Raw genomic sequence first — 115,343 nt, 5'->3', positions numbered from 1 at the left:
ATAGTTTTTGTTTAGAAAATGTGGAAATCTCTAGATTTTTGTGCGGAAAAATTTTAGAAATAAGGCTTGCAAATAGGGGATTTGTGAATTGTTAAATACTTTTCATTTTTATTTAACCTTTTATTTACACGTTTTCCACATTTTTCGTTAATTTGAATCGTCACTTTTGGGGATAGTTTGTGAATTTTAATTTATATGGCAGATAGAAAGGTAGATTTTTTGGTCATTGGATCAGGTATTGCTGGATTAAGCTTTGCTTTAAAAGCATCGAAATTCGGTAAAGTATTGATAGTCACTAAGTCCAATGAGGATGAGTCTAATACAAAATATGCGCAAGGGGGAGTGGCTGCCGTTGTGGATAAGTCAGATAGCTTTGAGAAGCATATCATTGATACTCAGATTGCTGGGGATGGTTTATGCGATGTTGAAATTGTGGAAAACGTAGTGAGAGAAGCACCGGAACGGATTGCAGAACTTATTTCATACGGAACATCATTTGACAAGGAGGAATCGGGGTTATATGATCTGGCAAAAGAGGGGGGACATTCCGCTCATCGTATTTTACATTATAAAGATATAACTGGCTATGAAATTGAGCGTGCATTATTGGCGCAAGCACATAGTGATCCCAACATTGAAATCGTAACGCATTACTTTGCCATTGATTTGATTACACAGCATCATTTGGGGGAATACGTGGATAAGAACAGGGAAGACATTACCTGTTATGGAATTTATGCTTTTAATACCTCATCACATTTAGTAGATAAGATTTTGAGTAAGGTTACTGTGATGGCTTCTGGAGGAGCAGGGCATGTTTATTCAAGTACAACAAATCCAACTATTGCGACTGGAGATGGTATTGCTATGGTGTATCGGGCAAAAGGTAAGGTACGTAATATGGAGTTTATGCAATTTCACCCTACTTCTTTATACAATCCAAAGGACTCTCCTGCATTTTTGGTATCTGAAGCCGTACGTGGATTTGGGGGTATTTTAAGAAGGATCAATGGTGAATCTTTCATGGAGGAGTACGATGAACGTGCTTCTTTGGCACCAAGAGACATCGTTGCTAGAGCTATTGATGCCGAGATGAAGAAATCTGGTATAGATTATGTGTACCTTGATATCACGCATCGGAATAAGGAAGATATTATCAAGCATTTTCCAAATATTTATGAAAAGTGTCTTTCGATCGGACTGGATATGGCGAAGGATTTTATACCAGTTACACCGGCTGCGCATTACCTCTGTGGAGGCATTTATGTAGATGATTTTGGACGCAGTAGCCTCGTTAACTTATATGCTTGCGGAGAGTGTTCTTCTACTGGCCTGCATGGGGCAAACCGATTAGCTTCTAATTCACTTCTTGAAGCACTTGTTTATGCACATCGTATTTTCCTGGACGCCACAAAGTCGATAGGATTGATTAACCATATTGTTGATGTCCCCGAATGGGATGACTCTAAAACCTCTCTTTCAAATGAGGATATTTTAGTAAGTCATAATTTACGCGAGTGCCAAAAGATTATGAGTGACTATGTTGGCATTGTCCGTTCCGATTTTAGGCTTGAAAGAGCTCTTAAACGGCTACATCTCTTGTATGAGGAGACCGAAGAATTTTATCGAAATACAAGGCTTTCTGTTAAACTGTGTGAATTACGTAATGTTATTCAAGTAGCTTATATCGTGACAAAATCAGCTATGTTACGGAAAGAAAGTAGGGGATTGCATTATACAACGGACTATCCGAAACATTCGGAAGTATTACAGGATACAATTTTTTAAGGAATATGGCACTTATTTTATCTGTTTTGGATAAATCTCCGGTGATAGCCGAAGAATGCTTCTTAGCACCCAATTCAACGATTGTAGGCGATGTGGAGATTGGACATCACTGTTCGGTATGGTTTAATGCTGTCATACGCGGAGATGTCAATTATATTCGTATCGGTAATTATACTAATATTCAAGATGGAGCGGTTATACATTGTACCTATAAGAAATGCGGTACTACGATCGGAAATTATGTAAGTATAGGGCATCAGGCTATGGTACATGGATGTATTTTGGAAGATCATGTACTCATTGGTATGGGAGCTATCGTTATGGATAATGCGATTGTTGAATCGAATGTTATTGTAGCAGCTGGTGCAGTAGTTTTGGAAAATACTCGTTGTGAATCGGGATTTCTATATGCTGGAGTACCTGCCAAAAAGATAAAAGCACTTACTGAAGAGCAGAAAGATCTATTGCAGAAGCTACCACATAATTATGTTCTGTACAGTTCCTGGTTTTAGCTTAATCGAATTAGCAATATTAAATAAGTTATTTTAGAATGGCCTCAATTAATTTTTTTTGAGGCCACTCAATGAAAAACTATCTTTCTGTTCCCAATTAGCACGTATCGTAAATACTTTATTCAGATATACAACAGGTTCAGGAAAAGTTTTCTTTTCGACATCTCCAGTGTCCCAGATTCCATTATCATTGTCGTCGCGTATCACACGTATACTATACTTTCCTCCAGGATACTGTTTGTATACAACAGCCGGATTGTTCATGTTTATTTTGTCGACGCGATAGACCTTATCTTTTTTCTCATTGATTAACTCAACCAAATAGGTTGTATTGCTATCTAGATCTGTAAAATCAAATGTCAGATCCCCATAGTTTTCACTATCGTCATAGGTCAAATCGAGCTTTTTCTCTTTGTTTTGTTCGCCAAAATAGCCTGTTATAGCGCCTTCTGTAAACTCAATTTGGTACTTTTTCTCTTTTCTCCAATTATAGCGAATATGGTAGATATTGGTATTTGCTGTATCTACAGCTAGTTGGTAATTGGTCCGGACCAATGAGTCTTCTTTGAATTTTAACTTGGTTTTATCGATATTTTTGATCGGTGTGAAAGCAGATACCTGAAGGTGTGTAATTCGATCGACCCGTCCATTATTTGGCGTAAAAATAGGCTCAATTGTCTGCTCTATTTTTACATTCCCTTTTCTAATGAGAATGGTATCCAATGGTCTTTCATTTTCTGTCAGAACAAGCTTTAGGGAGTCTATTTTTAAATTTGGAATAAACAAAGTAGCCGAGTCTGATGTCTTTGAAAAACGTACTTTTTTATCCTTGTTGTTTACTTCGTCATTAAGGATATCAAGTTTGGGCTTGTCGACTCTTCTATTAAAAACAAGAAGTATACTTCCATTTTTTTCAAATTTCTTCTCTTGGGTTCTAAACTTTTTTGGGATTCCTTTGAAGATCTCCAAGTTGATATTGCTTAAGTCTCGCTCTAGCACGATAGAGTCTTTTAGGAAACCTATTTCTTCATCAGCACCATTATAGATTCTATCGTTATTTTTTTCTTGAAGTGCGTAAATGCGATAAGTTCCTTCTCTTAGATTGTTTAGTTTATAGTTACCTGCAGTATCCGTTGTCGTGAATATATTCGCCTTCTTTTTACCAAAAATCGAGTCTTGGCTAATGGGGATCAACAAGACTTTAACATCCTTTTGGACCTCTTTCGTTATAGCACTTTTTACATTACCGGATATACTGAGTGAATCTATTTTATCTCCTGTCGCGAATACGTAAGCATAATTGACCAATGCATTTCCAGCGTTATAATCAACTAGTCCTTTACCGAAGTATATGCTGTAGGTTGTATTCTTTTCTAGGGAATCAGGTAAGGTAATTTCTAGATTTTTTTTCTTCACCTTGAATTCTGGATTGCTTCCCATGTCTGGCGTAATACTGAATTCCTTTTGTTGATTTGCCAGCTTGATATACTCGTCAAACGTGATCACTATTTTTTTAGCTGTAAAATTCTTCGAAAAATTCGTAGGGCTTTCCAATAGTATCTTCGGAGGAATAGAATCTTTTGGCCCCCCCGTGGGCTGTTGTATGCTCGCACATTGTATGGACAAGCCAATAAGCATAATAAACATGCTTAAAATAAGTAATCTTGTTTTTAAGCTACTTTTTAGCCTTTCTGAACCACTTTTATTTTCTCTTAAAGAAGTTTTCATAAAAAATAGAATATTGTCTTAAATCGCTTATTTTAAGCTTTGTGATGTTTAGTGTATAAGTATTTGACTTTCAGTTGTTTAACTCATATGGACCATCAATACCGTGATATCAGAGGGCGAAACGCCTGAGATTCTTGAAGCTTGCCCCAGTGTACGTGGTTTAACTTTAGATAACTTTTGTCTTGCCTCAATTGATAGCGATGTTAATAGGCTGTAGTCAAAATCAGGATTAATTTCTCTATCTTCCATCTTCTTCATGCGATTGACAATTTCCATCTCTTTATCGAAATAGCTTTCATATTTGAGATTGATCTCTGCTTGTTCAATGGTATCATTATCGAATTGGGATACATAGTGTGCAAAGCCTTCGTCTCCTTTCAGAATATCTTGGATACCAACTTGTGGTCTTGCAAGAACATTACTCAACCTTGTTTTTTGTGGAAGTGCGCTTGAGCCAACTTCGGCTAATATGGTATTCATCTTTTCGACATTGGTCGAATTTTGTTTGAGATACTCGATTATTTTATTGGAGTTATCAATTTTGTTTTGCACTTTTTTGAGTCTTTCTTCTCCTACCAATCCCAATTTGTAAGCTAATGGGGTTAGGCGAATATCAGCATTGTCCTGGCGTAGAAGTAGACGATGTTCTGCTCTTGATGTAAACATGCGGTACGGCTCTTCAGTTCCTTTTGTTACGAGGTCGTCGACCAATACACCTATATAGGATTCGGATCGTTTAAGAATAAGTTCCTTATCATCATTGATGCGTTGATGCGCATTTATCCCGGCTAGGAAACCTTGAGCAGCGGCTTCTTCATAGCCAGTTGTCCCATTGATCTGTCCTGCGAAAAATAGATGTTTCACCAATTGGGTTTCCAAGGTTAGATCCAATTGCATTGGTGGAAAGTAGTCGTATTCTATGGCATAACCTGGGCGGTACATTTTCGCATTTTCAAAGCCTGGGATCAATTGCAAAGCTTTCAATTGTACGTCTTCTGGCAATGAGGTGGAGAATCCGTTGACATAAATTTCTACTGTTTTGAAGCCTTCGGGCTCCACGAATATCTGATGTCTTTCACGCTCGGCAAAACGATTTATTTTATCTTCTATTGAAGGGCAATAGCGTGGTCCCAATCCTTTGATACGTCCCGTAAACATGGGTGATTTTTCAAACCCAGTGCGTAGCATTTCGTGGACCTTATCGTTTGTATAGGTAATCCAACAACAGCGTTGTTCAGTTGGTATTTCTACATCTGTATAGGAGAACCGCCCTCTTTTTTCATCGCCCCACTGTTCTTCCATTAATGCATAGTTGAGGCTTCTTCCATCTATACGTGGTGGCGTTCCTGTCTTCATTCTCCCGGATTCGAAACCAAGGGAAACAAGTTGCTCGGTTAAACCTGTGGCAGCCTTCTCTCCTGTTCTACCGCCTCCAAATTTCTTGTCCCCAATGTGAATTACACCATTTAGAAAAGTTCCATTGGTCAGTACCACGGCGTCCGATTCTATTTCTATGCCCATCGAAGTGATGACACCGCAAGCTTTTCCGTTTTTTACGATAACTTCTTTTACGGTATCTTGCCACATATCTAAATTAGGAAGAGACTCGAGTTGTAATCTCCATTCTTCTGCAAACTGCATTCGGTCATTTTGGGTCCGCGGACTCCACATGGCAGGACCTTTCGAAAGATTTAACATTCGGAATTGAATGGTTGATTTATCTGCTATGATACCAGTATATCCGCCCATAGCATCAATTTCTCTTACTATCTGTCCTTTGGCTACTCCACCGATAGCGGGGTTACAACTCATTTGCGCTATTACTCCCATATTCATTGTGATGAGTAAAGTGGACGAACCTAAGTTAGCTGCTGCCGCCGCTGCCTCACATCCGGCATGCCCCGCACCAACGACAATTACATTATATTTTTTAAACATTTTTCTATTCTTGTTCCACGTGAAACGTGGTGTTTTTATTTCTTTGTAAATTTACGTTTTCTTTGTGTTCCACGTGAAACCTGTGGTGAAATTTTACATAAAATCAGCAAGATATAACCATCTTTCGGATTTATCGTCTATCTGTTTTTGGATAGATTGAATTTCTTCCGCTAAGGAAGAAAGTTTTAGATGATCTGTTACCTGGTTTAGTTCCTCCGTTTTTAACGCTACTTGTGTTTCCAGTTTTTCGATTTCTTCTTCTAGTTTGTTATATTCCAATTGTTCCTTGTACGAGAGTTTTTTCTTTTCCTCTTTTACAATTGGCTTTACCTGTTCTTGGGTTATCCTTTTTTGTTTTTCCTTTTCTAATTTTTGGATTTCTTCCTGTTCAAGTTTAAAGTCGGCATAATTTCCGTTGTATATCTGCACGATCCCCTTTCCTTCAAAAATGAAAAGTTGATCCGTCAATTTATCTAATAGATACCTGTCGTGTGATACTAATATGAGTACTCCTTTGTAGTTGTCAAGAAAATCTTCCAGCACGTTTAATGTATCAATGTCCAAATCATTGGATGGTTCATCCAGAATTAAAAAATTTGGATTCTTCATTAAAACACGCATTAATTGAAGTCTTTTTTTCTCCCCCCCACTTAATTTATTAACGAAACCAAATTGTTTTTCAGGAGGAAATAAAAAGTGGGTTAGCAGCTGTGAAGCCGTGATTACTTCCCCATTTGCCATTTCAATATAGTCTGCTATATTTTTTACAACATCTAATACTCGATCGTTTTCATTTACTTCCAATCCGCCCTGTTTATAGTAGCCATATACTGTGGTTTCCCCTACCGCTATAGACCCTGTATCAGGTTTTTCTTCTCCCGTGATTAAATTAAGAAAGGTTGATTTTCCAGTACCATTTTTTCCCGCTAGACCAATACGATCACCTTTTTTAAAGGTGTATGAAAAATCATGTATGATTTCTTTTGCTCCATAACGTTTTGGCAACATGTTCTAGTTCGAGTATTTTTGAGCCCTGCCTGCTTACTTTCACACTGAGTTGTACCGAGTCGTTTCCTTTAATTGCTTTAGATTTTTCTTCCAAGTCATAGTATGCTTCAATACGTGATTTGGATTTGGTACCACGTGCCTGTGGTTGACGACGCATCCACTCCAATTCACGGCGAAGTAGGTTTCTGCTTTTCTCAACCATAACCGCATCAATAGTTTCACGTTCGGACTTCTTTTCTAGAAAATAAGAATAGTTGCCTTTATAGGTAAAGAGATTGCCCCTATCCAGCTCTCGAATCTCCGTACAGATATTATCCAGAAGTAGCGATCGTGCGTTACTAAAAGAACGGTTTTGCTACCTGTTGTTAGTAGTTTTTCAAGCCATTCAATAGTCTCTATATCCAAATGGTTGGTGGGTTCATCTAATATATAAATATCCGGCTCGTCTATCAAAAGCTTGGCTAGCGCAAGGCGTTTTCGTTGGCCCCCTGATAAACTTTTGATATCTTGATGGAAATCCATAATGTTTAAACGATTAAGAATCGTCTTAATATTATGCTCATACTCCCAGGCATTCAATGAACTTATTTTTTCTGTAAGATCTTCTAATTTTTTTCTGATCGATATCAGTTTCCAATAACAGCTCCTCGTACTTACGGATAAGACGTTGTTGATCGTTGTCTGTACTATAAATAAAATCGTTGATTGATTTTAATCCTGTGAAATCAGGATCCTGTTCTAAGAAACCAATTTTTATACCTTTTTCTTTTACAACTTTTCCTGAGGTTGGTAAGATTCGCTCTGCTAAAATGGCGAGTAAGGTTGATTTACCTGTGCCATTGATTCCGACCAAGGCCACACGTTCTCCCTTTTGGAGACCGAAATGTAAATCTTTAAAAAGCCATCGATCATGGAAGGAATGGCTTACTTGTTCTGTAGCTAAAATACTCACGTTATATCACCCTAAATTATATTCAGTCAATTTACACGCCAAAACACTACCAGTAGGTTTCTTCTCTTGGTAGTTTATATCGTGTTGATAATCAATATTTTAGTTATATTTCTATTGATTGTCAGTTATTTATATATTGAATCAATAATCGTTTTGATTGCTGACTAATGTAATCTATTGGGTGGCATACGATCAAATGTTAGCCTTTGCTATTGGGTAAAATGATAATTCGAAGTCCCAAAGGTTCGCTTGTTCATTTGGAATGCTCGCAAAAATAAAGAAATAGTTTCTTATTCGATGCGAAAAAAGCTTCGTTATTTGATTAATTGGCAATAATGATACTGCCCTGATAAAATTAATTCAATGCGTAATCCGCTATCAGATTGAAACGTGGTATTTCAACTTGAAAGCTGCCGTTGTCCAGTGTTCGGATCATATTATAATATCCTTCCATGAATCCGAATTCGCTATTGAGATTGCAACCTGAGGTGTATTGATGAGTCTGACCAGGTTCTATAATAGGTTGTTCGCCTACTACTCCTTCTCCAGATACCTCCCTATAGTCTCCTTTTGCATCAAAAATTTTCCAATAGCGACTTATCAATTGAACCGTGTAATCGCTGAGATTTTCTATGCTGATATGATAAGCAAACATAAAATGTTCACGGTCCGGATTCGAATACTCCGATTGATAGATGGTTTCAACCGAGATTTTTTACGCCTTCTGTAATTTGTGTGATCATTTGAATGATGTTTATTGTTGCAATGAATGTTTACGCTAAAATACTAATAATGAGTTTAAAAATCTAAATTATAATCATTTTAAAAGGTTAAATAATGCTAAGTTTAAAATTAGTATAACCAAATGGACCTTAATTAGTAGGTTTGTATTATGGCAAATGGTATCTTATATTTAATTCCTGTTCCATTGAGTGATGACGCAGCTTTCCAGTCATTTACTCCGTATTTAGTGGAAACAATCAATTCATTGGACGAGTATATTGTAGAGAACGAAAAAACGGCGCGCAAGTTTTTAAAACTTGCAGGTTTAAAGATTCCGCAGAGCGAATTAACGATCCATGATTATGGAAAACATGTGCGGGACAAGGGAAATATAAATGATTTTTTTGAAGGCTTGAAACAAGGCAAAAGTGTTGGATTAATGTCTGAGGCGGGATGTCCTGGTGTTGCTGATCCTGGTGCTTCTATTGTAGCGCGGGCACATCAATTGGGTATTAAGGTAGTTCCTCTTGTTGGACCAAGCTCTATTCTACTGGCACTTATGGCTTCCGGATTTAGCGGTCAGAAATTTGCCTTTCATGGTTATTTGCCTATCGATAAAATTGATCGAGCTAAGGAGATTAAAAATCTCGAACAGCAATCAGCACGTGAAAAGCAGACGCAAATTTTTATTGAAACTCCATTTAGAAATAATCAGCTTTTAGCCGATCTACTAAAAATATGTAAACCTTCCACCTTACTCTGTGTTGCGTCAAATGTAACAGCTGCCGACGAAAATATACAAAGTTTGACAGTTGGTGAGTGGCGAAAACGATCGTATGATTATCATAAAAAGCCGACTATTTTTTTACTTTATGCATGATGCTTTTAGAGCTCCCCCCTACCCTATTTTCATTGATGAAGTTTAATAATGAAATTAAAAGCTCTTTTTACATGAGTGAAGTATGTTTTAATAAAGTAAATGAGTGCTTACATTTTGTTTTTTTAATAAATATGTAAACCAGGGTATCAGAATAAATGCTGAATAGAGTTTGTTAACCGTCTAGAATGATTTAATATATAACAAGATGAATTACTGTAGATTATTGTCTATTATGTTTTTGTTTTCATTAGTTGGATTCAGTAAAGATCTTGCTGCACAGTCTTCTACATATGTTATTGTCCATGGAGCTTGGGGTGGTGCTTGGCAGTTTAAAAATACGGCGGTTGAGTTAGCTAAAAAGGGAAATGAGGTGTACCGACCCACACTAACAGGCCTGGGTGAGCGTTATCATTTAGCAGATACTTCTATCCGATTACAAACGCATGTCGATGATGTTGTGAATACGATCCTGTTTGAGGATCTCCATGATATTATATTGGTCGGACATAGTTATGGTGGGATGATTATCACGGCTGTGGCAGATAGTCTTCCGGATAGAATCCGTAAATTGGTTTACTTGGATGCTATACTACCGGAGGATCAACAATCTGTAATGAACTTAATGGGTAAATCCAGTGCAGCAAATGGACTGTTAAAATTAGAAAAGGATGGTTATATTTTTCCTTTCTGGGTGAAGGACATTAAGAAGCTTCCTAGGGATGTCCCCCACCCGTTAAGAACAATGACAGACAAGATCAGTTTAAAAAATCCGAAACGACTTAAAATTCCAAGTACTTACATTTTGACTTATGAGGATGGCAAAACAATTGAGGATGATGATTTTTACCCGTTTTATAGGAAGGCAAAAAATATAGGTTTTAAAACAGTCGAATTTGTTGGAGATCATAATCCACAAATAAAAAAGTTGAAAGAATTAGTAGATTTGTTGGAACAGGAATAATAAATAAGCAATAAATAGTTCAATGACGCAAGAGGAATTAATAAGAGAGTTAAGTAAGCCTGAAGTAATTTATACCGCTATGGGTATTGTTGTCATACGTATTATCGTATGGCTTCTATTTGCAAATACAATTCGAAAGACATTAAAATTGGTCGCCAAAGAAAATAGATTAATGAAGCCCAACCAATCGTGGTTAGCTGCAATTCCGCTGGTTAATATTTATTGGAATTTTCAGGTTGCTTCGCGTCTAAGGGATTCTTTGATCAATGAATTTTATGATCGAAAAATAGCTGTGGAGGAAAACCCTACGTTTAGGAAAGGATCGCTATATGCATGGATTTACCTGGCGACAAATATTCCGCTCCCACTTTCTATTTCCGGTGTACTGATCATTATGCATTTTGTGACATTGGCTAATTACTGGTTTGAAATTAACGCGAATAGAAGAATTTTAGAGGAACATAATAAATTTAGAGAAAAAGAGGTAATTGTAAACCATGAAAATTAAAGAAGTCATTGACTATTTGGAGCAATTGGCTCCTTTAGATTTGCAAGAGTCTTATGATAATGCTGGCCTTATTGTGGGCGACGCCAATAGAGAGATTACAAAGGTGCTCATTTCGTTAGACTGCACAGAAGATGTTGTAAAAGAAGCCATTGATAAAGGGTGTAATTTAATTATTTCGCACCATCCCATTGTATTTAGGGGGCTAAAAAAATTTAATGGGAAAAATTATGTGGAGCGTACGGTTATTAAAGCAATTGAACATAAAGTTGCATTATATGCCATTCATACGAATCTAGATAATGTTACCGGTGGAGTGAATACGAAAATTGCCGATAAATTGGGATTAGAAAATCAGGCTATACTGGAATCTAAAACAAATGTATTGCGAAAAATGGTCGTTTTTGTACCTAGGAGTCATGTTGAAGATGTCCGACAGGCATTGTTTGATGCGGGCGCAGGTAAAATCGGAAAACACTATGATCAATGTAGTTTTAATGCGGCGGGTTATGGTAGTTTTAGACCTTTAGAAGGGGCCGATCCTACCCTTGGGGAGATTGGTGTTCAAGAGCGTGTTGAGGAAACACGAATTGAGGTTATCTACCTGAAATCTATTGAAAGAAAGTTACTTTTGGCACTCTATGAAGCTCATCCTTATGAGGAAGTAGCTTATGATTTGTTTGATATTCAAAATACGGCTGCTGAAATCGGTGCAGGAATGATTGGAAATTTGGCTGAACCAATGGCTGAATTGGAATTTTTAGCTTATCTTAAGGACAAACTGAGGTTGAATGTCATTCGTCATACAGCCTTATTAGATAAAAAAGTTAGTCGTGTAGCGGTCTGTGGTGGCTCGGGGGGATTTTTACTCGGTGCAGCCAAACGTTCTGGTGCTGATTTTTTTGTTACAGCAGACTATAAATATCATGAATTTTTTGATGCTGAAGGTGAAATCGTGATTGCAGATACGGGACATTTTGAGAGCGAACAATTTACGCAAGAATTATTGTACGACATTATTACGAAAAAATTTCCTAACTTTGCAACCTTAACAACAGAAATAGATACAAATCCTATAAAATACTACAGTTGATGGAACAAACCGTAGAACAAAAATTGAAAGCATTATGGCTGTTACAAGCCGTACATACTAAAATAGACAAAATTCGCCAAGTTCGTGGTGAATTGCCTATGGAAGTTGCAGATCTTGAAGATGAGATTGCGGGCTTAGAGACTCGTATTGAGAAGATCAGAATAGACTTAGACGATTTAGAAGATTCGATCGTTAAGCGTAAAAACATGATTAAGGATGCCCAAGCTGCTATCAAAAAATATGAGTCGCAGCTGAATGAGGTAAAGAATAATCGTGAGTACGACGCTATTTCGAAAGAAATAGAAATCCAAGGTCTTGAGATTCAGGTTTGCGAGAAACGAATCAAAGAAGCAGAATTTGAGATTCGTAACAAAACAGAAAACTACGATACTACTGTAGGAAATCTTGAGTATAGCAAAAGCGAACTTGAGGGAAAAAAGAAAGAATTGGAAACAATTACTTCTGAAACTCAAAAAGAAGAAGATGCATTGTTAGCAAAAGCTGCTGAGGCTGAAGCGAATATCGAAGAACGTTTGGTAAAGGTATACTACCGTTTGCGTAACTCGTTTAAAAACGGACTTGCTGTTGTTTCGATCGATCGTGATAGCTGTTCAGGATGTCATAATAAGATTCCTGCTCAAATGCAATCAGAAATACGTCAACGTAAGAAAATCATCATTTGTGAACACTGTGGTCGCGTTTTGGTTGATGAAGGAATTGTGTTAGAAATCGAACAAGAGTACGGTTTCTAATCCTCAATAAATAAAGGAAGGTCCTGCTGTAAAGCAGGACTTTTTTTTTGTCATATTTTTTATGCAACTTTGTTGATATACTAACTAGGTCCGCTTACAAAAGTGTAGTTTTGTGTGTGGTAAATTTAACCTTTAAACGTTTATGAATAAAACTCATTTCAAGTTATTTGCTGCCTTTTTGCTCGGTACATCCTTTCTGCAAACAAAAGCGCAAGAAACACTATTGCTTCGAAATCCAAGTATTAGCGCCAACAATATTGCTTTTGTCTATGGTGGAGATATTTGGATTGCCGAAAAAAACGGAGCTAATCCGAGACGCCTTACAACAAATCCTGGAGTGGAACAGAATCCAATGTTTTCTCCAGATGGCAAGAAAGTTGCATTCACAGGAAATTATGACGGAAATACAGACGTATATGTAATCCCTGTAACGGGTGGTGAGCCCAAACGGATCACTTATCACCCTTCTTCGGATGTATTGCGGGGATGGCTCAATAATGATGAAGTATATTATACGACATCTCGTGATTTCACCTATGCTTTAAGTCCACGATTATACAGTTCCAATATTCAAATGTCAGGAATGGACAAGGCGCTTATTATGCCTGAAGCGACTCAGGGAAGCCCTTCTGCTGATGGTCGTTACTGGGCTTATATCAAAAACACTGACCCTACTGAAAGAGATCGAGTTGCCTTTAAACGCTACCGGGGTGGTGGTATGCCGACAATTTGGATCTTCGATACGAAAACCAAACAAATAGAAGCTATTCCGCAGGTTAAAAGTAATGATGTTAAACCATTATGGTTGGGAAATAAGATCTACTTCCTTTCCGATCGTGATAAAATTGTTAACATCTATAGTTATGATACCAAATCCAAAAAGGTAGAAAAGCTAACGGATTTTAAAGATTACGATGTGCGTTCGCTGAATGGAAATGGGACTGAGTTGATCTTTGAATATGCTGGCGTATTAAATACGCTAAATCTGAGCGATAATAAAGTCATTCCTTTGCATATTACGGTGAATACAGATGTAATGTACAAAAGACCGTATTATAAAGACATTAAGGACGATATACGTTATGCTACCCTATCGCCAACAGGCCAACGGGCATTATTAGAGGCGCGGGGAGAGATATTTACGGTACCTAAGGAGAAAGGTGAAGCCCGAAATTTATCTAATTCTCCGGGTTCTCATGAGCGTTTTCCGGATTGGTCTCCAAATGGAAAATGGATTTCTTATATTTCAGACAAAAATGGATCTTATCAATTGGTGCTGATGGATCAATTTGGAAAAGATAAACCTCTGTACTTTAACTTAGGAGAAACGAACTTCTATTTCGAGCCAACATGGTCACCGGATTCCAAGAAGTTGTTTTACAATGATGCACATCTTAATCTGTTCTATATTGATATCGCTTCAAAGGCCATTGTTAAAGTTGCAGACGATAAATTGAGCGGTCAAACTGGCCGTGTATCCAATCATTTCCAACCAAGCTGGTCTCCTGATTCAAAATGGATATCCTTTATACGTACATTGGAAAATGGGGTACCCGCTGTGTTTATGTATAACTTGGATACAAAGAAAACTCAGCAAATTACGGATGGTATGAGCTCTGCACGTAGTACAGCTTTTTCTCAGGATGGTAAATATCTATTTTTTACAGCGAGTACAAATACAGGGTTGACAAATTCTGGCTTACATATGTCCGCGGTGCAGCGTAATGTTGATTATGCCGTATATGGCTTTATTTTATCCAGCAAAACGCCATCATTCTTTAAGAATGATAGTGATGAGGAACAAATCCGTGAGGATAAGGTGGATAAAAAAGAAGAAGGAGATGGTGATAAAAAAGATCGTGTAAAAGAAAACGATAAAAAATCACCTAAAAAGGATAAAAAGGAAGAGGCAGTGACAAGTAAGCCCATTGATAAATCTATTCAAGTTGACTTCGATCGTATAGAAAACAGAATAGTTGCCCTCCCTTTACCTGCTGGACCTTATTGGAATTTGAATGGTTTAGTGCCAAATCAATTGACTTACCAACGCGGGGGAACAATCGGAGCATATGATTTTAAGGATCTCGAAAACAAAACCTTAGTGGAAAATGCCCGTAGTTTTGTTATTAGCGCCGATGGTAAGAAGATGTTATATCAAACGGGAAATGGATTCAATATTGTAACAGCTGGGCAAAAAGTAGCCTCTCCTACTGCTGGCGAAGTTAAGCTAGGCGGAATTCAGCAATTGGTGGATCCCGCTGCCGAATGGAAACAGGTATTCAATGAAGTTTGGTCAATGCAAAAAGACTATTTTTATGTTGAAAACATGCATGGTGCTGACTGGAAAGCGATGAAAACCAAATATGAAAAATTCCTGCCTTTTGTAAACCATCGTTCTGATCTTGGTTATTTATTGAATGAAATGATGGGAGAAATGGTCGTGGGACACAATTATATCTATCCCGGAGATCAACCTTCCACGCCGTCGGTTTCAGTTGGTGTGTTGGGAGCAGATTATACGTTAAAGAATGGTTACTATCAGATTGCTAAATTGTTTACGCGTCTTGAATGGAATCCATCGTTCAAAGCCCCATTGGCTGAACCGGGATTAAACATCAAAGAAGGAGACTATATTGTTGCTGTTAATGGTGCTGAATTGACTGAAGATAAGGATATCTATAGTTTATTTGACAATACTGTTGGTAAACAAGTTACGTTGAAGGTCAATTCAAAACCTTCATTGGTCGGCGCTCGTGAAGTAATCGTTAAACCGATCTCGTTTAGCGACGAGATGAATTTGCGGAGCATGGAATGGGTTGAAAGGAACCGTAAGAAAGTAAATGAATTGAGTAATGGGCAAATAGCTTATGTTTACATGCCAAATACCGGTGCTGAAGGTTATACCTATTTCAATCGTTATTATTTCGCTCAGATGGATAAAAAGGCTCTTCTGATGGATGAAAGAAACAATGGTGGTGGCTGGGTGGCCGATTATGTCATTGATCTTTTGTCCCGTGAACTGATTGCTGGTTGGGGAATTCGTGATGGAAAAGGATTTACTACACCAGGAAATGGTATTTATGGACCTAAAGCCATGATCATTAATGAAAATGCAGGTTCAGGTGGCGATATGATGCCTTATATGTTCCGTTTTAAAGGGCTAGGTAAATTGGTTGGTCGTACGACAATGGGGATTTTGGTTGGCATAAGTGGCTATCCTCCTTTATTGGATGGCGGCCGTATTACTTCGCCAAACTTCGGTGTATATGACCTCAAAGGAAATTGGATTATTGAAAATGAAGGTGTGGCTCCTGATGTATTTATCGAACAATTGCCTAAAGATCTTTTGGAGGGTCGTGATCCTCAACTTGAAAGAACGGTGAAAAATATTATTGGAAGAAATGAAAACATATCCGTATAAAAATCTGCAGAAACCTGCTGATCCAATTCGAGTGAATTAAATAATATAAATATAAGGAGGCTGTCTCAAAAAGGCAGTCTCTTTTTTTGCATTATCTAAGGTTTATTATTTGTTTTAACGGTTTGATTTTCATATATTTATAGTGTAAACAAAAAGGATATATGCCATCTCAAAGAGCTACTTTTAAGCCTTACTATCAGGACCAGATCATGGCCATTCCTCCAACTTTGGACGAACTGGTGTCCAAAGGTCATCCGGTACGTATCGTTAACGATGTAATCAACCGGATCAACATCCAGTCCCTATTGGACGCTTATAAGATAAAAGGCTGCTCCAGTTATCATCCGCAGATGTTGTTGAAAGTTTTGGTGTTTGGCTACGTAAGCAATGTCTACAGCAGTCGCAAATTGGAAACGGCGTGCCGGGAGAACATCAATTTCATGTGGCTGAGCGGCATGAGCTATCCCGACCACAATACCATCAACAGATTTCGAGGCGTTCGTTTGAAAGAAGCACTTCGTAGTGTATTTGAAGAAGTTGTCAAACTCCTGTCCGAAGAAGGTCTGCTGAGTATAGAAGATGTTTACACCGATGGCACCAAGATTGAAGCCAATGCTAACAAATACACCTTTGTCTGGAAAAAAGCTATCCAGACCAATAAGGAGAAGATGAAAGCTGCCTTAAAAGATATTTGGGAATACGCCCAAAGTATCGCCAAAGCAGAGGACAACCTTCCGGAACCTCCCGATCTGACAACAATTGACCGCGAAAAAGTTCAGGCTACGGTCGATAACCTGAACCGGGTCTTGTCCGATAAACCTTCGGTAAGCAAGAAGATGAGGGCAAAGTTGCGCTATGCGACTAAAAACTACCCGGCCAAGATTGTTCAATATGAAGAGCAGGAAGTAACGCTTGGAGATAGAAATAGTTATAGCAAGACAGATCCCGATGCTACTTTTATGCGCATGAAAGAGGATCATATGAAAAATGGCCAGCTCAAACCAGGTTATAACATTCAGATATCTACTTCCAATCAATACATCGTCAATTACACCATACATCCCACCCCCACAGATACCACAACGCTACCCGTCATCTGGCACAACATGAGGCGAGCTTTGGGGAAATACTGAAAACCATTACCGCAGATGCTGGCTATGGCAGCCAGGAGAACTATGCGTTACTAGAAGGGAAAAACATTGGGGCCTATGTGAAATATGGTATGTTTGACAAGGAGCAGAAAAAGAGTTATTCGGGCAAGAAGCCATTCTCCGTTGATAAACTACATTATAACCCTGCAAAAGATTGCTATATCTGTCCAATGGGACAGGAAATGAACTGCATAGGTCTATTTACACAAAAGACCTCCACAGGTTTCGAGCAAAAAATAAAAAGATATCAGGCAAAAAACTGCACAAACTGCCCATTGAACGGTGCTTGCCACAAATCACAGGGCAATAGAATCATCCAGATAAATGAACAGCTTGAGGCTTATAAAGATAGAGCATACGGATTGCTTAACAGCGATGTCGGTATAGCCAAAAGAAAACAGCGATGTCACGATGTCGAACCAGTCTTTGGAAACATAAAACAGAACCACGGGTTCCGAAGATTTATGCTCCGCGGTAAGGAAAAAGTGTCCATAGAATGGGGTTTATTGGCTATAGCGCAAAATCTAAGGAAAAAAGCAGCTTAAAAAGCTACTTTTTGTTCTTTTTCTTCCCAAATGAACAGTTCTGTGAAATAATCAACAAACAACTCACAAATCTATCGCATAGCCATATTTAATAAAAAAGCTGCCTCAATAAATTTGAGACAGCTTCTTTTTTTGATTCTATATTCTGTGTTAAGGAAACCATATGTGGGATGATCTAATACCTCCGGTCGAGTTTTTACTTTACTTGTATTGTAGGGCTCTTTACTATTCGGCTCGTACAAACGATACGGCAGAATTTGATTGAATGCGACAATTTTAATTAATCAAGACCGTTGCAAAAGTGTTTGGTTTTTATTTTATTGATATTCAGGTTTTTAATTTGTTTCTTGTTGATTTTCGTTATATTTAAGGTATGGAAAAGACAGAAAAAGTTAGCTTTGTTGATTACATGGTTCAAAGACGGAAAATCAAGCAGGAATTCTTCGATCAGATCAATACATTGGTAAATTGGCGTCCGATTTCAAATATTATCAACAAGCATTACCACAAAGGGGAAAGCAAAATGGGACGCCCTAGTTATTCTGGTCTTGTCCTCTTCAAAATGACACTTCTACAGACCTGGTATGGTCTGAGTGACTACGAAGTAGAAGACCGTATAAACGACAGTATCTCCTTTAGTCGCTTTGTTGGCATCAGTTTGGACGATTCGGTTCCCGATCACAGTGTTATTAGCCGTTTTCGCAGCTCGCTGACAGAAAAGGGTGTTTATGAGAATCTATTCAAGGAGCTGAACAAGCAGTTGAATAAACATAAAATATTGGTAAAACGTGGAGCTATCGTTGATGCCAGTATTGTTGATTCTCCGCTAAAACCAAAAGGCAAAGTTATTTACGAGATCGAAAGTGACCGTAGTGAACATCCTCGCGAAGATTCTGAGCTGGATAAAGAGAATAGTGAACAGTTATTGATCCAACAAGAGAGCCCGGGTGTTGACCATGAAGCTCGTTGGATAAAGAAGGCTGGGAAAACACGTTATGGCTATAAAAAGCATTATGTCACCGATACAGAAGGCCTGGTTCTGGGCGTGGTAACCACTCCAGCAAATGTAAATGAAATTGCCAATCTTCAACAGGTAATATCTTCGGCTGACCTTCCAAAGGGCATCCATATCTATGCTGACAAGGGATATCGTTCCTCTAAAAATGAGGAATTGATCAAATCAGGAAAGCTAAAAAGCAGGATCTTGCATAAGGCAAAGAAAGGAACAGCGTTAACCGAAAGAGAGAAGTTAAGAAACAAACTGATCGGCAAGATCAGGTTCAAAGTTGAACGGACCTTCGGGAGTATCCGGCGATGGTTCAACTCAAGCTGTGCAAGGTATAAGGGGATCGCCAAAATGCATACACAAAATCTAATGGAAGCCATGGCGTACAATCTTTACAGATCACCTGGGATACTTGTATCCAATGCAATAAAAAACACAAATTAAGCAGTTGAAAAGGCCTCAAAAAGAGGATTTTTCAAGAAAACGCAACTAGATTTCCGAATCCAAATCGGAAAAAACTGCAAAAAAAAGCAAAAATAACCGATCAGAAAATATCAACATTATTTTGCAACGGTCTTTAATCTTGCTTTTATTGCTATCTTTAACTGATATTTAATAGCTATGTTTCCTGAACAAACACCCCATCCGTTTCAATCTTTGTTACGATTAATCTTAATGGTTATCGGTTTTGGCATTCTTTCGCAGATTATTGCTATTCTGATTATTGCAAGTTATTATACATACACAAGGCAGGTATTCTCGTTGGAGTCCTTAATGAATGGATCGGCCAATGAGATGCGCTTTATGTTGTTAATGAGTAGTTTGGGATCTTTTGTTGTGCCATCTTATCTGATGAATACACGCGAAGGATATGGCATTACGTATTTTAAACTGAAGAAATGGCCTAGTGGAATGCAATTTGGCTATATATTTTTGGCAATGCTTTCGTTTATGCCTTTGATGAGTCTGATCGGTCACTGGAATGAATCCTTGCAATTACCCGACAATATGCAATCGTTGCAGCGTTGGATGGAGCGTAGCGAAAAGGAATCGGGTGATTTAATCAAGGGTATCATTATGGACTCGAGTATATCCGGCTTTTTGTATAATATTGTTGTACTGGCCTTAATTCCGGCCATAGGTGAAGAATTGTTGTTTCGTGGTATTTTGCAAAAAATAATAGGAAGATGGTTGAGCAATCAGCATGTGGTTATATGGCTCGTTGCTATTATTTTCAGTGCGATACATCTGCAATTTTTTGGTTTTGTTCCCCGCATGTTATTGGGCGCTTTTTTTGGCTATCTTTATGTATGGAGCAAGAACATCATATTGTCCATCTTTGGGCACTTTGTCAATAATGCCGGAGCCACAATTGGAGCATTTTACTACATGAGACAGGGAAAGAGTTATGATGAACTCAATGCATTTGAGTTACAATCTTGGTGGATATATCTTGTGGCCTTCATTTTTACTCTTATTTTTGTATTCTTATTTTATCGATCAACGCAAAAAGAAAACAATGGAGAACGATTGGAAAAAAATTAAAACATATACAAATGCTATTCAAGCCGAGATAGTCAAACAAATGTTGGAAGAGAATGGTATTCCGGCTGTCGCGTTGAATAAACAAGATTCTTCTTATCTGTTTGGAAAAATTGAACTTTATGTCAGCGAAGGATCTATCGAAGCAGCCGAAAGGTTAATTGAGGAATCGGAGGGGGATTTTAGTTTATGAAAACAAGAGCAATAACCGGAGTAATCTTTGTGGCTGTTATGATAGTGGCTACTCTTTTGGGAGCTTATGTTTATTCCATCTTTTTTACCTTGCTAAGTACATGGTGTCTTTATGAATTCTATGGAATCGTTTCATCCGAAGAACGCGCCCCAAATAAGTGGATAGGCATAACAATGGCCTTACTCCTATTTGTTTTGGGCTCATTAGTTTCGATGGATCTGCTTGCGGTAAAATTTTTAGCACTGATTATTCCGTTTATAAGTGCGACTTATATTATTTCACTTTTTCAGAAGAGAACTTTTCCTTTCAATGATATTGCCTATACTTTTTTGGGTATTGCTTATGTTACATTGCCTTTCTTCCTATTTTCCAAATTAGGGTTTCTGCAAGGTACTTTTAACTATGTACTGCCCTTAGGTTTTTTGATCTTATTGTGGACAAACGATACCGGGGCATATCTCGCTGGACGAAGCTTTGGAAAACGTAAATTATTCGAACGGATCTCACCAAAGAAAACATGGGAAGGTTTCTTTGGGGGCTTAATTTTGGCTATTGTTGCTGCTGTAAATCTGGAAAAATATTTTGGTTATCTTCCACTTTGGCAATGGGTAAGTATTGCGGCAATTATCAGTATCGTTGGAACATTGGGGGATTTGGTGGAGTCGATGTTAAAGCGTAGTTTGCACGTGAAAGATTCCGGAAATATATTGCCCGGACATGGTGGTTTTTTAGATAGATTTGACGGATTGTTACTAGCGGCACCTATGGTCTATGTTTTCTTAATTTTAATCAATTGATTGTATTATGAGTCACATTCAAAAATCTACATTTGATTTTTTAACGGAATTGAAAGCCAATAATTCTCGGGAATGGTTTGCCGATAACAGAGCTAAATACGAAGCGGCATTGGCCGATGTGAAAAGTTTTTTGACAGATTTAATTGCCGCTTTAAGCGAGTTTGACCCTAAAATCAATACCTCCATACAGGCAAGTAAATGTTTGTTTCGTATTTACCGTGATACACGCTTTTCAAATGATAAAACACCTTATAAAAGTTGGTTTGGGGCAGGAATTTCAGTTGATGGAAGAAAGCTGCAGGGACCGGAGTACTATATTCATATTGGAGCAGAAAATTCATTTATTGCCTGTGGATATTGGCGACCAGAAAAGCAACATTTAGAGGCGATAAGACAAGAAATTGATTACAGTGGTAATAAATTGGATGAAATTTTAAACACTGTATTGACAGGCGGTAATATTGCACTTTTCAAAGAAGATTTGCTGAAGCGTGCGCCTGCTGGCTATAGTGAGGACAATCCTTTTATTGACTTTATCAAATTGAAAAGTTTTGTGTTGGATAGATCTTTAACGATAAAGGAGTTATCTGCAAAAAATGCATTAGATAATATCGTGGCTTCTTATAAAAGTATGCTTCCTTTTAAAGAGTTTTTACAAGAAGCCATCGATACGGACTAATTATTCCGGTAAGCTGATTTTGCCCATACAGATAGCGGGCGAATCTTTAATTTGCGCTACATTGGATTTGTTGCCTGCCAAGGTCTCATTTGCTAACAAAGCAAAGAGGACGGCCTCTTTTGCATCTGGATTGATACCTAATGTTGCAAAGCTTTCAACCTTACAGGTAGGTAAACTCCTTTTGATGTGATCAAACAGCAATGGATTGTGCAGTCCACCTCCACTTATGTATACTGCCACATCAGATAGTCCTTCTGACTGCTTTCGAATGCCATTGACCATTGCAAGAGCCGCAAAGCGGTTGAGGGTTGCCATGACGTTTTCATGTGGAATATGAGTTATTTTCGAACGATCTTGTGCCTTTTCGAGATAAGCGAGATTAAATAGTTCTGGCCCGGTGGTTTTTGGAAAGGGTAGTGTTAGAAATTCCTCCGTTAATAGTTGATTCAAAAGAACATCATTTACTTGTCCCTTTTTAGCCATATAGGCGTCTCTATCCATCTCCTGATCAAAATTAGCCTTCATGTATTGGTTCATCATTGTATTGCCTGGACCGAGATCTGTCGCATAGGCTTTTAATTTTGTCTGATGGCTTGGGATAAATGTGAAATTAGAAATACCGCCAATATTCAATAAGAATCGATTTTCTGTTGCATGCGAGAAAAGAAGGTAGTCGCCATAGGCTGCCAAAGGTGCCCCTTCTCCTCCTGCAGCAATATGTTTTTGCCTAAAGTCAGATAGGGTTATGATACCTGTATCTACCGCGATATGATCTCCATCTCCAATCTGTAAAGTGCTGTTGGGCCAGTTGCGGTCTTTGGTCAACGATTGAGGAGCATGGTATACGGTTTGCCCATGGCTGGCTATACAATCAATCTCACTGCTTGATAGATTCCATTGTTGTAATGCTGTATTGATTAATTTGGCATGCGTGATACCAATATAAGCATTAAGCCCCGAAAATAATTGTTGGTCGATATTTCGTTTTGCAAAGACTTCACGGACTCGTGCTCTAAAATCATCCTCATAATCCATTGTAGTAAAATGCTCTAGCTGTATTTTTGTTGTTTTACCTGCATTTTCTATGCGGCATACTGCGATATCAAGTCCATCCAGGGACGTTCCAGACATCAGGCCAATAATACGACGATCTTTCTTTTGTGAAATTTGGTAAAGTCTTTCGATTTGAGGATTCATAGCTTAAAAATAAACACAAAAATGTTATGATGAATATCATTTTTGACAATTAAAGATATTTTGTAACTTCACGGCATTAAGAATCAAAAAATTAAATACAATGAATTTTCCAGCAGAATTGAAATACACCAAAGATCACGAATGGATTCGTGTTGAAGGTGATGAAGCAGTTGTAGGGATTACCGATTTCGCTCAACGTGAATTGGGTGACATCGTTTTTGTTGACATAAACACTGTAGGTGAGGAAGTTGCCGCTAATGAAGTTTTCGGTACAATTGAAGCTGTAAAAACAGTTTCTGATTTGTTTTTACCTGTAGCAGCTACGATTTTATCGGTGAATGAAGCTATTGATGCATCTCCTGAATTGGTCAATTCTGATCCTTATGGTGAAGGTTGGATTGTTCGTGTTAAATTGAACAATGTTGCTGATGTAGATGCTTTGTTATCTGCTGATCAATACAAAGAAGAGATCTACGCATAAATTTGATATATAACAAAAAAAATAGGGGCCTTTTGGCCCCTATTTTTTTTATAGTCGTTTATTGACTTTTTAAGGTGGTCTTTATTTTTGCTTCAGGCATATCCACGGCACTTGTCATTTCTGTTATCTTGGTAAGGCAGGTTTTTTTATCCAAGACATAGAAACCCTGTACGTTGCCTACCTGATTTGCATCCGGTCCGAACATTTTACCTTCAACATTTACTTTGTAGCCTAGTTCATTTGCTTCTATTAAAGTCATTGTGGTCTCCACCGAAATGCCTGAATCATCAGATTCCGTTTTGGAAGTCCACGAGTCACCGATTTTAACAGGCTGTTCAGGTAATACGGTACTTATATTTTCAAACATACTTTTATCAAACGGCATGTTAATGCCCTCAGGTAACTTGATATCAGAAGATTTGCCAAGTTGATCAACATTAAAGCTAATGCTATTTTCTAGCAATTTGCCTAAGGTAGCATGCATCTGTTTGGAAAACTCATTGGCTTCGGGGTTTTTCGAGTCGTAGGACATGTCCATTCCCGCCATATTCATTTTCATGTTGATTCCGGTATATTTAAGGTCGAACGCGAAGATATTGTCTTTTTTCGTTGTATTGGTGATATCAAAACCCATATTAAGGTCTGTAACCATTTTTTGGCCAGCAGCATCAATATCCATTGTCATCACAAGGTTTTGCGTTATTTTTTTCCCTGAATCGGGATTTACACGTAGTGTGTATTTCTTTTGTGCGGAAGCAGATATCACTAAAAATGCAAATACCGCCATCAGAGAGGCAATTCTTAATTTTTTCATATATGGAATTTTAATTTTTTTAATAAGCAACAATCGGCCAGTTTAAATATAAAAAAAAATCCCTTTTACAGGGTAAAAGGGATTTTAATTTTTTAAGAATGTAATTCGTATTACTTCTTGATATAAGATACTTCTTTCACAGCTTTCACAACTTTCTCAACGCTAGGTAAAGCAGCTTCGATCAATGTTGGAGCATAAGGAAGAGGTACATCTGCACAATTTACGCGGATAACAGGGGCATCTAAATAATCAAATGCGTTCCGTTGTACGTTGAATGCTAAATCCGTAGAAATAGATGCCAATGGCCATGCTTCTTCCACGATTACCAAACGGTTTGTTTTCTTCACAGACGCAATGATTGTAGGATAATCGATAGGACGTACCGAGCGCAAATCGATTAATTCAACGCTGATACCTTCTTTTTTCAATTCTTCAACTGCAGGGATGACAACGCGAGGAAGCATTTTACCGAAAGATACAATAGTTACATCTGTACCTTCTTGGATAATATTAGCTTTTCCGATTTCCAAGTAATATTCTTCTTCAGGAACTTGTCCTTTATCGCCATACATGACCTCAGATTCCATGAAGATAACAGGATCTGGATCGATAATAGCTGATTTCAATAAACCTTTAGCTTCATACGGATTAGAAGGAACCACAACTTTTAAACCTGGTGTATTTGCAAACCAGTTTTCAAAGTTTTGAGAGTGTTGTGCTGCAAGCTGACCCGCATTTCCTGTAGGGCCACGGAAGACCATCGGAATAGAGAACTGTCCACCACTCATCGAGTGAATTTTAGCAGCCGCATTGATTACTTGGTCAATTGCAACAAGTGAGAAGTTGAATGTCATGAATTCAACAATTGGCTTCAAACCATTCATTGCCGCACCAACAGCAATACCAGCAAAACCAAGTTCAGCAATAGGTGTATCAATGATACGCTTTGCACCGAATTCATCAAGCATACCCTGACTTACTTTGTAAGCTCCGTTATACTCAGCAACTTCTTCTCCTAATAAAAATATTTTGTCGTCTTTACGCATTTCTTCGTTCATTGCTTCACGAAGTGCTTCTCTGAATTGTATTTCTCTCATCAGTTGTAAAATAGTGTCAATTTTTAGATTACAAATCTACTATTTAAAATTGATATTTTGAAGATTTGAACCTGCTAATTCTATAGTTTTATGTCATTTTTTAATAAGTAAATGACTTTTGTATTAAATTTTTGAATAGAAGTTGTTCAGATAGTCCAATGTCTTTATAAGTGCCTTATTACTATTCATTATCGCCAATGGAATGTTCCACGTGGCACGGTTCCTTTTCTCCACGTAATTCGAAATTCCACGAATCTCGATTACGGGAACAGTCATTTTGTCGGCAGCATAGAAAACAGCGGCTCCCTCCATACTTTCAATAAGGCTATCAGGATGCAGTTTTTGAACTTTTTCAATACTTTCTGTACTACCATGGACTTTGTTTACAGTAATTCCTTCCCCCTGTTGTAGAAAAGGAAGCCTAAGTTCCTTGTCATTCAGGAAACACGAAGTAAATTTAGACTTTCCATAGCCCAATTGATCTATTGGAATAAAATTATGACCGTCTTCCGCGCCCAGTTCAACAAATGATTCCGAAACGACTTGAACAACTGAGCCTATTTTAATATGTCGGTCCAAACATCCCCCTATCCCTATATTAATGAGGAGATCATATTTTTTTTCATGCAGCACTCTTCCTAGCTCAAAGGCTGTGGCCACCATGCCCACACCAGTGATTAGGGTATCGCATTGACTGTAATTTGGCACCACTTCCAGAAAAGGCTGCAATTCAAATGAAGTAGCCGCAATCACTAATATTTGCATGATAAATTCGTTTTTGATGGAAAATTACAAATTATATTGCAGGCATACCTTTTTTAGCATAAAAATAGCGAGCTAGGAATTCGTCCTGCTTACAAATTTGAGCTTGATTATAATAATAAGGTTAACTGATTAGTTGCTACGAAATCATTTTTGATCATCGAGTCCGAACGGTGCCATTTTTAGCCTATTGAAATCAGAAACAGCTATGACCTCCTTATATATTAGTTTAGCTTTTATATACCTTTAGTTTAGAATTTAGTTAGGTTTAATTTAGGTCAAACCTATACTAAACCTAAACAAAACCTAACTAAAACCTAAGTAAAACCTAATTTAAACACAAAGAATATCATGCTAAAGTATCCGCATTATCCGGCAACACTTTTGTCAACAGGGTGCATACAAAAACTCACTGCGAAGTCTTAGCAAATTAATTCCCGAAATCATGTTACAGCTAAGAATAAGGAGCTTTTTATCCCTGTGTGATGACAAAAGGCGGAAGGCACTCCATTATATTACTATATTCTGACTTCATTCCTTAAATTGAGATGTTTTAATTGCTCTTAATGCCTTATCTTTGTATCATTATGGTATTTATAACTCGTCGCGAACGTTTCTGTGCTGCGCACAAGCTCTATCGTGAAGACTGGAGTAAAGAGCAGAATGAACAGGTATTTGGTCTTTGCTCCAATCCAAATTGGCATGGACATAATTATGATCTTTATGTAACAGTTAAAGGAAAAGTCAATCCGGAGACTGGTTTTTTGATCGATTTAAAGATCATGAAAGAAATAATCAATCGTAGTATCATTGACAAAGTCGATCACCGTAATTTCAATTTAGATGTTGATTTTATGAAGGGAGTCATGGCTTCTACGGAGAATATCGCAATCGAAATATTTAAGATCTTAAAACCGCTGTTTGATGAACAGGGTGTGATCTTGCATAGTGTCCGTTTGCATGAAACAGAAAATAATTACGTCGAATATTTTGGCGATTAATCTTTAATACATTTAAATAGTAGAAACTATGAGTCAACACTCATTTGACAACGAAGAGTTGGATGGATATATTAAGATCGACAAATACAATACTGAAAAGGTAGATCGCATCGCTGCTCATTATACAGATATATTGGAATGTCTGGGGGAAGATCCAAAACGTGAAGGTTTGGTGAAAACACCAGAACGTGTCGCAAAGGCATTCCAATTTTTGACACATGGCTATGATATCGATGCTGCGGAAGTGTTACGGGGAGCAATGTTTGAGGAGGACTACAGTCAAATGGTCGTCGTCAAGGATATTGAAGTATATTCTCTTTGCGAGCATCATATGTTGCCTTTCTTTGGTAAAGCGCATATCGCATATATTCCCAATGGTCATATTGTAGGTTTAAGTAAAATACCACGTGTCGTTGATATTTTTGCGCGTCGTCTGCAGGTTCAGGAACGTCTTACCAATGAGATCAGAGATTGTATTCAAGAAACTTTGGGCGCTCGTGGCGTAGCTGTGGTCATGGAATGTAAGCACATGTGTATGGCCATGCGTGGTGTTCAGAAACAGAATTCTGTAACCACCACCTCTGCATTTACTGGAGCATTTCAAAATGATGTCACAAGATCCGAATTTTTACGCTTGATCACTGCTGATCTTGCTTAATATATTTGTTGTTTAATAATAAAAAATAGCCCGCTAAAATATCACCTTTTAGTGGGTTATTTTTTTGATGAAATTTGGAAACAAAATAGAAAATCAAAAAATGGCAATATGGCTTTTTTACGCATCTGACGCGATTTCCGAAAAATGCTCTTTACAAAAGGATAATTGTATTTAATTGATATTCAGTTTTTTGTAAAAAAAAGTTTTTATCATAAAAATGTTTTTTGGTACCTTTGTGGTTATGGAAATTGTTGCCGACGATTTAGAGTCCTATTTGGAACATACTACAGACGAGGAAAATTCGTTACTGAAAAGGGTAAATCGGGAGACATATTTGAAGGAAACAATGCCCCATATGTTATCTGGACACTACCAGGGAAGAGTTCTTTCTTTATTGAGTAAAGTGGTTGCTCCGAAACGTATTTTGGAAATAGGAACGTTTACGGGATACGCAACGTTGTGTCTCGCAGAAGGGCTGCAGGAAGATGGGATATTGCATACTATCGATATCAATGCAGAGCAACAAGAACGCGTCCAAGGTTATTTTGATGAATCGGCATTTGCTGATAAAATCAACTATCATATTGGAGATGCAGCGGTAATACTACCTACATTAGATGAAACATTTGATCTGGTATTTATCGACGCGGACAAAAAGAGAAATTTATATTATTTCGAAACGATAATAAATCAAGTTCCGTCTGGGGGACTTATTTTGATTGACAATGTCTTATGGAAAGGTAAGGTGTTAGATTCAAAACCAGACAACCAAACAAAGCAGATCATTGATTTGAATGCACGTTTAGCTCAGGACAAGCGCGTAGAAAAGGTAATATTACCGATTCGAGACGGACTTTTTGCCTTGCGCAAGAAGTAATTTGTGAACTAAAACATTCTTCATGAATTTAAAACAATTAAAAAGCTTTGTACTGTTACTAGCTTTGGGAACTTTTGGATTAACAAAAGTTTCAGCTCAAAGTAATGCGGCATATGTCGATAAGTACAGTCCAATAGCAAAAGAAATGATGGAGGAACATGGTGTTCCAGCATCGGTTATCTTAGCCATCGCTATGCATGAAAGCGGAAATGGTGGTAGCAGGGTAGCAAAAAATTTGAATAACCATTTTGGTGTCAAAGGAAAAAACAACAGTACCGTTATTCGGTCAGCTTACAAAGGTTATCGGTCTGTAATGGACTCGTATGATGATTTTGTAGGAATAGTAAAAAGAAAAAAGACTACTCAGAGTCTTTTTGAAAAACATCCCGGTGAAAAATACGAAGCTTGGGTAAAAGCGATTGCTCGTTCGGGCTACTCTACGAGTAAAGGTTGGACAGCAAAAGTACTCGCTACTATTAGACAATATCATTTGGATATGTTTGATAATGATGCTAAGCAAAATAGATTCTCGTCAACAAAAAAATAAGCGCGATAGTATTGCATGAAGAAGTTTTTTTATGGCATGTTTGTATTCATGATGTTGATTACATCATGTTCAAGCCGGAGAGGCACAATTTCCTCCTCTAAATCTGGCTCCAATTCAAAAACTTCTTCATCCTCTTCTGTGGGGCGACCTACCATGGCTGGCAACGACTATATTGCTCATTACAAAGATGTGGCCGTTGCAGAAATGAATAAATATGGTATTCCTGCGAGCATTAAACTTGCTCAGGCTTTACTGGAATCCGGTAATGGTAACAGTTATCTTGCGCGTGAGGCTAATAATCATTTCGGTATTAAATGTGGCGGAGTTTGGAAAGGAAAATCCGTGACTCGTCCCGATGATAATATCAATGACTGTTTTCGGGTTTATGAAAATCCCGAACAATCTTTTCGGGATCACTCAGAGTTTCTGTTACGACCGCGATATGCGGCACTCTTTAAGTTGGATAAGAACGACTATAAAGGCTGGGCCAAAGGCTTGAAAGCGGCTGGATACGCCACCAATCCGCGTTATCCTGAATTGCTGATCGAAATGATCGAAAGATATCATCTTGATCAATACGATCGCGGTGAATCGCCACGTGAAAAGGTTGTACGTGAAGAGACTGTTCAGGTCGAGATCGTACAGAATGTACAAGAAACCCCTCCTACCGTCGTAAAGACAGAAGAAATCAAGAGCCCGGTAGCTATGCGTATTCATGAGGTTAAAGCGCAGGATACGTTATATTCGCTCAGTAAGCTGTACAATGTATCCGTTGATCAGATCAAATCCCTAAACGGTCTTACCGATGATGCCCTATCTTTAGGTCAGCTATTGGTTATATCTAAATAGTTACGCTTTAAAAGATGTTAAATATTTCGCTTTTGTACAGCGATATAGTAGTTTTACGAAAGTGATACTACAGCGATATATTTTTCTACTTATTGCCCTTGTTGGCTTTACTTCTTCACTTTTTTGCCAAGATAAAAAAGTCGAGGGTATTGTTTTTGATAAAAATACCAAACAACGTATTGGAAATGTGAAGCTGGCGAACTTGCGTACCGGGGAGGTCAATTATAATACTATTAAAGGAGAATTTGTCTTTAATGCACAGCTAGGAGATCATATTGTTGCGCTATGTAAAGGCTATTTTTCAGATACTCTTCAGGTGGATAAGCGTGGATTGTTGCTATTTCATTTGGTACGTGAATCGTTTTATATTGATGAAGTTCAGGTTTTTGCACGCAAGACGCCAGAAGAAATTCTGAAAAAAGCAAAGGAGGATTACGAGAAAGCGTATCGTCTTGCGGGTTATGGTGACGTATTTTCTGTTGGTCAAAATGGTGCTGGATTAAGCATCAATTCAATCTATAGTTTATTTAGCAAGGAGGCCAAAAGAGCACGTCGACTAACTAAAACCATTGAAAATGACTATAAGGAAAATGTGATCGATTATAAATTTTCGAAAGAGCTTATCAGCAAGATTACTGGACTAAATAGCGATGAAGCAGAACGATTTAGAAGGATATTTAGACCCTCCTATTTCTTTGTTCTCTCAGCGAGTGATTATGAACTGGCGAATTATATCAAGGATTGTTATTCACAGTATCAATTGAACCCTTCGCAATATTTTATTGAGCCTTTTCCAACAATTAATTATAAATTAGTACCGTAAACAAAAAATAGACGTTTTCAGAATGAAGTTATTCAATTTTGTCGGCATGGCTCTGCTTTGCCTTTCTATTACCAGCTTAAAAGCACAGGATCTGAAAGATCTTCGCGCTAAGCCAGATACCGTAATTTCTGTACAGAAAGAGCAACCATTAAATATTAAAACGATTCGTCCTATAGTTCCAAAACTAAACTTAGAGGTAGACTATTGGAAACATTGGACAAAATTTGGGATCAATTTAAATCAGGCGTCATTTAATGATAATTGGAAAGGTGGCGGTGTTGGTTCTATTGCTGTAGGATTGAATGCGAATCATAAATCGGATTATACGAAGGACAATTTCAATTTTGTGACCGAAGTTGATTTACGTTATGGAAAGATAAAGAATACCAATAATATTGCGAAGAAGAATAATGACCGTATATTTTGGGATAATAAGCTTTCTTATAAATTGTCTGCCAATTGGGCATTGTTTACGTCGGTGACATTTGAGTCGCAATTTGATGCGGGTTATAAGTATAAAACGGTTAACGGCAGAGATACAATAGACTATATTGAGAATGCGTTTATGGCACCAGCTTATCTGACAGAATCTTTCGGTCTTGAGTATAAGCCTAGTAACGAATTTTCCCTACGTTTCGGTACAGGTACTGCACGCCAGACTTTTATCTTGGATGAGCGTGTTAAGCCTCGTTCTGGAGAAGGTTTCTTTGAGAAATATGGCTATTATAGAGATCCTAACAATCCAAGTGCGGGTACTGGTGAACGATTTGGTGTAAAGGAAGACCGCACTTTTGCCAATGCACTGGCATTCCAGCTAACGGGTAACCTAGACAAAAACTTCACAGATAAACTGAATGTAAAGGCTCGTTATAACCTTTTTGCTGATTACGAGAAACTTTCCAATCCTACACACCGTCTGGATGTAACTGTAACGGCAAAAGTCACGAGAGTCATCAATGTGAACTTAAATGGTATTATGATCTATGATCCAGATGTTATTTCAAGAGTACAGTTGAGCCAGTCGCTGGCAATGGGTATAGTCTATAGTTTACCAAAATAATGTTTAGGTCTGTGTCAATAGGGATATTGCTTTGTTCATTGCTGTCTTTGGCAAGCTGCAAGTCGAAGATACAGCCGGTGGTTGCAAAACCGCTAGTTGCGTCATTTGCTTCTGCATTGGTTGTGGAAGAGAAAGTCGAAGCTAAGCCAGATACCAATTTATTGACACCTGAGGAAAGAAAGGTTGTTTTTTTACAGAAATCTGGAAACCATCCTTATTGGCGCCAAGAGGAAGCCATACATTATGATGTTCGTAAACCTAACTATGTCATTATTCATCATACAGCACAAGATAGTATTGGGCAGACGATCAAAACCTTTCAGATTCCAAGAACTAAAGTGAGTTCACATTATGTCATTGGCCGGAATGGGGAGATTATACAAATGTTGAACGATTATGTTCGGTCTTGGCATGCGGGGGTGGCAAAATGGGGTTCTATTGTCGACATGAACTCCTGTTCTATAGGTATAGAATTGGATAATAATGGTAGGGAGCCTTTTCCTGAGGCACAAATTAATTCATTGATGACTGTGCTTGATACCTTGAAATCGCGTTATTTAATTCCAGCAAATAATTTTATTGGCCATGCTGATATCGCTCCATCACGCAAGAATGATCCAAGCGTTTTTTTCCCGTGGAAAAAGCTTGCAGAACGGGGTTTTGGAATATGGTATGATGAAGGACAGCTTGTGGCCCCTCCTGATAGCTTTAATGCGATAGATGCGCTTAAAATTATTGGTTATGATACATCCAATCTAAAAGCCGCTATCGTTGCCTTTAAACGAAAGTTTGTCGTTCGAGATACAACCCCCGAATTGACCATATACGATAAGAGTGTATTGTACAATATCTATAAAAAATACTGAGCCTGAGCAATCAGGCTTTTTTATTTTTTCTGAAAGTATGATCTTATTGGCCAAAAAGAACCTTCAGCTCGCTTTCATTGCTGTTGGTGTCTGTGAAGTCATGAAGGTTTTATTTAAGATCACTATTGTCCTCCATGGGACGAGGTACTTTCGTCCCCAGTTGTACGATATAGGCGATTAACATGACAGCTAGGCAGCCAATAAGATTTAGCCAGAGAAAAGGAATTTTATTTATCGTCCATACCGCTATCACGATAATTTCGGAAAGAATGGCTGCAAGAAAAACAGCTTTGCCTTGAATTTTCTTCATGTAGAAGGCGACGATAAAGATCCCTAGGATAGTACCATAGAATAGTGAGCCCAGGATATTGACCGCTTCGAGGAGATTACCCAATCTGTTCGCATACAAAGCAACAATAACAGTAAATGTACCCCAGATCAACGTAAATAAACGCGACCACAAAAGTTCTTGTTTTTCAGATGAGGTAGGATTAATAAATCTTTTGTAGATATCAATGGTCGTTGTTGAAGCCAATGAGTTGATAGCACTTGCTGTAGACCCCATGGATGCGAGAAAAATGACCGCTATGAGTAGCCCAATTAGGCCCTTTGGGAAGACGCTCGTCACAAAAGAAAGAAAGACATAATTATTGTCATTCGTTTCCGCTGTTGGGTTGTTTTTTTTGATTAAGTCCAAAGTCCCTTCTTTTACCGCTTGCATTTTTGCATTAAGTTGACCGAGTGAGGATCGATGATCAGCAATTCTTTTTTCATCGTCGTGATCCAATGCTGTATTAAGCTGCTGAACAACAGATTCACGTGTTTTAAACAGCTCGCTATGCTTTTGTTCGAGAATCTGGTAATCAGGAGCATATTTGCTTTCTTTAAGCTTCTTGATCTCGACTTGATTGAAAAAAATGGGTGGCTGATGGAATTGATAATAGGTAAATACCAGAACTCCAATCAACAGGATCGCAAATTGCATGGGGATTTTCAGTAGACCATTCATAATCAACCCTATGCGACTTTCCTTGATCGAAGCCCCTGTCAAATAACGGCCTACTTGACTTTGGTCGGTCCCGAAGTAGGAAAGCTGTAGGAAAAAACCTCCGATTAGTCCTGTCCAAAGCGTATAGTTATTATTGAGGTCAAAAGTAAAATCCAACGCGTTGGTTTTTCCTGATTTTCCTGCAATATGAAGTGCTTTTGATAATCCAATTGACTCTGGCAGGAGATGGATAACTAATATGCCTGCTACGAGTAATGATCCAAAGATAATGCTCATTTGAAGCAACTGCGTATGAGATACGGCTTTGGTTCCTCCATAGGTCGTATAGATAACAACAAAAATCCCTATGGCCAATGTGGTCCAGGTAAGATCAATATGAAGAATGGTCGATATAATTAAAGCGGGTGCAAAGATGGTAATACCTGTTGATATCCCCCGCTGTATCAAAAAAAGAATAGCAGTGAGTCCTCTGGTTTTGACGTCAAAACGTTTTTCTAGAAATTCGTAGGCTGTAAATACTTTTAGCTTATGAAAAATAGGGACAAATGTAATGCAGAGCACAATCATGGCCAACGGAAGACCAAAGTAGAATTGGACAAAACTCATTCCAGAAGAATAGGCTAGTCCGGGGGCAGATAAGAAAGTAATGGCGCTCGCTTGCGTCGCCATTACTGATAATCCGACATGATACCAGGGTAAAGAACGATTACCTAGAAGATATCCATCAATATTTTTTATACCCCTACTCTTATAAATGCCATATATGACAATAAATAAGAGTGTCAGAAATAAAACAATCCAATCTGCTGTACTCATGAATAGTGGTTCGTGAAAATGTACAGAAAAAGGATGAATAAAAATAGCCAGATAACGACTAACCAGTAGAAACGCTTCCAGCTATTCATATTTTTTATCTATCTGAAGGCTTCTGTGGATAGATAACACTATTAAAAATAGCAGCGATAATCAATCCGACAATAGCACCACCGAAGATGCTTAGAAATGTCTCGTTTGCAGTGAATCCAATTAATGCACCAAATACTACAGCAACTAAAAGAATGATTCCTTTTGCTTTGCCAGCATCAATTGTTGTGCAGCTGTTGTCAATCTGATTTTCCATTATTATATTATTTTGATTTTGATAACAAATTTACGAATAATCTATAAGCTCCGGGAATTCCTGCAGGCAATTGTCTGAAAAAAGATAAAGATGTATAAACAAATTTACCTTTTCCATATTGAGCAATGAGTAGTGAGCCGTTGTGCAAGGGTTCACCGGGATCTTGCATGCTGATCGGAGTGCGGTACTTTTTATCAATATCTTCTGCAAAATATAACCCCCGCTCCTGTACCCAGTGTTCGAAGTCAGCTTCGCTGATCTTGTTCGGGTAATTGAAAATCGGATCATTTTTATCGAAGTGTACTGTCGCAAGTTCATCTGTTACCCGGCTTCTTCCGACGCTAAAAGGAAAAGGACCAAAGTTTTTTGAGATCAGTCCATTGTTTACATTGTATTGCGCTAAAACTGTTCCGCCCATGTTGACATACGCGAGTAGTTTGTTTTGGAGCGGAACAATTTGTTTGTTAACGTTGAATATTCGGACACCAAGAATTACCGCGTCATAGCTAGAAAGATCTGTTTTTAAAGCTTGTTCGTTACTTAACACATCGACTTTTATACCAATGGCCGTCAATGATTCAGGAATTAGATCCCCTGCCCCATGGATGTATGCCACGCTCTTTACGTCGTTGACCAGGTTGATATTGCTCATTTTTATAGCGACATCTGGAAAATAAACAATATTAGGTATATGATTGTAGTCGATGGATTTTATCTCCTTTAAACGTTCTTTGTCTGCCAAGAGGAACCCAAGGGTATCAATGGAAGATTTAGAAGCATCTGATGGTTTTATGCTGATCTCTCTGGAAATTGTACGCTCGCCTTTGTCAAAAGATAGGTCAAAAGATGCCGGTGAAACTTCCCAGCCTTTAGGTACATGCGGTCTGACGTTAAATGTGGTTGTGTTTGCTTGTCCGTTTTTCTGAAAAGTCAGATTCACTTTGACAGTGTGGGCATTTTGTGTAAGTGCCAAAGGGCTGGAACTTTTTGCCGTCAACTGTGGGACGATCACAATGGGGTCATAGATTTCGCCACGAACAGGATCGGTATATTTATATTTTATGGGTTGATTGAGTGTGATATTTTCACCATTGATCCGGAGTTGAAATGATCCCTCTGGAGCATAGGGGTTTTCTGGATAGCCTGTCAGGTTAAAATCACTGACATTAAATTTGCCTTTTCCATGTGGATCAATCAACCAGTATGGTTGTGTCGTCCTGTCGGCATGTATAAGAACCGAGTCTCTTTGTAGCTTGTTTATTTTTAGTGTTTCATGAATGCTATTTCCATTTATTTGGGTCAGCTCAACGGTTACATTTGGACGCCGAACAATAATGGAATGTTCTACTTTGATCTGATCTTCCAAGGCATAGGATGGATTTTTAGCGATACTTTCGAACCAAATTCCACCACAGGCAAGAATTAGTTTTTCAACCTCTTTTTTCTTTTCAGTTTTCCAGTATTCATCATCAATTTGATCCAGTGCTTTGTACAGTTGGATCAATTCAGCAATGATCAATTCGGGTTTATCAATTTGATATGTTTGATTGATGTGGTCAATTAAGGACTCAACTTTACTGCCGTTTTGAATTCTTTTCCATGAGGTGTCAACTCCATCCAAGAGTGTATTTTTTGCAGGTGCACCGTCTACATACTCAAAGTATTCGATTGAAGAGCCACGTTGGCTTGCCGAACCAAAGCCTTGGCTTTTGTGTGATGAACGGCTGTGTGCGGCAATTTCTCCATAAGAGGCTCCTAGAAGAGAATTGTAATCCCCGATATCTATTTTTAACTGATCTTCACGTGTATTGTTTTGACCTCCGAAGTTAGCTGTATTCCAAAGCAAGCGTTTAGCTTTCCAGGGGCGTACAAATTGAAGTTGCTCTGGGAATATATTCGGATCAGCAGCAGCTTTAAAGGCTTCATGTGCTAGAATGGCCGAGGCTTGATGATGACCATGGCCACCCCTTGAATCGGGAGGAAAACGCGTGATGATGACATCGGGCCTAAATTTGCGGATAATCCATACGGCTTCGCGGAGAACACGCTGTTTATCCCAGAATTCGAAAGTTTCCTCTGGAGTCTTCGAGAATCCAAAATCGTATGCTGATGAAAAAAATTGCTCACCTTTATCGATTTTTCGAGCTGCCAGTAATTCCTGCGTTCGAATCAATCCAAGTTCAATACCTTGTTCTGTTCCGATAAGGTTTTGTCCCCCATCACCTCGAGTTAGGGATAAATAGCCTGTTTTATATTTTTTTTCCTGCGCTAGCCAAGCTATTAGCCGGGTATTTTCATCATCGGGATGTGCTGCAAAATAGAGTACCGACCCCAGCACGTTCAGTTTTTCTAGATGAAGTTTAATTTCAGCAGCGTTCCACTGTGGATTCTGTGCTTTAACGATTGAAGTTGACAAGATGCCAGCCAAAATAATGATAACAGAGAGAAAAGGTCTTCGCATGTTTAAAGATAAAAATTTTGATGAACAACGGATTGTTGGAGATTGTAATTTTATTGCGTGTCTTTTTAATTGACAGTCTTTAATTAGCCCACTTGTGACGTTGGTATATTGCTTTGACTTATGGATATTAGGCGAATTAAACTTAGGGCCATAAAAGGAAGCTAGTTTGAGTGACGAGGTAGAGGGATAGATCACTAAATGGTAAAATATAGGCATAAATAAAAAACGGAAATCCCAATCAAGCTGGAATTTCCGTTTAACAATTAAAATATTTTTTCCTGAAACGAATTTTTAGAGAATAGTTATTTTGTCGCTTCGCTCCAAGTGGCAACCTTTAACATAAGTAAATATATGTAGAAAATATTTAGTTCTGTCAGATTACCTTAATTAGTTTTCCACATTGCTAAATTTTGTCAACATTTTAGCTTTTGGAAAACATATAATATAGCGGCGTCATGCGTTTAAGATGCTGCAATACAGCGATATTTAAGGTAAGATAGGTTTTCCGCTACCTTCAAAAAAATCTGTATTGGTCTAAAGCCAATTGTATATTTGTTTGACAAATTTCAATCGATTTTAGTCTCTATGTTTCAAATGCTCAAAAACGACAGGAGCAACCTTTAAAGAAAGTTTCACGCGAATGTTTTTGGGACCAAACACTATTTATCAATGGCACCTAGAACACGCTTCATAAACATATTTAACGCGTCTTTTTTGGAGTTACCTTCTTTAATTAATTTATCTACCTCTACAGCTCCGTATAGGTTTGAAATCAATTCACCAAGAACGTCAAGTTCTTCATCTTTCAAAGGAGCTTCGGTTAAAGCTTCCAGTGTCTCGATTGTTTCCAAGACATAATCTACATCATTCTGCTCGATGAACTCTGTCAAATGCTTAATTACTGGTAGTTTCATTGAATAATTCTACTAATGCGTCTAACTTATTTGTTTGTACCTGATTGACTAATTTACCGTTTTTAAAAGCAGCGAAAGTGGGTAGGTTATTGACATTTGCTAGTTTGCGGGATTCAGGGAATTTTTCTGCATCAGCAATAACAAAAGGTACGCTATCATTTTCGCCAGCCAATTTTTTGAATTTCGGTTTCATGATTTTACAGTTACCACACCAAGTTGCGGAGTACTGAACCATTACAATATCGTTATTGTTTACAATTTCTTGTAAATTATCGTTTTCTAATTCTTGTAACATGATTTTATTTTTAAGGTGATTGTTGGAGAAATCAACAGGAGCCGGGAAAAGCTCCTGTCGAAAAGACACTGTGGTCTTGTATTGTTAGTGTTTAGCTAAATAATCAGCTACACCTTTTCTATCTGCGTTCATTGCATCTTTACCTTCTTCCCAGTTTGCAGGACACACTTCGCCAAATTTCTGTACGTGAGCGTAAGCATCGATCAAACGTAAGTATTCTTTAACGTTACGACCCAAAGGCATGTCGTTTACTGATTCATGGAATACACGGCCAGTTTCGTCGATCAAATATGTTGCTCTATAAGTAACCGCAGAACCTTGTGCCAATGTTCCGTATTCAGGGTGTTCAACTTCTTGAACATCTAAGATTCCTAATATACTTGATAAGTTGCGGTTGGTGTCTGCCAATAGAGGATATTCAACACCTTCAATTCCACCGTTATCTTTTGCTGTGTTTAACCAAGCAAAGTGTACTTCATTTGTATCGCAAGAAGCGCCGATTAAGACTGTATTGCGTTTTTCAAACTCAGCAGCTGCTTCTTGAAAAGCGTGTAATTCAGTAGGACATACGAAAGTGAAATCTTTTGGATACCAAAATAAAAGCACTTTTTTACCTTCTTTAACTGCTTTTTCAAAAATGTTGATCTGTAAATTGTCGCCTAAATAATCAATTGCATCTACTGTAATGCTTGGAAAACTTTTACCTGTGAAACTCATAATATATCTTTCTTTTTTTTGTTGACACAAAGATACAGCAACTCGATCCAAAAAGCGAATTGATTTTACCAATACACTATCGTCAAAATCTATTATGACTAGATTATAACAATAAGTTTTTATTATAATAATGATAGGTTGATCTGATGATTAACAGACCATTTATATGTTGCATGAAAATAAATGAATTCATACTGCGCTAGTTACAGATTTATACCCAAAAATTATTGCAGTTTTGCAAATCAAAAGCTACTTTTGCGACGTTCAATTCTAGAACAGCACAATGCTGGAGGGGTTCCAGAGCGGTCAAATGGGACGGACTGTAAATCCGTTGCTTCGGCTTCGAAGGTTCGAATCCTTCTCCCTCCACCATTTTTTCTTTTCTAAATCCAGTCTATTTTACAGGTTCTAAATTTGCGGTTGATCGTGACTATTCCATCGTACGTGAAACGATTTTGATATATATTTTGGCTATGGTCAATGTTAATCGCTTTGGTATAATGAGTCTATATAGTGGCTACCTCTCTTTTTTAAAAAAATATAACAGGATTTTAGACTAGCTATTGACTTATATATAAAATAAGCCTAAGTTTGGCTTCTGAAAGGCCCCGTAGTTCAACGGATAGAATAGATGTTTCCTAAACATTTGATAGCAGTTCGATTCTGCTCGGGGCTACTGAGAAAAGCGATGGATTTCCATCGCTTTTTTTGTTTATTCAATAAAACTTTTCCTTTTCTTATCAAAATAAATAGGTAATAGAATTGTAAATTTTTATTGGAATGATTATTTTCGGATAATTATTTACAGCAATTTTACTTTTGGCCTGTAATCCGATAATATAAATTGAATGGGAAAATTTTTATTATACCAATTTAGAAAGGTATATGCAGCTAACCCTGCTTTTTTTGCTTGCTTTAGCATTTGGATAGTCTTAATGACAGCTGTTGTTATATTTATTCCGAAGGAAGATGCATTCCATTTTGTGAATACTCGTCATTCATTTTGGGCTGATATTCTTTTTACAATACAGACTTATTTTGGAGACGGTCTTTTTGTTATAGGTGTTTTTATTGCCTACTGCTGTACGCAGCAATGGAATTTTGCCCGAGCTATCCTGGGGACATATATTTTCTCGGGGCTGATCTGCTGTATACTGAAAAACCTTTTCGATGCCGATAGACCGGCAACCGTATTTCATGGAAATCCTACATTCCATGTTGTTTCTTGGTTGCGTGTAGCGCACTTTAACTCCTTCCCTTCCGGACATACAACTTCGGCCTTTGCGCTGGCGGCTACGTTAGGTATTCTCTCAAAAAATAAAGCTTTTGGTATAACTGTATTTATTCTCGCTGCATTAACAGCCTACTCTCGGGTGTATTTGGGACAGCATTTCGTAGAAGATGTTTGGTTTGGATCAATTTTAGGAAGCGGTACGGCTTGTTTTTATTTACTTGCCATGCCTTATGTCTTGAAAAATAAACGCATGTCATTTAGCACGAGATTTCTTCAGGTCAAACTTTAAATTCAGTAAGAAGATACTTCCATCGTTCGATTAGGTTTGGCTTGTGTCTTTGAATAAAGATAATCGTCCAACCATTATAAACATCAACAGTCCGAAACAGGCAAAAATACCATAGGAATAGCGTAGGCTAAAGACTTCAGCAATATACCCAATTAAAGGTGGTCCCATTAAAAAGCCCAAGTAGCTAATGCTTGAAACCATGGCCAAAGCCACTCCAGAGGGCACATTTTTGTTCTGTCCGGCAATACTGTAGATGGAGGGGACATTGCAAGCTACACCGATACCGACCAACATAAAAGCTAGGGTACAGATGATAAATTCGGGAAAAATAACCGATGTCATCATCCCGATGAACATCAGTAGGCCACTGTACTGCAGGGTCCTTTTTCGGCCCAATTTCCGAATGACAGCATCACCAACAAAGCGCCCAGTAGCCATCATGATCATAAATGAAGCGTAGCCAACGACAACAAATTTCTCTGGCGCCTGAACGATCTCCTTGAAATACACCCCACTCCAGTCGAACATTGCCCCCTCAGTTGCCATGCTGAAAAAGCCGATGATGCCGAGCTGAAGTAAGCCACCTTCTGGTTTAGAGAAAAAACTGCGCTTTTCCTTTTGAGGAGATTTGCCAGGAACCAAATACTTTTGGTTGATTAGTGTATTCGCTGTGACAATGACTAATATGATTAAAAAATGGTAAAAGGTGTTCAGTCCAAAATTCATCGTTAACAAGCCTACTAGTGCTCCTGTGAAACCAGCGATACTCCAGGCTCCATGAAAGGAAGTCATTATTGATTTTTTGAAAACCTGCTCCGTTGCGACACCCTGTGTATTAACAGATATATTACACATATTTCCGGTTACACCAAATAGAAATAGTATGCCTCCTAACTGCCAGGCATTCTGCGCAAAGGGGATGGAGCACAAGACCAAGGTGTAAGCGATGGGTACGATACGCAAAACGCTAGCACTTCCATATTTTGTAACCAATTTTCCTGAAAGAGCCATCGTTGCAAGTTGTCCGACTGGAAGCATTAATAAAATTGTCCCCAATTGACCCTCACTTAAGTTGAGATGAGCTTTGATAACGGGGATGCGGCTTGCCCAAGATGCAAACGCGATACCTTGGCAAAAAAAGAAAAGCGATACCGCAATTCTTATGCGATTTCGTTTCTTATAAAGATCTTCTTCTGAGTGAGTTAACGTTGCGTCCATAGTTTCTGATTTGAGGGTGCAAAGTTAAGGATAAGTATCCCATTAAAAAATATAATGATTCAAAAAATATTTGCATGTTTAGGTTACAATAGGGATACGAAATATGCCTATATTTAAATAGCATATCGGCGTGATGATAATTATATGCGCTAGTTTCGATAATTATCATCTGCCTCAATCTTCCGGTAAGAAAATAATACGATGTGCTTTTTGAATTCGGCTAAACATATTTATTCAATATCATATATTGTACGTAATCATTCCTTGTATAGGAACCGAAAATAGACACATTTGTTTCAGTTTATTTGTATGCATACTTTAATTTAAGAAGATATTCGATGTGGTAGTCAAAATAGAAGAGGTTTGGGCTTCCATATCATTAGAAAATAATAGCAGTGAAATAACGGGAGAAAGTCAACAATTAAATGTTGATGTAGTGAAGGAATAAAAATATAAAATTCTTCGCTATTTCATGGTGGTTTGTTCAATACCTATTCTACCTTTGTATTGGCAAACAACTATTAGCCTCCTAGATAACATGATAAAGAAACTAATTTTAAGTACAGTTCTAGCCTATGCTGGAACAACCTGTGTTATTGCCCAACAACCCACGTTTTTATCCCATCCGACTTTAAGTCCCGATGGAAAGGAAATGGTTTTCAGCTACGAAGGTGACCTTTGGAAAGTTGGAAGTCAAGGTGGTGTTGCGGTACGGTTAACAGGAATGGAAGGAAATGAGATCAATCCAAGAATTTCCCCAGATGGAAAATGGTTGGCTTTTTCCGCCAATCAAAACGGTAATATGGATGTCTATGTAATGCCCTTGGCGGGTGGAGATATAAGGCAGCTGACATCGCATGATGCTTCGGACGAAGTGGACAGCTGGAGCTGGGATAGCAAATCGCTTTATTTCACATCATCGCGTTACAATAGAATGAGCGCTTATCAAGTTGCTTTGGATGGAGGTACGGCGACAAGGTTATTTCCACATGTCTTTAATTATATCAGTAACGTGGTGCCAACTCCTTCGGGAGAATTGTTATTCAATGACAGCTGGGAAGGCTATAGCTCGGCGAACCGCAAGCGATATAAAGGTGCTTTCAATCCAGATATCAAGTCTTATAATCCCAAAACAAAGGCATTTCAACAGTATACAGATTATATCGGTAAGGATTTTTGGCCCACTGTGGACCAAAAAGGAAACATATTCTATGTGTCCGATGAAAGCAATGGTGAGTACAACCTTTATCAACTAACGGGAAAGTCGAAAACTCAATTGACTTCTTTCCAAGAATCAATCAAACGTCCGTTTGTCGCGGCAGACGGTACTAAAGTGGCATTTGAAAAGGGCTATCAGCTTTATATTTATGATGTCAATGGAAAGAAAACCGTACAGCCCAACATCGCACTTAACCGCAATCAAGTGCTAGGAAAGCTGAAAGAGTTTAACATTTCAGGTAACATCAGTAATTTCGACGTTTCTCCGGACGGAAAGAAAATGGCATTTGTATCACGTGGCGAATTGTTCGTTTCGGATATTGAAGGAAAGTTTGTTCGTCAGATGCCCGGTCAGGGAGAACGTGTCATGGAGGTTAAATGGCTTAAAGACAGTAAAACATTACTCTATAGCCAAACGTATCAAGGCTACCAGAACTGGTTTTCACGCACGGCAGACGGTAAAGGTGAGGTAAAGCAATTGACACTAGATCTGCGTAACAACCGTGATATTACATGCAATGCAGATAGGACAAAAGCTGTGTACCTCAGTGGTCGTGATGAAGTACGTATATTGGATTTGACAAGTTTGAAGAGCCAAACAGTAGTTAAAGATGAAATCTGGGCATTTCAAAATTCTTCGCCCTCATTCTCCCCTGATGGAAACTATCTTTTATTCACAGCTATGCGCAATTTTGAACAGGATATCTTTGTGTATAATCTGAAAAATGAGCAAACGACTAATTTGACAAATACAGGAGTCACAGAAGCAGCACCATATTGGTCTCCTGATGGTAAATATATTTATTTTGCGAGTAATAGGACTAAGCCTTCTTATCCTACCGGTATGCAAAACTCCAGCATTTTCCGAATGGCATTGACCAACTTTGACCAACCTTACCGTAGTGCAAAGTTTGATGAATTATTTGTAACACCCGAAAAGAAAGATACAACAGTAAATAAAACTGGTACAGCTAAGAAGGAAGCTGGCGCTAAGGATAAAAAGAAAAATGATGTCGATAAGGGCAAGCCAACCGCGATACCAATAGCCGAACCCAAGAAAGCTGGTTTGGTTCAATTGGATTTAGAAGGACTGCGTGATCGAATTGAGCAAGTGAGTCCTGCATTTGGAACACAATCTAATCCTTTGGTGATACAAAAAGGGGATAAATCCTATCTTTTCTATTCATCCAATCATGAAGGGAAATATAGTACTTATCGTACCGTATATGAGTTGTTTGCACCGACCAAAACCGAAAAAGTCGCTGACGGCGGCATGGAGAATTTTGTAGAGTCGGCGGGAAAATACTTCGTATTGACCCGAGGAACGATTCAGAAATACAATCTTGACTTGAATAAGCTTGATGCGGTTACAATGAGTTTTAAATTCAATCGAGATCTCGAGAAAGAGTTCAATCAAATGTTTTATGAAACATGGGCCAATCTGGAGGAAAATTACTACGATAGCAACTTCCATGGAGTGGATTGGGTTGCGATAAAAAAGAAATATGAAAAGTATCTTCCAGGTATCAACGATAGGACAGATTTGCGCATCCTCTTAAATGATATGTTGGGCGAGCTCAATTCGTCGCATCTGGGTTTCAGTTCAATGGGACAGGAAGAACGTAAGCCGTTTGGTTTTGTAACGAATGAAATCGGTGTGACCTATGATTCCAGCAATCCTTACGAGATCAGCTATATTGTTCCGAATGGCCCCGCGGCAAAGAAAGAAGCTGATATTCATGCGGGTGATATCCTCATCGCGATTAACGGAACAAAATTGAATACGCAGGCAGACCGCGATAGTTATTTTACTTGGCCTTCACTGGAAGAAGAAATTCAATTGACCTTGAATCGTAATGGCAAGGAAATTCAGACAAACATTCGTCCGGTATCAAGCGCCGTGTTTAGAGATCTCCTCTACGACCAATGGATTAGAGATAACCGAAGTCGAGTTGATCAGTTGAGTAGCAATAAGATAGCCTATTCACATATGAAAAATATGTCGGATACTGAGTTACAGCGGTTCTTGATCGACATGGCCGAACAGGAGAATAACAAACAAGGGATTATTTTAGATTTGCGTTATAATACAGGCGGAAATGTACACGATGAGGTTTTAAGATTCCTGTCACAACGCCCTTACTTACAGTGGCAATACCGAGGTGGTAAACGTGCGCCACAAAGTAATTTTGCACCATCTGCCAAGCCTATTGTTTTATTGATTAATGAGCAATCGCTGAGTGATGCTGAAATGACTGCAGCGGGCTTTAAAGCACTTAAGTTGGGCAAAATCATCGGTAATGAGACCTATCGCTGGATTATTTTTACTTCTGCTAAAGGCTTAGTCGACGGATCAAACTATCGACTTCCGTCTTGGGGATGTTATACGCTTGATGGTCAGGATCTCGAACAAACTGGAGTTGCCCCAGATATTCTTGTAAAAAATACCGTACAAGATCGGATGGAAAATAAAGATCCGCAGTTGGAAAGAGCTATAAAAGAAATTCTTGACAGTATAAAATAAAGAAGTTAGCGCTAACATTACTTACTTTAAATAAACTGTCAAAAGTTGCAGTGCCCCCAAAAAGTTAGACACTTTCTGGGGGCATTTTTATGAACCTGATCTTCCGATTTCTGCTATATCGCTCTTCAGCGTATGATGTACTTCATTCGGGCCACCCTTTCCCTAAAAAGTCAACATATAATTTTAAGGTGTGTTATTAATTACCTGTTTATCAGTGTTTAGTGATTTTTGTGCTGTTTCATTATGCAATAGTCGATTTTCCTGCATCCCTTCTCAAAATATAAAAAAAGGAGACAACATGGAAAAGATTATATTACAAGTGAAGGACTCTTGCTCTGCAGAGTGGGATAAGATGACGCCACAAGAACAAGGGCGTTTTTGTGGTCAATGTGAGAAGATGGTTGTAGATTTTTCACAGATGGATGATCAGGAAATTGTAGATCAAATAAAAAAAGCCGGTAAAGGGCTATGTGGTCGATTTTATGAAGATCAGTTGATGCGTGAATTGGATGTCCCTTTTTCTTTTTCTAAAAACCCTATTTGGCAAGGAAGATGGCCGGGGATCGCTGCGGGCCTCTTGTTGGTTGGATCCTTGAGCTTTCATGCTGCTCAAGCACAAAACAAATTGACTGGAGAAGTTGTCGTTGTCCAAACAAAAACAGAAAATGATCAGATAAAGCAGCAGGGGCAGGTTAGCTCATCAACAAATGATAATTCAACATTAAAAGGAAGCCCCGATAGCACAAAAGTAAGCATAAAAGGTAAAGTAGTTTGTGCTGGAAGCGATGTAAGTATGATGGGAACAGAGGTGTCCTTGGGAAATTACCGTACGCAAGTGGATGAAAATGGAGATTTTCAACTTTGGGTACCGCAATCTCTGTTTCGGGTAGATCAGGAGCTCCGTGCACAGATGTTAGGCTATAAAACGGTTGTGATTTCAATCAAAAAGGGGAGTAAAATACAACTGGATAAACCAATAAAAATGGAAGTTAAGCCAATGATTATGGGAAAGATTGCTGTGGCAAGGAAATAAGACGTTATGGAGCGAAAGAATAATTTGTTTAAATGACATATTTGAGTCTGTTTTTCTTATGGGACAGCTGCCAAAAATCTCGCTTGAATGTCATAAAAGTCAAAAAAATATTCTTTTCCACTTGACTTTTTCTACGGTGAACCTTACATTTGGATTATCGAATGACTTCGTAGCTCAGTTGGTAGAGCAACAGACTCTTAATCTGTGGGTCCTGAGTTCGAGCCTCAGCGGGGTCACTTTCAAAAAAGCCGTTTTACAAATGTAGGATGGCTTTTTTCAATACAAGTTGGATTATTTTCCCTAGGCAGCTATTAACTTTAAATCTTTTTTCTAATGTTCAATGTTATAATCATCGGATAACGAATCCATTATTTTTATCAGCTATCCCGTATTATTTCTGCTAGGAAAACATAAAACTCTTTAATCTGTTATTAATTCAGCGAATTTATTACGTAAATTTGTATTTCAGACGATAAGCTTATGGAAGACAAGAAGATTTCGATATTGTACGTTGACGACGAAGAAAACAATCTGTTTTCTTTTAAAGCGACATTTCGACTAAAGTATAAAGTGTTTACGGCAATTAGTGGTGCCGATGCAATCGATATTGTCAAAAACAACCAGATACATATTATCATTACTGATCAACGTATGCCGGAAATGACCGGTGTAGAGTTTTTGGAAGAGATTATTAAGATCAATGCAGCCCCAATGCGTATCCTTTTGACAGGATATACGGACATGGCAGCTGTCGTTGATGCGGTCAATAAAGGAAAAATCTTTCATTACCTCAATAAGCCTTGGAGTGAAGAGGAGCTCGATCAAACGATTCAACGCGCTTATGATGTCTATGCTGAGCGCCAAAAAATTGTGGAGACTAATTCTCAACTTGAGACTTCAAATGATCAGTTGGAGTTTTTGCTTCGGCAAAAGCTACTTTCCTAAAGGATTATAATTTTAGGAAAGTCAACTTTTATTTAAAATGTCTGTTTGCTTTGTGATGCTCTTCGCTGCCATCGCATCGGATTGCCGAAAGTGAAAGGATTATTTGCTCGGTATGACGACGGTAAAGGTTGTACCCTGATTGGGTTGTGATTGTACTTCGATTTTCCCTTGTAGTTTTAAGAGTGCATTCTGAACATTATAGAGCCCAAATCCCATGCCTTTCGCTTGATCACTGGCTCTAAAGAATAATTTAAAGATATCTTCAACATACTCTGGAGATATGCCTATTCCGTTGTCACTCACCATAATTTTAGCTTTACGTTCTGATACGGATACTGAGAGTTTGACGTACTGGTTTTCCTGCCCTTTACGTTGATATTTAAAAGCATTAGAAAGAAGATTATGCAAAATCAGTTCTACAAGTGCTTTGTCTCCGCTAAAGATTTCTTTTTGATCCACTGAAATTTCAAAAGCCACATCCTTATTTTGCGTATACCTGCTGTAAAACTGGCGTATGTTGCCAAAGAGCTCTTCGAAATTTATCGTTGACAACATGAGTTCTCCTCTTCGTAAAAGATAATAGTCGCGCAGACTGTCAATATAAGCATCTAAGCTGACCAAGGAACTATCCATTAGTGATAACAACTCATGGATACGATCTATGCTGTCAAACTCTAATCCAAGTTTCACCGCAGAAAGAACCCCGGTCAATGGATCACGAAGATCATGGCTAACGCTATAAGCGAACTTATCTAATTCATCATAAGCTTTTTGTAGCTCTTGATTCTTAACCTCTAGCATGGAGTTTGCAACATAAAACTTATTAGCTTCTTCTATTGCGGAAACGATTTCTTCATTCATCCAGGGTTTTCGGACAAACCTAAAAATATGGCCCTTATTAACTGCATCAATTACAGTTTCCATATTGGCATAAGCCGTTAAAAGAATACGGATTGGTTTTGGAAAATCTTTTTTAATGCGGTGCAAAAAATCGATGCCCATCTCATCCGGCATACGTTGGTCACAGAAGATAATACGGATATCAGGATGAGCATGAAGGATCGTTTCGGCCTCACTCGTATTGGATGCTGTATGGATAGCGTAATCGTATCTAAAGTTCGCTTTAAAGCTAACCAAATTGTTTACTTCGTCATCGATATATAATATTTCAAGCTCCCTCTGCATAATTTTATTATATGGTTTTATCCCTTACAAAAGATATGAAAAAATAATAGTTAATTGAACTATTTTAAGTTTATAGTGGTATTAATTGTTTTGTTGAATTGGAATGAGGAGTGTAAAGCTTGTGCCCTGTCCCACTTCTGAATCTACGATAATTTTACCATGATGTTTCGCAATGGTATTATAGGCTATGGACATTCCCAAACCAGTACCTTCGCCAACGTCTTTTGTTGTAAAAAATGGTTCGAATATCCGTTCATGAATTTCTTTTGGAATACCTATACCATTGTCTGCGATTTTGATAAAGACGGAGGTATTATCCGCGTGAACTCCGGTCTCAATCCATATTTTACCACCAACATCGTGATTAAACTTCTTATTCACGGCGTAAATAGCATTTGTCACAATATTCAAAAAGACCTGATTGAGTTTGCCGGCATGACATTCGACCTTTGGCATATCACCATAGATCTTATCAACTTCAATCGTGTTATTTAATAAACTATTGAGGATAACCATTGTTGACTCCAACCCCTCGTTTAGATCTGCAAATTTTAATGTATCCTCGTCTACGCGCGAGAAGATCCGCAAACTCTTTACTATTTCGGCGGTCCTATGGGCCCCATCATGCATCCCTTTTAATAGAAAATCTACCTCTGTTTTCAGATAATCAATATCCAGGTCCTCCTTGAATTTTTTGATCTGCAATTGCTTTTCCGTTTCGGATATCCCCTCTTTAAAAGCTATACGTTCTACCTCCTCCAGCGTTTCCCAGATCATCTTGATATCACGCTTTAATGGAGCGACATTGGATGTAACAAAGTTGATTGGATTGTTGATCTCGTGCGCAACCCCCGCAGTCAGTTGACCAAGAGAGGCCATCTTTTCGGCTTCGACAAGTTGAGATTGTGTTTCCTTCAAGTGGGTAAGAGTGGTTTGTAGAGACTCATTAGATTCTGTTAATTCACGTGTCCGCTCATCTACTTTTTGTTCCAATACGATATTTTGCTCGCGTATCAACTTTTCGTTTTCTAATGAGATCGCTAATTCCCTGACTTGTGATGCTTCTTTTTCTTCTTTTAAGATATTGATACTATAAGCTAGACCGAAGGACAATAAGGCCATCTCCACAACAGATGCAATTTGTACGGCGTTACTCGTAAAATCGTTATATTTTAAAATGCCATAATCTTTCAATAAAAAGACGACAGAACCTAATAGTAAAATTGTCCAACCGTAAACAAAATATTTAGCTGGTTTATAGCCATTTATCATTACCCGATAGGATAAGTAAAGGACAAATAAAGAGCCTGCTCCTGTTGTTAGCTGCATAACCATGAACGCTGGTTGTGTAAGGTTGAGCAGTGTAAGAAGGCTACCAACGACAAAAAGGATGATAAAAGCAGTAATCACACGTCTTGACCGAGGAGCGTTTTTCGGTAATTGAAGAAATGAATCTGCAAAAAGCAGGGCGCATAAGCCTGATAAACATCCGAAGATAATAGGACCTTTTGTTGCAAAATATGTCCAATTTGGCCACAGATACTGAAAACTATAACCTTTAATGCCCATTTGTGTTATTCCTGCACAAAGAACATAAAGGACATAATACAGATAGCCCCTTTCACGAACTGAAAAAAACAGGAATAAATTGTATATCGCCATAATCCCGACAATACCAATATAGATCCCGCTTATCAAACTGTCGTCATTCATCTCTTTTAAGAAACTGCGCTCGTTACTTAAATAGATCGGGAGAATAATCTGTTCCGTACTTTTTACACGAAGAAAAAAGATCGTTTTCTCATATCCGGGTAATTGGATGTCGAATGCGTAATTAGGAACCTTATATTTTCTAGCCGAAAAAGATTGATGCTCGCCCAGTTTGATCGATTTATAATGCCCATTTGATGATGGTACAAAAAGTTCGACCTCATCCAAGAGAGGGTAGGCAATTTCGAGCAAGAGTTCAAGTTTCTCTTTTCCCTTATTTGTCACAGGCAATCGGAACCAGATGTCAGTGGGTGATATGCCCAAATTGGGTACCTTGCTTTCTAACGACTGGAAGGAGGAAGCTGAAGTATCCGCAAAGTTAGGCTCTCCTTTCCCCATATAACGCTCGAGACCATATCCGATCAATACACGCTGCGTCGGTTGATCGATAATAACCTCTCCAAAACAAGTTGAACTGCACGTAAAAATAAATAAGAAGATCAAGTTAAGCCAGCATTTCATCACTATATGCTATTTTTTTGCTTCGGCAATAACTAAATTCATAGAAACAAGGAAACAACCCGCTTCATCAGCTTGGTCCAATGTGTTTTGAAATTCCTCCATTTCAGCTGTGCTCAACTTCCCTTTTTCGACCATCTCCAAAAGAATTTTATCTAAGAAAAGATAGCGGTTGGCTTCTTCTTTCGAGCGGGCTACCATACAGAATGTTTGCAATTGAACTTGTTTAAAGCCTTGAGTCAATAGGTCTGAAGTTAATTTATTCCCAGCCCAGCCATTATTGACTTTTTCTTCGGTCAAATAATGGCATATCTTAGCCTCAATACCCACATGCTTGCTGTAAAATGTCAGGCTATTCCAGATCGTCTCGACGATGACTAGGGGTTGACCTTCACGCAAAACACGGTGAACCTCAGCAAACATTTTCGGTGCTTCCGGAAGATGTTGTACAACACGTTCCATTCTGATGCCAGCAATGGAATTATCTGTAAAGCTAAGTTGATTAACTTCACCCTGAACAAAGTCGACGTTCTTTACCTCCACACTGCTTGTTTTGGCATGTTCGATTAAAGCCTTATCATGATCCAATCCAACGACAAGAACGTTATGGCCTAGCATATTAGCTAAATTGATGGCATCCATTCCAGTGCCACAACCTAGATCGACGACAACGCCCTCTTTAATCGTATTAAAAGGAGTATATGAATGTATTTTTAATTGTTTAAGAAAATCACCGGTATCCATTAAATAGCCGGCACCATAATGTTTAGTGTCCATTATAAGATATTTAAATTACGATCATCTGGTTTGTGATCTAATGATGTATGTTTCAGGTTTTTAATAATTTCATTTAAATCCCATTGATTGAGATTCGGAATATCGATTTGATAATGAATTTCAATTTCCTTATTCCGCAAAGTTTCTATGCGGACAATATTGGAATTATTCCGAAGTGATAAAATTGCATCTTTGTTTTCTTGATCGGCTTCGGTCAAGGTGTCAAGATTACGCATAATCATTACCGTAGCCAGCAGATCCAGCTTAGGATAATAGAACGTGCCATTATTTCCAACACTTGTATCAATGCGGTAGCCAACACTTTCTGCTAATTTCACCGTGTAAGGAGCACATAAAGCAAAGAGCGATTTAATGCCAACCTGTGTGCTGATAGCGGCACCAGCCCTCGTCAAAAATATGCTGCCAATACCATATCCAGCGATCTCCCGGGAATTCCAAAGCCCACAACCTTCACCGGTTCCCTGTTGCGCATAATCATAAACAAGGTCTAAGATTTTGGCATCCATCGCTCCCGTGGCCTGTTCAATCGGAAGTGGTTCACTCCCTCCAGATACGTGTATACGTACTCCACCATAGACTTTATCACCATCAAGGGATTCTACGATCAGTACGAATGATGCGGGATTGTACATCCAGTCATTTTTGGAAGAAGTTACTTTCTTTACGCCTATAGCAGTTAACACATGCGCGTGTCCTTCTATGAAACGTTCACAGGTTTGGGGATCGTCGATAGCCCGAAATGCTCTTAGTCTTACTACTGGACGCCCGTCGTTGAATAATAATGCCACCGAATGCTTTGATTTATCGTTTAAACGCAAAACTAATCAATTAAATGCAAAGGTGTTTACTCTTCAAATAAATTATACCGTAATGCAACCGCCTGCACCATGTGATGGTAAAATTGTTTGATTCCTTTTTCACCTTGACGAGCCAAAATAGCCCGTTTTAACTGATGTCATCGAAAATACATTTTATCATCTTAAGATGCGGATTTTCGAGATACAATAAATTTCACCTTGTAAATATTAATGCCTCTGGAGGCTATTTTTATGAATCTGACCGTCTTTCATGATCAACAAAAAGTTTTTTTCTGGATCTGCCAATAGTTTTAAATTCTTAAGCGGATCTCCGTCTACAAGGATCAGATCTGCCAAAGCTCCTTCTTCTACTATTCCCAACTTGCCAGGATAAGGACTTCTTAATCCCGAAAGCTGCAGAAGCTCACAGTTGTCTTGAGTAATCATTTTAATGATCTCGGCATTTGTAAACCACTTTTGAAGTCGCAAAATAAAAGCATTCTGCATTTTATTCAGTTCCGGCTCAAAAAGGAAATCTGTACCCCAAGCTAGCTTTACTCCATATTTTTTAGCCATTGGCCATACTTTTTCCTGACCTTCAATGACGGGTTTACGCTTGATTCTTCGTTGTGGATCCATATCGGGTGTATCTTCCACCAGGTTTTGTAAACTAAGCCAGATATTTTTTTTTGCGATCAGCTGTAAAGTTTCTTCGTCGAGCAATTGTCCATGTTCTATACATTTTACACCAGCTTCGATCGCTCTTCGAATTGCTCTTGGCGTATACGCATGTACGGTGACATAGGTTCCCCAGTCTTCGGCTGCTTCTACTGCTGCTTTCATTTCGTCTAGCGTATATTGGGTAACATCCACAGGATCGTATGCTGAAGAAGTTCCTCCACCCGCCATGAGTTTAATCTGACTTGCTCCGAATCTCAGATTCTCTCGTACTGCAGTCAGAACCTCATCACGACCATCGGCGATGAATGTTGCTCCATATCGCTCCGCACGAGAGACAATGCCAAAAAAACGACGCGATTTTTCCTCCTGTGTCCGAAAATCTCCATGCCCCGCTGTTTGACTAACAACAGCACCAGAAGGCCATATTCTAGGCCCTAGAAGCTTACCCTTGTCGATCGCCGCCTTTAATGGAAATATAGGGCCACCGACATCTCGTACACTTGTAAAACCCCGCATTAACATCTGTTGCGCCGAGAGCCCCACCGTGTTGATCAAGAATTCCTCGGAAAGGTCATTTGTCATCATTTGAGGCATTGTCAAAGCTCCAAATACCAAATGGACATGTACATCAATCAATCCAGGCATTAGGGTTTTGCCTTTAGCGTTTATTTTAACGATATTCTTACCTTGCACGTCAATAGGAGATGTACTAATGGTTTGAATCGTGTTACCGTTTATTAAAACATGTTTTGGCGGAGTTAACATTTGAGTTTTATAATCGAGCAGTTTAACATTTTCTATTAAAACTTGCTTTTCCTGTGCTTGGATGAAATGGATAAAAGCCGAGCAAAGAAATAAAGTAAGTAGTTGACCTAAACGCATAATTTGGAGAATTACGTTAATATATAATATGACAAATCAATTTTAATTCGAGCGACTAATGTTGGCTTGAAAAAATATCTTCTAAGTTAAATCATAAATTCAATATATTTCAATTTTTTCGCTATAAATTTTCACTCTGCCGGCCAAAAACGCTAAATTTATCCGATCATGATGTATAAAAAGCCTGTTCTAAATTATTTAAATAGCGTAATTCCCAAAATTGTCTCCATAAGAGAGCTGCTCACCTATGCCTCTTTACTCGGCTTATCCGCTTATGTATTCCTACTGGTTTTTCAGCCATTTGGAACGTATAATTTTGAGCATGCCTATAAATTTAGCTTGTTATCCGGATATGGGGTCATATTATTCGTTGCATATGCCTTAATTTCTGTCCTCTTACGTAAAAAAAGAGGAACAATTGCGATAGAACTATTTCGTATTTTTCTTGTGCTCCTATTATCAGTTTTTTTAAATTTCGTCTATCATGGCTGGTTCATCAATCAGGCCCCATTACAGTGGAATAACCTCCCCTATATTGGATTTTACACACTTTCACTTTACAGCCCAATTGCTACGATTTATTTTTTGCTTCGAGTTGATAAGCGTCATTCGTATTATGAAAAGAATAATTCGTCGATTGAACGTTTATCGATAAAGCCAGCGATCATATTGAGCCAAATGAATGACTGTCATTTGGGGCTGGTCGATATCCCCAATGGTAATCAATCGTTAAAGTTACTGCCAAGCGATTTTATTTTTGCAAAATCAATGGATAATTATTGCATGATCTATTTTAGGAAGGATGGTACGGTAAAGAAGCAGATGGTACGAATTACGTTGAGCCGATTGTCTGAACTCTTGAATACAATGTCTATTCACCGATGTCATCGGTCGTTTCTTGTTAACTTTGAAAAAATAATTGCAAAGGAAGGGAATGCCCAAGGTTTCTTGTTACGTTTTGCAGATACTGAAGATTGTGCTGTTATTTCAAGGTCTGCTATGGAATCAGTTAGACCGTATTTATAGGGCAGAAGATCGCCTCGCTGTTGTCAGTCAGCCCTAAGTCTTGCCATACGCCACATAACTTTGTTTACTCATCATGAGGGGCATAATTTTGCTCAAAAAAAAGATGAGCACAAAAAGTTTAAACCTGCTGGTATTATTCCTGTTCTTCGGAATATACTTTATCCTTGATAATTTGTTTTTTGCTAGGCTTCAACCCACGATGAGCAATTATGTCCACAGTAGATTTTTGGGGCATGTGCTGACGTATTCAATTAGCCTTGGACCACTGCTTTTGGGGGCAACGCTGCTTAAACCTAAAGTGCCGAATGAGTTCTTGGAAAAATTTGGTTTAAAGGGCTCTTTTTTACAGGGGCTATCTTTTGGAATAATAGCCACCTTACCCATGTTCTTGGGCTATGCCCTTGTTTTTACCTTCAACCGCAAAATAGATCCGAACACGCTATTAATAAATAATGTGTCATCGGGTTTTTTTGAAGAAGTGATTTTTCGGGCCTATTTTTTTGGTTTAGTTTATCGCTATACCCGACTAGGTTTTATTCCATCCATTTTAGCCACCTCATTCCTTTTTGCTATACTGCATCTTTATCAGAGTCAGGATTTGGGAGAATTGGCCCTGATTTTTTGTACGACTTTCTTCGGCTCTATCCTATTTTCGTGGTTGTATGCCGAATGGAGTTTTAATCTTTGGATACCGATAGCACTTCATGTTTTGATGAATTCGGCATGGATGATCTTTGATGTTGCAGACAATGCTGCAGGAAATGGATGGAGCAATTTTTTCCGCTTCTTGACCATCTTTATCGCTATCATTAGTACAATTGTTCATGTACGGAAGTCAGAGGCCGGTTTACAAATTAAAGGGAAAAATTTATGGCTAAAAGATTAAAAATTCCGCGGGGTTTTAACGAGCCTTTGTGGCTATAGATATCCTATTCAAAGGATCTAGTCCAAATTTGGAATGAGCTTTAGATTTTACTTCGCTAAAACTGTGAACCTTTGGATAATCGTATTTGCTCTCGGAGAACCCCTGAAAACCAGTATTTTTTTTTGGCATGGGAATCGCTACCTTGACCTTTATGAATAGACAACTATTTTCACCCCTATCTTTATTCCTTGGAGCGACATTATTCATGGGAATTTTGAGCTGTGGTCACAATACGAGGGTTAATAATACAGATTTAAAGGATTCTTCTGAACTTAAAACCATTGCCGTGAAGGATACGATGGATGCTGCTAAATTTCCTCCTTTGCCGATTGACTATGACAGGACAAAGGTTTTAAAAAACACCTATGTTGTTGATCGTGCTGGAGTCGAACTTAGACAAGGTGCAGATGGAGCGGCTCCGCTATTAGGAAAATATCCCTATGGCCAAGCTCGATGTGATCGGTGAAGAAGGAGAATGGGTTGCTGTCATGGACCGTATACAGCGCGATTACAAAGGGAGAAATGGCGAAACAGGTGATATTACACGATGGGAAAAGGTGTATGTAGCGAAGTCCAAGCTGGGGAAACAGGATCAGATTACAATTTCCCCCAGGGATTTAAATTCAATCGTCTCACTTACGATAAATGGTAAAGAAACGTATTATGAAAAGGGGCATTCTTTAGATAAGTATCTCCAGTTAGAGTTGATTGATAAGCAAACGTTCCTAGCCGCTCAGAATACGGCTAAAAATTACTTGATCAAGGATACCCTGTCTTATCCTAAAAACGGAAAAACCCTAGAATTGCCTTTGACCAATGGAAAAAAGTTAATTTTTACAGATAAGGATATCGATAATGAATTGGAAGCCAGTTATTCGTATAAAGGACATTATGATTTTCTAAATGCTTTTGCTGTTGATGGGAATTACTGGGAAAGTGCTGATGTGCGGCTTTTTGATAAACAAGACGGTCATCTTATTGTGGAATGTGGAGATTATCCCTTCTTTTCTGCCGATAAAAATTATCTGATGACTTTACACGCTGATCCCTATGAATCGACGGGTGACTTGCAGCTCTTCCACGTGAAACAAGGAAAGGTGACGCCGATGCTTTTTGTTAGTTTTAAAGAGTGGATGCCAACTTGGAAAGAGGAATTGATATTTTGGGGCAAAGATGGATGCATATATACTGCTGCCAACCATATTGATGGCTATTGGGGCGATGAAGGATCGTTGAACGAACGATCACAGTTTATCCGAATAAGGATATTACCTTATTAAAGATCTATATAATTAAAGACGGGCATAAACTGTACTTTTATTCATTTGCTGTAGGCGTATATATTTACTATTTTTCTGTTTTAAGTAAAACTATTCTGGCATGCACCTGTTGTATTCCATAAAATAGATTATAGTTTGTAATTTAGCTGGATGAAACTAAGAATATTATCGTTATTTACTATCCTTTTTCTCTTTACTACGTTGTCTAAAGCACAAGATAAGCCCTGGAAACAACATAATAAATGGATCTGGGGTCCTTCAGTAGGGTATCAGTATCAAAGTGGTAATTTTCTGAAAGTTTCGGGCTGGGGATTATTTGCCCCGAATGATTTTCAATATATGAAAATTGATGCCGGAGCTAATTTCAGCTGGATGGAAGGTAAAACGACGGTTATTCCAGAGCTGGGATTTACTTACTATCTAAATGATTTTGTTCTTTTCCCTTTTGTGAAAGCAGAGTTAACACCTTACACTATAACGCCAAAAGTGGGGGCCAGTCTATTCTCCATTGTGGATCTGGGAATAGGTTATGGATTTGATTACAATACGAAGAAAAATTTTAAGCCGATTGACGGAATTACCGTTTCAGTAGGGGTAAATATTCCGCTCAATTTTCATATTTATTAATTGAAAAATGCGCAGTAAGACGATTTATAAACTCCTGGGGTCACTTGTTGTGTTGTTAGCGCTGGTTAGCAACCTAAAAGCGCAAGATTATTTAATCGGTCCTTCACTGAGTTATCAGTTCCAAAAAGGCAGTATATTAAAAACCGGCGCTTATTTCGCATTTCCTTTTAGTGGAGATCATATACTGCGAGCAGATGCTACAGCTAACTTTACATGGACACAAAAAAAGTTTGCCGTAATCCCTGAGGCCGGAATAACGTATTATCCCCAAACATATGTCTTGACTCCTTTTGTTCGTACAGAACTTACTCCATATACCATTACCCCCAAAGTTGGATTGAGCTTGGCTACATTGGTGGATCTTGATTTTGGTTATGGATTATCCATCAATGAAAAAAAAGATTATAATCCGATAAAGGGTTTTGCGGTGTCTCTTCGATTTAGTATTCCGCTAAATTATCGGATCAATATGTAGCTCAGATTCTTCAATCAGCTTGTATATTTTCTCTGGGATATTTGCTTACCGCATGATTATGTCGTCGCTACGGTATCAGTATGCCCGCGTTAACTCCTGCTCGGAAGAAGTCTTTTGGTTTTTCCTGAATTAGTTGTCCAGCCAGTCTTTGAAGGCTGAGACTTTCTCCCGGGAGATAATGAGCTCTTCGGATTCATAATGCTTGAGGTATATTTTTAGCCGGGCATTGGAATGTACAGCAATATTTTTGATGGCATCAAATTGAATAATCGTGCTTCGATTGATCCTAAAAAATGCTTTGGGTGACAGTTGCGGTGTTAGTGCGTCCAATGTCTGATCCAAAAGATAGTTTCCATTTTCGTTGGTATAAAGGTAAGTGCCTTTGTTTTCGCTGTAAATGCATTCAACTTGCTGGCTTGTCACAACTTTTAGACTTTGGCCGATTTTGATTGTAAAGCGTTCCTTAAATGTTGGGGCAGGGTTTCTAAACAACGCTTGAAGCGATGCCAGATCAAACTGGGGATTGGGGCGTCTAAATTGGCGGAATTTTTCAATTGCATTTTCCAATTCTTCATCTTCAATTGGCTTCAGCAGGTAATCGATGCTATTTTGTTTAAAAGCACGCAACATATATTCATCGTATGCGGTGGTAAAAATAATGGCCGAACTGGGTTTCACCTGCTCCAGGATGTCAAATGAAATCCCATCCGCGAGCTGAATATCCAAAAAAAGGAGGTCTGGGTCACTGTTTGACATAAACCACTCAATGGATTCTTCCACAGTTTGCAGTACAGCAGATACGGTGTAACCGAGTTCCTCAAGTTTTCTTCGAAGTAATCTCGCCGATGGAAGTTCGTCTTCTATAATTACTATTTTCATTACTTTTTTACGTGGTTATCGATCATCAGACCGTTGTATTGCTTAATTTGTTGAATCGTTGTGCCCATGCTATTGTTTTTGCTGTGCTTAGCTCCCGCATGTTTATTAAGAGCAGGTTACTTTTAAAAGACTATTTCATGGATAATAGGCAGTCCGACAGAAAATAATAGATCACTTTCTTGAATATACACAGGTAGATTGGACAGTATAGCATAACGTTCCTGAATATTTTTCAAACCGATTCCCGAATGATCATGGAGCACTTTCTTTTTTTGAAGATTGTTTTCAACATAGAGGTAATTATTTTTTCTATAAATCTTCAATAAAAGCGGCTTCCTGATCGAAATAATATTGTGTTTGATTGCATTTTCGATCAGTAATTGAAGGGAAAGCGGTAATATAAAACCAGTATGCTGTTCCGCATTGATCTGTAGATCGATCTGTATACCGGTTTCGAAGCGCAGACTCAAGAGGTTTAAATAAGCCTTTGAAAAAGTAAGCTCTTCCTGTAAAGAAACGAGGCTTTTGTCCCTTTGTTCCAATACATAGCGATATATCTTAGAAAGGTCTGTCGTAAACATGCTGGCTTTTTTAGGGCTTTCCTCAATTAATCCATTCAATACATTCAGGCTGTTGAACAAAAAATGTGGGTCGAGTTGATTCTTGAGCGACTCAAATTGTGCTGCTATTTGTTGTTTTTCCTGATGAGATTCTTTGATTTGGTAATCTTTGAATCTTTTATAGAAATAGAAACCAAAAAAAATCATTGAAATGCACCAAGATATCATCGCGGTTTGAAAATAATATGCAACACGTTGTTGATGAATAAATTGGTGGAAACGCTGAGCGAAATTTTTGGGAACACCAGGGTTAAAAAGTCCGGAGAAAAAAGCATTGACAATAAAAACGACCAGTACGGTCAAGAAAAAACTGATACTGTAAAAAACAATCATCTTCTTCCCAAAATCTTTACTGTTCGGGTACTTTTTTCCGACCCATTTTGATAGATAGCTGTGACCCAGAAAGAGAAAAAATCCATATAGTAAACCTCGGACCATATTAGGGTGAAAGATGATGGATACCCAAGGGACATCATTATGGTCAAGCTTGGCCACAACCACAAAATAGATGGTCACGACCAGGCTTGCGAGTAGTGCTTGTATAATCGCTTTAAATAGTGCTTTTTTCACAACGTGTTATTTGCATTCCTTTACGAGTTGTTCTGCCCGATCTTTGCCCCATGAAGGTGCAAATGGCGTAGTAATCTTCTCTTCACCGAATAAAGATAGTGCTTTCTTTACATCCTCACATTCTTTGTTGGTATCCTGGTTAAAATATTTTTTTGCGTTTATTTGGAATTCCGCTAGTCCCAATACAGCCCGGGGGTTGTTTGGCGCAAGGGAGATGGCTTTTTTATATAGAGCTATAATCTTAGGCGAAAGCTCTTTGGCTTTTGTCATGGGATCTGTGATCATCAATGCTGTTTGGTTCATCGCTTTCAGTACAAGCCATTCTGAATTGTTGTCCTGGGAGCTATTGTTTAGTATTTCTTCTGCAGACTGAATATATTTTGCCTGTGTCTCTTTATTTTTCTCCCTAAAGGATGCTGTTGTCAGTACCATTGCCTGATAATAGGCAGGAATCCAATTGTCCTTTTCTGCCTGTGCAATACGTTCTAAAAGAGCGGCCGCTTTTTGTGTCTCTCCCGATTGCCATAGACTCATGGCTTGTCCCATATTTTTTTCAAAATTGCCTTGTGCAAACGCGCTGCCGCTTATATGGCAGATGAGGACGATAATAAATGATTTCATGATCTTTCGTTTTAGTTTAAATATTTTTCTAAGTTATTGCTGTTGTGTTTGATGTATATGTTATTGATTGTTATTGAAGTTGGCAATCCTTCGCTGCAAACAGAAATAATTTTGGATGGACCGACATATTTCGATGATGTGTTGATGCTTATTATAGATTGTCCAATTGATTGTCCTTTTCATTTTTACTAATTGTCCAGAAATAACCTAGGAACACAAAGCGCTTGGCGGTAGGGACAATCGGTCTACGGTCATAGATTCCTTGTGAATTTGGTCGGTCTGCATATTGATAGCCATAGATTGGGCTAGCGCCAAGAACATTACTGACGGAGAAATGGATAATTTTTTGCTGGCTATAAAGGAACGACCAACTCATAGAAAGATTATTGTAACCTTTTGTATGGCTATTCATAAATACTGTTTGATTGGGATCATTGTAATTTCTGCCGGATACAAACGAATTTGTCACACTGAGCTGTGAACGTAGACTGGGTAGCCAGTATTTTCCAACGATATAGAAACTGTGTTTGTAGACATAAGGGGGAGTAACTGTTGTCGGATAATTCGCGTCATTTCGCTTACTGTCCGTATAAGAATATGAAATCCAGTATTGGAGGTTTTTGATGCTGCTGTTGTTTTTGTAAAATAGGTCAAAGCCTTTGACCTTACCGCTTCCGTTATTGTCATATTGGGTGTCGTAATTTGGCGTCGCACTGTTGTATTTTACCAAATTGTTGTATTCTTTATGATAAGCTTCTAATCGAAGTAAGTGCCCTCCACGGGCATAGAAATAATTTGCGATATAGTGATTGGCTTCCATCCAGCCAAGCTGAGGGGCATATTTTAATAGAGGTGTTGGTGCCTGCTGATGGAAGTTCCCATAGGCAAGTGAGAGCTGCGTATATTTATTTAATGCGTAGCCCAGCGAAGCTCTTGGTTCTAAAGTGTTCTTCGACTGCAAATTGGAGGAGGTTTCTCGTAAGCCGATTTTCCCGATTAAGTTCGGGAGGATGCCGAAGGTCGTTTCCGTAAATACGGCGGTCATCTTGCTATGATACCCGTAGTGATAACCAATGGTTTGTCGGTGATATTCTTCTTGATAATTGGTGTCGAAATATTCTATTCCGCCAATACTTTTAATCTTATTGTTCCAGACCTTACTTAGCATTCCTTTTAAGTGAAGACTTTTTTCTTCATTAGGTAGGTAAACGTCATCGTAGTGCAGCTTATCGGTCAGGTAGCCTAGGCCAATGCCGGACTGGAAAGTCCATCGGTTTCCCAGATTCTGACTGTAACTAATGTTGGCGTAGGCATTGTTGGATTTCTTTTTCAATGGGACAGGTTGCTCATAATTGATGTCTGCTTGGTAAAGTCCCATATTTTCGAAATTGTATGCCCCATAGATATTTAGAAAGCCTTCTTTAAACTGATGGCGATAGATCATTTCTCCGGAGGCGTTTTCATAGGGTTTTGTCCATTTGATATCTGGCGTAATAATTTTGGAATAAGGTTTTAAGTTGGTATAACTGCTGTTGAAGGTGAGGGAGTTTTTGCCCCATTGTAAGGTATGTCCCAAACCTAGTCCAACGGAAGATAGTGAAAACTCTGTTTTGCGTTGTTCTATGGTATTTTCGGTGTTTAGGGCTAGAATGCTGGATAGCGCATTACCAAATTCTGCCGAATAACCACCTGTAGAGAAATTTACGCCTTTAAAGAGCATGGGTGAAAATCGACCCCTTACAGGAACTTCATTTGGTGTTGCGGTGTAAGGTTGGGCTACTCTGATTCCATTGATGTAGGTCTGTGTTTCGGAGGCATCTCCACCGTGAACCATAAGACGTCCATTTTCTCCCCCAACCTGTGCACCGGGCAATGTTGCTAATGCGCTGATGATGTTTCCCATGCTGCCTGCCGTAGTGACAATATCCAATGGACTCATTACCGTGTTTTTTCCGGAGCTATTGGCTTGTAGCACCCCTGCCTGAATCGTGACTTCCTGTAGGCGATTCTCACTTTCTTGCATTTGAATAATAAGCAATTCTTTCTGAGGAAGCTGGATAGACTTACTATATGTTGGGAGGCCCACAACAGACGCTTTCAGCATTTTAGTACCTTGTTCACTAGTTTCAAACATAAAGTTTCCAAGCGAATCAGTCGTGCCGCCATCATAGGTGCCTTCAATAAAAACATTGGCTAAATATATCGGTTTGCCGTTTTTGCCCAGTACTTTCCCTTTTAAGATAGACTGTGCCGATACGATGGTAATACTTAAAAATAGTAAGGTTAATAACAGCTTCATTTTTCTTTATTTTTATTCAAATATCAGCGGCTGTAAGTGCTTCTGCGAAAAAGAGTGGATGGAATGTCAAAATATCATGACGAATTGCAGGATTCCAACTTTATGCTGTAAATTGATATCGAAAAGCAAAATTTCCTTCCTAAATAAGTTCCGCAATGGAAAGATGGGAACGTACTATATTGCTTTTATATGCGATGAAGTTATAGGGATATAAAAGCCTTTTACTTTCGTTGGATATTGAAAATGAGAGTTTAAAATTAAGTCAAAAAAATGCGAATAACCATTTTAGATGACTATCAAGATGCTGTCCGACAGTTGGACTGTTTCAAAATTCTTGATGGTCACGATGTCCAAATATTGAAACAGTCCTATGCAGATCCGGCTTTACTGGCGGAAAAATTAAGCGATACGGAAGCGCTAGTGCTCATCAGAGAACGGACCCAGATTACAGAAGATCTGTTGTCCCAGCTTCCCAAACTAAAGTTGATCAGCCAAACGGGCAAAATTTCAAATCATTTGGATTTGGCTGTTTGTAGCAGCTTTCATGTGGCTGTTGCTGAAAGTATGGGTTCTCCTGTCGCTCCAGCTGAATTGACCTGGCTTTTGATCATGAATGCACTCCGAGGTTTACCTAAGGCTCTTTCAGATATGGACAAAGGCCTATGGCAAACGAACATAGGAGAATGTGTCTCCGGAAAAACAATAGGGATATGGAGTTATGGAAAAATAGGGAAGCGAATAGCGCAATATGCAAAGGCTTTTGGTGCCCAAGTAATTGTTTGGGGAAGCGAAAATTCCCGAGAAGAAGCTGTAAAAGACGGTTTTTTAGCTGCAACAAGTAAATCCGATTTTTTTCATTTTTCAGATGTTGTTACTTTACACCTTCGGTTAGTGCCTGCGACGCGAGGTATCGTAAAGCTCGAAGATCTCCGGTCTATGAAGCCGACTGCACTTTTTGTCAATACTTCCCGTGCAGAGTTGGTTAAAGAGGGTGCACTATTGACCGCGCTCGAAACAGGTGTTCCGGGAATGGCTGCGGTAGATGTCTATGAGTCCGAGCCAGTCTTTGATCCTAACTATCCTTTATTGCAGCTACCAAATGTGCTCTGTACGCCACATATTGGCTATGTGGAGAAGAATGGTTATGAACGATTATTTAGACTTGCTTTTGAGAATATTGTAGCCTTTTCCGAGGGTAATCCACAGCATATCGCTAACCCCGAAGTCTTGACCCGCTAATTAAATGAATCGGCTATATATAGATGAATAATTTTACACATTTAGAACAACCAACAGGTCGAGTTATTGTGGTCGGCGGTAAGGAATATCTTTTTTTCGGTGGAACTTCCTATCTAGGGCTGGCAACAGATCAAGCATATGCTGCTATTTTCATAGAAGGTATACAGCGATATGGTATTAACAATGGCACTTCACGAAATAATAATGTGCAACAGGCCATATTTGATCAAGCGGAAGAATATGCTGCAATGCGTTTTGGTTTTGAAGCAAGTCTGTTGCTCTCAAGTGGATATCTGGCGACGCAATTTCTTGTAAGAACCTTGGCGGCTGAAGGCGAAGTATTGTACGCACCCGCATGTCACCCTTCTTTATGGTTAGATAAAAAGCCTGCAGCAACTGGACATTTTGTTGACTGGGCCAATGCAACGATCGAGTATATCAATCATTCAGCCCAAAAATCATTTATCATCGTTAGTAACAGCTTGGACAATATGCGCCCGGAATTATACGATTTCACTGTTTTCAATCGTATTGATCCGGGCAAAAAAATTATACTGCTCTTGGATGATTCTCACGGAATAGGAGTTTTGCGCAAGAATGGCATTTCATTAGATAAGAGTAGTTTTCAACAGGTTAATATTGAGCTGATTGTCGTCGCATCCTTGGCGAAAGGCCTGGCAACAGATGCTGGATTGATTTTGGCCGATGAGGAACGAATTAAGTATTTCAAGCGATCAAACTTTTATACAGGGGCTTCTCCAAGTTCGCCAGCGAGCTTATATGCATTTATCCATGGAGAGCAGATCTATTTACGGCAATTCGAAAAGTTGCAGTATAATATTAATTCCTTCAAAGCACATATGGGGTCTGAATTAAACGCTGTTGCTAATTTTCCGGTGTTTTCATCAACGGATACGGGCCTTTATGCGAGGCTGATGAATGCGGGAGTACTGGTGTCAAGTTTTCCTTATCCCCTTGCTACAGATCCCCTATTAAATCGGATTGTGGTAAATGCACACCATACCAAGGCGGATTTGGATCAGCTAAGTCATGCAATTGGCATATATTGATTTTTATATGACAACTAATAAGTCAACATCTTGTAAATTAGATAATTGTTTTTATTTTTGAGGTTTATTTAAGGGTTGGTCGAACGTAATGTCTCGTTAATTGATTGTAAATGTTTGGCTTTTGGAAGCTTATTTATCAAAAAAGTATTTAAATAATTTCCATTACTCATTTTAAAACAATACTTTTGCATCCCCAAACATTAGTTGGCTTAAGGGTTGAAAAATAAATAATTACAGTAAAATAGATATGACTAAAGCAGAAATTATTGCAGAAATCTCTACCAAAACTGGCTTAGAGAAGGTAGATGTTCAAGAAACCGTAGAGGCGTTCTTTAAAGTTGTCAAAAACGCAATGATCGGAGGAGAAAATGTATATGTAAGAGGTTTTGGTAGCTTCGTAGTCAAAAAAAGAGCTGAGAAGACTGCAAGAAACATTTCAAAAAATACAGCAATCATTATCCCTGAACACTTTGTTCCTAGTTTCAAGCCAGCAAAAATTTTCGTAGAGAAAGTAAAGAATGGCAATAAATAATCTTTAAAATAGATTAAAATGGCAAAAACCAAACAGATAATAGTCATAGGATCAGTAGTAGCCTTGGTTGCTGTGCTTTTAGCGCAGCCTATTAAAGGTTTGGTGAACAAAGAAAAACAAACTGCTGCAGCATCTGAGTCGAAGCCGTCCAATGAAGTAAATTTGGAAAATATATCTTCGATGACAAAACAAGGTTTAGATGCTAGTTTAGTCAAAGAAATTTCCGATATTGAGGGCCAAGTTGCAAAAGCTTCTGGAGAGGATAAGATAAAGCTGTTGCAACAGTTGGCAAATAAGTGGGATGATGTCGCAAAACCAGCCCCTCAGGCTTTCATCTATGAGGAAATGGCGAAGGTTTCACCGAAGTTTGAGTATTGGTTGAAAGCAGGTAATGCTTATCGTGCCGCTTATACAAATTTGCAGGATTCTACTTTAGCTCAAGCGTTGAATCAAAATGCTATTCATGCATATGAGGCTGCGTTAAAAGCGAATACAAGTAGTTTAGATGCAAAAACAGGATTGGGTGCCGCAATGGTATCGGGAACGAACAACCCTATGGCAGGTATTGCCTTGTTGCGAGAAGTCGTTGCTGCCGATCCTAAAAACTTAGAAGCAAACAAAACTTTGGGATTGTTTTCATTACAATCCCGTCAGTTTGACAAAGCCATCGAGCGTTTTAAGACCGTTATCGATCAAAAACCCGATGCTGAGTCATACTTTTACTTAGCCACAGGCTATGAAAATATTGGGATGAAAAAGGAAGCCGTTACAGCTTTTCAAAAAAGTAAGGAACTGGCAGCCGATCCTTCCCTATCACAATTCATCGATCGAAAGATTGCCGAATTGAGCAAGTAATTAATTTATTATTTATAATCATTAAAAAATTTAGCTATGCCAAGCGGAAAAAAAAGAAAAAGACACAAGATGGCTACTCACAAACGTAAAAAACGTTTAAGAAAAAATAGACACAAGAAAAAATAGTCTTGTGATAAGCTTTTAAACATCTTGGCCCATTTTGCTGAGATAGCTTTACGAAACGATCTACATGTCTGTGAAGGGGATGTAGATTGTTTTTTTCGTAACAACGTTCTTTAAATGTTTAATCGGATACCCAAGATTGCGATAGGATATTGCATAGGTATCAAAAATGAGTAGCTTTTGGTAAAGGAATTAATTATCGATTCAACTCCTGATAAAGGGGTAACTATTGCTTTACTACAAGATAAGCAGCTTGTTGAACTTAACCGCGAGCCCGCAAATAATAACTTCGCTGTTGGAGATATCTATCTTGGACGTATCAAGCGAATTATGCCTGGGCTTAATGCAGCTTTCGTAGATGTAGGCTACGAAAAGGATGCTTTTCTACATTATTTAGATTTGGGTCCTCAAGTTCAATCTTTGCTAAAGCTTACGCGTATAGTGAAGAATGGCAGTTATCAAGAGAAACTGCTCAATAGTTTAAAACTTGAAAAGGATATCGATAAAGCTGGTAAGATCTCTGATGTCTTGAGCAAAAATATGCTCGTGCCAGTACAAATCGCCAAAGAACCCATTTCAACAAAAGGACCGCGTCTGAGTTCAGACCTTTCAATAGCAGGTCGTTTTGTCGTTTTGGTACCTTTCTCAAGTACTGTTTCCATTTCCAAGCGTATCAAAGGTAGTAATGAACGCAACCGCCTAAAAAAGATTGTCGAAGGGATTAAGCCAGCTAATTTTGGTGTTATCATTCGTACAGTTTCCGAAGGTAAGGGTGTTGAAGAACTACAACGTGACTTATTGGACCTGATCTCAAAATGGGAACTATTTACCAAACGTCTTCGTAATGCTGAACCGCCTCAAAAGGTTCTTGGCGAAATGGATCGTGCATCCACTATTCTACGGGATATTTTGACAGACGAGTTTTCACATATTTATGTTAATGATCCTTCGATCTTCGAAGAAACAAAATCATATATACACGATATATCTCCAGATTTGGAGAAAATTGTCAAACTTTATAAACATAAAGAGCCAATTTTTGATCATTTCGGAGTTGAAAAGCAAATCAAGGCAGCTTTTGGCAAAACGGTAACATTGCCTGGTGGTGCGTATCTCGTAATTGAGCATACCGAAGCCCTGCATGTCATTGATGTCAACAGTGGTAACCGTTCTGCGAATAAGGAGAATCAGGAAGACAATGCATTGCTGGTCAATATGGAAGCAGCAAAAGAAATTGCGCGACAGCTGCGTTTGCGTGATATGGGCGGAATTGTAGTCATCGATTTTATCGATATGCATAAACCCAATCATCGAAAAGAGTTGTATACGTTCTTAAAAGAATGTATGGTAGCGGATAGAGCGAGACATACGATTTTGCCTCCAAGTAAATTTGGATTGGTTCAAATTACACGTCAGCGCGTTAGACCTGAAATGAATATTGTCACAAACGAAAAATGTCCGGCTTGTGATGGTACAGGTGAAATCCGATCAAGTATTGTCCTTATGGATGATATAGAAAATAATTTGAGCTTTATTCTTCAAGAACAGAACGAAAAGAAGGTGACCTTATGTGTTCACCCTTATATAGACGCCTACATTAAGTCTGGTTTGATTTCTAAAAGAATGAAATGGTTCATGAAGTACGGAAAATGGATTAAAGTAAATCCAATGACGTCATATTATCTAACTGAATTCCATTTCTTCAATGCGAAGGATGAAGAAATTAAGTTATAATAGAAAGAGATTAACGAAAAGGGTTAGTAGTGATACTAACCCTTTTTTGTTTTTATAGCATTTAAATTCCTATAAGAAACCTATTTGATATGGTAAATTCCCCTAAGGAGAGCCGTTCGTCCCCGCAGTTCATAACGATTCTGCGACTGTACATTGGCTGTTATGGAGTTTGTTTCAAAACTTTTTATATTGGCTAGGTTGCGTATATCCAGTTCAAAATCCATTCCCCATCGACTATATCTTGTCATGACGTTGCAGAATAAATAATTTGTATTCTTATAATCAGGCTGTTTGTTAAAAAGGTGCTGAAGATTCCATTTAAGTAATACTGATTTTGTGATATTGATGGGGAAGTTCATCGATTGCGTAATAAAAAGAATACGACGATCTGACGATGCATTGCCCTGGGAAGAAAATGATAGATTAATGGAGCTATTATAATCTAGTGCTATCCTTCTGAAAAATTTCTTGTTGAAAGCAGGTTGTAGTTCATAAGAAGTAATGGCAATGGGTAATATTTCCTTGTTAAATAACTGATTGTAGTTTGATCGTCTCCAATTGAATTTCAGTTTGAATAGGGCCCCTAGCTTGAATATATATTTATCAAGACCGATGGTAGCTGTATAGCTGTGCATAGAATTTTCTTTTGCAATCAGTTGTGTCGCCGTCAATGAGTCTGTAACTGTAGTGGCTATTATATTGTTTGTTGAGTGAATTTCATAACCTAGTCCAAAATGAAAAAACAGTAATTTAACCGATTGTCCCAATTTATAGTTCAAGAAAAAATCATTATTTCTGCTCACTGGATTGGCTGAGCTATTATAAGATCTAGTTCGGTAATTTTGGATAATCAAACCGCGATAAACAGCATCTATATTTCCCAAGTTGTTGCTATTTTTATAGGAAAATGCAAGTTCATCATCATAGCCAATATGGTATCGAGCGCTAAAGCTGGGTGTAAATTGGATGAGATTTTTCCAATTATTGAGCTGATAATTTTTGTCTTCAAAACGGGTATGGATAAAGGCGACAGGCAAGGATAAATTTGATTTAAAACGCTCTTTATTCCAAGCATAATGTGCATTGAATTCACTGGATGTGCGTAACCAATTCATTCTATTTATTGTTGAATCTAGCAACGGATTGAAAATTTTTTCTCCCTGTAGGAGTTCGATTTTAGATTCAAGGCGTTGATTTTCTAATTCGAGCTTTATACCGTAGTATTGGTTTATTTTACCGCTGGGGAAGCGATATCCCAGCGAAGCGACAGTATTGAAGGTCGGTACATTGACATGTTGGATTATCTTATCAAATATGACTGGATAAAACAGGTCATTGAATACTTCGGTAGAACTGCGTAGTCTCTGGGGCTTTGTATAATATTTACTAGACCATTGAAGTTGGATAATATTTCCATTTTTAAGCTCCGGCACATAAATCAGTTGATTGTTGATCGTTTTGGACCTATGATGAATATTGTTGTCGATCGGTATTGTATCTGATGAGATACTCGATTCGGAATCCTCACTATTTAGCCCCATTGTTAAGGAATTTTTAAAGTAAAAATGATCGGTATTGCGCTCAACTGTCACTTGCCCGGTCGCGGCCTTAGTGTTAATTTGTGCAATCTGAATCTCATGGAATGAAATATCCCCCTTTTCAGTATAATAGGTGTTTTTCCCTTCATAATGAATGTTGTTTCTGTCATATAATCCCTGGATATTCGTACGTAGCGACCAGTCTTTTTTAATCGGTTTTGAAAAATTGAAATCGAAAAGGCCGGTCTTATTCTGGAGGTAATCTCTTTTCTCTAAAGGAGGGCTGCCGATTGTTCCTAAAGAAAGTAGATTGTCAATTTTTGCCTGTGATCTCGTTTCTTCCATGTAAATAGCAAGATCCTGACCGATGTTATTTGCTTTCAGGGCATTGAGAAATTTCACTTTTTTGTTAAACATCATCGTGTTTAGATCTCCATCGAAATGTTTGGGAGTTCCCAATCCGAGCATTATGCTACCGGACGGCTTTAGTTTAGCTTCTTCTTTTATTACCAGGTTTAGCGCAACATCATCACTATACCTTTTATTTTTGAGCAATTTAATATGCTCATGATGAGATATGACTTGTATGTCTTTAACTAAATCTGGGGATATTGATTTTGTCCCCAAACCGTATTTTTCAGCCAGCAAATCATCCCCATCGATATAAAAGTTTGAAATGGATTTGCCCTGGTATTTCACTTCACCATTTTCAAGGACTTCCAGCCCAGGCATTCGCTTCAATACATCGCCGATAGTTCGATCATTGGGGTCAGCAAATCCAGCCACGTTGTAGGTGAGTGTGTCCCCGCTGCGTGCTATTTTAGGCGCACTTTTGATCTTGACTTCCTCCAATAAAATAGTGGTTTGTTCGAGTATGATTTGAAGGTTGCGTAGTTGGCTCCCAAGTGTTTGGCTGAAACGTTTGTACCCGATATGGTTGATCTCTATGTAGGCATTTGTTAGATCCTTGGATGTTATCATTTCAAAATGCCCAAGAGCATCCGTTATTTTAAAGGAAATTACTTTTCCATCACTAGATTTTAGATTAACGCTTGCTGCGCGAATACCTTGCTTACTCGTGTTATCTAATAAAACCCCGGAGATCTGATGTTGCCCATAACAGAAATAGCCGCATAGCCAAAAACAGACAAACAGCACAAAATTTTTGGGCATAAACTATGGCGCTAATTCGATAGGATTGTTTGTTTGTGTTGAAGGGGCTTGACCTTGAACATCGAAGCTGATTTGAACTTTAGAATAATCGATCTGAAAAGGGTTTGCGCGACCAGTTGCCCCAAGTGTTTCATAATAGGCGCTGGGATTCTCTTTAAATGCCGTTTTTAGTCTTTGAATTTCCTCTTTTTTTGCGGGTATAACACTTTTTGAAGGCTCAATTCGAAGTGATTGGTCCGAAGGTTGTTTTTGAAAGCCGGCATATTCCCAGCTGACGTCGTTTTTGGAATCTTGTACCGAAAGAATAAGCCCCGGTAGTCCATGTAGCTTCCATGGTCCAAAAGAAAATGGCAGTTCTGTCGTAAACCAAGCCGTGTAATCCCTTCCTTTAAATCGACATGTGGCCTTTTGACAAAGGTATCCACCGATAGTTTTAGTTTCATCTGTTATTTCCCAGTCCTGGCTTTCGTAGGGAGCTTCGCATGAATAAGCATCTGCCGGAGACGATATTCCCGCTATATGAATGGTCTTTTTTAAAGAAGGATAAATAATGTATCCATCCAGAACCGGGGGACTAGCAGGCATTTTTAACGTTAAATTGCCGTCAAAATCTTGAGCTGCAGTTTTGGCATCTAACTGTTGTTTGACGAGAATATCTGAGTAGGTTCTATAGAGACTACTTTCTTTACCGAGATAGGTGACTGTTTCATCCGTTAGCTGTACCGCATTTTTGGTCGTATCGTTGTTATGTTTAAATTGATAATGAACTTCGGCGATAACTTTTTCTTGTGCTTTCAATGAAAATAGGGCACAGACAAGCAGTGCAAAAATAAGCGATAATGTTCTCATCACAATTGTTATAAGGTTCTTTTAAAAATATGAAATTTTTTTTATGATAGAGAACAATTGTTATTTTTTTTAAACCCAATGGATAATTATACCGTCTTTTTCCATTTTTCGGAAGTAAGTCATTTGCCTTTTGGCATAGCGATGTATTTCTATCTCCAATTTTTTGGTAAAGGCCGGGTAATCGAGCTGTCCAAGGAGATGGAGAGAAGCATATTTATACTCCAAACCATAGTATTGAAGCTGTTCGTGTGTAATCCCTTCGGTCAGGAGTTTTGCCACTTCTGCTAATAAGCCATCATTCAATCGTTGTTTTAATCTTTGGCTAATGTGTTCGCGTCGGATTTCCACTGACGGATTTAATCCGATAACGATGCTATCTACCGTTTGTTGCTGAGCGATGTGATCGGGGTGAGTATCTAAAAATGCTAATATTTCTATTGCGCGGATGATACGTTTTTTGGTCGAAAGATCGATTTGGAAATTCGCGGGTAGTGTATATTCCCGAAGGCGTTTTAACAACTCTGTCTCTGGGAGGGGAAGTAATGACTCCTTGAGCCCTTCGATCGATGGGATCAACGCATATGGATTTTGTTGGATTACACTTTGGATATATAAGCCTGTACCACCACAAAGGATAGTATGTTTTCCCCTTTCTAGAATGGATTGTCGAGCTTGATGGAAGTCAGCGATAAAGTTTCCGAGATGATAGCGTTCTCCCGGTTCATGGGTGTCGATAAGATGATAGGGAATATCTTGATATTCCGATAGATCTTTTCCCGTACCGATGTCCATTCTTTTATAGATTTGGCGGGAATCTCCACTGATGATTTCAGCATTGATGCGTTGCGCCAGTTGAACGGCTAGTTTCGTCTTTCCTGAAGCTGTAGGTCCTAAGATAACGATAACTTTCTCTTTCGGAACGGTTTGCTGTTCCAAAAGAGAAAGTGTATATTTTAATCTGTCTATCACAGAACAAATTTAGTCCATTTTTCTGTTCCTTCGTTATTTTTTACGACAGTATCGATAAAAGCCATGCCTCTTACGCCATCGTAAACTGTTGGAAAATCTTGTTGTTCAGCTGTCGGAATTTGTCCTTCACGTTTTGCCGTAACTGTTGCCGCAAAATTACGGTAGATATTCGCAAATGATTCCAATAAGCCCTCTGGGTGACCTGCTGGTACGCGGGTATTATGTGTTGCAAAAGAACTCAACGTATAAGGCGCTGCGTAAGCATTTCCTGTGCGATAAAGCTGACGAGGCTGATCAAGCATCTTGATGATTAAATTGTTCGGATCCTCATTTGCCCATTCCAATCCACCTTTTTCACCGTAGATACGGATACGAACGGCATTTTCTTCTCCGGCTGAAATTTGCGAAGCCATTAATACACCTTTAGCACCATTTTCGAAACGCAAAAGCACCGAGCCATCGTCATCCAATAGACGACCTTCAACAAATGTTGTGAGGTCTGCACATAGTTCTTGGATTTTTAACCCCGATACATATTCCGCTAAATGCGCAGCATGGGTACCGATATCACCCATAACCAACGATTTACCTGAGCGTTTCGGATCTGCACGCCAAGCGGCCCCGGCATTACCTTCGCGTTCTGTTAGTCGGCTTAACCAACCCTGTGGATACTCAACCACAATCTTTCTGATCTTACCGAAGTGGCCTTCTTTGACCATCGCTTTGGCTTGTTTAACCATCGGGTAGCCGGAATACGTATGCGTAAGACACAGTGTGCGGCCTGTGCGCTCTATTGTTTCCTGTAATTCTTTTGCTTCTTCAACAGATACTGTCATTGGTTTTTCAACAACAACATCAAAACCTTTTTCTAGCGCTAATTTAGCTGGAGCAAAGTGTAGAAAATTGGGGGTTACGATCGTTACAAAATCCATACGCTCGCCTTCAGGAAGCAAAGATTCTTTTTCGATCATCTCTTCATAGTTTAGATAGACACGCTCAGGAGCTACAAATAAGTCTTCTCCAGATTGTTTTGAAATCTGTGGATCAATACTAAATGCACCACAAACCAGTTCAATCTTGCCATCCATAAAAGCAGCAATACGGTGTACAGCGCCAATAAAGGCATCGTTTCCGCCTCCGACCATACCCATGCGAAGTTTTCTCTTCATAACGTTATTATTTTTGATTATTTATTTTTCAAACCCTTACAGTGTACAATATACACAATTTAGCTTATTTTACATATAAAATCATCTTGATGCTGCCCATATTTTCCTTTGGAAAGCCATTCGGATATTGTTCCATTAATATCTTTAGCTCTTCTGTATTGCGATAAACATATCTTTTTGTCTCTGCTATCCAAAAGTTGATAGGTGCAGTTATTTCCTTCGCAACAAACCCAATTTTTTCGAGCGAAGAATGTTGGCTCCAATCACGGTCGGTGAAAGTCATAATGTCTCCTGGCGAGAAATCGCTACAAAAGGCTTTAATTAATTTGCTAAGGCCCCCTATGACATTAATACCTGTTTTATTACAAAAGCGTAATAGTTCAAATGAGCGATAATCTTCATCTTTATCCAACATTCGGCGCCCTCCAGAGAATACCGCGACCGCAACAAGCTCTCCCTGTTCATAAAGGCCATAACGATACTTGCCGGGAAGAGCGGTTTGTAAATGATGTTCCACGAGGAACTGTAAACTCGTTCTTTTGTCGATCCGGGCAACGACAGTATTACGGGCGTAAATGCGTTTGTCATTTTTTGTTCTAGAAACAATGCGCCTGACGATCAAATCAAACTTTGTTATTAATTGGTCTTCATCGATATGAATACAAGGATCGGAAGTATCACGTCTCACGGATTTCTCGTGAGGGTATAGTAAAATGTTAATTGTTAATTCCGGAGATGATATTTGTATAAATCTATCAACATGACAAAGCGCTAATGAAACTTCAAGAGCTTGCTCTAGCCTAAGCTTGAACTGTGTCGACAAATTTATAAACGAAGGATTCATAAAACAAAAGTAACTTTTATGGAAGTTTTGACGAAATATTCACTTTTAATAATTATCCGTACCTTTGTACCCAAGAATATAATGGAGCGACAGCGTATCCTTGTTAAAAAAGTACAATGACTCAGGATGAGCAATTAGCCTGACATGATCTAAAATAAAAACGTGCTAAAATTACAACAGGCGCCAAGTGACTTTAAAAGCAAACAGCGTGTAACGAGCTCAGGTAGAAATGAGTATCGGCACTTATAAATAATTATAATACATATGAAACTTCCGATAGTGGCGTATGGCGATCCTGTATTAAGAAAGGTCGCTGAAGAAATAGATGAAGACTATCCAGATTTAAAGAAATTGATTGATGATATGTTCGATACCATGTATGCAGCGCATGGTGTTGGCTTGGCAGCTCCACAGGTAGGTTTGCCTATACGTATGTTCGTTATCGATGCAACTTCTTTCGCAGAAGATGATGAAGAAAACAAAGAAATGCTCCAATCGTTCAAAAAAGTTTTCATCAATCCCATCATGGTTGAGGAGTCTGGTGAAAAATGGGCTTTCGGTGAAGGCTGTCTAAGTATCCCAGATATTAATGAGGACGTATTGCGTCACCGGAATATTCGCATCAATTACTTAGATGAGAACTTTGAAGAGCATGAAGTAGACTTAACAGGTTTGGCTGCCCGAGTGGTACAGCACGAATATGATCATATTGAAGGTAAACTATTTACCGACAAATTGAGTGCCTTGAAGAAGACGATGCTAAAAGGTCGATTGGATGCTATCGCGAAAGGAAATATTCGTGTTGGTTATAAAATGAAATTCCCACAGCAAAAGAAAAAGCGTTAGTTCATACTAACGCTTTTTCTTTGTCGCTTCCTTCTAGTCCGTCTTTTAATCCATTTTTAATATGGATTCGGTCATCCAGTGTGACGTGTTCTAGAAAGTTTACGTGCTAAGAGGGACTTTCCTCAATCCAAGCGGGGTAAATACAAACGATATTTAACGGCTGTCATTCGTATTAAAAAGACAACAGCAGCCCCAATAAATGCCGCCCAGGAGAGGTCGAGATCAAGGTGCACCAGCAAGATATATGTGAGCCCTCCACCTAAACAGGCCGTAGCATATACTTCTTTTTTAAAGATTAGTGGGGTTTCGTTGAGTAGCACATCGCGTGTCATCCCCCCACATACCGCGGTGAACATTCCAAAGATAATGGCAGCATAGGTATTGCTTTCGTAGTTGAGTGATTTTTGTACCCCAAGGATGGTAAAAAAGCTAATTCCGATGGCATCAAAAAGTGTCAACGTACGATAATAACCATACAACTGTTTATTGAAGATAATGGCAATTAAAATTCCGAGGAAAATAGCGATGAGATAATTGCTATCATTGACCCATACTGGGCGTAGATTCAAAAATACATCCCGCATCGATCCACCGCCAATGGCTGTCACAAACCCTAAAAAGGCTGCCCCAAAAATATCAATATCTTTACGTTTTGCCGACAGGGTACCCGATATTGCAAAAAATAAAGTGCCAAGCAAATCGCTTAGATAAAAATAGTTGGCATCAGTAATCATGGTAATCCTTTTTAAATCAATATGTTAAATCCTCCATCTGACATTGTCCCATTTAGCCTATATCAACGGGGATAAACTTCCCTTTATTGGACAAATTTAGGAGAAATCTTGATAGTTTAAATTCACCGAAAGGCGAATTGCTTTCAACCCCGCAATTCCTTGTACATCTTCCAATTTTAAATGTTCGATGGTATGCTCAATAATGCCCATGTCATAGATTGCCTGTATACTTAGCATGAGATCCTCCAGGATTTCATCCGATAAATAGACAATAGCAATTTTATTGACCTGGGTAAGTCGTTCTTTGGTTCGCTTTATCCGAATTTTGTCTATCCTCTTTTTGATGATTTCATAACGGATATTGAGCGATCCCTCGACATCAAACCTCCTTTCATCTTCCCGGAAGCTGATATCAATGCTATGTGGGTTGATGAAAATCAGTTGTGTTGTTTCTAAAGCCAGTGGCAGCGTATCTTTCGCATGGTATGCTTTCAGCGCAATTCTGGCCATCGAAACAATTTGCTGACGCCTAAATACATTGATGAATTCGTAGCTGAACGATTGTTGGGGCGTAATGGATTCGCCGATATAAATGTCATATTCAATACCGTCTGTCCTGAACTTTTGAAAATAAGACGGATAATTTCCCTGGATGAAGCTATTGAAATGATCCAGTTCTCTACTGATCAATTGATTGATCTGACGTAGAGAAGTTTCAAACTCATTCCGATAAAACTCCCCGGTGTCCCGATTGGTGAAAAAATGCTTCGCATAATGCTCAATCACCGCTATTTTTGATGGGAATTGCTTTCTGGCTTCTTCTAAAAATGGCTGCACATCTTTTCTGAAGAACTCAATGATCTTGACCATCGATTCATCAAAAGAGATATGGTCAAGAGATTCTGTAATTTGATCGACCCGTGCTGAAAAAGTCATAATCAATTTGTGCTTTCCGTCTAACGAGAGCTCATCAATAAGCATGGCGAGCTGTTTGACCTTGAAGCTAAAGTCTTTGAGAATAGAGGCGTTTCGTATGATCGTAGAGTCTTTGACATCGACAGCACCATAGAGCGGATAGACTTCTTCAAATACAACCGCTTTAATATGGGCATCCTGACTATCGTTTTCCAGTTCCTGAATGTACTGGGCCGCGATATGGTTAAATTTCCACTGAACCGAGGACTGTATTGTCGTAAATCGGTTAATGATGATATCGTCGATACGTTTTTTAAATTCCAGGGTGATATCCTGAGCTAGTTGTGATAAAAGCGGAACCAGAGAACCTAAGGCTTGCATAGTTTCATTGTCGAGCTGATCTTGTTCACGGTTGTATATTTCCAATATGCCTGAAAGAGAATGATTATGAATAAGTGGAATACACAAATAGGTCGTTACCCCCGACAAGCTAATCCGCTCGTCGAAAACGGACGTGGTATTCCGGATACCATTCGTCGCATTACTTGTATAAAATATCACATGCGGATGCTTCAGGTAACCTGCGATTTCAGGATCGATCTTAAAGGTTTTATTGGCGGTATACGCTTCAGCAAACAAGATGCTTTTATTGGTGATTGAATAATCGAAAAATGGTACCCCATTTAATTGGAACAGCGGAAATAGACTAAATACGGTATCAGGCCCCTTTAATAGCGGTTTGATGATCTTTTCTAAATCAGCTAAAAAGAGGTGGTAATTGTATGTAGGCAAATCCAGGAGGATGGACTGGATTCGCCGTAAGGTATGTTCTGTACTGGTCTTTCTGAAAGTCACCATGCTAAAGCCCGATAACTCAAAATCTTCCAGTTTAACGGTGTTGATAACGGTATTCCAGTCAAAAATGGAATCACTGGGGTTTTCCGATAAACGACCTATATCAAGTGCCGGCAATGTTTTTTTTGCTTTGATCTCAACAAATTTAAAATCGATGTCTAAATCGTAATAATCAATAATCTCCCCCTGATCATCGAGGTGATGATAAACAATGCTGCTGTTTTCATTGGGAGAAAAGCCATAGAGTCTATCGAAGATGAGGGTATAAAAGAGCTTTTCTTGATTCGTAAGAAGGCTTCCGGCACGCATCTTCCCTTGCATTTCTTGCTCCACAAGCTGATGGCTAGATAGGTCGAAAAAGGCTTCGGTTCCATAGAAGGCTTCTTCTGCTAAGGCTGTTGTGAGTGCCCAGTACCTTTTTGGAGCAGTGTCAATCAACGATACGGAGAGGCTATAAATCAATTGCAGAATATCTTTATAGGCATTGAGATTCTGCTTGCAGAGTTTGCCGTTGAGATGTTCAATTTCTTTGATGCGTTCCAACGCAAACAAAGGAATCATTTCATCCGATGAAGTGCCATTTTCAATAAAAGATTCCAGGTATTTGAAAAATGGTTCAAAGTCTAGCCTGCCATTTGTATACGTATTGGCGTTTTTTGCCGTTGTGAGTTGTACTTTCTTTATCTCCATGGATCGAAATTTTAAAAGCGGAAACCTGTGCTGAAATAGGGATACCAGCCTTCATTGGATTTCGTCATGACAAAATGCAAAGGAAGTGCATTGGCGACGATGTAATAAATACCCCCACCCACACCTTGATGAAACTTGTCACTGTTATAGCCCTTTGCCCATACTTTTCCAATATCATACATGGTCATTAGTCCGAATTCACCTGGAAGAACATAGCTTTTGACATCAAGTACTTTAACACGGGCCTCTAGGTTATTATACAGCATCTGTTGCCCCGCAAATCGATATTGGCGAAATCCTCTGAGATTTTCATGGCCACCTAGAAATAAATATTGATAAAATGTAGGGTTCCCGACAACGATCCCCCCTCCCGTTCTATTGGCGAATATAATGCCTTCATTGAATGCACTGAAATAGCCGGTTATTGCGGCACTTAACTGCGCTGAATTTTTTGAGTACGGATTGAGTCCAAAATAGGAATTCAAAGCGGCTTCAATATATAGCCCTTTACTTGGGTTAATCTTTCGATTACGGGAGTCTTGTGTTAAAAATGCATTGATACCTGCAAAAGTTTTGTCTTTGGTAATCGATAAACTATCGTAAGAATGTAAAGCTTTGGGATTTAAAATAAATCGATCTTCATTCTCAATCGGATCTAAGTGGTAAAATTGGATATGCGGACCTACGGCAAAGCTTAACGTAGATGAAGGTTTCCATCTTAACTGCGGATTGATATTGAAAATATTGAATCTGCTTCTGTAATATTTTGCACCATACTGTTCCTTTAAGAAGAGCGAGTTATTACCTACACCGAAGAAGTTTTGCGTGTTGTCAGGAGCTTTTGCTAGCGCATCGACAACAAGATCTGCATCCCCGACAACAGCTATCCATTCGCCTCTATAGTGAATTTTATAAGCTCCGGTCCGGAAGGCTGTTGCTACAGTCAGTTGTTGCTTATACGTAAAAGGATTTTTTCTAAATCCACGCTGATGTGTATAAGCAGCCCCCAGCCCGAGCGAAAAACCGTCATCAGCATTATAACCCGCAGTCACCAGAGGAAGCCAGGTGTTATATAGGTTTACAGGAACAAATTGCGTGTTGGTACTATCTTGTGCATAATGAAGCTTTATTTTGTTCTTCTCACCCAGTAAAGTGGAGTTTTTGGTATTCTCGTAAAGCTGTATTTTCGATTTGCTTTCGTTGATAACATAAGTCTTTGGCGTGCTATCTCCAATAATTCGGAGTTTAATCGGAGAATTTGCGTTATCGATGACAACAGAGTCTTTTCCCTCACCTAAATAGAGACGAATTTCTTTTGTTAGGCGCTCTTTATAGGTTTTGTCCATCAATGCTTTGGTGACCTTACCATCTTTATTGATCTTCGAAACTTTGACTTTCAGGTTTTTATTTTCCGTGCTGTGTATTTCTACTTTTTCGTTTTTGTCGCTGAGGTGAATATCGACAATGTTATTGATGAAATTATAATACTCTTCCATCGCTGAGGGTAGAGCATCACGACGGCTTTGAAGTGTTTTAAAAATTTGTTCCCCACGAATAGCAATGGACGACTGTGGCAGGCTACGTACCGACTCCCATAATACCGAATCTGTGAGACGTGCTACAAATTGCTTGACCTCTTTGGTCCATTCCTTGTGAGAAAGCTGGTTGCTCGGATGGGCATTTAAAAAACGCGATTTAAATAAAGAATAGCGAATATTGGGAATACCCGTCGTAAAACCTTGCATGACTGGGTTGACAAATTGCTGATAGATATCTTTCATCAGAAAACCTTGTGTGACACGCAGCGCCTGATCCCGATCGCGGGGAATAGGAATGTAGTCTTTATCGTGATCTGTGCTATCCTGATTTTCATTATACCAACGCCATTGATCCTCGTGTCGATCCCAATCGCTTACCAGTACATCCAGCATTCTTGCGCGCAGATATGCCTTAGCCTTAAAGTTATCATCGTTATCTTCCTGTAGTTTTCGGACAGCTTTGGGGCTGTTGTCTGAATCACCAAGTGGTTCGCGTTCTTCTAGTAAAGCCACCGTATGCTCAAAAAGCGGTGCGTATTCCCCCAATATGCTGTCTTGTGCAACAACGCCGATGATGGGATGGGCATGGGGGACGTTCACGGCATTTGCCAAAGCAGGGATCATAAGTGCGGAATAGGGATGCTGGGCGCTGGTGGCATCGTCTAAGACATCCTGTACAAAGGTCCCATGGAGCTCTTCAGGTATGAGGGATTCAGTCCTTTTATTGACCGAACGTAGTGCCCATTCCCGACCGATTGAATCCGTAAGTCGTAGGGAAACCGATTGCATCCCGCCGCCCTGTTTGACAGGATGCAGTCCCCCGTACAAGGTTGAAAGCTGAAGCAAAGGCAAGGTGGTTTCCGCGGCCCATTCTTTGCGGTAATTTTCGCCAAGGAAGAACTTCTTGAATTTACTGGCTTTACCATATTTTGCATTTGCAACGATGCTTAAACTGTCCTTGATAACGGTTTGAGCAAAGGATTTGCCCTGATGTGCAGGGGACTGTGTATGCTTTTGTTGTGAATAAGCATGACTAGCAAGAAAAATAAGAAAGAATGGTACTACCTTTTGCATGCCTATTTTTGTTCAAATTTATAAATGATCCCTTTATCCTGATTACCGGCTTCGCTGCTGATGTAAAGATTAAATTTTGAATCAAAGTTAATGCCTTCAGGTTGAGGGAAGATCTTCGGGTCTAATGGAGAGAGTGATTTCACATGAAAATTCTCATCGGTTACAACAAGAGCTTTGTCTACAGAAGATAAGATATACCATTCCTTGCTGTCTGCTTTTTTAGCTAACGCCGAGGGTTTGAACGTTTTCTTAATTTTAGCATCAAATGCATGAAGTTCATCAAGCTGGATGGCAAATTCTCCCTTCGGCTGAAATTGACCACGCTCGTCAATTGAAAAGACATAACCCGAGGTTTGCGATTGTTTTCTGTCGACCTTACATTCTTTACATAATACGTATGCCTGGTTGCTTTCGCGGTCAACAAAAAGCCCTTCATACTCTCCTTTTGGAAGTAAATTTTTCTGTTCGACCACGTTTTTTATATCGTCCTTTTCGGCAATGGGAAAGGAATAGATGCTACCATTGCTCTTTAAAATAAAGAAATGTGTATTGCTTATCGAGATGTCCTCATAGTCGCCATCTTTTCCAAAAGGGTTGAACGTAACTTTTTGTGTCGGTTTGTTAAATTTATAAAGAAAGCCCTGCTCATCTTGAATGGCATAAATATCGTCATCCTGTCCCGCGAGAAAAGCTATTCCGGATATTTCTAACAATTCGTCGGGCAAACTCATCTTTATGCCCGAAGATAATGTATAGGGTATTTGTTGCTGTTTTTCAGCTTGAACATGAGCGAGCTTGTTGTTATTTTCCTTGGTTGTATTATTCGGATTGCAGGCGAGAAAAATAACAGAAGCAAAACCTAATGCCATAGTTGTCAATATCGTGGGATTTTTCATCATTATATGATTAAATTTTAAATTGAGGAAGCCATCCGGTTTCTGAATGAGCTTACGTTCAATGATTATATTGTTGGGCTTTTAGGCTGTTCTTGTTGTAATGAGCTGCCTTGTTGAATAGCCCTATTGTCTCATGTTGCCTTTCAAATAATGAAGGATTTGTTGCTGGAGAAACATTTTTCTGCTGTGTTTCTATTGCCTGATTTTGTCCGTGTTCATCCAGTAAAGTTGCTTCGGTGTCGTCTGCAAACTGAATATCGAATAGCTCTTGTATTTGATGTGCTAATGTTAGATTCAGCAATGGAAAGCAAGTTTCTATACGTCGGTAGATGTTACGGTTCATCCAGTCTGCAGAGCCCAGATACGCGCTCGTTTGTGCTTGATATTGAAAAATAAATATTCTGCCATGTTCTAAATATCGTCCTACAATCCGTTTCACGACAATGTTGTCGCTCAATCCGGGTACTTGTGGTTTTAGTCTACAGATTCCTCTGACCAATAATTGCAGTTTTACCCCTGCCCGGCTCGCCTCATACAATTTATTGATTAACGATTCTTCTTCCAGATTGTTTAATTTAATTTTTATTGTAGCGCTGTCTCCGTCTTTAGCTGCTTGGATGGTCTTGTCTATCAGGGATAAAAATGTATGTTTGAGATTGAACTGTGCAATTAATAGATGGTTAAAAGACAGCTCATTTGGATGATGGGGTTTTCTCCGAGCTGGTAAAAACTCGAATAGCATGTCTAATTCGTTGGTCAATAGTTTATTTGAGGTCATAAGGAAGTAGTCCGTGTAGACCTTCGCCGTTTTTTCATTTAGATTTCCTGTGCCTAATAAAGCACTTTCTCGACCCTCTTTGCGTTTGACGAGCGCTATTTTGGCATGTACTTTTAAATTGGGGATGCTATACGTGATTTTGACGCCCTGTTCTTTCATTAATCGAGCCCAATGTATATTATTCGCTTCATCAAAGCGCGCTTTCAATTCGACAAATACATTGACTCTTTTCCCATTTTTTGCTGCGGTAGCCAGCGCTTGTGCAATATGCGAATCACCGGCGATACGGTATAAGGTCGTGTAAATCTCATCTACGGTTGGATCTATTGCGGCCTCATTAAAAAAACGTAGTATGGGATCGAACGATTCATAGGGCGTGCAGACCAACAGATCCTCTCGGTCTATTTGGTCAAAGATAGATTCCCTGAAATTCTGATTCTTATTGATTTGCAGCTGTTTTGGATAAGAAAGTTCTGCTGTTTTAATCGGAAATGAAAATAGATCTTTCAGATTGTGATAGTTTCCGCCTTCGACAATGCTACTTTTTCGCAGATCAAATAGTGTTGCCAATGTTTCAATCAGCTGTTTTGGCAGATTTGGCTGGAATAGAAAGCGTGTCGCATAGCCAAGATCACGTTTATTGACTTCCGTCTCAATTTTTTTGGCAATATCACCCTCAAATTCATCTTGGAGATTTAATTCCGCATCCCTTGTGATTTTAAAGGAATAGAAATTTAATGATGTATTTCTTATGGCTTCAGGAAAAAATGCTTTGATAATATCATCGATGAGTACGACATATTTATTCCCATTGATCTCACAGGTGAAAAAGCGGCCAATATGATTTGAAGGGACATTTAGAAAGAATACCACTCCAGTATTGTCGTCTGTAACGACGAAGTAGAGCTGATTGTTGATCGGAAAAAAAGAAGTATCATCAATTGGTATAATTTGGAGGTAGGAGGCAATTGTACTAAAGAAATATTGAGCTGCGAGGTCTTTTATTTCTGCTGGAATAGCTTGGTTGTAGATAAAGGATATATTTTCTTTTGCTAATTCTTGGATAATATCAGCTAGTATTAAGCCAAATTTTTCCTGTTGTTTGTTGATGGTTTTTGACGCTTTTTTATATGTGCCAATATCGATGTTCGGAATGAGCTGTCCCGGATTTTGCTTCATTATTTTTTTCCAAGCCATTAGTACAGGCATTCTAACACGATAAAATTCATCCAGATTGGATGAGAAAATAGCGAGAAACTGTAGTTTTTCCAGTAAAGGTACCTCCTCACGAGCGGCTTGGTCAAGTACCCGGTCATTGAACGATAACCAGCTGATGTCTCTGTTGATATAAAGATCTTTCTTCTTCATCCGTATAAATTTATGGTTATGGCAACGTGCTTACAACAACATTAATAATGATGCTATCTATTGGTAGCTAATGATTGATCTAAAGGCGGCATCTTTTTAAATAAAAAAGAAAGTTTGGAAAACATGATGCTGAAATATTTCACTGTTTTTATAGTATTGCATTAAAATATGGTTGCGGCGACAAAAGAAACAACCGATATAACAAGTCCAAACATAAAAATTCCATAGGCGTATCGTAGAAGCTTATATTTTCGTCCTAATACCACACCTTGCGAATAAACATCCTTGGTGAGCATGCCATATAGAAATTCCGAGTCGACCATTACCTTCTGCATACCATCGTTATAATCGTCGAGTTTCATTTTGTAAAAATTTCCAAAAAAGAGAAGATTGACTGATTTCTGTTCGATTTCCTCCTTTGAGAATTTACCCGACGGAATTTTGGGTATCGTTGATAGTATGGCCATGACCATGGTTGCTACCACGGCTGTAGTTAAGATAATTGTTGGGATAATCAGGTGCTCGTTGGCATCTAGTTTCCGAAATAAGACAGCAATCACGACAGAAAGGATAATAGAATTGACCGTTAAGAGGATGTTGGCCTTATTGTCTGCCATGTCGCTTAGTCGCTGATTGTTTGAGGACGTAATCCGGAACATTGTTTCTATCCCACGTTCTGGCTTACTGCCTTTCTCTTTTTCCTTTTTGTCTTCCTTTTTACTTTCTTTATTTTTTGAGATAGATTTCTCCTGTTTTTTCTCCAGTTCTTTTAGATTCATCTCCTTTTTGGCATTAAGCTTTTGTTGCGCATATTCAGTATGGTAATGATGGCTCATTAATAGTTTGATTGTGCCGGCCCGCCATACGTCTTTATCGATCTCCTTCCCTAGTACTGCTTCAGCTTCGGCTTTCATCAGTTTGTTTCTGTTGACGAAATCCTCATTCCCAAAATGAAATAGGTCTGCGTCGCAGAGAATTTGCTCCAGCAGATTTGTAGGATCCTGAGGCATTCTCGTTGCTAAAATACAACCTTTGATTTTTTCCTGTATGGCTTCCGGTATGCCTTTGTCCTGGAGGAAATTTAAAGCAATTTCGACACTTCTCTTTTCATGACCAATAGCATTGTCAGATTTTACGTAGCCGAGATCATGAAAGAAGGCGGCACTAATGACAATAAAGTGATCCTCCTCTCCTAGTTTATAGTACGATGAAATCTCCTCCGCCGCACGTACAACAGAACGTGTGTGTATCGTATTGTGAAAACAATGGCAAACTGAAATATTTTCTGTAATATAAGTTTCAGCATATTCTTCTACCTGTTTTAAAAGCTGAGCATAATCTATCATGGACCAATATGGTTTTATTTGCAATAAAAGTATTTAATATCTTTAATTTCTTAAAAATAAGGTCTTCTTTTTTGTTATTTATTAACCTAGATCAAATTTACTGAAAAAAGCGTTATTCCAGTAGTTGTAAAATTGACTGTTATATAAGTAGATGAATTGTTCTTAAAGCAGACCGCTAATCGGATGAAATATTTAGCTTTTACTAAAAGAGTACCCAGACTAATGCTAATCAAGGAAACCTAGGTAAAGCCTATAATACTCGAGCAAACATTTACTAAGGCGGTCATTGAGCATGTTTCAGATTAATACCGTCGATAGGTAAAAACGATAAGATAGGGCGTCCAGAATTCGAAATAGGTTTCTAAACTGGATCCTGATTCGATCCTATGCTGAGGCCGATGCGGGAAATCAGTAGGGCGAAATGCTTTTTTAGCCCTTTTTATGCTGTGTTTCTTCGGGCATATAGCGCTTTTTAGTCATTATCCAGTGTTTATCCAGTTTTCATTCCGCTCCGAAAGCCACTCTAAGGACAGTTCAAGGGGGGAGCATAGCGTGACAGGGCTTACTGCGTGCCTGACTCGGACTCAACGCAGACTCACCTCGGGTTTAGCACGTATTCGCGGTGTATCACTGATAAATAAAGACAGCTTATGTGTTGCTTTAAACCAAGGGAGATAAGATAACAAGGGTTGCTCCGCTCCATCGTTAAATTGGGACATTCCCCTACGCTGCTCTGCTCCCAAATTCTTTTTGCGCCTTTGATAGTATGTTTTTCCGAGTTGTTTTCGTGTTTGCTGCGTTGCTACGGAGTTGTTCGGCTACGGTTCAGTCTGGTATTGGCCTTTTTTAGGGGCATCCGGGGGATATGGCCGCGTTCGGAGCGTCATTTGTCCGTGCTGGCAGCGGGGTGAGTGCGGGCTTAGAGTCGGAGACAACACGGACTCACTACGGACGCAGGACGTTCAGGGGCTAAACCAGCCCCGACCATGGTACGAAGGAGGCTGGGAGGGCAGTCGGAGGTTTCCGCAGACCTTTGTCAGCAGCCTTAGCGTTGTCCCCGAGCGGAACCACCTTTCCCTAAATAAGGGAGAGTTAAGGATGCTTTATTTCTTAGTTTAGCTTTTGTTTATCGTTAGCTTAGTAATAAGTTAGGGTTTGCTTAGCTACAACCTATACTATACCTAAACTAAACCTAACCAAACCCTAAACTAAACCTAAGTAAACAGGTAGAAAAGTATAGCTACAGAAGAAGGTATTCCGGTAGCCTGTGTTCTGCCATTGTTCTGGCCCTACCGATATCCGTCCGTCCCCTGTTATATCCTGCGTTGCTGTTTCTTTCCGACGGCACAATTTTCCGGTCTTATCAATATTCACCAGTTTATAGGCTGCGCCTATGCGCATCGTCTTCGATTGGGCGTTGAGCCGAGCGGGCTACCAAAGAGATCCCGAGCTTAAGCAGATCGAGCAATACAATGTTCATCCATGTTTCCGCTGCGGAGCCTGTATCGAGTCCCGGTTCCCGTCCCCATTCTGTCCCGGAACCGGCCTTCCCAGCCTTCCGATCACCTGTTTTACAAAAAGAATCTCGCACCGTTACAGGCAGTTAAGGGGAAAATGAAATAAATAAGAACAAAAGGCTTGGAAGTTTGTTAGTAAACTCCCTATCTTTGCACCACTCCGCAAGGGAGGGACGGTTGCCGCGAGAGCAGGGAACCATGAAAAAAGAAGGGTTTAACGAGAGTTGAGCGCGGAAATCGGAAAAAGAGAAAAGAAAAAAAACTTCAGAAAGTTTTTGGAAGTTCAAAAAAGATTTCTACCTTTGCAGTCCCAACGGAAACGAAGGGAAAAACAAAACGATAAAGAGAGGCGCAATGCCTATCGGAATATGGCGGATACGGAAGTTGAAGCGACAAAGTTCTTTAAGAAAACACAATCATGTAAGCGTGACGAGTAGACAGACGAAAGTCGAAAGTCATGAACAAATTCAAGTAATTCGTTCAATTCGATCCAAGATCAGAGATATAAAAAAAAGAATTCTGATTATTATAAATAGTTGGAATCAAAAACTTCATTTTACAATGGAGAGTTTGATCCTGGCTCAGGATGAACGCTAGCGGCAGGCCTAATACATGCAAGTCGGACGGGATCCATCGGAGAGCTTGCTCGAAGATGGTGAGAGTGGCGCACGGGTGCGTAACGCGTGAGCAACCTACCTCTATCAGGGGGATAGCCTCTCGAAAGAGAGATTAACACCGCATAACATCAACAGTTCGCATGTTCGGTTGATTAAATATTTATAGGATAGAGATGGGCTCGCGTGACATTAGCTAGTTGGTAGGGTAACGGCTTACCAAGGCGACGATGTCTAGGGGCTCTGAGAGGAGAATCCCCCACACTGGTACTGAGACACGGACCAGACTCCTACGGGAGGCAGCAGTAAGGAATATTGGTCAATGGGCGGAAGCCTGAACCAGCCATGCCGCGTGCAGGATGACTGCCCTATGGGTTGTAAACTGCTTTTGTCCAGGAATAAACCTAAATACGTGTATTTAGCTGAATGTACTGGAAGAATAAGGATCGGCTAACTCCGTGCCAGCAGCCGCGGTAATACGGAGGATCCGAGCGTTATCCGGATTTATTGGGTTTAAAGGGTGCGTAGGCGGCCTATTAAGTCAGGGGTGAAATACGGTGGCTCAACCATCGCAGTGCCTTTGATACTGATGGGCTTGAATCCATTTGAAGTGGGCGGAATAAGACAAGTAGCGGTGAAATGCATAGATATGTCTTAGAACTCCGATTGCGAAGGCAGCTCACTAAGCTGGTATTGACGCTGATGCACGAAAGCGTGGGGATCGAACAGGATTAGATACCCTGGTAGTCCACGCCCTAAACGATGATAACTCGATGTTGGCGATAGACAGCCAGCGTCCCAGCGAAAGCGTTAAGTTATCCACCTGGGGAGTACGCCCGCAAGGGTGAAACTCAAAGGAATTGACGGGGGCCCGCACAAGCGGAGGAGCATGTGGTTTAATTCGATGATACGCGAGGAACCTTACCCGGGCTTGAAAGTTAGTGAAGAGTGCAGAGACGCACTCGTCCTTCGGGACACGAAACTAGGTGCTGCATGGCTGTCGTCAGCTCGTGCCGTGAGGTGTTGGGTTAAGTCCCGCAACGAGCGCAACCCCTATGTTTAGTTGCCAGCATGTCATGGTGGGGACTCTAAACAGACTGCCTGTGCAAACAGAGAGGAAGGTGGGGACGACGTCAAGTCATCATGGCCCTTACGTCCGGGGCTACACACGTGCTACAATGGATGGTACAGCGGGCAGCTACATAGCAATATGATGCTAATCTCTAAAAGCCATTCACAGTTCGGATTGGGGTCTGCAACTCGACCCCATGAAGTTGGATTCGCTAGTAATCGCGTATCAGCAATGACGCGGTGAATACGTTCCCGGGCCTTGTACACACCGCCCGTCAAGCCATGAAAGTTGGGGGTACCTAAAGCATGTTACCGCAAGGAGCGTGTTAGGGTAAAACCGATAATTGGGGCTAAGTCGTAACAAGGTAGCCGTACCGGAAGGTGCGGCTGGAATACCTCCTTTCTAGAGTATCGAAGATCGGTACTCGTCACGTTACATATGATTGCAAGAAGAAAAACATCAGAAGAAAGTGCCCGCCCCGAAAGGAGCAGGACCGAGAGAGATAGATGAACAGGAAATAGCTAGTCCCGTAGCTCAGTTGGTTAGAGCACTACACTGATAATGTAGGGGTCAGCAGTTCAAATCTGCTCGGGACTACGAAAAGTTAAGGGGAATTAGCTCAGCTGGCTAGAGCACCTGCCTTGCACGCAGGGGGTCAACGGTTCGAATCCGTTATTCTCCACATCTCCGGGAGGAACATCGACAGATGCTCCGAAGAAACAAACCGGAAAAAGAGTTCTTTGACATATTGAAAGAGAAAAAAAATTACAAGAGAAGACAACAGTATAGAGACAATACGTGTATGTGTTTGATGTAGAGAGGAGACCCTCGGTGAATGCCGAACGAATCTCTGCGTAGCATATGGGTATATATATCAAAAGCAGCCGCATAGTAGCAAAAGGCTATGCCGGTGAAGAAAGTAAATAAGGGCACACGGGGGATGCCTAGGCTCTCAGAGGCGAAGAAGGACGTGATAAGCTGCGATAAGCTACGGGGATTGGCAAATGCGAACCGATCCGTAGATTTCCGAATGGGGCAACCTGACTATTTGAAGAATAGTCGTATAAAACGCGAACGCGCTGAACTGAAACATCTAAGTAGGCGTAGGAGAAGAAAATAACAATGATTTCCCAAGTAGTGGCGAGCGAACGGGAAAGAGCCCAAACCGTTTATGTTACGGCATAGACGGGGTTGTAGGACCACGACATTGTACAGCGCTATGAACTGGAAGCAGGTGGGAAACTGCGCGACAAGGGTGAGAGCCCCGTACAGGTAAAGAATGTTGACATAGTGGTATCCTGAGTACCGCGGGACCGGAGAAATCCTGTGGGAATCCACCAGCACCATCTGGTAAGGCTAAATACTCCTGAGAGACCGATAGTGAACCAGTACCGTGAGGGAAAGGTGAAAAGAACCCCGAACAGGGGAGTGAAAAGAACCTGAAACCGTGTGCTTACAAGCGGTTGGAGCAGGCAGGTCCTGTGACAGCGTGCCTTTTGCATAATGAGCCTACGAGTTACTCTTGTCTGGCAAGGTTAAGTCCTTCAGGGACGCAGCCGAAGCGAAAGCGAGTCTTAATAGGGCGCATAGTCAGATGAGGTAGACGCGAAACCTTGTGATCTACCCTTGGGCAGGTTGAAGTTGCAGTAACATGTAATGGAGGACCGAACCGATAAACGTTGAAAAGTTTCCGGATGACCTGAGGGTAGGGGTGAAAGGCCAATCAAACTGGGAAATAGCTCGTACTCCCCGAAATGTTTTTAGGAACAGCGTCGGCGTAGAGTTTGATAGAGGTAGAGCTACCGATTGGGTGCGGGGGAGTCAAATCCTACCAAATCCAGACGAACTCCGAATGCTATCAAATATAGCCGGCAGTGAGGCTTTGGGTGCTAAGGTCCAAGGCCGAGAGGGAAAGAACCCAGACCATCAGCTAAGGTCCCCAAATTCGTTCTAAGTTGAACTAACGAGGTCCGGTTGCCCAGACAGCTAGGATGTTGGCTTGGAAGCAGCCATTCATTTAAAGAGTGCGTAACAGCTCACTAGTCGAGCGGCCGGGCGTGGATAATAAACGGGCATCAAGAACGGTACCGAAGCTATGGATTTGCATTGAAAGATATGCATCTGGTAGGGGAGCATTCCATCGCCGGGGAAGCACAGTGGTAATGCTGTGTGGAGGTTATGGAAAAGCAAATGTAGGCATAAGTAACGATAAGGCGGGTGAGAAACCCGCCCACCGAAAGACCAAGGTTTCCTGATCAACGTTAATCGGATCAGGGTCAGTCGGGACCTAAGGCGCACCCGAAGGGGGCAAGCCGATGGACAACTGGTTAATATTCCAGTACTCTTCATAACTGCGATGTGGTGACGGAGTAGTGACACTGCCGCGAACTGACGGAATAGTTCGTTGAAAGGCGTAGGTATTGGAGTTGTAGGCAAATCCGCAACTCTAGCTGAAACCCAATAGTACAGCAAAGCTCCGGTGGCGCTGATAGAGTAGGTAAACAGACTTCCAAGAAAACCCGCTAAGCTTCAGGTTATGAAGACCCGTACCGCAAACCGACACAGGTGGTCGAGGAGAGAATCCTAAGGTGCTCGAGTGAGTCATGGCTAAGGAACTCGGCAAAATGGCCCTGTAACTTCGGGAGAAGGGGCGCTGTCTCTGAGAGGAGCAGCCGCAGTGAAAAGGCCCAGGCGACTGTTTAACAAAAACATATGGCTTTGCAAAATCGCAAGATGAAGTATAAGGCCTGACACCTGCCCGGTGCTGGAAGGTTAAGAGGGGATGTCATCGCAAGAGAAGCATTGAATCGAAGCCCCAGTAAACGGCGGCCGTAACTATAACGGTCCTAAGGTAGCGAAATTCCTTGTCGGGTAAGTTCCGACCTGCACGAATGGTGTAACGATCTGGGCGCTGTCTCAGCCATGAGCTCGGTGAAATTGTGGTATCGGTGAAGACGCCGATTACCCGCAACGGGACGGAAAGACCCCATGCACCTTCACTATAGCTTAACATTGAGATTGGGTACAGGATGTGTAGGATAGGCGGGAGATGTTGAAGTGGCTTCGCCAGGAGTCATGGAATCAACCTTGAAATACCGCCCTTTCTGTATTCGGTTTCTAACTCGGTATTTCCGAGGACATTGTTTGGTGGGTAGTTTGACTGGGGTGGTCGCCTCCAAAAAGGTAACGGAGGCTTTCAAAGGTAAGCTCAGTACGCTTGGTAACCGTACGCGGAGTGCAATGGCATAAGCTTGCTTGACTGTGAGACCGACAAGTCGAACAGGGTCGAAAGACGGACATAGTGATCCGGTGGTTCTGTATGGAAGGGCCATCGCTCAAAGGATAAAAGGTACGCTGGGGATAACAGGCTGATCTCCCCCAAGAGCTCATATCGACGGGGAGGTTTGGCACCTCGATGTCGGCTCGTCACATCCTGGGGCTGGAGAAGGTCCCAAGGGTTGGGCTGTTCGCCCATTAAAGTGGCACGCGAGCTGGGTTCAGAACGTCGCGAGACAGTTCGGTCCCTATCTGTTGTGGGCGTTGGAAGTTTGAGTGGATCTGACCTTAGTACGAGAGGACCGGGTTGGACAGACCTCTGGTGAACCTGTTATGCCGCCAGGTGTACGGCAGGGTAGCTACGTCTGGAATAGATAAGCGCTGAAAGCATCTAAGTGCGAAACTAGCCACGAGATGAGACTTCCTTATAGGGTCGTAGAAGATGACTACGTTGATAGGCCATAGGTGTAAAGGTTGAGAGACCAAAGCCAAGTGGTACTAATAGCCCGAAGCTTTCTCAAGCAGACAGACACTGTTGTCTTCCTCTTTAATTTTTGAAACAAACAGAAACGAACCTCTCTCAATACATATGTCATTTGGCATGAATCACATGATAAGAATATCATAGATCATCCAATAAAGATTTTTAGGTGCCTATATCGGCGGTGTCTACCTCTTCCCATTCCGAACAGAGCAGTCAAGCCCGCCAGAGCCGATGGTATTGCCGTAACAGGTGGGAGAGTAGGTCGGTGCCTTTTTTTACACGGAAGCCCTTGCTGGAAACAGTCAAGGGCTTCTTGCGTTTAGATACCTGCCTGTACTTCCCTGTACAAGCTATTGCATATCTGCCGTACCCCCCGACCGGCGCTGTTCCGCAGCAGTGTGACGCATCGTTATAGTCAGCATTTATTGTAAATCAAATATTCGGCGGTCACTACACAAGCTACTTGTAATCACTAGCAGCATGTCCTGTCTCAGCTATTACCCCAATGGTTTACGGATGTGAGAAAGTCTCGGTTTTTGGATATATCATTCGTATTTCTATTAGATAGGATTGAAAACTTTTTAACACCATAATTTTCGCTGTTGCCGATTTTATGTTGTAAGATTGCTACACCTTTGCCTGTAAAGGATGAATATATCGGCAGGAGCTTTGAGTTTGGTGTTTGAAACTATTGTGGGATATTTTATATGTATGAAGATTGGGATTAAAGGAGCATATAGAAATTATAATCCGTTCTATTTGAGATATTGAAACGACTCACATGTTGTATAATAGTGAAATATCAATTATTATATATTGGAAAGTGGAAAGTCGGGCACAGTAAGGAGGTATCTGTATTGCCAACGGTCTATATGGAATACAAATACCTGATGTTCTTGGCTATTACACTATACCCTGGAAGAATAGCTGCATTGCTTTAATCTTCTTCTGTATAAAAGTCGATCAACGAGGAAATATAAGGGTCTTCCCATCCATCCGAGATATTTTCAAAGTCTTCATCCGGTATATTTGTCTGCCTAATTTCCAAGGATGTCCCTTTTTTATGTTCATGCAGCTTTAATGTAACAATCGAAGGGTTGTCTGTTTCACCGAAGTACCATTCTTGCACAATTTTTGTCGAAGGTTCCAGTTCCAAGAATCGGCCAGTTATAGCACCATCCCATAAGGAGAATTCTCCGTTGATAGTAGCGTCTATGGACACTAGGTCTCCTGTCCAAAGACGAGCGGTAATTTCGGTCGTTAATGCAAGATACAGCTCCTCTGGAGTTGCAGGAATAATAGCATATTTCTTGAATTCTTTCATGATGCAAAGTTACTCTTTCTTGTAATTTACCACTTATTTTGACTTCATTTTTATTTATCTTAATTTTATCGCAAACTATTAGGACAACATGAGTAATTTTCTGCCAAATTCTTTAGTGAAAAAGTTAGGAGTGAATCCATTATTTGATACTGATGCATTTATTAAGATACATGAAGAAGGTATTCGGGCGACGGCAATACGCCTAAACCCTAATAAATTAGAAGATTGTCCGTTTCCTAATGCAGAACAAGTTCCTTGGTGTCATGTGGCTTATTATCTTCAGGATCGTCCAGTGTTTACGTTAGATCCTTTATTTCATGCTGGAGCATACTATCCACAAGATGCTTCTTCCATGTTCATAGATCATATTATTCGAAGTTTGAAGTTAAATGAAAGGAGTGTTCGGGCGTTGGACTTATGCGCCGCTCCAGGAGGAAAGTCTACTTTATTAAACAGTAGTTTGCATCCGGAATCGCTCTTGGTTGCAAATGAAATTATTAAAACTAGGGTTACCGTCCTGCAAGATAACTTAATGAAATGGGGAAATGCTAACACAGTAACGACAAATAATGATCCTGCAGCGTTTAATCGCCTTCCAGGATACTTCGATTTGATGCTTGTTGATGCCCCATGTTCTGGATCTGGAATGTTTAGAAAAGATACCGATGCCATCGATGAATGGTCCGAAGCTAATGTTAAGCTTTGTAGCGAAAGACAACAGCGAATTTTGGCTGAAAGCTTGGCGACTTTAAATAAGGGCGGATATTTGTTCTATTCAACGTGTTCTTATTCTCCGGAAGAAAATGAAGATATTGTCGATTGGTTACTGGATAGCGGTGATTTCGAATCTATTGAAATAGCTATTGAAGAGCATTGGGGAATTGATCATACAAGTTCTAATAAGCATCGTGCACACGGTTATCGATTTTACCCGCATAAATTAGGTGGAGAGGGCTTTTTTATTGCTGTCCTTAAGAAGATTGGCGAACAGGAAACGCTCAATAGAAAGCGAATTAAACCCGAAAAATCAGATGTACCTAGAGGAATTCTAGATAATTGGATTTTGGATAGTGCCAGTTTTCATACTTTTCTTCATCATGAGGATGTATATATTTTTCCAAAAATGTATGAACATGATCTAAAGTATCTCCAAAATGTACTTTATCTTAAGAACGCGGGAACTAATGTTGGGAAACTTAACAGAAAGGAGCTAATACCAAGCCATGCGCTGGCTTTGAGCATTCATTTGACCAAAGACTTCCAATTGGTGGAATTGTCGCTTGAGGATGCCCGCAATTATCTTAGAAAGGAAAATATAGCTGTGGATACGATTGGCGAAAATATTCAAGGATGGGCCATAGCAAGTTTTCAAGGTAAACCTTTGGGCTGGATGAAGGTATTGACCAACCGAATAAACAACTATTATCCAAAGGAATTGAGGATTGCAAATTTATAAGAGCTGGAGACATTGTACTCCAAGGGGAGTATATATAAAATTTGCTTAGGATAGGCTCACGATAATTGAGCAGATATCTTTAGCAACTTCTTCTTTCGATTTTAGGCTAAACTCACGGGTATTTCCAGACCGATCGATTATAGTGACTTTATTCGTATCCGTGGCAAAGCCGGCACCTTTATCTTGCATGGAATTGAGCACAATAAAATCCAGGTTTTTTCGAACCAATTTGTCTTTTGCATTTTCGAGTTCATTATTGGTTTCCAATGCAAACCCAACGAGTAACTGGTTTTCTTTCTTTTTGGCACCTAAAGTAGCTAGAATATCGGCGGTTTTCGTCAGCTCGATAGCGAATTCGTTTTCTTTCTTTTTTATTTTTTGGGTAGCGACTTCAACTGGAGTGTAGTCTGCCACAGCAGCGCTCATCACAACAATATCTGCTGCTTCAAAATATTCTTCGCAGGCGCTCAGCATCTCAGCTGCCGAGGTAACTGAAATCGTATAGACGCGCTCGGGTAATTTCAGGGCAGTCGGTCCCGATACTAGCGTGACATCTGCGCCAAGTTCTTCAAGTTCTTTGGCGATGGCATAGCCCATTTTTCCACTTGAATGATTGCCAATGAAGCGGACTGGGTCTATAGCTTCATAAGTAGGGCCAGCTGATACTAATGCTTTCTTTCCTGCTAAGGGCAGTCCTCGCTCCGAAAATTTAATTAAGAAATCCATTATTTCTTCCGGCTCCGCCAAACGCCCCTCACCAACTAGACCACTTGCCAGTTCCCCTTTTCCCGGGGGAATGAGGATATTGCCATAAGAACTAAGCTTATTAATATTGGACTGTGTTGAAGGGTGTTTCCACATATCTAAATCCATTGCTGGAGCGAATAGTACTGGACATTTTGCTGATAGATACACGGCTGTTAAGAGGTTATCGCAAATCCCATTGGCCATTTTGGCCAAGGTATTTGCCGTTGCTGGTGCGGCTAAAATATAATCTGCATTTAAAGCAATTTCGACATGATTGTTCCATTCCCCGGTATTCGGCTGATAATAATCTATTAAAACGGGGGTTTTGGAAAGTGTGGAAAGCGTAAGCGGGGTAATAAAGGCTGTCGCTTCTTTTGACATGACTACGTTAACTTTGGCTTCCGCTTTTACCAAAAGGCGGATAAGGGATGCAATCTTGTATGCGGCAATACTGCCGCATACAGCAATTACAATATTTTTCCCAGCTAAAGCCATTGTTTAAGTATTAGTCCTGCTCTTTTGAAGGATTTCTGTAGTACACTTTATCGTGTAAAAATTCATCAATAGCAACCAAAGTAGGCTTTGGCATACGCTCGTAATGTTTTGAAATCTCTATTTGTTCACGGTTTTCGAATACCTCTTCCAAGTTATCGTTGTTGCTCGCGAATTCAGCAAGTTTTCCATTCAATTCTTCTTTAATATCTACTGCAATTTGGTTCGCGCGTTTAGAAATAACTACAATAGATTCATAGAGATTGTCAGTGCCTTTGTCCAATTGTCTCAAGTCACGTGTGACTGTAGAGTTTGGAACTGAATTGTTATTTTTTTGACTCATCTTTTTGGGTATTTTCTTTTTCTTTTTTCGCCTTTTGTTCTTTAATATACACTTCCTGCTCCGCAACGGCCTTATTATAATCCTTCACTTGAGAGAGGGCGGTTTTAATCCCTTTTTCAGAATTCTCACGAAGAGATTCTGCCTCTTTCATATGTTTGCTATTCGGAAAATTACTTGCGAAGCTACGGTAATAATCCAAGGCATCATCAAATCTGCTTTCTTGTTTCAGGAAGAAACTTTTTGACGCATAGATGTATTGTGCTTTTAAGGTTAAAAACTCAATCTCTTCTGCGTATTTTGTATCAGGGTATTCTTTTAATACATTCTGTAATGCGATGACAGCTGCCCTATAATCATCCGTAAGACCCATATCATAATACAGTCTTGCATTAGCAAATGCTTTAAGCTCAAGTTTATCTCTTAATTTCTGAATAAGATCTGCGGCTTCTTTGGACCGTTCCGATTCGGGATAGAGATTGACGAAGAGCTGTAAAGCATCAATTGCCTTTCTTGTATTTGCTTGATCTAACGTCGATCTCGGAGAATCTAAATAATAACAATAGGCATGCATAAAACGACATTCCTCTGCTCTTGCACTATTTGGATAAACATCCGCAAAATCTTTAAAGTGAAATGCTGCAGATGTATAATCTTTCAGACGGTAGTTGGCAAATGCCAAATAATAGTAAATATTTTCTGCTTCAGCTTGTCCACGGAATTTGGTCCGCAAGTCATCAAACAAAACTAACGCCTTTGTATATTTCTTTTTCTCATAAAGTTTTACGGCCTCTTCGTACTTTTGAGCGATGTTATTGCTTGCGCGCAATTTCTCAAATTTACTTTTACAGCCAGTAAATACCAATAGAAACATCATGCCGGCACAGATAGCCGCTATACGCCTATTTAAAAACATTTTACAAAGATAAGTGAATTTGTTATACTAATCAATTAAATTTTACTGCGCAATATAGTTTAATAATTATTTGATCGCAAAAACAACATTTCTTATTAACATTCTTTAACTCGATTGTAGTTTGGAAGAGGGTATATTGTCATATACTTGTTGTTTTTCCAATGGTAGCGAAGCCTAAAAATACACATTTTAAAATATTTGATTATCTTTACATATTACAATCATTGAATAGCATTAAGAGTATGACTTTAAAAGAAAAAGTTGAGCAAGCATTAGATACCTTGAGACCATATTTGGAGACTGATGGCGGAAATGTGAGTGTTGAAGAGATTACAGCGGATAATGTCGTGCGTTTAAAATTATTGGGAGCATGTGCTTCATGTTCAATGAGCATTATGACCTTTAAAGCTGGTTTAGAGCAGGCAATTAAGAAAGCTGTTCCTGAAATTACAGCAGTAGAGGCTATTAATTTAACAGATCCAGATTCCCCAGAAGCAACTTTACCCTCTGTTAATTAGTTTTTCTATTAACACAATTTAACGGCTAGTTCGGCTACTTTTGTTTAAATTTGTTCTATGAAGTTGCTGGTTTCTATATTATTTGCTGTATTTATACTTTTTTGTTCCGCTGCATTACAAGCGCAGGAAAGGAAAATTATTCAATATTCCGGTATCGTAACAACGGTTGGGTCTGGACTTCCTGTAGGTTATGCGACTGTCACTAATTTATCTTTCCGAAATGAAGCATTTGCTGCAAATAACGAGGGCTATTTCTCTTTTGTGGCACATGTAGGCGATACAATTCGTTTTACCTCTGTCGGTTTTGATCCTTTAGTTGTCACTATTCCTGAGGTTTCTGGAGATAAATATACCGCAAATATCATTATGCAAAATCTAGTGACGGAACTTCCGATGGTAACGCCCTATCCTTGGGCAAGTATAGAAGAGTTTAACATTGCATTTATGAATCTAGACGTTTCCGAAGATAACATCGTTAGAGTAAGAAGATCCTTGTCGTATGAGTCCTTGTCTGCAATGGCAGCTGTAATACCACGTGACGGAAATGAAATGCGTTCAATTAATAATGCGCAGAGCTTTAATACCATGAATAATAAAGTCATCAACCAACGTTATGCTAATCCATTGTTAAATCCTTTTGCATGGGGCAGTTTAATCCAACAGATTACAAAAGGAAGTCAAAGCCGAAAAAGTTCAAGTTATTAATCAGTCGATTTCAGTTTATTGAGTTCTCTCACACTTAATTTAGCGGAGAAATAGGAAACTAGACCAGAGATGCCAATGACTGTTATGAATACTAAAATGTAATCACTCCACTTACTTACCATAGGGTAGCTGTCAATAATGGTATTCGTTCCATCTTCTACACGAATGATTCCATAGACTGACTGAATATAGTTGAATATGCCGCCTATCAATAGACCTAATACACAACCGATAATAGCGATCATAAGACCTTCATAAAAGAAGATACGTTGAATTAGATTATCAGCCCCACCCAAACCTTTCAGGATCGTCATATCCTTTTGTTTGTCCAGTACAAGCATGGTTAAGGAACCTACAATATTAAAGATTGCAATCACACTGATTAAGGTCAGGATAAAGAAGACGACCCAGCGTTCAACACGTACATTTTTATATAAGGTGGGGTTTTGTTTTTCTCTATTCTTTACAATATAATCTGGTCCTATTTTCTTTTGTAATGTCTGCCCAAATAAGTTGACATCTATACCATCTTTTAGGTAAAATTCGATCGATGAAACGCGGTCATATTCTCCGAGAACCTCTTTAGCAAATGAAATCGGTGTAATTATCAAATTGTCAAAATCTTGTTGATAGCGCATTACCCCTACAGGAGTTATGGATCGGATGTTGAACTCTTCAGCAGGATTGGAGGAATTTTTTACCCCTTTTCTCGGTGAATACACTTGAATTTGTCCCGAAGAGTTCTGCATAGGAATCGCCAGATTTGCCTGTACGCTAGCCCCTAGAATTGCGAGGTTAGTCGAGTCATGAGTAAGTTTGTATTGGCCATCTACGAGGATACTGTCTCCGGTCTTCTTACTTAGCGATTGAGGTTCGACACCTTTTATATTTGCAATAAATTGTCTATTTGAATATTGTAACAATACCTTCTCTTGTAGAACCTCCGTATAATGAACCACATTAGAATCTTTTCGTAATTCGCTGAAGATAGCCTGTTTGCTATCAAAAAGTTTGCCTTTCTTGGGTTCAATCTTCAGCTCAGGAGCAAACTTACTGTACATGGATAGTATCAGCTGTTCCATTCCATTGAATGATGATAACAAAATGATTAATGCGGCACTACTTACCATTACGCCAATCACACTAATTGAAGAGATGATATTAATGGCATTAACTGATTTCTTAGAAAACAGATATCTTTTTGCAAATAGAAATGGCAGGTTCATGACTTTTATCCTTGGATAAATGGATTAGAATTTTTTTCGAAGCCAATCGTAGTCGATGGGCCATGCCCCGGATAGACGATCGTGTCGTCGGGCAAGGTATAAAGTTTTGTTTTTATGCTATCCAAAAGCTGCTGGTGATTTCCCCCAGGAAGATCAGTACGGCCAATGCTATTGCGAAATAGAACATCTCCTCCGATCAAGAATTTTTGATCAGCTGAATATAAGCAAATATGTGCAGGGGAATGTCCAGGCGCAAGAATGACCGTTAGCTCATCATCATCTAAATGAATGGTATCATCCTCATTTAGAAATGTTTCCCCAATTGGGGAAATGTCATATCGGATGCCCATTTGAGGAGCATAATTCTGAACCGCTACTAAAATTGGTACCTCACCTTCGTGAAACTGCGGAAGCAAGCCAAATTTTTCATGGACAAAACTATTCCCCAATACATGGTCAATATGACAGTGTGTATTTAATAGGAGTGTCGGCTTGAGTTTATTGTTTGCGATGAAAGCTAGGAGTTCTTGCTGATCTTGCTCGCCGTACATCCCAGGATCAATGATAATGGCATTTCCTGACTCGTTATAAAGTAGATAAGTATTCTCCTGATAGGGATTGAAAGTGAATGTTTTGATCGTAAGCATAGTGGTAAAATTACAGTTTTTATTGATTTCTTACTATTGAAAGGTCAACTATTCCAGATTTCCCAGTTTTTTTCTGCTTGTAGAACCAACATTTCATACCCGTTTTTGATTCTGGCACCTTTTTCTTTGCTTTTTCGAAGAAACGTTGTTTCCTCTGGGTTGTATATGAGATCATAACAGAGGTGATTCTCAGTTAAGAATTCGTAAGGAATTTTCGGATATTCTGCTGTATTGGGAAATGTACCAACCGGTGAACAGTTGATAATCAAAGTATGGTCAGCTAGGATAGCACGATCAATTTCATCATAAGTGAGCTGGCCTGCCTGTTTGGTTCTGCTTACTAAAGTATGTGTTATTCCAAGTTGATTCAGGGCATAAATGACAGCTTTTGCAGCGCCCCCATTACCTAAAATCAAAGCCTTCTTATCCGCTTGGGGATTTAATAGCGGCTTTAGCGATGCCTCAAAACCATAGGCATCTGTATTGTAGCCTTTAAGATGTGTTATGCCATCTGATGTATGGCTGATTCGAATACAGTTTACAGCTTGTATTGCATGAGCTTCTTCCGAGAGCTCATCCAAATAATCCATAACTCTATCTTATAGGGAATGGTCACATTGACACCGTAAAAGTCTTTATTGGAAGCAATTATTGTAAAATCGGCTATTTGAGCAAGTGGATATAAATCATAATCCACATCGGTAATACCCTCTTGATGAAATTTTTCTAGATAATATTTTTTGAAAAAGAATGCCCTAACGGGTATCCTATTAAGCCTAATTTTTTCATTTGAATTGCGAAAAGTACGTTGTGGAACAGGAATATATTTCAATTTAATATCCGGTCATTGCTATGCAATGACCGGATATGAGCCTCTTACATGTTAATCTTTCGGCTTTGTATATTTTTTTACAATTTCAGTAATAATCTGATTCCCTTGTAGCTGTGGAAGGTAATCAAAAAGAATATGATGCTTATCGGGATTCGTCGCCAGACCAAGCTCTAAAAAGTTCAGCGCTTCATTGTATTGTCCATTGGCAAATAGATAAGCAACCACACGATAGTATAGCTCTGCAGCATCTGGATTTTGTGTGATGGCATCGGATATTACATCAATGGCTTCTTCAATTTTACTTTGTTCAAATAGAATGGAGGAATAATCGAGCCACGCATCTATATCTGTTGGGTTCAAAGCGACTACCTTTTTATAGGCTTCTTCTGCAAGATCTATTTGTTGTAGTTTGTATCGGGCATCGGCAATCGCAAACCAGTAATCGGGGTTTGTATCTTCCAGCTCCAATGCTTTTTTATAGAAATGAAGAGATTCAAAATAACGCTCTTCGAAATCTAAGGTGACCCCAATACCGAACCAGGCATCAGCAAGCTCCGCATCTAATTTGACTGCCTTTTTATAATAATTGCGGGCTTCCTCCATCTGCTCAAGTTTCTCATAACATTCGCCAATCGCACAATAGGTGTCAGCACTTGGTTGCTCATATTCAAATGTTTGTTTGTATACGTCCAATGCTTCCTGATAGCGATCTAGATTAACAAGAGCGTTCCCCTTATTGAAATAAGCTGAAGAAAAGTCTTCTTTAATTAATATAGCATAGTCGTATGCGTCTAAAGCTTCCTCAAACCGACTGATTTTATGGAAAGAATTTCCCAAATTGTACCAAGCATAGTAGGAGTATGGATCTGAATCAATGTATTTTTTATAAAAGGAGATACTTTCCTCTTGTCTATCCAATACATCATAACAGTAGGCCAATTCATAGAGTGCTTCTTGGTAATCCATGTTGAGCTCAAGGGCTTTCTTTAGATAAATTATAGCCTTGTCATAATTCATTTGCGCTTGAAAGATCATCGCAATATGGAAATAGACCTCATCTTTATTATCTAATAGCGGAAGTGCTTTGAAGAGCTGTTCCAAAGCATTATCAAACTGGCCGATACTGCCTAATATGCCGCCGCGGATCAAGAAAATGTCTCCTTCTGAAGCTTCCAATAATTCCGCTTTATCAAGCGCTGCAAGTGCATTCTGATATTGTTGAATCGTTGAAAACAGTTGTGCCTGTTTCAATAGGAAGGTAATATCAAAAGGGTGTTGGCTGATCGCATATTCGGTAACCTGTAGGGCCTTAACAGGGTCATTTTTTTCAGTGTAGTAATCAATAATTCCTTCAAAAGCCTTGGAGTCAAAAAAATACTGATCCTCGTTTCGAAGCATTTCCTCATATCTGTCCACCGAGATTTTTCTTTCTTCGGGGTTTTCAAATTCAAAATCCTCTTCCATTCTCAAAAGTTTAAAACCAGTATTCTGTTCTTTAATTCAAAATACTAATTTCTTATCTAATTTGTTCGAACTAATTTTCCACAAATCGGATATCCTCCACAAAGTTAAGGATAAATACGGGTAAAATAAAAAAGCCGGCTTTAAAGCCGGCTTCTAATATAATGGTATAAGTTATATACGATTATTTTTTGATCTCAACACGACGGTTTTGAACACGACCTTCTTCAGTAGCATTAGATGCAACTGGGTTTTTCTCTCCGTAACCGTTAGCAGTGATGCTTGATGAAGAAACACCAGCGTTTACTAAATATTGTTTTACAGAGTTCGCACGGTCTTTAGATAAAGTCAAGTTATAAGCTTCAGAACCTTCAGCAGAAGCATAACCATCTAATTGTACAGATGAATTGTTATCACGTAACTCTTTAGCCAATTTGTCTAATGTAGAGTAAGATGAAGTTTTCAATACTGAGCTATCAAATTCGAATTGAATTGGAGCGTAGTAACCGTTAGAAGTAACGTTGTTAGCAACTGGCTCTGGGAATTTGATTGGACATCCTGAACCATCTACTGGAGTACCAGCTGGAGTACCAGGACATTTGTCAAATTTATCAGATACACCATCACCATCAGCGTCAGCGCTTAATGTGTTAACAGTACCTTCTAAAGTGCTTACACGTTGTTTCAACGCTTCAACTTCGTTTCTCAATGAAGGATCTTTCAACTCATCATACAATGTAGCAACTGGGTTAGCAAAAGTCAAGTTTTGTTTGTCTTTCGAACCTAAAGTGAATTCTAAACCAGCCATCACTGTAGAGAATTTACCTTTGTAATCTGTACGAGCGGGACCATATAATAAGTTATCATCAGTAAAGTTCATTGTATAACCTAAATTCAAGGCAACAACTTCTGATAATTTGAATTTAGCACCAACACCTACAGGAACGAAAGCCGTTAATTTGTTATCACGGTCACCTTTGAATTCACGGTCACCGAAGATTTCAGATCCCCAATTACCTTTATTGTTATAAACCTCTGTTCCAGAAAAGTCTTCATTTCCAAATTGAACAGGATTATTAGCCAATACTCCTAAACCTACTTTAGCGTAGAAGTTAACCGCATTTTCTCTTCTTAAGAAATCAATAGTTCCTAATTGAAATACACCATTAATGCTAGCTGCCCAATTTACATCAGTTTGTGCAGATTTAGCAACACCATTACGATTAGTTCCAGAACCAGCTTCAAATCCGTCAAATCCGTCAAGAGCTTTGTTATAAGTTTTGATCTTACCACGGTTTGCTTCTAATTCTAAACCAAAAGTGTGAGAGAATTGTTTACGGATAGTTAATCCGTAGTATTCACCAACTTTGTTTTGGAAGTAACCTACTTTTTGTCCAAAAGCATTTGATCCAGGAAGAATTGTGTTTGGTGTAGTGATACCACCTTGAACTCCGATAGACCAAGTTCTGTATTGTGATCTACCACCGAATACTTGTTGAGCTTGTGCTGTACCAGCGAAACCTAAAGCGGCAACTAATGTAGCAGCAACTGCTGTTTTTTTAATTGTAGAATAGTTCATACTCTTGTTTTTAAGGTTATTATTAATTTTAATTGTTTTCAAATTTAATTATCGTATTAACACATGGAATAGTACAATTGCCGTGCCAAAGTCTTAAAGTTATGTTAAAATTTTGTTTTTGCTATATTTTGTACTAAATTAAGTATTTAATGTGAAACAACAAAACAAAAATCCGGTACGAAAGTACCAAATTTTTGTTTTGTTTCAATAGGTTTAAGAAAAAAATTAAGTATTTTTTTCTAAAGCAAATAATGTACGACCAATAACGACAACGCGCCCAACAAAGCTGAAACCGGAATGGTTAATATCCAAGCCCATAACAAGCTAATTGTTACCCCCCAACGTACTGCTGATACACGTTTGACAACACCAACACCGATGATTGCACCTGTAATGGTATGCGTAGTTGAGGCTGGTATCCCAAAATGTTCTGTGATACCCAAGGTGACAGCTCCTGCAGATTCAGCACAAACACCTTCCAAGGGTGTTACTTTTGTAATCTTGGTTCCCATCGTTTTAACAATTTTCCACCCACCGCTCATTGTTCCGGCAGCGATTGCTGCGTAACAAGTTAATGGAATCCATTCAGGCATGTGTTCAGTCGTTGGGACATAGCCACCAGCAACCATCGCTACAAGGATAATTCCCATGACTTTCTGCGCATCATTACCTCCATGTGCAAAGCTCAAGGCGGCAGAAGAAACAAGTTGCAATATCTTGAACCATTTTTCGGCAACACTTGGACGGGAGTTTTTTGCCAGGTTGATTACAATCAATGTGATGATAACCGATATCGTCATACCTATAATAGGGGCCAGTACGATAAATGCAATAATCTTTAAGGTTGCATCAATATTGATGGCGTGGATAGGATCTGCGCCAAGGATGAACGCGTAAGCCATTCCCGATCCTGCAAAACCTCCAATAAGCGTATGGGATGAACTGGATGGCACACCATAGTACCATGTAAATAAGTTCCAACCGATTGCTGCAAGTAACCCCGCAAAAATAACTTCTAAGGTAATGTATTCTTCCAATACTGTTTTTGCAATGGTATTGGCTACTTTATGATCTGTAAAGTAGAAGTAAGCTGCAAAGTTGAATATCGCAGCCCATAAAACGGCCATTGCTGGCGTTAAAACTTTTGTTGATACAACTGTCGCAATAGAATTGGCGGCATCATGGAATCCATTGATGTAGTCAAAAGCAATCGCAAGGACAATTACAACAACGAGTAATGTTGACATCATAATCTCGTAGAATTTTTGTGCACTTAAATCGAATGATTATGCGTTTTTAACCAGAATGCTTTCTAATACGTTAGCAACATCCTCACATTTATCGGTTGCATCTTCCATTGCAGATAACACTTCCTTGTGTTTAATTAATGAAATTGCATCTTTTTCAAATTCAAAAAGGTCAGCTACAGCTTTATCGAAAATATAATCCGCTTTGTTTTCTACGCTATTGATGCGAACACATGAATCCGTAATATTGCGGATATTTTTCAAATCTCTAAGCTCATGAATAGCTTTTGATACATGTTCTGTAGCTTCGACTAGTAAGTCAGCAATTTCAATCATTGGCTCGGTGGCCTTTTCAACCTTGTAAAGGTCCATTCTATTGGCGGCTCCATGGATAAAATCTGCGACATCGTCCAATGAGCTTGCCAAAGAGTGTATATCTTCGCGGTCAAAAGGAGTGATAAAGTTCTTTCCCAGCTCCAAATGAATTTGATGCGTGATGTTGTCGCCTCTATGTTCCAAATCTTCCACTTTGCGTGTTAATTCCTTTTTCTTTTCAGGGTTGCTTGAGTTAACAATATCTTTTAACAACTTTGACATCTCGATCAAGTTGTTGCCGGCTTGTTCAAACAAAGGGAAGAATTTTTTATCCTTTGGAACGAAGTATTGAAAAATGCTATTTAAAGACATATCTTAAATTTATTTTTGCAAAAATAATACCTTAATGTTAAGTTAATGTTAACATTGATTTTGTTTAAACACAAAAGTGTCATCAATTGTTTAATTACCGGACTGAACTTTTTGTAAAGTAAAGCCGAATGTTGTTCCAATGCCCTCTGTACTACGCACATTTACGTTTTGCTGATGTGCTTCGACAATGTGCTTTACGATAGCCAATCCTAATCCTGATCCTCCAATATCGCGTGATCGGCTCTTATCAGTTCGAAAAAAGCGCTCGAATACACGGCTCAGATTTTTTTCTTCGATGCCATAACCGTCGTCTGTAATTTCGATAAGAACCTGTTCAAACAGTGGGAAAATCTTAATTTTCGTTGTCCCGCCCTCTTTTCCATACTTTAGGGAATTATCTATCAGGTTGTATAATACCTGATGAATTTTATTTCGGTCAGCTTTAACCCAATGGGGTGTACCCACTTTGGGTTTGAATTCTATTTTGATATTGTGTTGTTTAGCTTTGTCTTCAAGAGAGTAGGTGGTGTCTTTAATGAGGTCGACGATATCGAATTTTTCTATATTCAGGACCATTTTTCCGGATTCTAGTTTGGATATTTCATCAAGATCCTGAATCAGGTAATTTAGCCGGTCTAGATTCCGGGCAGCCTTATCTAAGAAATTCTTGGCCATTTCCATGTCTTCTTCCATCAGGCCATCTTGCAGGGTCTCAATGTAACCTTGGGTGGCAAATAAAGGCGTCTTGAATTCATGAGAAATGTTGGATAAAAACTCTCTTCGGAATTTCTCCTGTGATTTTAACTGCTCTATCTCATTTTTTTTATCTTTTGCCCATGCTTTGACTTCGTTCTCAGCATCTGTGATAGGATCCTCACTGACATGTTCTCCGATAGCATCTTTAAGATCCTTACCGAGTTTAAGGTTATGAATTAATTTATACATCGTATTGAGTCTACGATATATATATTTTTCAAATAGATAGTTAAATAGAAGGAAACTCGTTACCACAGCAACAAAGAAAATGATCAGCGCTGTCTGTAGGTCATGTTTATAATAAAAGCTGATCGTAGATATTGCAATGCCGACAGCTGCGGAGTTTGCCAGTAGTAATTGTTTAAAGTTCATTTGCAGAATAAAAAAGGCCCCTGATTTGGAGCCTAAGTTACTTATAATGATATTAATAAATTGTTAAAATTTTCCGATAATCGTTTTTGCTCCAGTAACCTTGTCACCAATGTTAACATTGATTTCAGTGCCTAAAGGAAGAAATAAATCTACGCGGGAACCGAATTTGATAAAACCAAACTCATTGCCTTGCACGACTTCGTCTTTTTCTTTTACATACCATACAATGCGGCGCGCTAAGGCTCCTGCTATTTGGCGGAAAAGAACCTCCCGACCAGCCTTATCTTTGACAACGACTGTTGTTCTTTCGTTATCTGTAGATGATTTGGGGTGCCAAGCCACCAGAAACTTACCGGGATGGTATTTAAAGAACGTGACTAAACCACTGATTGGGTTTCTGTTGACATGCACATTGACAGGAGACATAAATATAGATACCTGTATACGCTTATCATGGAAATACTCATTTTCCTCAGTTTCTTCGATAACAACAACTTTTCCATCCGCTGGACAAAGAATCACGTCATCCTGCGGGTTGACCACTTTTTTGGGACTTCTGAAAAACTGGACAACTGTAATGAATAGGAATGCTGATAGCGCATAAATAAACCATTTGGCATATTGCGGAGCGTCATAATAATCCGCAACGGCATTGATAATGAAGATAAAAAGTACAGCGATCGCTAATGTGGTGTATCCTTCTTTATGAAATTTCATATCTATTTATTTCTGCAAAGATAATTATTTACTCGAATTGTCTATTTGTCTTTCGATTTTAATTGAATGGGTATAGATTTTTCCATCGTTACCCTGTGTGATCCCACCAGACACTCTGATGAGGTCGTCTTGAGGCTGGTTGTCTTTATACGTAGGGAAATAGAAGTCAATACTTCTAGCAATACGGCTCAAAATGCCATCGAAAGATTCGTTTCCGGAATCTGATGTTAACTTGAGACTTTTTAGATTAGCCATTCCGGTTTTCTTTACTTCCACGAGGTAAGAAAAATTAACCTGCTTGGTGATATCTAGTCCGGTTTTATTGAGATTGTCATTAAAACGTTTAGTTAAGAAAGCATAAAAATTGGAATAATCATCAAAGCTGCAAGACTTACCGTTAAATAGTTCCGCTCGTATAAAATAGTCATAAGGGAGGATGCTTAGCGACATGAAATCCTCATTATTTAGGTCGCCATTGTCGTCATATGTCATTGTGAGTACACCATTTGCAAAGCGTTGTGTCATAGCATAAACGGGTTGCTGACCCACATTGTAGAAATATGTATTCCAGTTTCCCTGTGGCCTGCCGCTTTTTACCTTTCCTTTGCGTAGATAGAAATCAAACCCAAATTCAGTAAATCCTTCAAACGGAATAGAAAATTCATAATTGCCTTCGCCATTTATTACTTCCTGTTTGCCCCTGTTGTCCCAGTAATCTTTTATAAAGTAGCCTTGTTCACTATAAGTTATGGTCAATAGTGGTTTTCCGTCCGGATAGTAATATTTCCAATCACCGATCGGATGGTTATTCTGGAAATTTACTTCCCATTTCAGCACTCCATTTGGATGGAAGGCTTGAAATACGCCTTCTTTTTTGCCATCTTTATAGGAGCCAATGAGTATTCTCGCTCCATTTGGCGCAAAATCGCGAAACTCTCCGTCAAAGACTTGCTTTGCAAAATCAAATTTGCTCACACGTTCAATCGTTTTAAACTCGCACTCTTTTGAAACCAAATAATAATATTTGTCAAAATAAAAACGAATCAATCCCTGGTCTAATTTTTCATAGAATACAGGTTTTTCATCCTGTGCATACAGGTTTGTAAAGCTGCACACAGACAATAATAATAAGATATGGATGAATTTTTTTATCATAACTTTAGTGTGCTTCTAGCCAATTTTTGCCTTCTCCAATTTCTACGATCAAAGGAACACTTGTTTTTATAGCATTGGACATTTTGTCCAAAATAATTTTTTTGAATACCTCGATCTCGTCTTTAGGTACGTCAAAAACCAATTCATCATGCACCTGCATGATCATTTTACCTGTTAAACCTCGCTGTTCAATTTCCTTCTGAATCGCGATCATGGCAAGTTTGATCAAATCTGCTGCCGATCCTTGGATCGGAGCATTAATTGCGTTTCTTTCAGCGAATCCGCGAACGGTCATGTTTGCAGAATTGATATCTCTCAAATAACGTCTTCGTTTTAAAATTGTTTCAACGTAACCCTTCTCTTTTGCAGACTCGACGGCATCACTCATGTATTTTTTTATTCCTGTATATTGGTTAAAATATTCATTGATGATATCGGATGCTTCTTTACGAGATATGCCAAGGTTTTGGGAAAGGCCGAAGGCCGACTGGCCATAGATAATGCCAAAGTTAACTGCTTTCGCGTTGCGACGTTGTTCAGAAGTAACGGCATCAAAATCCACATTATAGACTTTCGCGGCTGTTGCCCGGTGGATATCGTGACCTTGACTAAATGCTTCCATCATATTCTGATCTTTACTGAGTTCGGCAATCAGGCGGAGTTCAATCTGTGAATAATCGGCTGAGAGGATCACGTTGTTTTCAGATCTTGGGATAAAGGCTTTTCTGACTTCTCTTCCCCGTTCGGTACGGATCGGGATATTTTGCAAGTTCGGATTAGTTGAGCTCAGACGGCCTGTTGCGGCAACCGCTTGATTATATGACGTATGAATGAGCCCTGTTTCGGGGTTTATCAATTCAGGTAGCGCATCAACATAGGTAGATTTGAGTTTTTGCATCTGCCTAAAGTTCAAGATATCTTGGACGATATCTGATTTATGGGCCAATGCCAATAATACATCTTCACCTGTTTTATATTGTCCTGTTTTTGTTTTTTTAGCTTTAGGATCCAGTTGCAGTTTATCGAATAAGACTTCTCCCAATTGCTTAGGGGAGGCGATATTGAAATTTACGCCCGCTTTCTCAAAGATGGATTCCTCGAGATTTTTAATGTCCTGATCCAGTGTTTTTGAAAACTCTTCAAGTGCCGGAACATCTATTTTTACACCGTTTCGTTCAATTTCAGCGAGTATATAGACTAATGGGAATTCGACATCCTGAGCGAGCTGCATGGTGTTGGTCTCGACAAGAAGGGGTTGAAACACATTTTTTAGCTGTAGGGTAATGTCTGCATCTTCAGCAGCATATTCTTTTACTTTTTCGACTTCAACGTCGCGCATATTCCCTTGCTTCTTTCCCTTTTCACCGATAAGTTCGGTGATTGATACCGGGCTGTAATTCAGGTAATTTTCTGCAAGTACATCCATCCCGTGGCGGGTATCTGGATCAATTAGATAATGTGCAAGCATGGTGTCAAAAAGGGAACCTTGTACCTTTACACCATAGCGTGCTAATAACAAAATATCGTATTTGATGTTTTGTCCTATTTTCTCGATGTTTGGGTTTTCTAGAACTGGCTTGAAAATATCGACTATAGCTTGAGCACCCTCACGATCGGCAGGTGTTGGGACATAATACGCTTTAGCGTTTTCAAAAGAAAATGATAAGCCCACAATATCGGCAAGGTTTGCATCCAATCCTGTTGTTTCTGTGTCGAAACAAAAACTATCTAAAGACGCAAGCTGTTCGGCTAGCGCTACTTGTTTTTCCGCTGTGTCGGCCAAAACATACTCATGTGTTGTATTATGTATATTATTTATTGCGACATTTTCGACACTGATTTCAGTGACAATTTCGGTCGTGGTAATTGTCGTCGTTGTTGTCGAAAATAAATCCATTTGCCCATTTGTAGGAATGCTCTTGTCAAGTACGGAGAATTCATCGCCGAAAACTCGTTTTCCAAGTGTTCGGAATTCCAATTCTGCAAATAGTGGTTCAAGGATTTCTTTGTTTGGGTCTTCCAGTTCTAGCGATTTTTCATCAAGTTCAATGGGTACATCCAATAAAATAGTGGCTAATTTTTTGGAGATAAGCCCTTGTTCTGCAAAATTCTCCACGTTCTCGCGCATTTTTCCTTTAAGCTGATCCGCGTTAGCGATAATGCCTTCGACAGATCCGTATTCCTGAACAAGTTTTTTCGCTGTTTTTTCTCCAATTCCAGGTATACCAGGGATATTGTCCACGGCATCGCCCCAAAGACCAAGGATATCGATGACCTGGCAAACGTCAGAAATTTCCCATTTTTCAAGAATCTCTTTGACACCTTGTACTTCTGCTCCATTACCCATGCGTGCAGGTTTATAGATAAAGATATTTTCAGACACGAGTTGCCCGAAATCTTTATCCGGTGTCATGCAATAGACCTGAAAATCTTGCTTTTCAGCCTTTTTTGCCAGCGTACCGATAATATCGTCGGCCTCGTATCCATCCATGGTGATGATCGGAATATTGAAGCCCTCAATTAAGCGATTGATATAGGGGATAGAGGCCGCAAGGTCCTCTGGCATAGATTCGCGATGTGCTTTATAAGCTTCAAATTCAATATGTCGTGCGGTAGGTGCCGCCGTGTCGAACACTACTGCTATGTGGGAAGGTTGCTGATTTTTCAATACATCCAATAGGGTATTGGTAAATCCCATGATTGCTCCCGTATTTAACCCTGTTGAGGTAATTCGGGGAGTTTTGCTCAATGCAAAATAAGCTCTATATATAAGAGCCATTCCATCTAGAAGAAATAGTTTTTTCACAAAATTGAATTTTAGTCTCCTTACAAAGGTAAGAAATTCATCAAAGGGTAAGTTTAATAAATTTTTCCGATTTTTGTACTATGACACATTTAATGCAACAGGATTTATGAGAGGACTGGTAACTAAATCGACAGGGAGTTGGTATCAAGTTTTGGGCGAAGATGATAAAAGATACGATTGTCGTATTAAAGGAAAGTTTCGTACTAAAGGAATAAAAACGACTAATCCTGTTGCTGTGGGGGATTGGGTACATTTTGATGTGGAACCTGATCAGGAAAGTGCGGTCATTCACGAACTGGAACCTCGTCGAAATTATATCATTCGAAAATCCGTCAATTTGTCTAAGCAAACTCAAATTATCGGAGCAAACCTGGATCAAGCTTTTTTAGTGGTGACACTTGCCTCGCCGCCAACATCTTTAGGTTTTATCGATCGCTTTCTAGTAACAACGGAGGCTTACGGAATTCCTGCCGTAATTATTTTCAATAAATTGGATCTTTTTAGTGATGAGGGGTTGGAGATATTGGCAGACTATAAAGCTATTTATGAACATATTGGCTACCCCTGTTTCGAGGTTTCTGCGTTAACCGGTACCAATATCGACGTTGTCAAGCAACTGCTTAAAGATAAAATAACCTTGGTATCAGGTCATTCTGGGGTTGGCAAATCAACGTTGATCAATGCAATCGTTCCTGAATACGGGTTGAAAACTGGTGAAATCTCCGATTGGTCTGACAAAGGAAAGCATACAACTACTTTTGCTGAAATGTTTGATCTTCCTTTTGGAGGGAAGTTAATTGATACGCCTGGTATTCGTGAGTTGGGAATTGTCGATATAGAAAAACAGGAGCTATCCCATTTTTTTCCAGAGATGCGCGCGTTGATGAATCAATGTCGATTTCATAATTGCAGGCATATCAATGAACCCGGTTGTGTCATTATGGAAGCTGTGGAAGAAGGCGATATTGAGAGTTCCCGCTATGATAGCTACCTCAGTATATATCATAATGAAGATAGTAGATCTTAATCTTTATAAAAATATAGCGCCTTCCTACATCAGGAAGGCGCTATATTTTTATAAAGCAAGGTAGGCGGCAGCCCTTATTGTATCGCTTGTGTCAAGTTTAAAAAGTCGCGAAGATAGGTACACTCTTTTGACGCGATGGTAAAGAATGGGGTATCTTT

Annotated in this window: 98 protein-coding genes, 5 tRNA genes, 3 rRNA genes and 2 pseudogenes (1 of these 108 cut by a window edge); 52 read left to right on the top strand and 56 right to left on the bottom strand. The window is 39.3% G+C overall.

What is annotated here, in order from left to right:
- Nucleotides 1–195 precede the first annotated feature (195 nt).
- Together nadB and DTA23_RS15010 are read left to right on the top strand one after the other, a co-directional pair.
- Nucleotides 196–1,788: an L-aspartate oxidase gene (nadB, locus tag DTA23_RS15015; RefSeq protein ID WP_046673171.1), complete on the top strand. Its 1,593-nt coding sequence runs from the start codon at nucleotides 196–198 to the stop codon at nucleotides 1,786–1,788.
- 5 nt (nucleotides 1,789–1,793) lie between these two features.
- Nucleotides 1,794–2,300: a gamma carbonic anhydrase family protein gene (locus tag DTA23_RS15010; RefSeq protein ID WP_070562667.1), complete on the top strand. Its 507-nt coding sequence runs from the start codon at nucleotides 1,794–1,796 to the stop codon at nucleotides 2,298–2,300.
- A gap of 48 nt (nucleotides 2,301–2,348) precedes the next feature.
- Here DTA23_RS15010 and DTA23_RS15005 read toward each other — a convergent pair whose 3' ends face one another.
- From DTA23_RS15005 to apaG, 7 genes and pseudogenes are all read right to left on the bottom strand, one after another.
- Entirely contained in the window at nucleotides 2,349–4,028 is a 1,680-nt protein-coding gene (locus DTA23_RS15005) for an Ig-like domain-containing protein (protein WP_112375166.1), read from the bottom strand.
- A gap of 78 nt (nucleotides 4,029–4,106) precedes the next feature.
- Entirely contained in the window at nucleotides 4,107–5,966 is a 1,860-nt protein-coding gene (gene mnmG / locus DTA23_RS15000) for a tRNA uridine-5-carboxymethylaminomethyl(34) synthesis enzyme MnmG (RefSeq protein ID WP_112375165.1), read from the bottom strand.
- Between the two features lie 93 nt (nucleotides 5,967–6,059).
- Nucleotides 6,060–6,974, bottom strand: a complete 915-nt coding sequence (locus DTA23_RS29240) for an ATP-binding cassette domain-containing protein (RefSeq protein ID WP_256603882.1) — start codon at nucleotides 6,972–6,974, stop codon at nucleotides 6,060–6,062.
- Nucleotides 6,934–7,263 (bottom strand): hypothetical protein, encoded by a 330-nt coding sequence (locus DTA23_RS29235; RefSeq protein ID WP_256604065.1) that lies wholly within the window; start codon nucleotides 7,261–7,263, stop codon nucleotides 6,934–6,936. Before DTA23_RS29235 ends, DTA23_RS29240 begins: the two co-directional genes overlap by 41 nt.
- Nucleotides 7,212–7,553, bottom strand: a complete 342-nt coding sequence (locus DTA23_RS29230) for an ATP-binding cassette domain-containing protein (RefSeq protein WP_256603881.1) — start codon at nucleotides 7,551–7,553, stop codon at nucleotides 7,212–7,214. Before DTA23_RS29230 ends, DTA23_RS29235 begins: the two co-directional genes overlap by 52 nt.
- Entirely contained in the window at nucleotides 7,534–7,926 is a 393-nt protein-coding gene (locus DTA23_RS29225) for an ATP-binding cassette domain-containing protein (RefSeq protein WP_256603879.1), read from the bottom strand. Before DTA23_RS29225 ends, DTA23_RS29230 begins: the two co-directional genes overlap by 20 nt.
- Nucleotides 7,927–8,281: 355 nt before the next feature.
- Nucleotides 8,282–8,669 (bottom strand): annotated as a pseudogene (gene apaG, locus DTA23_RS14990) (Co2+/Mg2+ efflux facilitator ApaG/CorD).
- A gap of 149 nt (nucleotides 8,670–8,818) precedes the next feature.
- Here apaG and DTA23_RS14985 point away from each other — a divergent pair.
- The 12 genes and pseudogenes from DTA23_RS14985 (at nucleotide 8,819) to DTA23_RS14930 (ending at nucleotide 22,174) form a co-directional block, all read left to right on the top strand.
- Nucleotides 8,819–9,529 carry an SAM-dependent methyltransferase gene (locus DTA23_RS14985; RefSeq protein WP_070562678.1) on the top strand — a complete coding sequence of 237 codons (711 nt, stop codon included), beginning with the start codon at nucleotides 8,819–8,821 and terminating at the stop codon, nucleotides 9,527–9,529.
- Nucleotides 9,530–9,734: 205 nt separating this feature from the next.
- The gene (locus tag DTA23_RS14980; protein WP_112375164.1) at nucleotides 9,735–10,490 is read left to right on the top strand and encodes an alpha/beta hydrolase; all 756 of its coding nucleotides are present in this window, start codon (nucleotides 9,735–9,737) and stop codon (nucleotides 10,488–10,490) included.
- Between the two features lie 22 nt (nucleotides 10,491–10,512).
- On the top strand, nucleotides 10,513–10,998 hold the full coding sequence (locus DTA23_RS14975) for a hypothetical protein (protein WP_146753080.1): 486 nt from the start codon (nucleotides 10,513–10,515) through the stop codon (nucleotides 10,996–10,998).
- Nucleotides 10,988–12,088 carry a Nif3-like dinuclear metal center hexameric protein gene (locus tag DTA23_RS14970; protein ID WP_070562686.1) on the top strand — a complete coding sequence of 367 codons (1,101 nt, stop codon included), beginning with the start codon at nucleotides 10,988–10,990 and terminating at the stop codon, nucleotides 12,086–12,088. The genes DTA23_RS14975 and DTA23_RS14970 overlap by 11 nt, the downstream gene beginning before the upstream one ends.
- On the top strand, nucleotides 12,088–12,840 hold the full coding sequence (locus DTA23_RS14965; RefSeq protein ID WP_070562689.1) for a zinc ribbon domain-containing protein: 753 nt from the start codon (nucleotides 12,088–12,090) through the stop codon (nucleotides 12,838–12,840). Before DTA23_RS14970 ends, DTA23_RS14965 begins: the two co-directional genes overlap by 1 nt.
- 142 nt (nucleotides 12,841–12,982) lie before the next feature.
- Complete coding sequence (locus DTA23_RS14960) at nucleotides 12,983–16,261, top strand: S41 family peptidase (protein WP_256603871.1); 3,279 nt, start codon at nucleotides 12,983–12,985, stop codon at nucleotides 16,259–16,261.
- A 161-nt stretch (nucleotides 16,262–16,422) separates the two neighbouring features.
- Nucleotides 16,423–17,957, top strand: a pseudogene (locus tag DTA23_RS14955) (IS1182 family transposase).
- A gap of 427 nt (nucleotides 17,958–18,384) precedes the next feature.
- On the top strand, nucleotides 18,385–19,407 hold the full coding sequence (locus DTA23_RS14950; RefSeq protein ID WP_112374319.1) for an IS5 family transposase: 1,023 nt from the start codon (nucleotides 18,385–18,387) through the stop codon (nucleotides 19,405–19,407).
- Nucleotides 19,408–19,584: 177 nt separating this feature from the next.
- Nucleotides 19,585–20,508, top strand: a complete 924-nt coding sequence (locus tag DTA23_RS14945; RefSeq protein WP_112375162.1) for a CPBP family intramembrane glutamic endopeptidase — start codon at nucleotides 19,585–19,587, stop codon at nucleotides 20,506–20,508.
- Nucleotides 20,483–20,698, top strand: coding sequence for a putative signal transducing protein (locus tag DTA23_RS14940; RefSeq protein WP_083663420.1), 216 nt, complete (start codon nucleotides 20,483–20,485; stop codon nucleotides 20,696–20,698). The genes DTA23_RS14945 and DTA23_RS14940 overlap by 26 nt, the downstream gene beginning before the upstream one ends.
- Nucleotides 20,695–21,495 (top strand): phosphatidate cytidylyltransferase, encoded by an 801-nt coding sequence (locus DTA23_RS14935; protein WP_112375161.1) that lies wholly within the window; start codon nucleotides 20,695–20,697, stop codon nucleotides 21,493–21,495. The genes DTA23_RS14940 and DTA23_RS14935 overlap by 4 nt, the downstream gene beginning before the upstream one ends.
- 7 nt (nucleotides 21,496–21,502) lie before the next feature.
- Nucleotides 21,503–22,174, top strand: coding sequence for a DUF2461 domain-containing protein (locus DTA23_RS14930; RefSeq protein ID WP_112375160.1), 672 nt, complete (start codon nucleotides 21,503–21,505; stop codon nucleotides 22,172–22,174).
- On the opposite strand, the gene DTA23_RS14925 is transcribed toward DTA23_RS14930, so the two are convergent.
- Entirely contained in the window at nucleotides 22,175–23,371 is a 1,197-nt protein-coding gene (locus DTA23_RS14925) for an anhydro-N-acetylmuramic acid kinase (RefSeq protein ID WP_112375159.1), read from the bottom strand.
- 100 nt (nucleotides 23,372–23,471) lie between these two features.
- Between DTA23_RS14925 and gcvH the strand changes: the two genes are divergently transcribed.
- On the top strand, nucleotides 23,472–23,852 hold the full coding sequence (gene gcvH, locus DTA23_RS14920; RefSeq protein ID WP_112375158.1) for a glycine cleavage system protein GcvH: 381 nt from the start codon (nucleotides 23,472–23,474) through the stop codon (nucleotides 23,850–23,852).
- Nucleotides 23,853–23,910: 58 nt separating this feature from the next.
- On the opposite strand, the gene DTA23_RS14915 is transcribed toward gcvH, so the two are convergent.
- The 3 genes from DTA23_RS14915 to mqnB form a co-directional block, all read right to left on the bottom strand.
- Entirely contained in the window at nucleotides 23,911–24,666 is a 756-nt protein-coding gene (locus tag DTA23_RS14915) for a DUF6263 family protein (RefSeq protein WP_146753079.1), read from the bottom strand.
- A 110-nt stretch (nucleotides 24,667–24,776) separates the two neighbouring features.
- Nucleotides 24,777–25,763: a pyruvate dehydrogenase complex E1 component subunit beta gene (locus DTA23_RS14910; protein WP_112375156.1), complete on the bottom strand. Its 987-nt coding sequence runs from the start codon at nucleotides 25,761–25,763 to the stop codon at nucleotides 24,777–24,779.
- Nucleotides 25,764–25,886: 123 nt separating this feature from the next.
- Nucleotides 25,887–26,528, bottom strand: coding sequence for a futalosine hydrolase (gene mqnB / locus DTA23_RS14905; RefSeq protein ID WP_112375155.1), 642 nt, complete (start codon nucleotides 26,526–26,528; stop codon nucleotides 25,887–25,889).
- A gap of 584 nt (nucleotides 26,529–27,112) precedes the next feature.
- On the opposite strand from mqnB, the gene DTA23_RS14900 reads away from it, so the two are divergent.
- From DTA23_RS14900 to DTA23_RS14865, 8 genes are all read left to right on the top strand, one after another.
- Nucleotides 27,113–27,526, top strand: coding sequence for a 6-pyruvoyl trahydropterin synthase family protein (locus tag DTA23_RS14900; protein ID WP_070562714.1), 414 nt, complete (start codon nucleotides 27,113–27,115; stop codon nucleotides 27,524–27,526).
- A gap of 28 nt (nucleotides 27,527–27,554) precedes the next feature.
- Nucleotides 27,555–28,184: a GTP cyclohydrolase I FolE gene (folE, locus tag DTA23_RS14895; RefSeq protein WP_112375154.1), complete on the top strand. Its 630-nt coding sequence runs from the start codon at nucleotides 27,555–27,557 to the stop codon at nucleotides 28,182–28,184.
- Nucleotides 28,185–28,425: 241 nt separating this feature from the next.
- A complete protein-coding gene (locus DTA23_RS14890; protein WP_112375449.1) occupies nucleotides 28,426–29,061 on the top strand; it encodes an O-methyltransferase in 636 nt (211 codons plus the stop codon).
- Nucleotides 29,062–29,083: 22 nt separating this feature from the next.
- Nucleotides 29,084–29,608: a glucosaminidase domain-containing protein gene (locus tag DTA23_RS14885; RefSeq protein WP_046673195.1), complete on the top strand. Its 525-nt coding sequence runs from the start codon at nucleotides 29,084–29,086 to the stop codon at nucleotides 29,606–29,608.
- Nucleotides 29,609–29,623: 15 nt separating this feature from the next.
- The gene (locus DTA23_RS14880) at nucleotides 29,624–30,457 is read left to right on the top strand and encodes a glucosaminidase domain-containing protein (RefSeq protein WP_112375153.1); all 834 of its coding nucleotides are present in this window, start codon (nucleotides 29,624–29,626) and stop codon (nucleotides 30,455–30,457) included.
- A 61-nt stretch (nucleotides 30,458–30,518) separates the two neighbouring features.
- Nucleotides 30,519–31,280 (top strand): hypothetical protein, encoded by a 762-nt coding sequence (locus DTA23_RS14875; protein WP_070562720.1) that lies wholly within the window; start codon nucleotides 30,519–30,521, stop codon nucleotides 31,278–31,280.
- Nucleotides 31,281–31,302: 22 nt separating this feature from the next.
- Complete coding sequence (locus tag DTA23_RS14870) at nucleotides 31,303–32,340, top strand: DUF3078 domain-containing protein (RefSeq protein ID WP_112375152.1); 1,038 nt, start codon at nucleotides 31,303–31,305, stop codon at nucleotides 32,338–32,340.
- Between the two features lie 11 nt (nucleotides 32,341–32,351).
- Nucleotides 32,352–33,206, top strand: a complete 855-nt coding sequence (locus tag DTA23_RS14865) for an N-acetylmuramoyl-L-alanine amidase (RefSeq protein WP_232475646.1) — start codon at nucleotides 32,352–32,354, stop codon at nucleotides 33,204–33,206.
- Between the two features lie 109 nt (nucleotides 33,207–33,315).
- Here DTA23_RS14865 and DTA23_RS14860 read toward each other — a convergent pair whose 3' ends face one another.
- The 6 genes from DTA23_RS14860 to DTA23_RS14835 form a co-directional block, all read right to left on the bottom strand.
- Nucleotides 33,316–35,031 (bottom strand): sodium:solute symporter family protein, encoded by a 1,716-nt coding sequence (locus tag DTA23_RS14860; RefSeq protein WP_070562729.1) that lies wholly within the window; start codon nucleotides 35,029–35,031, stop codon nucleotides 33,316–33,318.
- Between the two features lie 94 nt (nucleotides 35,032–35,125).
- The gene (locus tag DTA23_RS14855; RefSeq protein WP_070562731.1) at nucleotides 35,126–35,335 is read right to left on the bottom strand and encodes a hypothetical protein; all 210 of its coding nucleotides are present in this window, start codon (nucleotides 35,333–35,335) and stop codon (nucleotides 35,126–35,128) included.
- A gap of 7 nt (nucleotides 35,336–35,342) precedes the next feature.
- Nucleotides 35,343–37,796, bottom strand: a complete 2,454-nt coding sequence (locus DTA23_RS14850; RefSeq protein ID WP_112375150.1) for a PIG-L family deacetylase — start codon at nucleotides 37,794–37,796, stop codon at nucleotides 35,343–35,345.
- Between the two features lie 659 nt (nucleotides 37,797–38,455).
- Nucleotides 38,456–38,710 carry a DUF6952 family protein gene (locus tag DTA23_RS14845; protein WP_046673203.1) on the bottom strand — a complete coding sequence of 85 codons (255 nt, stop codon included), beginning with the start codon at nucleotides 38,708–38,710 and terminating at the stop codon, nucleotides 38,456–38,458.
- Entirely contained in the window at nucleotides 38,691–39,005 is a 315-nt protein-coding gene (locus tag DTA23_RS14840) for a thioredoxin family protein (RefSeq protein ID WP_046673204.1), read from the bottom strand. The genes DTA23_RS14845 and DTA23_RS14840 overlap by 20 nt, the downstream gene beginning before the upstream one ends.
- An 84-nt stretch (nucleotides 39,006–39,089) precedes the next feature.
- Nucleotides 39,090–39,722: a peroxiredoxin gene (locus tag DTA23_RS14835; RefSeq protein ID WP_070562738.1), complete on the bottom strand. Its 633-nt coding sequence runs from the start codon at nucleotides 39,720–39,722 to the stop codon at nucleotides 39,090–39,092.
- A gap of 288 nt (nucleotides 39,723–40,010) precedes the next feature.
- Here DTA23_RS14835 and DTA23_RS14830 point away from each other — a divergent pair.
- The 3 genes from DTA23_RS14830 (at nucleotide 40,011) to DTA23_RS14820 (ending at nucleotide 41,245) form a co-directional block, all read left to right on the top strand.
- A tRNA-Tyr gene (locus DTA23_RS14830) sits at nucleotides 40,011–40,094 on the top strand.
- 232 nt (nucleotides 40,095–40,326) lie between these two features.
- Nucleotides 40,327–40,398, top strand: a tRNA-Arg gene (locus DTA23_RS14825).
- Between the two features lie 172 nt (nucleotides 40,399–40,570).
- Nucleotides 40,571–41,245 (top strand): phosphatase PAP2 family protein, encoded by a 675-nt coding sequence (locus tag DTA23_RS14820; RefSeq protein WP_070562741.1) that lies wholly within the window; start codon nucleotides 40,571–40,573, stop codon nucleotides 41,243–41,245.
- A gap of 30 nt (nucleotides 41,246–41,275) precedes the next feature.
- Here DTA23_RS14820 and DTA23_RS14815 read toward each other — a convergent pair whose 3' ends face one another.
- A complete protein-coding gene (locus tag DTA23_RS14815) occupies nucleotides 41,276–42,463 on the bottom strand; it encodes an MFS transporter (RefSeq protein ID WP_070562743.1) in 1,188 nt (395 codons plus the stop codon).
- 538 nt (nucleotides 42,464–43,001) lie between these two features.
- Here DTA23_RS14815 and DTA23_RS14810 point away from each other — a divergent pair.
- From DTA23_RS14810 to DTA23_RS14795, 4 genes are all read left to right on the top strand, one after another.
- Nucleotides 43,002–46,205: a S41 family peptidase gene (locus tag DTA23_RS14810; RefSeq protein ID WP_070562746.1), complete on the top strand. Its 3,204-nt coding sequence runs from the start codon at nucleotides 43,002–43,004 to the stop codon at nucleotides 46,203–46,205.
- A 298-nt stretch (nucleotides 46,206–46,503) separates the two neighbouring features.
- Nucleotides 46,504–47,238 carry a carboxypeptidase-like regulatory domain-containing protein gene (locus tag DTA23_RS14805; RefSeq protein ID WP_139144916.1) on the top strand — a complete coding sequence of 245 codons (735 nt, stop codon included), beginning with the start codon at nucleotides 46,504–46,506 and terminating at the stop codon, nucleotides 47,236–47,238.
- 163 nt (nucleotides 47,239–47,401) lie between these two features.
- Nucleotides 47,402–47,474, top strand: a tRNA-Lys gene (locus DTA23_RS14800).
- 244 nt (nucleotides 47,475–47,718) lie between these two features.
- Nucleotides 47,719–48,183, top strand: coding sequence for a response regulator (locus DTA23_RS14795; RefSeq protein ID WP_046673283.1), 465 nt, complete (start codon nucleotides 47,719–47,721; stop codon nucleotides 48,181–48,183).
- A gap of 99 nt (nucleotides 48,184–48,282) precedes the next feature.
- Here the strand turns inward: DTA23_RS14795 and DTA23_RS14790 are convergent, their stop codons facing one another.
- The 5 genes from DTA23_RS14790 to DTA23_RS14770 all read right to left on the bottom strand — a co-directional run bounded on the left by DTA23_RS14790 (nucleotide 48,283) and on the right by DTA23_RS14770 (nucleotide 54,755).
- Nucleotides 48,283–49,368: a sensor histidine kinase gene (locus DTA23_RS14790; RefSeq protein ID WP_112375149.1), complete on the bottom strand. Its 1,086-nt coding sequence runs from the start codon at nucleotides 49,366–49,368 to the stop codon at nucleotides 48,283–48,285.
- 81 nt (nucleotides 49,369–49,449) lie between these two features.
- Complete coding sequence (locus tag DTA23_RS14785; protein WP_070562755.1) at nucleotides 49,450–51,600, bottom strand: sensor histidine kinase; 2,151 nt, start codon at nucleotides 51,598–51,600, stop codon at nucleotides 49,450–49,452.
- Between the two features lie 9 nt (nucleotides 51,601–51,609).
- The gene (locus DTA23_RS14780) at nucleotides 51,610–52,374 is read right to left on the bottom strand and encodes a methyltransferase domain-containing protein (RefSeq protein WP_070562758.1); all 765 of its coding nucleotides are present in this window, start codon (nucleotides 52,372–52,374) and stop codon (nucleotides 51,610–51,612) included.
- Nucleotides 52,374–53,183 carry a hypothetical protein gene (locus DTA23_RS14775; protein ID WP_070562848.1) on the bottom strand — a complete coding sequence of 270 codons (810 nt, stop codon included), beginning with the start codon at nucleotides 53,181–53,183 and terminating at the stop codon, nucleotides 52,374–52,376. Before DTA23_RS14775 ends, DTA23_RS14780 begins: the two co-directional genes overlap by 1 nt.
- 237 nt (nucleotides 53,184–53,420) lie before the next feature.
- Nucleotides 53,421–54,755 carry a metal-dependent hydrolase family protein gene (locus DTA23_RS14770; RefSeq protein WP_112375148.1) on the bottom strand — a complete coding sequence of 445 codons (1,335 nt, stop codon included), beginning with the start codon at nucleotides 54,753–54,755 and terminating at the stop codon, nucleotides 53,421–53,423.
- 168 nt (nucleotides 54,756–54,923) lie between these two features.
- On the opposite strand from DTA23_RS14770, the gene DTA23_RS14765 reads away from it, so the two are divergent.
- The 6 genes from DTA23_RS14765 (at nucleotide 54,924) to DTA23_RS14735 (ending at nucleotide 59,088) form a co-directional block, all read left to right on the top strand.
- Nucleotides 54,924–55,781 carry a LytTR family DNA-binding domain-containing protein gene (locus tag DTA23_RS14765; protein WP_070562764.1) on the top strand — a complete coding sequence of 286 codons (858 nt, stop codon included), beginning with the start codon at nucleotides 54,924–54,926 and terminating at the stop codon, nucleotides 55,779–55,781.
- A gap of 103 nt (nucleotides 55,782–55,884) precedes the next feature.
- On the top strand, nucleotides 55,885–56,667 hold the full coding sequence (locus tag DTA23_RS14760; protein WP_172462424.1) for a CPBP family intramembrane glutamic endopeptidase: 783 nt from the start codon (nucleotides 55,885–55,887) through the stop codon (nucleotides 56,665–56,667).
- 190 nt (nucleotides 56,668–56,857) lie between these two features.
- Nucleotides 56,858–57,172 carry a hypothetical protein gene (locus DTA23_RS14750; RefSeq protein ID WP_146753078.1) on the top strand — a complete coding sequence of 105 codons (315 nt, stop codon included), beginning with the start codon at nucleotides 56,858–56,860 and terminating at the stop codon, nucleotides 57,170–57,172.
- Nucleotides 57,147–57,986, top strand: coding sequence for an SH3 domain-containing protein (locus DTA23_RS14745; protein ID WP_112375144.1), 840 nt, complete (start codon nucleotides 57,147–57,149; stop codon nucleotides 57,984–57,986). Before DTA23_RS14750 ends, DTA23_RS14745 begins: the two co-directional genes overlap by 26 nt.
- 150 nt (nucleotides 57,987–58,136) lie before the next feature.
- The gene (locus tag DTA23_RS14740; RefSeq protein WP_112375143.1) at nucleotides 58,137–58,613 is read left to right on the top strand and encodes a hypothetical protein; all 477 of its coding nucleotides are present in this window, start codon (nucleotides 58,137–58,139) and stop codon (nucleotides 58,611–58,613) included.
- Nucleotides 58,614–58,620: 7 nt separating this feature from the next.
- Nucleotides 58,621–59,088, top strand: coding sequence for a hypothetical protein (locus DTA23_RS14735; protein ID WP_112375142.1), 468 nt, complete (start codon nucleotides 58,621–58,623; stop codon nucleotides 59,086–59,088).
- A gap of 129 nt (nucleotides 59,089–59,217) precedes the next feature.
- Here the strand turns inward: DTA23_RS14735 and DTA23_RS14730 are convergent, their stop codons facing one another.
- The 4 genes from DTA23_RS14730 to DTA23_RS14715 all read right to left on the bottom strand — a co-directional run bounded on the left by DTA23_RS14730 (nucleotide 59,218) and on the right by DTA23_RS14715 (nucleotide 64,077).
- On the bottom strand, nucleotides 59,218–59,967 hold the full coding sequence (locus tag DTA23_RS14730) for a LytR/AlgR family response regulator transcription factor (RefSeq protein ID WP_112375141.1): 750 nt from the start codon (nucleotides 59,965–59,967) through the stop codon (nucleotides 59,218–59,220).
- 122 nt (nucleotides 59,968–60,089) lie between these two features.
- Nucleotides 60,090–61,157, bottom strand: a complete 1,068-nt coding sequence (locus DTA23_RS14725; protein ID WP_112375140.1) for a sensor histidine kinase — start codon at nucleotides 61,155–61,157, stop codon at nucleotides 60,090–60,092.
- A 6-nt stretch (nucleotides 61,158–61,163) separates the two neighbouring features.
- Complete coding sequence (locus DTA23_RS14720) at nucleotides 61,164–61,778, bottom strand: tetratricopeptide repeat protein (RefSeq protein ID WP_112375139.1); 615 nt, start codon at nucleotides 61,776–61,778, stop codon at nucleotides 61,164–61,166.
- 151 nt (nucleotides 61,779–61,929) lie between these two features.
- Nucleotides 61,930–64,077, bottom strand: a complete 2,148-nt coding sequence (locus DTA23_RS14715; protein ID WP_112375138.1) for a TonB-dependent receptor — start codon at nucleotides 64,075–64,077, stop codon at nucleotides 61,930–61,932.
- 270 nt (nucleotides 64,078–64,347) lie between these two features.
- Here DTA23_RS14715 and DTA23_RS14710 point away from each other — a divergent pair, with 270 nt between their 5' ends.
- The 5 genes from DTA23_RS14710 to DTA23_RS14690 all read left to right on the top strand — a co-directional run bounded on the left by DTA23_RS14710 (nucleotide 64,348) and on the right by DTA23_RS14690 (nucleotide 69,630).
- Nucleotides 64,348–65,316 (top strand): D-2-hydroxyacid dehydrogenase family protein, encoded by a 969-nt coding sequence (locus tag DTA23_RS14710; protein ID WP_112375137.1) that lies wholly within the window; start codon nucleotides 64,348–64,350, stop codon nucleotides 65,314–65,316.
- 23 nt (nucleotides 65,317–65,339) lie between these two features.
- Nucleotides 65,340–66,386, top strand: a complete 1,047-nt coding sequence (locus DTA23_RS14705; protein ID WP_112375136.1) for a PLP-dependent aminotransferase family protein — start codon at nucleotides 65,340–65,342, stop codon at nucleotides 66,384–66,386.
- Nucleotides 66,387–66,633: 247 nt separating this feature from the next.
- A complete protein-coding gene (locus tag DTA23_RS14700) occupies nucleotides 66,634–66,918 on the top strand; it encodes an HU family DNA-binding protein (protein ID WP_046673299.1) in 285 nt (94 codons plus the stop codon).
- A gap of 18 nt (nucleotides 66,919–66,936) precedes the next feature.
- Complete coding sequence (locus DTA23_RS14695) at nucleotides 66,937–67,773, top strand: tetratricopeptide repeat protein (RefSeq protein WP_070562796.1); 837 nt, start codon at nucleotides 66,937–66,939, stop codon at nucleotides 67,771–67,773.
- A gap of 303 nt (nucleotides 67,774–68,076) precedes the next feature.
- Nucleotides 68,077–69,630, top strand: coding sequence for an Rne/Rng family ribonuclease (locus tag DTA23_RS14690; RefSeq protein ID WP_046673301.1), 1,554 nt, complete (start codon nucleotides 68,077–68,079; stop codon nucleotides 69,628–69,630).
- An 80-nt stretch (nucleotides 69,631–69,710) separates the two neighbouring features.
- Here DTA23_RS14690 and DTA23_RS14685 read toward each other — a convergent pair whose 3' ends face one another.
- The 5 genes from DTA23_RS14685 to DTA23_RS14665 all read right to left on the bottom strand — a co-directional run bounded on the left by DTA23_RS14685 (nucleotide 69,711) and on the right by DTA23_RS14665 (nucleotide 76,172).
- The gene (locus DTA23_RS14685; protein WP_112375135.1) at nucleotides 69,711–72,341 is read right to left on the bottom strand and encodes a peptidase associated/transthyretin-like domain-containing protein; all 2,631 of its coding nucleotides are present in this window, start codon (nucleotides 72,339–72,341) and stop codon (nucleotides 69,711–69,713) included.
- A gap of 3 nt (nucleotides 72,342–72,344) precedes the next feature.
- Nucleotides 72,345–73,190 carry a GLPGLI family protein gene (locus DTA23_RS14680; protein ID WP_112375134.1) on the bottom strand — a complete coding sequence of 282 codons (846 nt, stop codon included), beginning with the start codon at nucleotides 73,188–73,190 and terminating at the stop codon, nucleotides 72,345–72,347.
- A gap of 69 nt (nucleotides 73,191–73,259) precedes the next feature.
- A complete protein-coding gene (miaA, locus tag DTA23_RS14675) occupies nucleotides 73,260–74,159 on the bottom strand; it encodes a tRNA (adenosine(37)-N6)-dimethylallyltransferase MiaA (RefSeq protein WP_112375133.1) in 900 nt (299 codons plus the stop codon).
- Nucleotides 74,156–75,328, bottom strand: coding sequence for a Gfo/Idh/MocA family protein (locus DTA23_RS14670; RefSeq protein ID WP_112375132.1), 1,173 nt, complete (start codon nucleotides 75,326–75,328; stop codon nucleotides 74,156–74,158). Before DTA23_RS14670 ends, miaA begins: the two co-directional genes overlap by 4 nt.
- 64 nt (nucleotides 75,329–75,392) lie before the next feature.
- Nucleotides 75,393–76,172 carry a hypothetical protein gene (locus DTA23_RS14665; RefSeq protein WP_146753077.1) on the bottom strand — a complete coding sequence of 260 codons (780 nt, stop codon included), beginning with the start codon at nucleotides 76,170–76,172 and terminating at the stop codon, nucleotides 75,393–75,395.
- A gap of 264 nt (nucleotides 76,173–76,436) precedes the next feature.
- Between DTA23_RS14665 and def the strand changes: the two genes are divergently transcribed.
- The gene (gene def, locus DTA23_RS14660) at nucleotides 76,437–77,018 is read left to right on the top strand and encodes a peptide deformylase (protein WP_112375130.1); all 582 of its coding nucleotides are present in this window, start codon (nucleotides 76,437–76,439) and stop codon (nucleotides 77,016–77,018) included.
- 122 nt (nucleotides 77,019–77,140) lie between these two features.
- On the opposite strand, the gene DTA23_RS14655 is transcribed toward def, so the two are convergent.
- The 8 genes from DTA23_RS14655 to DTA23_RS14625 all read right to left on the bottom strand — a co-directional run bounded on the left by DTA23_RS14655 (nucleotide 77,141) and on the right by DTA23_RS14625 (nucleotide 88,803).
- Nucleotides 77,141–77,752: a trimeric intracellular cation channel family protein gene (locus DTA23_RS14655; RefSeq protein WP_070562817.1), complete on the bottom strand. Its 612-nt coding sequence runs from the start codon at nucleotides 77,750–77,752 to the stop codon at nucleotides 77,141–77,143.
- Between the two features lie 96 nt (nucleotides 77,753–77,848).
- Nucleotides 77,849–80,212, bottom strand: coding sequence for a GAF domain-containing protein (locus tag DTA23_RS14650; protein ID WP_112375129.1), 2,364 nt, complete (start codon nucleotides 80,210–80,212; stop codon nucleotides 77,849–77,851).
- Nucleotides 80,213–80,223: 11 nt separating this feature from the next.
- Nucleotides 80,224–82,824, bottom strand: coding sequence for a BamA/TamA family outer membrane protein (locus DTA23_RS14645; RefSeq protein ID WP_112375128.1), 2,601 nt, complete (start codon nucleotides 82,822–82,824; stop codon nucleotides 80,224–80,226).
- 2 nt (nucleotides 82,825–82,826) lie between these two features.
- On the bottom strand, nucleotides 82,827–83,723 hold the full coding sequence (locus DTA23_RS14640) for a hypothetical protein (RefSeq protein WP_236560327.1): 897 nt from the start codon (nucleotides 83,721–83,723) through the stop codon (nucleotides 82,827–82,829).
- 55 nt (nucleotides 83,724–83,778) lie between these two features.
- Complete coding sequence (ppk1, locus tag DTA23_RS14635; RefSeq protein ID WP_112375126.1) at nucleotides 83,779–85,866, bottom strand: polyphosphate kinase 1; 2,088 nt, start codon at nucleotides 85,864–85,866, stop codon at nucleotides 83,779–83,781.
- 161 nt (nucleotides 85,867–86,027) lie between these two features.
- Complete coding sequence (locus DTA23_RS14630; protein ID WP_236560325.1) at nucleotides 86,028–87,212, bottom strand: Pycsar system effector family protein; 1,185 nt, start codon at nucleotides 87,210–87,212, stop codon at nucleotides 86,028–86,030.
- A 1,203-nt stretch (nucleotides 87,213–88,415) separates the two neighbouring features.
- Nucleotides 88,416–88,613 (bottom strand): hypothetical protein, encoded by a 198-nt coding sequence (locus tag DTA23_RS26935; protein WP_139144877.1) that lies wholly within the window; start codon nucleotides 88,611–88,613, stop codon nucleotides 88,416–88,418.
- Nucleotides 88,591–88,803 (bottom strand): hypothetical protein, encoded by a 213-nt coding sequence (locus DTA23_RS14625; RefSeq protein WP_112375125.1) that lies wholly within the window; start codon nucleotides 88,801–88,803, stop codon nucleotides 88,591–88,593. Before DTA23_RS14625 ends, DTA23_RS26935 begins: the two co-directional genes overlap by 23 nt.
- A gap of 150 nt (nucleotides 88,804–88,953) precedes the next feature.
- On the opposite strand from DTA23_RS14625, the gene DTA23_RS27155 reads away from it, so the two are divergent.
- From DTA23_RS27155 to rrf, 6 genes are all read left to right on the top strand, one after another.
- A complete protein-coding gene (locus DTA23_RS27155) occupies nucleotides 88,954–89,166 on the top strand; it encodes a hypothetical protein (protein WP_112375124.1) in 213 nt (70 codons plus the stop codon).
- A gap of 121 nt (nucleotides 89,167–89,287) precedes the next feature.
- Nucleotides 89,288–90,817 (top strand): 16S ribosomal RNA (locus DTA23_RS14615).
- 121 nt (nucleotides 90,818–90,938) lie between these two features.
- Nucleotides 90,939–91,012: transfer RNA gene (locus tag DTA23_RS14610), tRNA-Ile, on the top strand.
- A gap of 11 nt (nucleotides 91,013–91,023) precedes the next feature.
- Nucleotides 91,024–91,097, top strand: a tRNA-Ala gene (locus tag DTA23_RS14605).
- 231 nt (nucleotides 91,098–91,328) lie between these two features.
- Nucleotides 91,329–94,212 (top strand): 23S ribosomal RNA (locus DTA23_RS14600).
- Between the two features lie 125 nt (nucleotides 94,213–94,337).
- Nucleotides 94,338–94,449: ribosomal RNA gene (rrf, locus tag DTA23_RS14595) — 5S ribosomal RNA — on the top strand.
- Together the 16S, 23S and 5S rRNA genes with 2 tRNA genes alongside form the textbook arrangement of a ribosomal RNA operon.
- A gap of 663 nt (nucleotides 94,450–95,112) precedes the next feature.
- On the opposite strand, the gene DTA23_RS14590 is transcribed toward rrf, so the two are convergent.
- Nucleotides 95,113–95,499 (bottom strand): SRPBCC domain-containing protein, encoded by a 387-nt coding sequence (locus DTA23_RS14590; RefSeq protein ID WP_070560908.1) that lies wholly within the window; start codon nucleotides 95,497–95,499, stop codon nucleotides 95,113–95,115.
- 88 nt (nucleotides 95,500–95,587) lie between these two features.
- Here DTA23_RS14590 and DTA23_RS14585 point away from each other — a divergent pair, with 88 nt between their 5' ends.
- Nucleotides 95,588–96,955: a methyltransferase RsmF C-terminal domain-like protein gene (locus DTA23_RS14585; protein ID WP_112375123.1), complete on the top strand. Its 1,368-nt coding sequence runs from the start codon at nucleotides 95,588–95,590 to the stop codon at nucleotides 96,953–96,955.
- 45 nt (nucleotides 96,956–97,000) lie between these two features.
- Here DTA23_RS14585 and coaBC read toward each other — a convergent pair whose 3' ends face one another.
- Genes coaBC through DTA23_RS14570 form a run of 3 tightly spaced genes read right to left on the bottom strand, consistent with a single transcriptional unit; the run spans nucleotide 97,001 to nucleotide 99,450 of the window.
- The gene (gene coaBC, locus DTA23_RS14580) at nucleotides 97,001–98,197 is read right to left on the bottom strand and encodes a bifunctional phosphopantothenoylcysteine decarboxylase/phosphopantothenate--cysteine ligase CoaBC (RefSeq protein ID WP_112375122.1); all 1,197 of its coding nucleotides are present in this window, start codon (nucleotides 98,195–98,197) and stop codon (nucleotides 97,001–97,003) included.
- 10 nt (nucleotides 98,198–98,207) lie between these two features.
- Nucleotides 98,208–98,537 carry a DNA-directed RNA polymerase subunit omega gene (locus tag DTA23_RS14575; RefSeq protein ID WP_046671627.1) on the bottom strand — a complete coding sequence of 110 codons (330 nt, stop codon included), beginning with the start codon at nucleotides 98,535–98,537 and terminating at the stop codon, nucleotides 98,208–98,210.
- Nucleotides 98,521–99,450 carry an outer membrane protein assembly factor BamD gene (locus DTA23_RS14570; protein WP_112375121.1) on the bottom strand — a complete coding sequence of 310 codons (930 nt, stop codon included), beginning with the start codon at nucleotides 99,448–99,450 and terminating at the stop codon, nucleotides 98,521–98,523. Before DTA23_RS14570 ends, DTA23_RS14575 begins: the two co-directional genes overlap by 17 nt.
- A 242-nt stretch (nucleotides 99,451–99,692) precedes the next feature.
- Here DTA23_RS14570 and DTA23_RS14565 point away from each other — a divergent pair, with 242 nt between their 5' ends.
- Nucleotides 99,693–99,968, top strand: coding sequence for a NifU family protein (locus DTA23_RS14565; protein WP_046671629.1), 276 nt, complete (start codon nucleotides 99,693–99,695; stop codon nucleotides 99,966–99,968).
- 57 nt (nucleotides 99,969–100,025) lie between these two features.
- Nucleotides 100,026–100,673 (top strand): carboxypeptidase regulatory-like domain-containing protein, encoded by a 648-nt coding sequence (locus tag DTA23_RS14560; RefSeq protein ID WP_070560915.1) that lies wholly within the window; start codon nucleotides 100,026–100,028, stop codon nucleotides 100,671–100,673.
- Here DTA23_RS14560 and DTA23_RS14555 read toward each other — a convergent pair.
- The 11 genes from DTA23_RS14555 to polA all read right to left on the bottom strand — a co-directional run bounded on the left by DTA23_RS14555 (nucleotide 100,670) and on the right by polA (nucleotide 114,158).
- Complete coding sequence (locus DTA23_RS14555) at nucleotides 100,670–101,899, bottom strand: FtsX-like permease family protein (protein ID WP_112375120.1); 1,230 nt, start codon at nucleotides 101,897–101,899, stop codon at nucleotides 100,670–100,672. The two genes, DTA23_RS14560 and DTA23_RS14555, sit on opposite strands and share 4 nt — an antisense overlap.
- A 5-nt stretch (nucleotides 101,900–101,904) precedes the next feature.
- Nucleotides 101,905–102,546: an MBL fold metallo-hydrolase gene (locus DTA23_RS14550; protein WP_070560919.1), complete on the bottom strand. Its 642-nt coding sequence runs from the start codon at nucleotides 102,544–102,546 to the stop codon at nucleotides 101,905–101,907.
- A gap of 44 nt (nucleotides 102,547–102,590) precedes the next feature.
- Nucleotides 102,591–103,136, bottom strand: coding sequence for a shikimate dehydrogenase family protein (locus DTA23_RS14545; RefSeq protein ID WP_370445107.1), 546 nt, complete (start codon nucleotides 103,134–103,136; stop codon nucleotides 102,591–102,593).
- Between the two features lie 293 nt (nucleotides 103,137–103,429).
- The gene (locus DTA23_RS14540; RefSeq protein ID WP_112375119.1) at nucleotides 103,430–104,842 is read right to left on the bottom strand and encodes a tetratricopeptide repeat protein; all 1,413 of its coding nucleotides are present in this window, start codon (nucleotides 104,840–104,842) and stop codon (nucleotides 103,430–103,432) included.
- Nucleotides 104,843–105,023: 181 nt separating this feature from the next.
- Nucleotides 105,024–106,418, bottom strand: coding sequence for an OmpA family protein (locus tag DTA23_RS14535; RefSeq protein ID WP_112375447.1), 1,395 nt, complete (start codon nucleotides 106,416–106,418; stop codon nucleotides 105,024–105,026).
- A gap of 239 nt (nucleotides 106,419–106,657) precedes the next feature.
- Entirely contained in the window at nucleotides 106,658–107,668 is a 1,011-nt protein-coding gene (locus tag DTA23_RS14530) for an inorganic phosphate transporter (protein ID WP_046671636.1), read from the bottom strand.
- Nucleotides 107,669–107,704: 36 nt separating this feature from the next.
- Nucleotides 107,705–108,352, bottom strand: a complete 648-nt coding sequence (locus tag DTA23_RS14525; protein WP_046671637.1) for a DUF47 domain-containing protein — start codon at nucleotides 108,350–108,352, stop codon at nucleotides 107,705–107,707.
- A gap of 90 nt (nucleotides 108,353–108,442) precedes the next feature.
- Nucleotides 108,443–109,480: a sensor histidine kinase gene (locus tag DTA23_RS14520; protein ID WP_070560922.1), complete on the bottom strand. Its 1,038-nt coding sequence runs from the start codon at nucleotides 109,478–109,480 to the stop codon at nucleotides 108,443–108,445.
- Between the two features lie 63 nt (nucleotides 109,481–109,543).
- Complete coding sequence (locus DTA23_RS14515; RefSeq protein ID WP_070560924.1) at nucleotides 109,544–110,197, bottom strand: phosphatidylserine decarboxylase family protein; 654 nt, start codon at nucleotides 110,195–110,197, stop codon at nucleotides 109,544–109,546.
- Nucleotides 110,198–110,221: 24 nt separating this feature from the next.
- Nucleotides 110,222–111,352 (bottom strand): toxin-antitoxin system YwqK family antitoxin, encoded by a 1,131-nt coding sequence (locus tag DTA23_RS14510; RefSeq protein ID WP_070560926.1) that lies wholly within the window; start codon nucleotides 111,350–111,352, stop codon nucleotides 110,222–110,224.
- A 4-nt stretch (nucleotides 111,353–111,356) separates the two neighbouring features.
- Entirely contained in the window at nucleotides 111,357–114,158 is a 2,802-nt protein-coding gene (polA, locus tag DTA23_RS14505) for a DNA polymerase I (protein WP_112375118.1), read from the bottom strand.
- 106 nt (nucleotides 114,159–114,264) lie between these two features.
- Here polA and rsgA point away from each other — a divergent pair, with 106 nt between their 5' ends.
- On the top strand, nucleotides 114,265–115,185 hold the full coding sequence (rsgA, locus tag DTA23_RS14500; protein ID WP_070560929.1) for a ribosome small subunit-dependent GTPase A: 921 nt from the start codon (nucleotides 114,265–114,267) through the stop codon (nucleotides 115,183–115,185).
- 74 nt (nucleotides 115,186–115,259) lie between these two features.
- On the opposite strand, the gene DTA23_RS27315 is transcribed toward rsgA, so the two are convergent.
- On the bottom strand, nucleotides 115,260–115,343 hold the end of the coding sequence (locus tag DTA23_RS27315; RefSeq protein WP_174890605.1) for a tetratricopeptide repeat protein. The gene runs 3,366 nt beyond the window's last position; the window shows 84 of its 3,450 coding nt (coding positions 3,367–3,450); its start codon lies beyond the right edge, outside the window; the stop codon is at nucleotides 115,260–115,262.

The sequence above is a fragment of the Sphingobacterium multivorum genome, assembly GCF_900457465.1.
GTDB lineage: Bacteria > Bacteroidota > Bacteroidia > Sphingobacteriales > Sphingobacteriaceae > Sphingobacterium > Sphingobacterium multivorum.
The sequence above is the reverse complement of the archived record's forward strand: the minus strand, read 5'-3'. Positions and strand labels throughout refer to the sequence as shown.

Coding starts and splice junctions, on each gene's coding strand:
- DTA23_RS14525 (WP_046671637.1), bottom strand. CDS start 108,352: ATGTCTTTAAATAGCATTTTTCAATACTTCGTTCCAAAGGATAAAAAA.
- DTA23_RS26935 (WP_139144877.1), bottom strand. CDS start 88,613: ATGCGCATAGGCGCAGCCTATAAACTGGTGAATATTGATAAGACCGGA.
- DTA23_RS14940 (WP_083663420.1), top strand. CDS start 20,483: ATGGAGAACGATTGGAAAAAAATTAAAACATATACAAATGCTATTCAA.
- DTA23_RS14575 (WP_046671627.1), bottom strand. CDS start 98,537: ATGAGTCAAAAAAATAACAATTCAGTTCCAAACTCTACAGTCACACGT.
- DTA23_RS14790 (WP_112375149.1), bottom strand. CDS start 49,368: ATGCAGAGGGAGCTTGAAATATTATATATCGATGACGAAGTAAACAAT.
- DTA23_RS14900 (WP_070562714.1), top strand. CDS start 27,113: ATGGTATTTATAACTCGTCGCGAACGTTTCTGTGCTGCGCACAAGCTC.
- DTA23_RS14850 (WP_112375150.1), bottom strand. CDS start 37,796: ATGCGAAGACCTTTTCTCTCTGTTATCATTATTTTGGCTGGCATCTTG.
- DTA23_RS14680 (WP_112375134.1), bottom strand. CDS start 73,190: ATGAGAACATTATCGCTTATTTTTGCACTGCTTGTCTGTGCCCTATTT.
- DTA23_RS14785 (WP_070562755.1), bottom strand. CDS start 51,600: ATGAAATGCTGGCTTAACTTGATCTTCTTATTTATTTTTACGTGCAGT.
- folE (WP_112375154.1), top strand. CDS start 27,555: ATGAGTCAACACTCATTTGACAACGAAGAGTTGGATGGATATATTAAG.
- DTA23_RS14655 (WP_070562817.1), bottom strand. CDS start 77,752: ATGATTACTGATGCCAACTATTTTTATCTAAGCGATTTGCTTGGCACT.
- DTA23_RS14845 (WP_046673203.1), bottom strand. CDS start 38,710: ATGAAACTACCAGTAATTAAGCATTTGACAGAGTTCATCGAGCAGAAT.
- DTA23_RS14915 (WP_146753079.1), bottom strand. CDS start 24,666: ATGAAAAAATTAAGAATTGCCTCTCTGATGGCGGTATTTGCATTTTTA.
- DTA23_RS14795 (WP_046673283.1), top strand. CDS start 47,719: ATGGAAGACAAGAAGATTTCGATATTGTACGTTGACGACGAAGAAAAC.
- nadB (WP_046673171.1), top strand. CDS start 196: ATGGCAGATAGAAAGGTAGATTTTTTGGTCATTGGATCAGGTATTGCT.
- DTA23_RS14565 (WP_046671629.1), top strand. CDS start 99,693: ATGACTTTAAAAGAAAAAGTTGAGCAAGCATTAGATACCTTGAGACCA.
- DTA23_RS14665 (WP_146753077.1), bottom strand. CDS start 76,172: ATGAATCCTTCGTTTATAAATTTGTCGACACAGTTCAAGCTTAGGCTA.
- DTA23_RS14760 (WP_172462424.1), top strand. CDS start 55,885: ATGAGCACAAAAAGTTTAAACCTGCTGGTATTATTCCTGTTCTTCGGA.
- DTA23_RS14890 (WP_112375449.1), top strand. CDS start 28,426: ATGGAAATTGTTGCCGACGATTTAGAGTCCTATTTGGAACATACTACA.
- gcvH (WP_112375158.1), top strand. CDS start 23,472: ATGAATTTTCCAGCAGAATTGAAATACACCAAAGATCACGAATGGATT.
- def (WP_112375130.1), top strand. CDS start 76,437: ATGAAACTTCCGATAGTGGCGTATGGCGATCCTGTATTAAGAAAGGTC.
- DTA23_RS14535 (WP_112375447.1), bottom strand. CDS start 106,418: ATGAACTATTCTACAATTAAAAAAACAGCAGTTGCTGCTACATTAGTT.
- ppk1 (WP_112375126.1), bottom strand. CDS start 85,866: ATGAAGAAGAAAGATCTTTATATCAACAGAGACATCAGCTGGTTATCG.
- DTA23_RS14645 (WP_112375128.1), bottom strand. CDS start 82,824: ATGCAAAAGGTAGTACCATTCTTTCTTATTTTTCTTGCTAGTCATGCT.
- rsgA (WP_070560929.1), top strand. CDS start 114,265: ATGAGAGGACTGGTAACTAAATCGACAGGGAGTTGGTATCAAGTTTTG.
- DTA23_RS14695 (WP_070562796.1), top strand. CDS start 66,937: ATGGCAAAAACCAAACAGATAATAGTCATAGGATCAGTAGTAGCCTTG.
- DTA23_RS14780 (WP_070562758.1), bottom strand. CDS start 52,374: ATGGACACTAAACATTATGGTGCCGGCTATTTAATGGATACCGGTGAT.
- DTA23_RS14705 (WP_112375136.1), top strand. CDS start 65,340: ATGAATAATTTTACACATTTAGAACAACCAACAGGTCGAGTTATTGTG.
- DTA23_RS14805 (WP_139144916.1), top strand. CDS start 46,504: ATGGAAAAGATTATATTACAAGTGAAGGACTCTTGCTCTGCAGAGTGG.
- DTA23_RS14700 (WP_046673299.1), top strand. CDS start 66,634: ATGACTAAAGCAGAAATTATTGCAGAAATCTCTACCAAAACTGGCTTA.
- DTA23_RS14640 (WP_236560327.1), bottom strand. CDS start 83,723: ATGATGAAAAATCCCACGATATTGACAACTATGGCATTAGGTTTTGCT.
- DTA23_RS14710 (WP_112375137.1), top strand. CDS start 64,348: ATGCGAATAACCATTTTAGATGACTATCAAGATGCTGTCCGACAGTTG.
- DTA23_RS14570 (WP_112375121.1), bottom strand. CDS start 99,450: ATGTTTTTAAATAGGCGTATAGCGGCTATCTGTGCCGGCATGATGTTT.
- DTA23_RS14750 (WP_146753078.1), top strand. CDS start 56,858: ATGAATAGACAACTATTTTCACCCCTATCTTTATTCCTTGGAGCGACA.
- DTA23_RS14960 (WP_256603871.1), top strand. CDS start 12,983: ATGAATAAAACTCATTTCAAGTTATTTGCTGCCTTTTTGCTCGGTACA.
- DTA23_RS14545 (WP_370445107.1), bottom strand. CDS start 103,136: ATGGATTATTTGGATGAGCTCTCGGAAGAAGCTCATGCAATACAAGCT.
- DTA23_RS14530 (WP_046671636.1), bottom strand. CDS start 107,668: ATGATGTCAACATTACTCGTTGTTGTAATTGTCCTTGCGATTGCTTTT.
- DTA23_RS14945 (WP_112375162.1), top strand. CDS start 19,585: ATGTTTCCTGAACAAACACCCCATCCGTTTCAATCTTTGTTACGATTA.
- DTA23_RS14910 (WP_112375156.1), bottom strand. CDS start 25,763: ATGAGAGAAATACAATTCAGAGAAGCACTTCGTGAAGCAATGAACGAA.
- DTA23_RS14835 (WP_070562738.1), bottom strand. CDS start 39,722: ATGAGTTTCACAGGTAAAAGTTTTCCAAGCATTACAGTAGATGCAATT.
- DTA23_RS15005 (WP_112375166.1), bottom strand. CDS start 4,028: ATGAAAACTTCTTTAAGAGAAAATAAAAGTGGTTCAGAAAGGCTAAAA.
- DTA23_RS14820 (WP_070562741.1), top strand. CDS start 40,571: ATGGGAAAATTTTTATTATACCAATTTAGAAAGGTATATGCAGCTAAC.
- DTA23_RS14985 (WP_070562678.1), top strand. CDS start 8,819: ATGGCAAATGGTATCTTATATTTAATTCCTGTTCCATTGAGTGATGAC.
- DTA23_RS14585 (WP_112375123.1), top strand. CDS start 95,588: ATGAGTAATTTTCTGCCAAATTCTTTAGTGAAAAAGTTAGGAGTGAAT.
- DTA23_RS14840 (WP_046673204.1), bottom strand. CDS start 39,005: ATGTTACAAGAATTAGAAAACGATAATTTACAAGAAATTGTAAACAAT.
- DTA23_RS14815 (WP_070562743.1), bottom strand. CDS start 42,463: ATGGACGCAACGTTAACTCACTCAGAAGAAGATCTTTATAAGAAACGA.
- DTA23_RS14555 (WP_112375120.1), bottom strand. CDS start 101,899: ATGAACCTGCCATTTCTATTTGCAAAAAGATATCTGTTTTCTAAGAAA.
- DTA23_RS14880 (WP_112375153.1), top strand. CDS start 29,624: ATGAAGAAGTTTTTTTATGGCATGTTTGTATTCATGATGTTGATTACA.
- DTA23_RS14685 (WP_112375135.1), bottom strand. CDS start 72,341: ATGCCCAAAAATTTTGTGCTGTTTGTCTGTTTTTGGCTATGCGGCTAT.
- DTA23_RS14520 (WP_070560922.1), bottom strand. CDS start 109,480: ATGAACTTTAAACAATTACTACTGGCAAACTCCGCAGCTGTCGGCATT.
- DTA23_RS14720 (WP_112375139.1), bottom strand. CDS start 61,778: ATGAAATCATTTATTATCGTCCTCATCTGCCATATAAGCGGCAGCGCG.
- DTA23_RS14630 (WP_236560325.1), bottom strand. CDS start 87,212: ATGATAGATTATGCTCAGCTTTTAAAACAGGTAGAAGAATATGCTGAA.
- DTA23_RS14970 (WP_070562686.1), top strand. CDS start 10,988: ATGAAAATTAAAGAAGTCATTGACTATTTGGAGCAATTGGCTCCTTTA.
- mnmG (WP_112375165.1), bottom strand. CDS start 5,966: ATGTTTAAAAAATATAATGTAATTGTCGTTGGTGCGGGGCATGCCGGA.
- DTA23_RS14810 (WP_070562746.1), top strand. CDS start 43,002: ATGATAAAGAAACTAATTTTAAGTACAGTTCTAGCCTATGCTGGAACA.
- DTA23_RS14930 (WP_112375160.1), top strand. CDS start 21,503: ATGAGTCACATTCAAAAATCTACATTTGATTTTTTAACGGAATTGAAA.
- DTA23_RS14560 (WP_070560915.1), top strand. CDS start 100,026: ATGAAGTTGCTGGTTTCTATATTATTTGCTGTATTTATACTTTTTTGT.
- DTA23_RS14650 (WP_112375129.1), bottom strand. CDS start 80,212: ATGGAGATAAAGAAAGTACAACTCACAACGGCAAAAAACGCCAATACG.
- mqnB (WP_112375155.1), bottom strand. CDS start 26,528: ATGCAAATATTAGTGATTGCGGCTACTTCATTTGAATTGCAGCCTTTT.
- DTA23_RS15010 (WP_070562667.1), top strand. CDS start 1,794: ATGGCACTTATTTTATCTGTTTTGGATAAATCTCCGGTGATAGCCGAA.
- DTA23_RS14855 (WP_070562731.1), bottom strand. CDS start 35,335: ATGGAAAATCAGATTGACAACAGCTGCACAACAATTGATGCTGGCAAA.
- coaBC (WP_112375122.1), bottom strand. CDS start 98,197: ATGGCTTTAGCTGGGAAAAATATTGTAATTGCTGTATGCGGCAGTATT.
- DTA23_RS14870 (WP_112375152.1), top strand. CDS start 31,303: ATGAAGTTATTCAATTTTGTCGGCATGGCTCTGCTTTGCCTTTCTATT.
- DTA23_RS14935 (WP_112375161.1), top strand. CDS start 20,695: ATGAAAACAAGAGCAATAACCGGAGTAATCTTTGTGGCTGTTATGATA.
- DTA23_RS14975 (WP_146753080.1), top strand. CDS start 10,513: ATGACGCAAGAGGAATTAATAAGAGAGTTAAGTAAGCCTGAAGTAATT.
- DTA23_RS14510 (WP_070560926.1), bottom strand. CDS start 111,352: ATGATAAAAAAATTCATCCATATCTTATTATTATTGTCTGTGTGCAGC.
- DTA23_RS14925 (WP_112375159.1), bottom strand. CDS start 23,371: ATGAATCCTCAAATCGAAAGACTTTACCAAATTTCACAAAAGAAAGAT.
- DTA23_RS14860 (WP_070562729.1), bottom strand. CDS start 35,031: ATGAGTACAGCAGATTGGATTGTTTTATTTCTGACACTCTTATTTATT.
- DTA23_RS14730 (WP_112375141.1), bottom strand. CDS start 59,967: ATGAAAATAGTAATTATAGAAGACGAACTTCCATCGGCGAGATTACTT.
- DTA23_RS14980 (WP_112375164.1), top strand. CDS start 9,735: ATGAATTACTGTAGATTATTGTCTATTATGTTTTTGTTTTCATTAGTT.
- DTA23_RS14670 (WP_112375132.1), bottom strand. CDS start 75,328: ATGAAGAGAAAACTTCGCATGGGTATGGTCGGAGGCGGAAACGATGCC.
- DTA23_RS14550 (WP_070560919.1), bottom strand. CDS start 102,546: ATGCTTACGATCAAAACATTCACTTTCAATCCCTATCAGGAGAATACT.
- DTA23_RS14770 (WP_112375148.1), bottom strand. CDS start 54,755: ATGCGTTTAGGTCAACTACTTACTTTATTTCTTTGCTCGGCTTTTATC.
- DTA23_RS14540 (WP_112375119.1), bottom strand. CDS start 104,842: ATGGAAGAGGATTTTGAATTTGAAAACCCCGAAGAAAGAAAAATCTCG.
- DTA23_RS14735 (WP_112375142.1), top strand. CDS start 58,621: ATGCGCAGTAAGACGATTTATAAACTCCTGGGGTCACTTGTTGTGTTG.
- DTA23_RS14765 (WP_070562764.1), top strand. CDS start 54,924: ATGATGTATAAAAAGCCTGTTCTAAATTATTTAAATAGCGTAATTCCC.
- DTA23_RS14740 (WP_112375143.1), top strand. CDS start 58,137: ATGAAACTAAGAATATTATCGTTATTTACTATCCTTTTTCTCTTTACT.
- DTA23_RS14590 (WP_070560908.1), bottom strand. CDS start 95,499: ATGAAAGAATTCAAGAAATATGCTATTATTCCTGCAACTCCAGAGGAG.
- DTA23_RS14965 (WP_070562689.1), top strand. CDS start 12,088: ATGGAACAAACCGTAGAACAAAAATTGAAAGCATTATGGCTGTTACAA.
- DTA23_RS29240 (WP_256603882.1), bottom strand. CDS start 6,974: ATGTTGCCAAAACGTTATGGAGCAAAAGAAATCATACATGATTTTTCA.
- DTA23_RS14715 (WP_112375138.1), bottom strand. CDS start 64,077: ATGAAGCTGTTATTAACCTTACTATTTTTAAGTATTACCATCGTATCG.
- DTA23_RS14745 (WP_112375144.1), top strand. CDS start 57,147: ATGGCCAAGCTCGATGTGATCGGTGAAGAAGGAGAATGGGTTGCTGTC.
- DTA23_RS14885 (WP_046673195.1), top strand. CDS start 29,084: ATGAATTTAAAACAATTAAAAAGCTTTGTACTGTTACTAGCTTTGGGA.
- DTA23_RS14515 (WP_070560924.1), bottom strand. CDS start 110,197: ATGAAATTTCATAAAGAAGGATACACCACATTAGCGATCGCTGTACTT.